110 protein-coding genes, 1 pseudogene, 2 riboswitches and 2 other annotated features (2 of these 115 cut by a window edge) are annotated in these 115,343 nt (G+C 39.5%); of the genes and pseudogenes, 80 read left to right on the forward strand and 31 right to left on the reverse strand.

Annotated features, from left to right (window positions below; genetic code table 11):
• The 12 genes from fliP to HMPREF1210_RS15055 all read left to right on the forward strand — a co-directional run.
• On the forward strand, positions 1-64 hold the 3' portion of the coding sequence (gene fliP / locus HMPREF1210_RS15000) for a flagellar type III secretion system pore protein FliP (protein WP_016429541.1). It extends 629 nt beyond the left edge of the window; 64 of the gene's 693 nt are visible here — the last part of the coding sequence; the start codon falls outside the window, past its left edge; it ends in the stop codon at positions 62-64.
• Between the two features lie 15 nt (positions 65-79).
• Complete coding sequence (gene fliQ / locus HMPREF1210_RS15005; protein ID WP_016429542.1) at positions 80-349, forward strand: flagellar biosynthesis protein FliQ; 270 nt, start codon at positions 80-82, stop codon at positions 347-349.
• A 10-nt stretch (positions 350-359) separates the two neighbouring features.
• Positions 360-1,139, forward strand: coding sequence for a flagellar biosynthetic protein FliR (gene fliR, locus HMPREF1210_RS15010; RefSeq protein WP_016429543.1), 780 nt, complete (start codon positions 360-362; stop codon positions 1,137-1,139).
• A complete protein-coding gene (gene flhB / locus HMPREF1210_RS15015) occupies positions 1,140-2,228 on the forward strand; it encodes a flagellar biosynthesis protein FlhB (protein WP_016429544.1) in 1,089 nt (362 codons plus the stop codon). It abuts the gene before it with no gap.
• Positions 2,229-2,250: 22 nt separating this feature from the next.
• Positions 2,251-4,311, forward strand: coding sequence for a flagellar biosynthesis protein FlhA (flhA, locus tag HMPREF1210_RS15020; protein WP_016429545.1), 2,061 nt, complete (start codon positions 2,251-2,253; stop codon positions 4,309-4,311).
• Entirely contained in the window at positions 4,308-5,462 is a 1,155-nt protein-coding gene (gene flhF, locus HMPREF1210_RS15025) for a flagellar biosynthesis protein FlhF (RefSeq protein ID WP_016429546.1), read from the forward strand. Before flhA ends, flhF begins: the two co-directional genes overlap by 4 nt.
• Complete coding sequence (locus HMPREF1210_RS15030; protein WP_016429547.1) at positions 5,455-6,312, forward strand: MinD/ParA family protein; 858 nt, start codon at positions 5,455-5,457, stop codon at positions 6,310-6,312. The genes flhF and HMPREF1210_RS15030 overlap by 8 nt, the downstream gene beginning before the upstream one ends.
• 412 nt (positions 6,313-6,724) lie before the next feature.
• Positions 6,725-7,501, forward strand: a complete 777-nt coding sequence (locus tag HMPREF1210_RS15035) for a FliA/WhiG family RNA polymerase sigma factor (RefSeq protein WP_016429548.1) — start codon at positions 6,725-6,727, stop codon at positions 7,499-7,501.
• 24 nt (positions 7,502-7,525) lie between these two features.
• Positions 7,526-8,020: a hypothetical protein gene (locus HMPREF1210_RS15040; RefSeq protein ID WP_016429549.1), complete on the forward strand. Its 495-nt coding sequence runs from the start codon at positions 7,526-7,528 to the stop codon at positions 8,018-8,020.
• A 6-nt stretch (positions 8,021-8,026) separates the two neighbouring features.
• Entirely contained in the window at positions 8,027-8,473 is a 447-nt protein-coding gene (locus HMPREF1210_RS15045) for a YaaR family protein (protein ID WP_231391166.1), read from the forward strand.
• Positions 8,474-8,504: 31 nt separating this feature from the next.
• Entirely contained in the window at positions 8,505-8,864 is a 360-nt protein-coding gene (locus HMPREF1210_RS15050) for a PilZ domain-containing protein (RefSeq protein WP_016429551.1), read from the forward strand.
• A 167-nt stretch (positions 8,865-9,031) separates the two neighbouring features.
• Entirely contained in the window at positions 9,032-9,373 is a 342-nt protein-coding gene (locus HMPREF1210_RS15055; RefSeq protein WP_016429552.1) for a zinc ribbon domain-containing protein YjdM, read from the forward strand.
• Positions 9,374-9,430: 57 nt separating this feature from the next.
• Here HMPREF1210_RS15055 and HMPREF1210_RS17420 read toward each other — a convergent pair whose 3' ends face one another.
• Entirely contained in the window at positions 9,431-10,021 is a 591-nt protein-coding gene (locus HMPREF1210_RS17420; RefSeq protein WP_051123244.1) for a DUF899 family protein, read from the reverse strand.
• Positions 10,022-10,282: 261 nt separating this feature from the next.
• Between HMPREF1210_RS17420 and HMPREF1210_RS15065 the strand changes: the two genes are divergently transcribed.
• The 19 genes from HMPREF1210_RS15065 to HMPREF1210_RS15155 all read left to right on the forward strand — a co-directional run bounded on the left by HMPREF1210_RS15065 (position 10,283) and on the right by HMPREF1210_RS15155 (position 42,793).
• Positions 10,283-10,813, forward strand: a complete 531-nt coding sequence (locus HMPREF1210_RS15065; protein WP_036660347.1) for a sigma-70 family RNA polymerase sigma factor — start codon at positions 10,283-10,285, stop codon at positions 10,811-10,813.
• Positions 10,797-11,804, forward strand: coding sequence for a DUF4179 domain-containing protein (locus HMPREF1210_RS15070; RefSeq protein WP_016429555.1), 1,008 nt, complete (start codon positions 10,797-10,799; stop codon positions 11,802-11,804). The genes HMPREF1210_RS15065 and HMPREF1210_RS15070 overlap by 17 nt, the downstream gene beginning before the upstream one ends.
• A gap of 146 nt (positions 11,805-11,950) precedes the next feature.
• On the forward strand, positions 11,951-12,673 hold the full coding sequence (locus tag HMPREF1210_RS15075) for a ZIP family metal transporter (protein WP_016429556.1): 723 nt from the start codon (positions 11,951-11,953) through the stop codon (positions 12,671-12,673).
• Between the two features lie 490 nt (positions 12,674-13,163).
• Positions 13,164-14,276, forward strand: coding sequence for an ABC transporter substrate-binding protein (locus HMPREF1210_RS15080; RefSeq protein ID WP_016429557.1), 1,113 nt, complete (start codon positions 13,164-13,166; stop codon positions 14,274-14,276).
• Entirely contained in the window at positions 14,266-15,099 is an 834-nt protein-coding gene (locus HMPREF1210_RS15085) for an alkaline phosphatase family protein (protein WP_016429558.1), read from the forward strand. Before HMPREF1210_RS15080 ends, HMPREF1210_RS15085 begins: the two co-directional genes overlap by 11 nt.
• A gap of 114 nt (positions 15,100-15,213) precedes the next feature.
• Positions 15,214-16,068, forward strand: a complete 855-nt coding sequence (locus tag HMPREF1210_RS15090; protein ID WP_016429559.1) for an ABC transporter permease subunit — start codon at positions 15,214-15,216, stop codon at positions 16,066-16,068.
• Positions 16,065-16,919: an ABC transporter permease gene (locus tag HMPREF1210_RS15095; protein WP_016429560.1), complete on the forward strand. Its 855-nt coding sequence runs from the start codon at positions 16,065-16,067 to the stop codon at positions 16,917-16,919. The genes HMPREF1210_RS15090 and HMPREF1210_RS15095 overlap by 4 nt, the downstream gene beginning before the upstream one ends.
• Positions 16,919-17,932 carry an ABC transporter ATP-binding protein gene (locus HMPREF1210_RS15100; RefSeq protein ID WP_016429561.1) on the forward strand — a complete coding sequence of 338 codons (1,014 nt, stop codon included), beginning with the start codon at positions 16,919-16,921 and terminating at the stop codon, positions 17,930-17,932. The genes HMPREF1210_RS15095 and HMPREF1210_RS15100 overlap by 1 nt, the downstream gene beginning before the upstream one ends.
• Before the next feature lie 27 nt (positions 17,933-17,959).
• The gene (locus HMPREF1210_RS15105; RefSeq protein WP_016429562.1) at positions 17,960-18,742 is read left to right on the forward strand and encodes a DeoR/GlpR family DNA-binding transcription regulator; all 783 of its coding nucleotides are present in this window, start codon (positions 17,960-17,962) and stop codon (positions 18,740-18,742) included.
• Between the two features lie 87 nt (positions 18,743-18,829).
• On the forward strand, positions 18,830-19,702 hold the full coding sequence (locus tag HMPREF1210_RS15110; RefSeq protein ID WP_016429563.1) for a Cof-type HAD-IIB family hydrolase: 873 nt from the start codon (positions 18,830-18,832) through the stop codon (positions 19,700-19,702).
• A gap of 31 nt (positions 19,703-19,733) precedes the next feature.
• Positions 19,734-20,063, forward strand: a complete 330-nt coding sequence (locus tag HMPREF1210_RS15115; RefSeq protein ID WP_016429564.1) for a multidrug efflux SMR transporter — start codon at positions 19,734-19,736, stop codon at positions 20,061-20,063.
• A gap of 40 nt (positions 20,064-20,103) precedes the next feature.
• Positions 20,104-20,424, forward strand: a complete 321-nt coding sequence (locus HMPREF1210_RS15120) for a multidrug efflux SMR transporter (RefSeq protein WP_016429565.1) — start codon at positions 20,104-20,106, stop codon at positions 20,422-20,424.
• Positions 20,425-20,491: 67 nt separating this feature from the next.
• Positions 20,492-21,853 (forward strand): D-serine ammonia-lyase, encoded by a 1,362-nt coding sequence (locus HMPREF1210_RS15125; protein WP_016429566.1) that lies wholly within the window; start codon positions 20,492-20,494, stop codon positions 21,851-21,853.
• Between the two features lie 879 nt (positions 21,854-22,732).
• The gene (locus tag HMPREF1210_RS15130) at positions 22,733-24,592 is read left to right on the forward strand and encodes a sensor histidine kinase (protein WP_016429567.1); all 1,860 of its coding nucleotides are present in this window, start codon (positions 22,733-22,735) and stop codon (positions 24,590-24,592) included.
• Positions 24,567-25,202 carry a response regulator transcription factor gene (locus tag HMPREF1210_RS15135; RefSeq protein WP_016429568.1) on the forward strand — a complete coding sequence of 212 codons (636 nt, stop codon included), beginning with the start codon at positions 24,567-24,569 and terminating at the stop codon, positions 25,200-25,202. The genes HMPREF1210_RS15130 and HMPREF1210_RS15135 overlap by 26 nt, the downstream gene beginning before the upstream one ends.
• A 188-nt stretch (positions 25,203-25,390) precedes the next feature.
• Positions 25,391-28,945: a S8 family serine peptidase gene (locus HMPREF1210_RS15140; protein ID WP_016429569.1), complete on the forward strand. Its 3,555-nt coding sequence runs from the start codon at positions 25,391-25,393 to the stop codon at positions 28,943-28,945.
• A gap of 310 nt (positions 28,946-29,255) precedes the next feature.
• Positions 29,256-37,790, forward strand: coding sequence for a S8 family serine peptidase (locus HMPREF1210_RS15145; protein ID WP_016429570.1), 8,535 nt, complete (start codon positions 29,256-29,258; stop codon positions 37,788-37,790).
• Positions 37,791-38,322: 532 nt separating this feature from the next.
• The gene (locus HMPREF1210_RS15150) at positions 38,323-38,541 is read left to right on the forward strand and encodes a hypothetical protein (RefSeq protein WP_016429571.1); all 219 of its coding nucleotides are present in this window, start codon (positions 38,323-38,325) and stop codon (positions 38,539-38,541) included.
• Positions 38,519-42,793, forward strand: a complete 4,275-nt coding sequence (locus HMPREF1210_RS15155) for a S8 family serine peptidase (RefSeq protein ID WP_016429572.1) — start codon at positions 38,519-38,521, stop codon at positions 42,791-42,793. The genes HMPREF1210_RS15150 and HMPREF1210_RS15155 overlap by 23 nt, the downstream gene beginning before the upstream one ends.
• Before the next feature lie 213 nt (positions 42,794-43,006).
• Here the strand turns inward: HMPREF1210_RS15155 and HMPREF1210_RS15160 are convergent, their stop codons facing one another.
• The gene (locus HMPREF1210_RS15160; RefSeq protein ID WP_036660295.1) at positions 43,007-43,288 is read right to left on the reverse strand and encodes a hypothetical protein; all 282 of its coding nucleotides are present in this window, start codon (positions 43,286-43,288) and stop codon (positions 43,007-43,009) included.
• A 159-nt stretch (positions 43,289-43,447) separates the two neighbouring features.
• On the opposite strand from HMPREF1210_RS15160, the gene HMPREF1210_RS15165 reads away from it, so the two are divergent.
• Complete coding sequence (locus tag HMPREF1210_RS15165) at positions 43,448-47,596, forward strand: S8 family serine peptidase (protein WP_016429574.1); 4,149 nt, start codon at positions 43,448-43,450, stop codon at positions 47,594-47,596.
• Positions 47,597-47,702: 106 nt separating this feature from the next.
• Here the strand turns inward: HMPREF1210_RS15165 and HMPREF1210_RS15170 are convergent, their stop codons facing one another.
• A complete protein-coding gene (locus HMPREF1210_RS15170) occupies positions 47,703-48,896 on the reverse strand; it encodes an MFS transporter (protein WP_016429575.1) in 1,194 nt (397 codons plus the stop codon).
• A gap of 62 nt (positions 48,897-48,958) precedes the next feature.
• Positions 48,959-49,220, reverse strand: a binding site (T-box leader).
• A gap of 138 nt (positions 49,221-49,358) precedes the next feature.
• Between HMPREF1210_RS15170 and HMPREF1210_RS15180 the strand changes: the two genes are divergently transcribed.
• Entirely contained in the window at positions 49,359-49,976 is a 618-nt protein-coding gene (locus HMPREF1210_RS15180; protein WP_016429577.1) for a histidine phosphatase family protein, read from the forward strand.
• Between the two features lie 37 nt (positions 49,977-50,013).
• Here HMPREF1210_RS15180 and HMPREF1210_RS15185 read toward each other — a convergent pair whose 3' ends face one another.
• Positions 50,014-50,397, reverse strand: coding sequence for a DUF5412 family protein (locus tag HMPREF1210_RS15185; RefSeq protein WP_016429578.1), 384 nt, complete (start codon positions 50,395-50,397; stop codon positions 50,014-50,016).
• A gap of 130 nt (positions 50,398-50,527) precedes the next feature.
• On the opposite strand from HMPREF1210_RS15185, the gene HMPREF1210_RS15190 reads away from it, so the two are divergent.
• The 3 genes from HMPREF1210_RS15190 (at position 50,528) to HMPREF1210_RS15200 (ending at position 54,038) form a co-directional block, all read left to right on the forward strand.
• Positions 50,528-50,854 carry a hypothetical protein gene (locus HMPREF1210_RS15190; protein WP_016429579.1) on the forward strand — a complete coding sequence of 109 codons (327 nt, stop codon included), beginning with the start codon at positions 50,528-50,530 and terminating at the stop codon, positions 50,852-50,854.
• A 181-nt stretch (positions 50,855-51,035) separates the two neighbouring features.
• A complete protein-coding gene (dacB, locus tag HMPREF1210_RS15195; RefSeq protein WP_016429580.1) occupies positions 51,036-52,529 on the forward strand; it encodes a D-alanyl-D-alanine carboxypeptidase/D-alanyl-D-alanine-endopeptidase in 1,494 nt (497 codons plus the stop codon).
• Positions 52,530-52,646: 117 nt separating this feature from the next.
• Complete coding sequence (locus HMPREF1210_RS15200; RefSeq protein WP_016429581.1) at positions 52,647-54,038, forward strand: bifunctional UDP-sugar hydrolase/5'-nucleotidase; 1,392 nt, start codon at positions 52,647-52,649, stop codon at positions 54,036-54,038.
• Between the two features lie 185 nt (positions 54,039-54,223).
• Here HMPREF1210_RS15200 and HMPREF1210_RS15205 read toward each other — a convergent pair whose 3' ends face one another.
• Both HMPREF1210_RS15205 and HMPREF1210_RS15210 read right to left on the reverse strand, forming a co-directional pair.
• Positions 54,224-55,888 carry a formate--tetrahydrofolate ligase gene (locus tag HMPREF1210_RS15205; protein WP_016429582.1) on the reverse strand — a complete coding sequence of 555 codons (1,665 nt, stop codon included), beginning with the start codon at positions 55,886-55,888 and terminating at the stop codon, positions 54,224-54,226.
• Between the two features lie 68 nt (positions 55,889-55,956).
• A pseudogene (locus HMPREF1210_RS15210) lies at positions 55,957-56,193 on the reverse strand (MFS transporter); the annotation flags it as partial.
• A gap of 336 nt (positions 56,194-56,529) precedes the next feature.
• Here HMPREF1210_RS15210 and HMPREF1210_RS18135 point away from each other — a divergent pair.
• The 3 genes from HMPREF1210_RS18135 (at position 56,530) to HMPREF1210_RS17850 (ending at position 58,294) form a co-directional block, all read left to right on the forward strand.
• Positions 56,530-56,694 (forward strand): hypothetical protein, encoded by a 165-nt coding sequence (locus HMPREF1210_RS18135; RefSeq protein WP_016429584.1) that lies wholly within the window; start codon positions 56,530-56,532, stop codon positions 56,692-56,694.
• Positions 56,695-56,876: 182 nt separating this feature from the next.
• A complete protein-coding gene (locus HMPREF1210_RS15215; RefSeq protein WP_016429585.1) occupies positions 56,877-57,596 on the forward strand; it encodes a YebC/PmpR family DNA-binding transcriptional regulator in 720 nt (239 codons plus the stop codon).
• A 533-nt stretch (positions 57,597-58,129) separates the two neighbouring features.
• Complete coding sequence (locus tag HMPREF1210_RS17850; protein ID WP_016429586.1) at positions 58,130-58,294, forward strand: YjcZ family sporulation protein; 165 nt, start codon at positions 58,130-58,132, stop codon at positions 58,292-58,294.
• A 603-nt stretch (positions 58,295-58,897) separates the two neighbouring features.
• On the opposite strand, the gene HMPREF1210_RS15220 is transcribed toward HMPREF1210_RS17850, so the two are convergent.
• Positions 58,898-60,298 carry an amino acid permease gene (locus HMPREF1210_RS15220; protein WP_016429588.1) on the reverse strand — a complete coding sequence of 467 codons (1,401 nt, stop codon included), beginning with the start codon at positions 60,296-60,298 and terminating at the stop codon, positions 58,898-58,900.
• A 106-nt stretch (positions 60,299-60,404) separates the two neighbouring features.
• Positions 60,405-60,586: riboswitch (Lysine riboswitch) on the reverse strand.
• Positions 60,587-60,767: 181 nt separating this feature from the next.
• Between HMPREF1210_RS15220 and HMPREF1210_RS15225 the strand changes: the two genes are divergently transcribed.
• Positions 60,768-61,532 carry a MerR family transcriptional regulator gene (locus HMPREF1210_RS15225; RefSeq protein WP_016429589.1) on the forward strand — a complete coding sequence of 255 codons (765 nt, stop codon included), beginning with the start codon at positions 60,768-60,770 and terminating at the stop codon, positions 61,530-61,532.
• A gap of 57 nt (positions 61,533-61,589) precedes the next feature.
• Here HMPREF1210_RS15225 and asnB read toward each other — a convergent pair whose 3' ends face one another.
• Positions 61,590-63,437 (reverse strand): asparagine synthase (glutamine-hydrolyzing), encoded by a 1,848-nt coding sequence (gene asnB / locus HMPREF1210_RS15230; protein WP_016429590.1) that lies wholly within the window; start codon positions 63,435-63,437, stop codon positions 61,590-61,592.
• Positions 63,438-63,580: 143 nt separating this feature from the next.
• Between asnB and HMPREF1210_RS15235 the strand changes: the two genes are divergently transcribed.
• On the forward strand, positions 63,581-64,063 hold the full coding sequence (locus HMPREF1210_RS15235; RefSeq protein ID WP_016429591.1) for a DinB family protein: 483 nt from the start codon (positions 63,581-63,583) through the stop codon (positions 64,061-64,063).
• Positions 64,064-64,073: 10 nt separating this feature from the next.
• Here HMPREF1210_RS15235 and HMPREF1210_RS15240 read toward each other — a convergent pair whose 3' ends face one another.
• Positions 64,074-64,598 (reverse strand): hypothetical protein, encoded by a 525-nt coding sequence (locus HMPREF1210_RS15240; protein ID WP_016429592.1) that lies wholly within the window; start codon positions 64,596-64,598, stop codon positions 64,074-64,076.
• Positions 64,599-64,681: 83 nt separating this feature from the next.
• On the opposite strand from HMPREF1210_RS15240, the gene HMPREF1210_RS15245 reads away from it, so the two are divergent.
• Positions 64,682-65,086: a GNAT family N-acetyltransferase gene (locus HMPREF1210_RS15245; protein WP_016429593.1), complete on the forward strand. Its 405-nt coding sequence runs from the start codon at positions 64,682-64,684 to the stop codon at positions 65,084-65,086.
• A gap of 25 nt (positions 65,087-65,111) precedes the next feature.
• Complete coding sequence (locus HMPREF1210_RS15250; RefSeq protein WP_016429594.1) at positions 65,112-65,357, forward strand: hypothetical protein; 246 nt, start codon at positions 65,112-65,114, stop codon at positions 65,355-65,357.
• Between the two features lie 35 nt (positions 65,358-65,392).
• On the opposite strand, the gene HMPREF1210_RS15255 is transcribed toward HMPREF1210_RS15250, so the two are convergent.
• The 3 genes from HMPREF1210_RS15255 to HMPREF1210_RS15265 form a co-directional block, all read right to left on the reverse strand.
• On the reverse strand, positions 65,393-65,590 hold the full coding sequence (locus HMPREF1210_RS15255; RefSeq protein WP_016429595.1) for a hypothetical protein: 198 nt from the start codon (positions 65,588-65,590) through the stop codon (positions 65,393-65,395).
• 18 nt (positions 65,591-65,608) lie between these two features.
• Positions 65,609-66,937, reverse strand: a complete 1,329-nt coding sequence (locus HMPREF1210_RS15260; protein ID WP_016429596.1) for an NAD(P)-binding domain-containing protein — start codon at positions 66,935-66,937, stop codon at positions 65,609-65,611.
• Between the two features lie 70 nt (positions 66,938-67,007).
• Positions 67,008-67,454: a MarR family winged helix-turn-helix transcriptional regulator gene (locus HMPREF1210_RS15265; protein ID WP_016429597.1), complete on the reverse strand. Its 447-nt coding sequence runs from the start codon at positions 67,452-67,454 to the stop codon at positions 67,008-67,010.
• Positions 67,455-67,545: 91 nt separating this feature from the next.
• Between HMPREF1210_RS15265 and HMPREF1210_RS15270 the strand changes: the two genes are divergently transcribed.
• On the forward strand, positions 67,546-68,043 hold the full coding sequence (locus HMPREF1210_RS15270) for a GNAT family N-acetyltransferase (protein ID WP_016429598.1): 498 nt from the start codon (positions 67,546-67,548) through the stop codon (positions 68,041-68,043).
• Positions 68,044-68,409: 366 nt separating this feature from the next.
• On the opposite strand, the gene HMPREF1210_RS15275 is transcribed toward HMPREF1210_RS15270, so the two are convergent.
• Positions 68,410-68,781 (reverse strand): VOC family protein, encoded by a 372-nt coding sequence (locus tag HMPREF1210_RS15275; RefSeq protein WP_016429599.1) that lies wholly within the window; start codon positions 68,779-68,781, stop codon positions 68,410-68,412.
• Positions 68,768-69,949 (reverse strand): YbfB/YjiJ family MFS transporter, encoded by a 1,182-nt coding sequence (locus tag HMPREF1210_RS15280; RefSeq protein ID WP_016429600.1) that lies wholly within the window; start codon positions 69,947-69,949, stop codon positions 68,768-68,770. Before HMPREF1210_RS15280 ends, HMPREF1210_RS15275 begins: the two co-directional genes overlap by 14 nt.
• 126 nt (positions 69,950-70,075) lie before the next feature.
• Here HMPREF1210_RS15280 and HMPREF1210_RS15285 point away from each other — a divergent pair, with 126 nt between their 5' ends.
• The 4 genes from HMPREF1210_RS15285 (at position 70,076) to HMPREF1210_RS15305 (ending at position 72,951) form a co-directional block, all read left to right on the forward strand.
• Positions 70,076-70,594 (forward strand): TraR/DksA C4-type zinc finger protein, encoded by a 519-nt coding sequence (locus HMPREF1210_RS15285; protein WP_016429601.1) that lies wholly within the window; start codon positions 70,076-70,078, stop codon positions 70,592-70,594.
• A 182-nt stretch (positions 70,595-70,776) separates the two neighbouring features.
• Entirely contained in the window at positions 70,777-71,115 is a 339-nt protein-coding gene (locus tag HMPREF1210_RS15290) for a GNAT family N-acetyltransferase (RefSeq protein ID WP_016429602.1), read from the forward strand.
• Positions 71,116-71,563: 448 nt separating this feature from the next.
• Positions 71,564-72,631: a nitrogen regulation protein NR(II) gene (locus tag HMPREF1210_RS15300; protein WP_016429604.1), complete on the forward strand. Its 1,068-nt coding sequence runs from the start codon at positions 71,564-71,566 to the stop codon at positions 72,629-72,631.
• A gap of 11 nt (positions 72,632-72,642) precedes the next feature.
• Positions 72,643-72,951, forward strand: a complete 309-nt coding sequence (locus HMPREF1210_RS15305) for a putative quinol monooxygenase (protein ID WP_016429605.1) — start codon at positions 72,643-72,645, stop codon at positions 72,949-72,951.
• A 90-nt stretch (positions 72,952-73,041) separates the two neighbouring features.
• Here the strand turns inward: HMPREF1210_RS15305 and HMPREF1210_RS15310 are convergent, their stop codons facing one another.
• Positions 73,042-73,833 carry an SDR family oxidoreductase gene (locus tag HMPREF1210_RS15310; protein WP_016429606.1) on the reverse strand — a complete coding sequence of 264 codons (792 nt, stop codon included), beginning with the start codon at positions 73,831-73,833 and terminating at the stop codon, positions 73,042-73,044.
• Positions 73,834-73,857: 24 nt separating this feature from the next.
• A complete protein-coding gene (locus HMPREF1210_RS15315; protein ID WP_016429607.1) occupies positions 73,858-74,295 on the reverse strand; it encodes an OsmC family protein in 438 nt (145 codons plus the stop codon).
• A gap of 613 nt (positions 74,296-74,908) precedes the next feature.
• Here HMPREF1210_RS15315 and HMPREF1210_RS15320 point away from each other — a divergent pair.
• On the forward strand, positions 74,909-75,682 hold the full coding sequence (locus HMPREF1210_RS15320; RefSeq protein WP_016429608.1) for a 3D domain-containing protein: 774 nt from the start codon (positions 74,909-74,911) through the stop codon (positions 75,680-75,682).
• A gap of 159 nt (positions 75,683-75,841) precedes the next feature.
• Here the strand turns inward: HMPREF1210_RS15320 and HMPREF1210_RS15325 are convergent, their stop codons facing one another.
• From HMPREF1210_RS15325 to HMPREF1210_RS15335, 3 genes are read right to left on the reverse strand one after another with little or no spacing between them, the layout of a single operon-like run.
• The gene (locus HMPREF1210_RS15325; RefSeq protein WP_016429609.1) at positions 75,842-76,507 is read right to left on the reverse strand and encodes a (2Fe-2S)-binding protein; all 666 of its coding nucleotides are present in this window, start codon (positions 76,505-76,507) and stop codon (positions 75,842-75,844) included.
• A complete protein-coding gene (locus tag HMPREF1210_RS15330) occupies positions 76,507-77,544 on the reverse strand; it encodes an iron ABC transporter permease (RefSeq protein ID WP_016429610.1) in 1,038 nt (345 codons plus the stop codon). Before HMPREF1210_RS15330 ends, HMPREF1210_RS15325 begins: the two co-directional genes overlap by 1 nt.
• Before the next feature lie 3 nt (positions 77,545-77,547).
• Positions 77,548-78,546 (reverse strand): iron ABC transporter permease, encoded by a 999-nt coding sequence (locus tag HMPREF1210_RS15335; protein ID WP_016429611.1) that lies wholly within the window; start codon positions 78,544-78,546, stop codon positions 77,548-77,550.
• A 116-nt stretch (positions 78,547-78,662) separates the two neighbouring features.
• Here HMPREF1210_RS15335 and HMPREF1210_RS15340 point away from each other — a divergent pair, with 116 nt between their 5' ends.
• The 9 genes from HMPREF1210_RS15340 to HMPREF1210_RS15380 all read left to right on the forward strand — a co-directional run bounded on the left by HMPREF1210_RS15340 (position 78,663) and on the right by HMPREF1210_RS15380 (position 85,549).
• Positions 78,663-79,616: an ABC transporter substrate-binding protein gene (locus HMPREF1210_RS15340; protein WP_016429612.1), complete on the forward strand. Its 954-nt coding sequence runs from the start codon at positions 78,663-78,665 to the stop codon at positions 79,614-79,616.
• A gap of 127 nt (positions 79,617-79,743) precedes the next feature.
• Entirely contained in the window at positions 79,744-80,019 is a 276-nt protein-coding gene (locus HMPREF1210_RS15345) for an extracellular solute-binding protein (protein ID WP_036660302.1), read from the forward strand.
• Positions 80,020-80,147: 128 nt separating this feature from the next.
• Positions 80,148-80,360 (forward strand): YwbE family protein, encoded by a 213-nt coding sequence (locus tag HMPREF1210_RS15350; protein ID WP_016429613.1) that lies wholly within the window; start codon positions 80,148-80,150, stop codon positions 80,358-80,360.
• A gap of 232 nt (positions 80,361-80,592) precedes the next feature.
• Entirely contained in the window at positions 80,593-81,213 is a 621-nt protein-coding gene (locus tag HMPREF1210_RS15355; protein WP_036660304.1) for an FMN-binding negative transcriptional regulator, read from the forward strand.
• A gap of 12 nt (positions 81,214-81,225) precedes the next feature.
• Positions 81,226-81,729, forward strand: a complete 504-nt coding sequence (locus HMPREF1210_RS15360; RefSeq protein ID WP_016429615.1) for a GNAT family N-acetyltransferase — start codon at positions 81,226-81,228, stop codon at positions 81,727-81,729.
• Positions 81,730-81,738: 9 nt separating this feature from the next.
• Positions 81,739-82,218: a tetratricopeptide repeat protein gene (locus HMPREF1210_RS15365; protein WP_016429616.1), complete on the forward strand. Its 480-nt coding sequence runs from the start codon at positions 81,739-81,741 to the stop codon at positions 82,216-82,218.
• 6 nt (positions 82,219-82,224) lie between these two features.
• Complete coding sequence (locus HMPREF1210_RS15370) at positions 82,225-82,827, forward strand: NUDIX domain-containing protein (protein ID WP_016429617.1); 603 nt, start codon at positions 82,225-82,227, stop codon at positions 82,825-82,827.
• Positions 82,828-82,839: 12 nt separating this feature from the next.
• A complete protein-coding gene (locus HMPREF1210_RS15375; RefSeq protein ID WP_016429618.1) occupies positions 82,840-83,784 on the forward strand; it encodes a dipeptidase in 945 nt (314 codons plus the stop codon).
• Between the two features lie 97 nt (positions 83,785-83,881).
• Positions 83,882-85,549, forward strand: a complete 1,668-nt coding sequence (locus HMPREF1210_RS15380; RefSeq protein WP_016429619.1) for a hypothetical protein — start codon at positions 83,882-83,884, stop codon at positions 85,547-85,549.
• Positions 85,550-85,588: 39 nt separating this feature from the next.
• Here the strand turns inward: HMPREF1210_RS15380 and HMPREF1210_RS15385 are convergent, their stop codons facing one another.
• Complete coding sequence (locus tag HMPREF1210_RS15385; protein WP_016429620.1) at positions 85,589-86,533, reverse strand: 3-hydroxyacyl-CoA dehydrogenase NAD-binding domain-containing protein; 945 nt, start codon at positions 86,531-86,533, stop codon at positions 85,589-85,591.
• Between the two features lie 215 nt (positions 86,534-86,748).
• Here HMPREF1210_RS15385 and HMPREF1210_RS15390 point away from each other — a divergent pair, with 215 nt between their 5' ends.
• Both HMPREF1210_RS15390 and HMPREF1210_RS15395 read left to right on the forward strand, forming a co-directional pair.
• Positions 86,749-87,483, forward strand: a complete 735-nt coding sequence (locus tag HMPREF1210_RS15390; protein WP_016429622.1) for an SDR family NAD(P)-dependent oxidoreductase — start codon at positions 86,749-86,751, stop codon at positions 87,481-87,483.
• 24 nt (positions 87,484-87,507) lie between these two features.
• A complete protein-coding gene (locus HMPREF1210_RS15395; RefSeq protein ID WP_016429623.1) occupies positions 87,508-87,927 on the forward strand; it encodes an NUDIX hydrolase in 420 nt (139 codons plus the stop codon).
• Positions 87,928-88,082: 155 nt separating this feature from the next.
• Here HMPREF1210_RS15395 and proS read toward each other — a convergent pair whose 3' ends face one another.
• Positions 88,083-89,522: a proline--tRNA ligase gene (gene proS, locus HMPREF1210_RS15400; RefSeq protein ID WP_369758155.1), complete on the reverse strand. Its 1,440-nt coding sequence runs from the start codon at positions 89,520-89,522 to the stop codon at positions 88,083-88,085.
• A 108-nt stretch (positions 89,523-89,630) separates the two neighbouring features.
• Positions 89,631-89,835 (reverse strand) — a binding site (T-box leader).
• A gap of 105 nt (positions 89,836-89,940) precedes the next feature.
• On the opposite strand from proS, the gene HMPREF1210_RS15405 reads away from it, so the two are divergent.
• From HMPREF1210_RS15405 to HMPREF1210_RS15425, 5 genes are all read left to right on the forward strand, one after another.
• A complete protein-coding gene (locus tag HMPREF1210_RS15405) occupies positions 89,941-90,411 on the forward strand; it encodes a hypothetical protein (protein WP_016429626.1) in 471 nt (156 codons plus the stop codon).
• Positions 90,408-90,869: a GNAT family N-acetyltransferase gene (locus HMPREF1210_RS15410; protein ID WP_016429627.1), complete on the forward strand. Its 462-nt coding sequence runs from the start codon at positions 90,408-90,410 to the stop codon at positions 90,867-90,869. The genes HMPREF1210_RS15405 and HMPREF1210_RS15410 overlap by 4 nt, the downstream gene beginning before the upstream one ends.
• A 90-nt stretch (positions 90,870-90,959) precedes the next feature.
• Positions 90,960-92,261, forward strand: a complete 1,302-nt coding sequence (locus tag HMPREF1210_RS15415) for an RNA-binding domain-containing protein (RefSeq protein ID WP_016429628.1) — start codon at positions 90,960-90,962, stop codon at positions 92,259-92,261.
• 4 nt (positions 92,262-92,265) lie between these two features.
• Entirely contained in the window at positions 92,266-92,652 is a 387-nt protein-coding gene (locus tag HMPREF1210_RS15420) for a YobA family protein (protein ID WP_016429629.1), read from the forward strand.
• Between the two features lie 44 nt (positions 92,653-92,696).
• Positions 92,697-93,338 carry a pentapeptide repeat-containing protein gene (locus HMPREF1210_RS15425; RefSeq protein WP_016429630.1) on the forward strand — a complete coding sequence of 214 codons (642 nt, stop codon included), beginning with the start codon at positions 92,697-92,699 and terminating at the stop codon, positions 93,336-93,338.
• 40 nt (positions 93,339-93,378) lie between these two features.
• Here the strand turns inward: HMPREF1210_RS15425 and HMPREF1210_RS15430 are convergent, their stop codons facing one another.
• Positions 93,379-94,377 (reverse strand): inorganic phosphate transporter, encoded by a 999-nt coding sequence (locus HMPREF1210_RS15430; protein ID WP_016429631.1) that lies wholly within the window; start codon positions 94,375-94,377, stop codon positions 93,379-93,381.
• Positions 94,378-94,391: 14 nt separating this feature from the next.
• Entirely contained in the window at positions 94,392-95,012 is a 621-nt protein-coding gene (locus tag HMPREF1210_RS15435) for a DUF47 domain-containing protein (RefSeq protein ID WP_016429632.1), read from the reverse strand.
• Positions 95,013-95,276: 264 nt separating this feature from the next.
• Between HMPREF1210_RS15435 and HMPREF1210_RS15440 the strand changes: the two genes are divergently transcribed.
• On the forward strand, positions 95,277-96,359 hold the full coding sequence (locus HMPREF1210_RS15440) for a DUF2087 domain-containing protein (RefSeq protein WP_016429633.1): 1,083 nt from the start codon (positions 95,277-95,279) through the stop codon (positions 96,357-96,359).
• Between the two features lie 44 nt (positions 96,360-96,403).
• Here the strand turns inward: HMPREF1210_RS15440 and HMPREF1210_RS18690 are convergent, their stop codons facing one another.
• Positions 96,404-96,520 (reverse strand): hypothetical protein, encoded by a 117-nt coding sequence (locus HMPREF1210_RS18690; RefSeq protein ID WP_147640367.1) that lies wholly within the window; start codon positions 96,518-96,520, stop codon positions 96,404-96,406.
• A gap of 112 nt (positions 96,521-96,632) precedes the next feature.
• Here HMPREF1210_RS18690 and HMPREF1210_RS15445 point away from each other — a divergent pair, with 112 nt between their 5' ends.
• From HMPREF1210_RS15445 to HMPREF1210_RS15460, 4 genes are all read left to right on the forward strand, one after another.
• On the forward strand, positions 96,633-97,157 hold the full coding sequence (locus tag HMPREF1210_RS15445) for a hypothetical protein (RefSeq protein ID WP_016429634.1): 525 nt from the start codon (positions 96,633-96,635) through the stop codon (positions 97,155-97,157).
• Positions 97,158-97,172: 15 nt separating this feature from the next.
• A complete protein-coding gene (locus tag HMPREF1210_RS15450; protein WP_016429635.1) occupies positions 97,173-98,714 on the forward strand; it encodes a flotillin family protein in 1,542 nt (513 codons plus the stop codon).
• 151 nt (positions 98,715-98,865) lie between these two features.
• A complete protein-coding gene (locus HMPREF1210_RS15455; RefSeq protein WP_016429636.1) occupies positions 98,866-99,804 on the forward strand; it encodes an HD-GYP domain-containing protein in 939 nt (312 codons plus the stop codon).
• A 66-nt stretch (positions 99,805-99,870) separates the two neighbouring features.
• Positions 99,871-100,335 (forward strand): NUDIX domain-containing protein, encoded by a 465-nt coding sequence (locus HMPREF1210_RS15460; RefSeq protein WP_016429637.1) that lies wholly within the window; start codon positions 99,871-99,873, stop codon positions 100,333-100,335.
• A gap of 11 nt (positions 100,336-100,346) precedes the next feature.
• Here the strand turns inward: HMPREF1210_RS15460 and HMPREF1210_RS15465 are convergent, their stop codons facing one another.
• Both HMPREF1210_RS15465 and HMPREF1210_RS15470 read right to left on the reverse strand, forming a co-directional pair.
• Positions 100,347-100,820: a GtrA family protein gene (locus tag HMPREF1210_RS15465; RefSeq protein WP_231391167.1), complete on the reverse strand. Its 474-nt coding sequence runs from the start codon at positions 100,818-100,820 to the stop codon at positions 100,347-100,349.
• 135 nt (positions 100,821-100,955) lie between these two features.
• The gene (locus tag HMPREF1210_RS15470) at positions 100,956-101,210 is read right to left on the reverse strand and encodes a hypothetical protein (RefSeq protein ID WP_016429639.1); all 255 of its coding nucleotides are present in this window, start codon (positions 101,208-101,210) and stop codon (positions 100,956-100,958) included.
• A 108-nt stretch (positions 101,211-101,318) separates the two neighbouring features.
• Here HMPREF1210_RS15470 and HMPREF1210_RS15475 point away from each other — a divergent pair, with 108 nt between their 5' ends.
• From HMPREF1210_RS15475 to HMPREF1210_RS17425, 4 genes are all read left to right on the forward strand, one after another.
• A complete protein-coding gene (locus HMPREF1210_RS15475; protein WP_016429640.1) occupies positions 101,319-102,317 on the forward strand; it encodes a GNAT family N-acetyltransferase in 999 nt (332 codons plus the stop codon).
• Positions 102,307-102,798: a hypothetical protein gene (locus HMPREF1210_RS15480; protein ID WP_016429641.1), complete on the forward strand. Its 492-nt coding sequence runs from the start codon at positions 102,307-102,309 to the stop codon at positions 102,796-102,798. Before HMPREF1210_RS15475 ends, HMPREF1210_RS15480 begins: the two co-directional genes overlap by 11 nt.
• 3 nt (positions 102,799-102,801) lie before the next feature.
• Entirely contained in the window at positions 102,802-103,455 is a 654-nt protein-coding gene (locus HMPREF1210_RS15485; RefSeq protein WP_016429642.1) for a diphthine--ammonia ligase, read from the forward strand.
• A 91-nt stretch (positions 103,456-103,546) separates the two neighbouring features.
• Complete coding sequence (locus HMPREF1210_RS17425) at positions 103,547-103,999, forward strand: DUF4362 domain-containing protein (protein ID WP_016429643.1); 453 nt, start codon at positions 103,547-103,549, stop codon at positions 103,997-103,999.
• Between the two features lie 46 nt (positions 104,000-104,045).
• On the opposite strand, the gene HMPREF1210_RS15495 is transcribed toward HMPREF1210_RS17425, so the two are convergent.
• The 5 genes from HMPREF1210_RS15495 to ribE (HMPREF1210_RS15515) form a co-directional block, all read right to left on the reverse strand.
• Positions 104,046-105,206, reverse strand: coding sequence for an SAM-dependent methyltransferase (locus HMPREF1210_RS15495; protein ID WP_016429644.1), 1,161 nt, complete (start codon positions 105,204-105,206; stop codon positions 104,046-104,048).
• 211 nt (positions 105,207-105,417) lie between these two features.
• Positions 105,418-105,948, reverse strand: coding sequence for a histidine phosphatase family protein (locus HMPREF1210_RS15500; protein ID WP_016429645.1), 531 nt, complete (start codon positions 105,946-105,948; stop codon positions 105,418-105,420).
• Between the two features lie 75 nt (positions 105,949-106,023).
• Positions 106,024-106,491, reverse strand: a complete 468-nt coding sequence (gene ribE / locus HMPREF1210_RS15505; protein WP_016429646.1) for a 6,7-dimethyl-8-ribityllumazine synthase — start codon at positions 106,489-106,491, stop codon at positions 106,024-106,026.
• Between the two features lie 12 nt (positions 106,492-106,503).
• Entirely contained in the window at positions 106,504-107,697 is a 1,194-nt protein-coding gene (locus HMPREF1210_RS15510) for a bifunctional 3,4-dihydroxy-2-butanone-4-phosphate synthase/GTP cyclohydrolase II (RefSeq protein WP_016429647.1), read from the reverse strand.
• Positions 107,698-107,709: 12 nt separating this feature from the next.
• On the reverse strand, positions 107,710-108,339 hold the full coding sequence (gene ribE, locus HMPREF1210_RS15515) for a riboflavin synthase (RefSeq protein ID WP_016429648.1): 630 nt from the start codon (positions 108,337-108,339) through the stop codon (positions 107,710-107,712).
• Between the two features lie 615 nt (positions 108,340-108,954).
• A riboswitch (FMN riboswitch) is annotated at positions 108,955-109,099 on the reverse strand.
• Positions 109,100-109,259: 160 nt separating this feature from the next.
• Between ribE (HMPREF1210_RS15515) and HMPREF1210_RS15525 the strand changes: the two genes are divergently transcribed.
• From HMPREF1210_RS15525 to HMPREF1210_RS15550, 6 genes are all read left to right on the forward strand, one after another.
• Complete coding sequence (locus HMPREF1210_RS15525) at positions 109,260-110,894, forward strand: AMP-binding protein (RefSeq protein ID WP_016429649.1); 1,635 nt, start codon at positions 109,260-109,262, stop codon at positions 110,892-110,894.
• 158 nt (positions 110,895-111,052) lie between these two features.
• A complete protein-coding gene (gene putP, locus HMPREF1210_RS15530; RefSeq protein ID WP_016429650.1) occupies positions 111,053-112,537 on the forward strand; it encodes a sodium/proline symporter PutP in 1,485 nt (494 codons plus the stop codon).
• Between the two features lie 109 nt (positions 112,538-112,646).
• Positions 112,647-113,546 (forward strand): ABC transporter ATP-binding protein, encoded by a 900-nt coding sequence (locus tag HMPREF1210_RS15535; protein ID WP_016429651.1) that lies wholly within the window; start codon positions 112,647-112,649, stop codon positions 113,544-113,546.
• Positions 113,536-114,333, forward strand: coding sequence for an ABC transporter permease subunit (locus HMPREF1210_RS15540; RefSeq protein ID WP_016429652.1), 798 nt, complete (start codon positions 113,536-113,538; stop codon positions 114,331-114,333). Before HMPREF1210_RS15535 ends, HMPREF1210_RS15540 begins: the two co-directional genes overlap by 11 nt.
• Entirely contained in the window at positions 114,333-114,971 is a 639-nt protein-coding gene (locus tag HMPREF1210_RS15545; RefSeq protein ID WP_016429653.1) for a TetR/AcrR family transcriptional regulator, read from the forward strand. Before HMPREF1210_RS15540 ends, HMPREF1210_RS15545 begins: the two co-directional genes overlap by 1 nt.
• Positions 114,972-115,006: 35 nt before the next feature.
• Positions 115,007-115,343: the start of a VOC family protein gene (locus HMPREF1210_RS15550; RefSeq protein WP_016429654.1), read on the forward strand. 338 nt of this gene lie beyond the right edge of the window; only the first 337 of its 675 coding nucleotides appear in the window; it begins with the start codon at positions 115,007-115,009; its stop codon lies beyond the right edge, outside the window.

Consider the following 115,343-nt stretch of genomic DNA (forward strand, 5'->3'; position numbering starts at 1 on the left):
ACTGTTGTTTGTTCTGGTTGATGGCTGGTATTTAATTATAGAATCGCTGCTTGTCAGCTTTTAGGGAAGGAAGAAAACGATGACTCCAGATACGGTGATCAAGTTAGCGGAACAATCGATATATATGATCATTATAATATCTGCTCCCATGCTATTAATTGCACTTGCTGTCGGACTGATTGTCAGTGTGTTCCAAGCGATGACACAAATTCAGGAACAGACACTTGCGTTCATTCCGAAAATATTGGCAGTGTTTTTGTCCATCGTGTTGTTTGGACCATGGATGCTGACGATCTTATTGGATTTTACAAGAGATTTGTTCCAACAACTTCCGCAACTAATCGGATAGTGGGATTGATATGAATACTATTTTTGAGATGTACCCATATCTACTGCTGATCTTTGTTCGATTAACTAGTTTTTTCCTCGTTGCGCCTTTATTTTCAATGAAGGGTGTTCCGAACCAATTCAAGATTGGATTGGGGTTTTTCATTTCATTAATTGCTTTATCCGGCATGGACGCTGAAGAAGCACTTCTAATGGATTCCTATTACATCCTGCTGATCATAAAAGAACTTGCAGTAGGCATCGCACTTGGCTTTACAGCAGCATTATTGTTATACACAGTTCAAATAGCGGGGGCATTCATCGATTTTCAGATGGGCTTTGCCATTGCTAGTGTGATGGATCCGCAAACAGGCAGTCAGGTGCCGATTATTGGTCATTTCAAATATATCTTGGCACTGCTTTTTTTATTGACCGTTAATGGACATCATTTAATGCTGGATGGAGTCATGCAAAGCTTCAAGTCATTTCCGGTTGAATCTGTTTCCTTCTCGGCTGATTTTGGTGACATCACTCATTTTTTCACGACATTATTTGTAGAAATGTTCGTCATCGCCTTGCAGATCGCATTACCGATTGTTGGCGCACTGTTTCTGATTGATGTAGCTCTTGGCATTTTAGCCAAGACCGTCCCACAATTAAACATTTTTGCAGTCGGGCTGCCATTGAAGATTTTTGTAGGGTTTATCATGTTATTACTTTCGATGCCCATTTTCTTTTACTTATTACAAATCCTGTTCGAAAAAATAATGGTAAGCATGTCTCAGCTGATTAAGTTGATGGGGGGACCATAAGTGCAAAAAAGATATCCTCTCGACTTACAGTTTTTTGCTTCGGAAAAGACAGAAAAAGCAACACCTCAAAAGAGGCAGGAGTCAAAAAGAAAAGGTCAAGTGGCCAAAAGTGCTGAAGTACCTGCTGCCTTAATTATGCTTGGTGGAATAATGTTGCTCAATTTTTTGGGTGGCTGGATACTGGATCGGCTTCTAGCAATCTTTCAAATCAATTTCACTCAGTATATTGGATGGGAGTGGAGCCCGGAAAATATTCGCACCTTGTTCGAACAAATGACGTTCAATGCAATAATGATCACGGCTCCAATTATGATTATTGCGATGGTATTCGGCTTTTTGGGGAATTACATTCAAGTTGGGTCTCTATTTACGACAGAGCCTCTCAAGATGAAGCTTGAACGTTTGAATCCGATAGAAGGTGCCAAGAAAATCTTTTCCATGCGTGCATTGGTGGAACTATTAAAGTCATTACTTAAAATCGCCATTATTGGCTTTGCCGCTTTTAATGTTTTATGGTCGGCAAAAGAAGAGTTGTTTTTACTCTCACAAAAAAGTATCGGCGATTCCTTGTCATTTATCGGTTCCCTGGTTTTCAAGATGGGGATGGTTGCATCAATTATCTTATTAGTTTTAGCCATAATGGATTACATGTATCAAAAGTATGAATTTGAAAAGGGCATCCGAATGTCTAAGCAAGACATCAAGGATGAATTCAAGAAGGCAGAGGGCGATCCTCTGATTAAATCCAAAATTAAAGAACGACAAAGACAAATGAGCATGAATCGAATGATTCAGGACTTGCCGAATGCAGATGTTCTGATTACAAACCCCACTCACTATGCGATTGCAATTAAGTATGATGCAGAAACCATGGAAGCGCCAATGGTCATTGCAATGGGGAAAGACCATCTTGCCCTGAAAATTAAAGAAAAAGCTAAAGAACTTGAAATTGTGATTATGGAAAATAAACCCCTTGCCCGTGCTCTATACAACCAAGTGGAAATAGGTGACTATGTTCCGGAAGAATTGTTCTTGGCGGTTGCAGAGGTTTTAGCATATATCTATCGCTTAAAAGGAAAGATTAAATGAATTTGTGGGAGGAGGAAACAGCATGAAAATCAAAGATTATCTCGTCTTAGTTTCAGTCATTATGATTGTCGTGATGATGGTTATTCCTCTTCCGCCGATTTTACTGGATTTCTTGATTATGATAAACATCAGTATTTCCTTGACGATTATTTTAGTAGCAATGAATACGAAAGAAGCACTACAATTTTCAATCTTTCCTACGTTACTCTTACTGACAACATTGTTCCGTCTCGGATTAAATGTTTCTACAACTCGATCTATTTTAACCAATCAAACAGGGGGAGAAGTTGTTGAAACGTTCGGTTCATTCGTCGTCGGTGGAAGTCCCGTTATTGGTATATTGGTGTTTTTAATTTTAGTTATTATTCAGTTCTTGGTCATTACTAAGGGGTCAGAACGTGTGGCGGAAGTAGCAGCTCGTTTTACTCTTGATTCTATGCCAGGTAAACAAATGAGTATCGATGCAGACCTTGGAGCAGGAATGATTTCTGACCAGGAAGCTAAAAAACGCAGGGAAAAGGTAAGCCAGGAAGCTGATTTCTACGGTGCCATGGATGGTGCGAGTAAGTTCGTTAAAGGGGATGCGATAGCTGGTATTATTATCGTTCTCATTAATATTATCGGTGGCTTAATCATTGGAGTTGTCGTACACAAACTTCCAATCGGTGAAGCTGCTCAACTATTTACCTTATTATCCATCGGTGACGGTCTGGTAAGCCAAATTCCGGCATTGTTGATTTCTACTGCAGCCGGCATCGTCGTAACAAGAGCCGCTTCAGAAGGGAACTTAGGTTCAGATATTACGAAACAATTATTCGCTTATCCAAAGCTGCTTTATGTGGTGGCAGGAACTCTTTCTTTATTTGCTATTTTCACGCCTATCAGTCCTTTATTGGTGTTTCCAGTTGCTGGGCTTGTGGCGTTCGGAGGCTATAGAATGCAACGCACACTGAATGCCGAAGAAGAGGAAGAGAAAGAAGCTTCAAATGAAGGACAGGAGCTGGAAGGATTGAAAAGTCCTGAAAGTGTTGTTGACCTCCTCCATGTGGATGCCATCGAATTCGAGTTCGGATACGGCTTGATTCCTATTGCTGATAAGAATCAAGGTGGGGATTTATTGGACCGCGTCATTATGATTCGCAGACAATGCGCGATTGAACTTGGCATTGTGGTGCCTGTCATACGAATCCGCGACAATATTCAACTGTTTCCAAATCAATATGTCATTAAGATAAAAGGTAACCGAGTGGCTTCAGGTGAGATTATGCTTGATCACTACTTGGCAATGAGTCCTGGAGTTGATGACGAAAGCATTGAAGGTATTGCGACGGTAGAACCGGCATTCGGGATGCCAGCATTATGGGTCAATGAAGAAATGAAAGAAGAAGCGGAGATGGCAGGATATGCAATTGTCGATCCACCTTCTGTTGTTTCGACCCATCTAACGGAAGTTATCAAGAAACATGCCCACGAACTTATTGGCAGACAGGAAGTAAAAACCTTGGTTGAGAACATAAGAGAAAACTCTCCTGCCGTCATTGAGGAATTGATTCCAAACTTAATGGCAATAGGGGAAGTGCAAAAGGTTCTCATGAAGCTGCTGAAGGAAAAAGTGTCGATCCGAAATTTACTCGTTATTTTGGAAACGTTGGCAGACTACTCACCTCAAACGAAAGATACAGATGTATTGACGGAGTATGTGAGACAAGCTTTATCCAGACAAATCACTTTGCAATATACGAATCCTAATGAGGCATTACAGGTTATTACGGCAGGTGCAAGTCTCGAGAAAAAATTTGCAGAGTCTGTGCATCGTACTGAACAAGGGAGCTACTTATCGATTGACCCAGAAGCTTCACAAACCATTTTTCAAAAGATTTCGGAACAAGTCACTCAGCTTCAACAATCCGGTGTGCAGCCTATATTGCTGACATCGCCTGCAACCCGCATGTATATGCGCCAATTCGTCGAACAATTTGCACCAGATCTTCCTGTCCTTTCTTATAATGAATTGGAACCGGAAGTAGAGATCCAAAGTGTTGGGGTTGTTAATATCTCAGGAGGGGTGGGTAGTTTCTCATGAGGCTGAAAACGTATGTTGTCAATAATATGACCGAGGCCATACCCAAGATCAAAAGAGACTTGGGTCCGGACGCTCTTATTTTAAATACAAAGCAAATTAAAACAGGCGGTTACTTAGGTTTTTTCAAGAAAGCCAAACTTGAAGTAATTGCTGCAGTTGAACCAGCACCAAGTGAATCAAAGCGAGTCGTATCAATCAAGCCTGAGATTCAAGCTTCTGAAAAGGAAATGGACGAGGATCCTGAGTTAAATAAATCAGTAAGTCCGATTGATAAGAATGAGGGAAATCTGGATGAGCTGATGAGTGAACTGAAAAGCCTGAAGCAGTTCATGTTCCAAGTGATTGATGAAGACCGTTTGCCAGAGACGTTAAAAGCACTAAATAAAAAATTAAATGCACAAGGAATTACCGCAGAAGTTCAATCGGAGATAATGGCTAAGCTGATGCTGGTTTTAGAACAGCATCCTAATACCTCTGAAGATAAAATTAAAGCATTGGCTAAAAGAGAAATCATCAAGTTGATCAATGCCCATAAAAAAAGACCGAGCAGAAGAAAAGCAGATATCATTTGTTTTATTGGTCCAACCGGAGTAGGAAAGACCACAACCATTGCTAAAATAGCGGCTGATTATTTGCTGAGTGAAGATAAAAAAGTGGGACTGATTACGTCAGACACCTACCGGATTGCAGCAGTGGAGCAATTAAAAACGTATGCAGGCATTTTGAATATCCCAATCAGAGTAGTGGAATCTTCAGTCGACCTGAGTGCGGCTATAGATGATTTAAGCGGCTGCGATATCATTCTAATGGATACGGCCGGCAGAAACTATCAACAAAAACAGTATATTGATGATCTAAAGCAGATGCTTCCAGACAAGAAGGAAATACAAATTAATTTAGTGTTGAGCCTTACCTCCAAGTACGAGGATATGAAGAAAATCATTGATAATTTCCAAACAATTGTGATGGACCAGCTGATTTTGACAAAAAAAGATGAAACCAGTTCATCTGGTGCCATCTTGAACTTGATTTATCATTACTCAATCCCAATACGATATATTGCCAATGGCCAAAATGTTCCAGACGATATTCTTAACGTAACCCCTGAATTAATAGCAAACTTCGTATTAGAGGAAGATGAAAATGATTGATCAAGCTAAAAAATTAAGGGAAAAAGTGTTGCAAAAGACACCCCAAAAAGAGCGGAGACAAACCCGAATTATTGCCGTCACCAGCGGAAAAGGTGGTGTCGGAAAATCAAACTTCGCACTGAATTTTGCTTTGAGTCTTGTTCAACAAAACAAGAAAGTCCTAATTTTTGACGTAGACCTGGGATTTGCGAATGTCGATGTATTACTCGGCAGATCCAACAAAGAATCCATCGCTACCATGATCGAAAAGGATTTATCTATTTGGGATATTATCGAAGAAGGACCGAATGGCTTGTTATTTATCTCAGGAGGATCGGGATTTAATGAGATGTTCAGCCTGGATGAAACGAAAATGAACAAATTTTTCAGTGAGTTAAGCTCGATACAAGGATCTGTGGATTATATTATTCTGGATACTGGTGCGGGATTATCTTATGAAAATTTACGGTTTATTTTAGCGGCTGATGACGTCATTCTAGTCACTACCCCAGAGCCCACTTCGATAACCGATGCGTATTCCATTGTGAAGATGGTTCACGCGAAGGATACAAATGTACATATTAAACTTATCATCAATCAATGTACGAGTGATAAAGAAGGAAAACAAACAGCCGATAACTTCAAAAAAGTAACCGAGCAATTTTTAAATAAACAAATCGGTACATTGGGGTTTATCCCAAGTGACATAAATATTCCAAATGCCGTCAAAAAACAAATCCCGTTTTTATTGGCTTTTCCAAACTGTCATGCTTCACAGGCTATGCAAAATGTGACAAACGAATTTCTTCAACTTCCTGTTTCTTATAAGCTTGGGATTAAAGGGTTTTTATTGAAAATGCTTTTTAAATAAAAGCAATGTTAAATGTTATTGTTGATATTCCGCAAAACAGCTACGCTTTCCCTCAGGAAAGACATTAGCCGACCTGTATTCGGTCGATGTCTTTGCGACGAGTAACCGCAGGAGCATAGGGGCTTCTACGCTATTTTGCTCCATATATCACTAAATAGTAAGCGATATACTATTACTGTTCTCTTTGATGATTGTAGTGGAAGACGGCGACTCCAGCGGGATAAGCGTGTCCTAGTGTGACCCCGCAGCGTAGTGAGGAGGCTCACGGACCGCCCGCGGAAAGCGTCCGTCTGTTTCTGCATCTCTACGCTAGCTTCGAAACATGAAAGTGCGTTGGAACGGAAATCAACAATATAATTTAACAGATTCTAAATAGAAGCATAAGGCATTCTTATAAGTGGTGGTGAAACTCATGTTGAACAATAAATTGTCTAAAGAAGAACTGGCCTTTTGGGGGAATTGGCAAAAACAGCGTGATCCACAAGCTGGTGAATATTTAGTCGAGCGCTATCTACCGTTGGTTGATTACATCGTTCAGCGATTTATGATCAGTTTGCCTAAAACAGTCGATAAGGATGACATTCGTAGTTTCGCATATGAGGGACTGCTTGATGCATTTGATAAATTCAATATGGATAGAGATATGAAGTTTGAAACATATGCGTCATGGCGAATCAAAGGAGCGGTCATTGATGGACTGAGGCATAGCGATTGGTTACCACGTTCCGTAAGGGATAAAGTGAAGAAAATCGAAAATGCCTATGCAATTCTCGAACAGCAGAAAAATGATTCTGTTACAGATGAGGAAGTCAGTGATTATTTAGGGATTACAAAAGCGGAACTGAACAAAACGGTTTCAGAAGCGGCACTGTCTACCATGATATCAATTGATGAGACTGTCTACGATGAGGATAATCAGGTCGGAAAATATTCAATGATTGAAAACGATCAAGCGGAATCGCCAGAACGCCATTTAACAGCACAGATGATTAAAGAATCATTATCAAATGCGATTGGACGCTTGCCAGAAAAAGAAAAGCTCGTCATCTCACTTTGCTATTTCGAGGAACTGAAATTAACGGAAATTGCGGAAGTGCTCAGTGTAAGTGTATCTCGAGTTTCCCAAATGCACTCTAAAGCAATACTTCGTTTAAGGTCAGCGACACTTGCAATACACGAAAACTATTGATGTTAAAAAGGATAGAAGGATAAGGTGATACCCTTGGACTGGTTTCTGATCGCGATGATTATTTTAGTTATATTGGTGAATATCAGGTCATTTCTTGTATTAGCCGAATTGAAACAAAAAAGGGCTCAAATGAGAGAAGATATAGACGCCATTCACGGAAGCATGGAAGAATTCGTGACGAGTGTGGAAAAAGAAAATGATGAACTTTATGAGAAACTGATCGACTATATTCGAGTAAAAGATAGTAAACTCGATGAGAGAATCCGAATGTTGGAAGAAAAACTCAACACCGTAACGACGGATAGCTTCGCTAAGACGTTTCCACTGGAGGAGCATGACGATGTAAAGCAGGTGTATCCCGAGGCGTCTGCAGTCAATGATCAGGAAAATGATAAAATGTTGAAATTGTATAAACAAGGTTTTTCTGAAAAGCAAATTGCCAAAGTATTGCAGATTGATCTGGGAGAAGTGGAGCTTGTCCTGAATATGTTCAAGAAAAAGCAAAGTTATCAAAAGTAGAATGAGGTGTTTCATTTGCGTATTGGAATGCAAACGAACTTTTCAAACGACAGGATTTCAAAAAATGCAGTGGAAAGTAAGACATCCGATTCTTTTGCCAACATGATGAGAAAATCACAGACTAAATTGCACCTGGATTCTTTAAATCAATTAATGTCTCGTGTGGATTCACAAGGGCAGAGGCTGGCTAAGCAAAGAACCCTTGAAAACCTCTTGGATTATAAAAACTTAGTAAAGCAGTTCATCGGGGAATCCTTAAGTTTAGGGTTGCAATTGTCCGAAAAACAAAGCTTCAATCAAAGTGGTGGAATGAAAACGCATCAATTAGTGGAAGTGATTGATCAGAAACTCATTGAAGTCCAGGATGAAGTATTAAATGATGAAAATGAAGGTCTTAATACGCTTCGTTTGGTCGGCGAAATCAAAGGGTTGCTCGTTAATTTATATATGTGATAGAAGTTAATATTAACTGGAGGGAAACGAAATGAGCGAGAATCGTCGCGAGTTTTTTCGAGTGGTATTTCATCAATCAATCAACGCAGAAATTTCATTGGATGGAGCAATCTTCTTCATGCCGGTAGAGATTGAAAATGTAAGTGTGAGAGGCTTGAAATTCATCTCATCTATGGATATTCCATTGGAGAGACAAGTAACATGTCGTTTTGAAATTTTAGGTAGTCCTTTTTTATTGGAAGGATCTATTATTCGTAAGTCCATAAGATTGCATGATATTGAATACGGTGTTGGATTTGAAGTGAACCAAGATACTTCTTCTGAGTTATTTAAGCAATTGAACTATTATCAAATTCGTCAGCGTAAAGGAAATCCAATGGAAATGGATTGAATCATTTCCCGATTATGCTTAAAGACCCGATCAGGAATACAACTGACCGGGTTTTTATATTTGCGGGATGCGGTGTATACTTGTGAAGGAAATACTTATCGTGAAAAAATAGATTGAGACGAACCTTTGTCTATGGAATTAAAATAATGCTTGGAGGAAATAAATTTATGTCAGTTTTACCAAATTGCCCGAAATGCCATTCAGCTTATACTTATGAGGATGGGAATATGCTGGTTTGTCCGGAATGTGCACATGAGTGGACGCTGGAATCAAAGGATGAAAATAGTAATGAAGATAAAGTAGTTAGAGATGCAAATGGAAATGTATTGACTGATGGTGATTCCGTAACCGTCATCAAAGACCTGAAAGTAAAAGGAAGTTCATCTGTTCTGAAAATAGGAACAAAAGTGAAAAGTATCCGTCTGGTTGATGGTGATCATGATATCGATTGCAAAATTGATGGTTTTGGAGCTATGAAGTTGAAATCTGAGTTTGTTAAGAAGAACTAAATACAGCTTTGTTCAATGAAAAACCGCTTACTCCATTTAGGAGTAAGCGGTTTTTCATTATAAAGATTGGATCATCTTCCCTTTTTTCACTGCCTTTGGGTTAAAACCTTCAACACCTGAATCTAACAAGTCAAAGAAGTGCCATGGTGAGCTATAATCATCTCCAGGTCCGAATGCATCGTTTGCGACCAAATAAATGACGCCATCTGCTTCTTTTTTAAAGGTCGAAACTCCAGGATATTGGTAATTGTCTCTTTCAAATCCCATATCCTTTTTGAAACTACTTTTTATCGTCGAAACCATCGGAAATGGCCAATTTCGTTCTTTAGCGAACGATTGTTGAACTTCCGGAGAATCTGGCGTAGCCAAAACAAATGGTGCTTTAAGTAAAAGATAATCGTACACTCCGACAAAACCATCCGCCCACATCGTGCAGTATGAACAGGATTTCCCCATATTGTGAACAACAATCAATTCATTGCAATCTCCAAAAAGTTCAAGTAAAGAAATGGACTGACCGTCACTTTTTATAAACTCGTAGTTCTTCACAGGAATGTACGGAGCAGCTTTTTTTAATTTCTTCAAATGTTGCTTTTTTTCCATGATTTCTTTCTCAAGTTCTTCAATCTCCGCATTGATTTTCAACATCCCGAGCACCCTTTCTGGTTGGCAAGTAATTGATGTATTCTCCACAAAGGAAAAAATCTCCTTTACTTCACAAAAAATAGTTAATGGATGTGAGAAAATTAGGATTATAGATTAGTTGTATATAGTGTGAAACATTTTTGGCGAGTGAGGATTTTTTAAAGACATGCAACCATTGAACCGAATTGTTTATCTAATCTTTTGAAACAGAAACAAGGGAATGCAACTTAGTCCCGACAACAGGGAGGTGTATGGGTGGTTAATATGAAAGCTTTGGTGAAGAAAGCGAAGAGCGGGGACGGTGAAGCATTTGTCCAATTAATAAAGCAATACGAAAATGTTCTTTATAGAGTAGCCAGTAAATATCTGAATCACGATGAAGATGTGGCTGATGCCATGCAAGAAACCATCATGACAGCGTTTGAAAAACTGCCGACGTTAAAAAAACCGGAATATTTTAATACGTGGATATGCAAGATCTTAATCAATAACTGCAATAGCCTATTGAAGAAAAATAACAGGACCGTCCAACTGGTCGATATGGAAAGAATTCGAGAAAAAGATAATCCTGCTTTATTGAAAATGGAGCTGGAAGAGGAACTGTCTTCCTTGAATGCAGATTACAGAACGGCCATTGAGCTGTATTACATCGTCGGGATGAATATCAAGGAAATTGGCGAGTTTCTAAAGGAGCCCGAAGGAACAATCAAGTCACGACTTTCGAGAGCGAAAGCCATACTACGAATCAATCATGATAAACAAAAAGGAGTGATTGGCTATGAGCAACGAGTTTAATGACGAGTTCGTCAAAGAAATTCCGGACCATGTGAGGCAAAGGCTGGATCAAACATACGAGAAGATTCGCTTCCAATCGAAAAAGAAAAAGAAACATAACATATGGATGAGAATGACCGCAGCTGCCTGCTGCTTATTAATTGTCGGGATAGCCTCGACAAGTGAACCTGTCAAAGCAGCGATTTCTGGAATCTTCAAGTTCAACGACTCAGGAATTGAACAAGCGGTGAATGCCGGGTTTGCAGAAGAAACCGATCAATCGGCAACGAATGAGAACGTGCGGATTACACTCGACAGTTACTTCTCTGATTACAATAAAATTGGATTCAGCTTTCAGTTGTTGTTCGAGGATCCTACATTGTTAAGTGGAAAGGTAGAATGGATATCCCTAGATGTGCGGTTGAAGAATGGTGACGGGGAATATATTGTGGAATTTATTCCAGATACAAAGCCTCTATACGGTAAAAGCGATTATTCAGTTGGCGTGCATGTTATGAACCCGATTATTGAACAGAAAACTGGTATAGCCCAATTTGACACGGTATTTGATTCCACGGAAGGTAATTTTCCGGCATTGTCAAATGCTGTAATAGAGGTGGAAAGTATAAATGTACAATATGCAAATGGAGAATTTAAAAAAATTGATGGTGAGTGGAATTTGCCATTGAATAAGGCTGCAAAACCATTTGAAGTCGTGGAATACGTGGCACGCGAGTCTGACAAGATTAAGATAGTAAAAGCGAATGGCAATCCAACATCCCTTTCTCTAACCATTTCTATAGATGGAGAACCAACGGAAACCCCATTCGCTATTATGAAAGTGGTGGATGAACAAGGAATAGAATATGAGGCGGGTAGTACTAACATGACGGTCAAGAAAGGGTACACCCTCATTTCAACTACGTTTCCAATCTCATCTTTCGTTCATGCGGAAAAGCTGCAATTAATCGTGGGGAACGAAGAAGTGGAACTGACCAAAACCAATGATTGATGAAGAGTGAATGAAACCCTAAGTCCATGTTGTTTTGGATTTAGGGTTCTTTTTGATTTTGCAATACTACAGGCTTACATTTCGGTTCATAAATACGTGCCATAACCCATATAACCATAGAGAAAAGGATCGTGAGGGTGATTTGGATGTCTTCAATTTTGGCGATGGGCACAATATTTACGGCGTTCGGTTTTGGTCTAGGGGGAATCATTGCTTGGGGGATTAGGGGACTCAAGAAGAACACCGATGCGGTTCTGTGTTTATGTGCAGGGTTGATTCTCGGGTTACTGAGTTTTGAAGTTGCTCCAGAAGCAATAGAGCTCGGCAATTGGTTTACTTTTAATGGAGGGTTTTTAGCAGGGGTGCTTTTGTTCAACTTTTTGCACGGGTTCTTCAGGTTTCATGTAGTGAGTGAAAAGGGTGGTAAAAAGCGAGTCGCATTTTACACAGGCGTGATGCTGCTGATCGGTATTTCCATACATAACATTCCTATAGGAATAAGTTTAGGTGCTGCTCAGGACACCAGTTTATCTCGTTCCATTCTACAAATAATCCTCCTGCATAATATTCCGGAGGGGATGATCGTCTTCACTCCATTACTTGTAGCGGGAGTGAGGAAAAGGGCATTGTTGATATTTACAATGCTTGTTTCATTGCCAGTTGCGGGTGGTGCGTATGTAGGAAGTAAATTAGGGATGGATTATCCTCTTCTCTGGTCAACTTTTATCAGTCTGTCCATTGGGATGATTTATATGGTAACGGTAAAAGAGATATTAATTGAATCCATTCACGAGGCAACATCCAAACAAATTTTTATACTGACACTTCTTGGGTTTGGTTTGATTGGTGCTTACTTTGCGTTAGTTTAATTAATTCACACCTACTAGTAAGTACTAATAGTGAACCTATCAAGTCCCCGCTGACAGAAAAATTCAGCGGGGATGTTTGTGATGGAGAAAACATTAACCGAGTTAACCTATTGCCACTTTGGAAGAGCAAGACGATTTACTGAAACAATCAGGAAGAGAGAAGTGATTAACATAAGAAGGGAACCACCCTGATTACGACTGCTTGCACTGAAAACCAGTTTGCCGTTACCCCCATCACCAACACTGCTAGCAGTTGCTTCATTCCATACCCATTGAGATTCTTCCCATCATCTCAATGGGTATGGTTCTGTTGAATCAAGCGCACCCGTTAACAACATGACCACTTGAAAATGATGAATTGGACAAATAAAGCACTGATTTACATAACCTTAACATTGGATCAATGTGGGATTAATAATGAATGATTATGATTAAACCGTAACAAACAGTAGCAAACATTAAAAATCCCACACTAATTGGAGGCAATTTTATGAATTACAAATTCAAGAAGAATTGTTACAAGTCTATTCAAGTTTTGATGTTAGGAGCGAGTGTACTAGGATTAGCTGCTTGTGGAGCTTCTAAAGAGGAGGCAGCTCCAGTTGTTAAGGATCCAAGTACGTTAACCCTGAAAGAAATTGAAACAAAGGCAAAAGAAGAGGGGACAATTAATAGTGTTGGTATGCCTGATTCATGGGCTAACTGGGGAGAAACGTGGAATGAAGTGAAGCAAAAATATACACTGGAACACAGCGATACAGATTTATCCAGTGCCGAAGAGATTGCCAAAATGGAATCTGAAGGAGAGAATGCAACAGCTGATATCGGCGATGTAGGAATTTCCTTTGGGCCAATCGCGGAACAAAAAGAATTAACGACGCCATATAAAACTTCATATTGGGACGAGGTACCTGACTGGGCAAAAGATGACAACGGAGATTGGGTTGTTGGCTACCAAGGAACGATTGCATTCTTTACTAATAAAGAATTAGTAGATAACCCGCCAAAATCTTGGGATGACATATTAAAAGGAGATTATAAAGTAACAGTTGGAGATGTTCAGCGTGGTACTCAGAACCAAATGGCCGTTCTTGCTGCCGCTATCGCTTACGGTGGTGATGAAACAAATCTCCAACCAGGAATTGACTTTTTTGCTAAGCTTGCCAAGCAAGGTCGCCTTAGCTTAACGGATGCCAAGCCGGCTAACATCGAAAAAGGGGAAGTGGAAGTTGCCCTTGTTTGGGATTTCAATGCTCTTGGTTACGCTGACCAAATTGACCGTGATCAATTTGAAGTAGCCATTCCAAGTGAAGGCTCAGTCGTAAGCGGCTACGCAACTATTATTAACAAATATGCAAAGCATCCGCATGCGGCGATGGCAACTAGAGAATATATCTTAAGCGATGAAGGACAAATTAACTTAGCGAAAGGATTTGCCCGTCCAATTCGCGATGTAGAACTGCCGAAAGAAGTAGCTGAAAAAATGGTTCCAGAAGTACAGTACAAAAATGCAAAACCAATTGAAGATTACAAAGCTTGGGAAGAAACGGCAAAAAATTTACCGCAGCTTTGGCAAGAAGAGGTGTTAGTCCATGTCAAATAAAGTAATAGCAATTGTTGTTGATGGTATGAGATACGATAAAGCATGTGAGACTCTTGGATTTATTCAACATTTAGTTGAAACAAATCAGGCAGCACTTTACAAAGTAAAGTCGGAACTCCCAAGTCTTTCTCGTCCATTATATGAAGTGTTACTAACGGGAACACCAGCATCAGTGAACGGAATTACGTCCAATCAAGCCGTGCGTTTATCTACTGAGAAAAGTCTCTTTCATCTTACGAAAGAAAACGGCTTAAGAAACGGGACGGCATCTTATTACTGGGTAAGCGAACTTTATAATCGTGCGCCATTCCATTTTATTGAAGATCGTGAGCAAGAGGATGAGTCTACGCCGATTCAATATGGAAAATTTTATTGGGATGATGATTATCCAGACAGTCATGTGTTAATGGATGCAGAAGCTTTGAGAAGAAAGCATGACCCACACTTTCTCTATATTCATCCGCTCGGTGTAGATGTAAAAGGAGAAATTTTCGGTTCGGAATCGAAAGAATATCGTGAACAAATCTTAAAAATGGGAAGCTTGTTGGCACAACTTTTACCAATTTGGATCAAAGAAGGTTACCACATTTTAATTACATCTGATCATGGCATGAGTGAATCTGGCAACCATGGCGGCATAACTGATGGTGAGCGAGATGTACCGCTCTTTATCATGAGTCCAAAAGTTGAGCCTGGCGTTTACAGTGAAGTGGTTCCGCAATTAGCTTTTGCACCGCTTGTTTGTGAACTTTTAAATATTGAGCCATCCAATAAGATGATTTCATATCAACTGCCAGGTCTGAAAGGGAAAATTACCCTTTAAAAAAGATGCACGATTCAACATTAAAATGAAGATCTAGGTAATGGGAATTGGTTTAACAAACGTATTGTTAGACCAATTCCCAAATTAATAGAGAACATAGAGGGGCGAGAAGTCTTGCGAAAAATAAAAAAACAAAAAATTTACTTATTAGCTCTTTTACTGCCATTTATTATGTTTGTGATTGCATTTGAAATAGGACCATTAGTAGCAATGATTAAAAATAGTTTTTATGCAGACGATGGAATTCAAGTTACGATTAATCAATATATTACTATATTTAAAAGTAAATTTTACTTACAAGCCATTCAAAATAGCCTTGTCATTTCCTTATTTTCTGCTGTAACTTCTGTGATTATAGCAGTCATAGCAGCCTATTCGTTAACAAAATTCTCACAAAAAATACAAAATCGCTTACTAATGATTACCAATATGACTTCGAACTTTGAGGGAATTCCCCTTTCATTTTCATATATTATTTTACTTGGAAACAATGGGTTGTTTACGTTGCTTTTTTCTAAGATTGGTTGGGATGTGTTTGCGGATTTTAATTTATATTCATGGACAGGCCTCATTCTTGTTTATGTTTATTTTCAAATTCCGCTTGCTGTTATGCTCATCTACCCGTCTTATCAAGGGATTAAGAAACAATGGAAAGAAGCCTCTTCATTATTAGGAGGGTCAAAAGTCTCGTTTTGGCGTCACATTGGGATTCCAGTTCTTTTACCTAGTATTGTAGGTACATTCAGTATTTTGTTTGCTAATGCGATGGGAGCTTACGCTACAGCCTATGCATTAGTCGGCAGCAACTATAACTTATTGTCATTGCAAATTGCCTCTCTAGTTGCTAGTGACGTTGCCCTAAAGCCGCAGTTAGGTAGTGCGTTGGGAGTTCTTCTAGCAGCGACTATGATAGGGGCGATGTGGTTTAATGGACGAATGATGCGTCGCATTAGGAGGGATTTACGATGAAAGCTTCATTGACTTTTCATAAAGTGATTGTTGGGTTATTAGTTATCTACTTATTAATTCCTCTTGTAGGAACATTTTTATTCTCGATTGCCGGTAAATGGGATCATACCATTTTACCTGAGAGTTATACAATGCAATGGTATATTGAATTATTTCAAGATGAACGGTTTTATGATGCTTTTGGACGAACGCTGTTTTTAATTGTCATGTCTGTAGGTCTTAGTGTTGTTATTATGCTTCCTACTATCTTTATCATCACGGTATATTTCAGTAAATGGGAAGGATTACTTCAAGCAGCAGCTATGCTTCCTTATGGAATTCCACCCATTGTTGGAGCTGTTGGTTTAATCAAGATATATTCAGATGGACCGATTCAAATTGCCGGAACACCTTGGATTTTAATCGGTGCTTATTTCATAACGATTCTGCCTTTTATGTATCAAGGTATTCGTAACAGTCTTAGTACGCTTAATGCTGTGCAACTTGTTGATGCAGCTGAACTACTCGGTGCTACAAAATTCCAGGCGTTTCGCACGGTGGTGTTTCCAAATATTATTTCTGGTATTTTAGTTTCTACCTTATTATCAGTCGCTCTTTTATTTAGTGAGTTTGCTTTTGCCAATTTGCTTGTCGGGGGCCGATTTGAAACTCTTCAAATTTATCTTGCCGACAAACTAAATAGCAGTGGTCACTTAACAAGTGCAATTGTTATTACTTATTATTCAATGATTTTGCTTTTAACGGGGACTGTATTAAAACTTACGTTTAAAAACGAAAAAAAAACTGTCGTGTCAAATAAGAAGCGATTTCTTTCATTTCATAAAAATACTACTTTAGAAGGTGAAAAATAATGAGCTATGTAACCATTGATCAAGTGACTAAGGGGTATGAAAATCAAGTCGTTTTAAATGACATTTCTTTAATACTAAAAAAAGGAGAATTTGCTACACTTCTTGGGCAAAGCGGATGCGGAAAAAGTACATTATTACGTTCCATTGCGGGGCTTGAAGACGTAGATTTAGGAATAATCTCAATCGATGGAAAAGATATTACTAATTTATCACCGCGTCAGCGTGAAGTCGGTATGGTATTTCAGTCTTATGCGCTTTTCCCGAATATGAGCGTTTTTGATAATATCGCGTATGGCCTTAAAATGAAGAAGGTGAAAAATATTAAATCAAGAGTGAAAAAGATGATTGATATGGTTGATTTAATAGGAAAAGAAGAGTCTTATCCTCATCAGTTATCTGGCGGGCAACAGCAAAGGGTTGCTCTTGCTCGTGCGCTTGTCATGGAGCCGAAAGTACTGCTTTTGGATGAGCCGTTAAGTGCATTGGATGCGAAAATTAGAAAAAGTTTGCAAAAAGAATTAAAGAGAATACAGAAAGAATTAGATATTACAACTATTTTTGTTACTCATGATCAGGAAGAAGCAATGACGATGTCTGATCGAATTTTTGTCATGAATAAAGGACAAGTTGTACAATCCGGTTCTCCATCAGAAATTTATACTTCTCCAGCCAATACATTTGTTGCAAAATTTATCGGAAATTATAATGTTTGTAATTTGGAAGTTTTCCGTAAACTTGTTCGCAGCACAGAAATAAAAGGGAATGAAGTCGCGATTCGTCCTGAAGTTTTACAATTAGTTTCTGTTGGTGACGATAGCGTGGATTTACAAGAGAACTGGGTAATTAAAGGGTTTATTAAAGATGTTTCCATGATAGGGAATGTTTTAAGATATGAAGTAGAAACAGAGGAGTCCGCTTTCCTTGTAGACTATCTTCACCACCGAGGGAATATGTTTGAGCAAGGAGCACACGTTCATATTCTTGTACCGAAGAAAGAATGCATTATTTATTAAATTATTAATGATCACGGGGGAAGAAATATGTCCGTTTTTCCAGAAGAAAGAAAGAATGAAATTTTAAAAGAACTTAACATAATGGGAAAAGTAAAAGTGATGGAATTAGTTAATCAGTTTGATGTTTCAGAGGAAACGATTCGACGCGATTTGATGATATTAGAGGAAAAAAGACTTTTAAAAAGGGTTTACGGTGGAGCGATTAAAACAGTCTTTGAATTTGAGGAGCCTCCATTTACACAGCGTACAACAGTGAATCAAGAAGCGAAAGTCAAGGTTGGAAAAAAAGCAGTAGAACTCATTTCTAACGGAGATGTGATTGCCATCGATGTAGGGACAACCATGCTTGAATTTTCGCAGTGTATTGAAAATAAAAAAGACATTACGATTTTAACCAATTCTCTTCCTGTGTCGTCTGTGTTGACTGAAAAGCTCAATCAAAATAAGTTTACAGGACAAATTCTATTATTAGGAGGACAAATTGATCCAAAGCATCAATCTATAAGCGGCAGTCTCACTGAACAAATGTTAAATCAATTTAATATTGATAAAGCGTTCATTTCAGCTGGTGGTGTTTCCATTCAAAGTGGAGTTAGTAATTATCATTTACATGAAACATTAGTTTCACGCAAGATGGTCGAGGTATCAAAGCAAGTTATATTACTAACGGATTACTCTAAAATTGGTGTTGAAACATTTTGTAAAGTTTGTCCTCTAGAAAAAGTCGATGTGATTGTCAGCGAGCAACCATTTCCAGAGGAATGGAGAAATCATTCAAAATTAGAGGAAATCAATTGGAATCTAGCATAGTCTTATTTGATTAGATTTTTATTGATAGTAGGTAAAAAAGCTAGAAAGATAATTTAATAGCTAGAATGAGAAAGGAGCTATATAGCCATGAGTTTCATTGCGATAGATTTAGACGGAACATTATTAAACGACAAGAATGAAATTAGTGAAGAAAATATAAAGGCGATTCAATATGCCCAAGATAGAGGCTTTGAAGTAGTTATTTCAACAGGACGGGCTTATTTTGACGTTCAAACAATTTGTGAAAAAGCCGGGATTTCCCCATTTGTAATCGGGACAAATGGCGCAACTATTCATTCAAAAAGCGGAAAGCGCATTTCTTCTGTTACGATAACTAAAGATTGTGTCCAATCTATTCTCCAATGGTTAGATGAACGGAATTATTATTACGAAGTGTTTACTGATAAAGCCATTTATACTCTTAAAAAGGGAAGAGAACATTTCCAGAATGAGATTAATAGTTTGAAAAGCGCAGAGTTGAATACAGATATGAAAGAATTAGTTGAAGTAGCGGAAAGGCAATTTGACCAGTTTGGATATGTTTTAGTTGAAAACTATCATGATATCTTAAAACAGGAGGAAGAATTCTATAACATTTTAGCTTGTTCTTTTGATAAAAAGAAGTTAGAGGATGCATGGAACCAATTCAAAAAGTTTGATGAGTTGATGGTTGTTTCATCTGCTGATCATAACATTGAAATTACAAGTAAAAGTGCTTCAAAAGGAATGGCCCTCGAAAAATTGGCGATCTTGATGAATGGCTCCTTAGATCAGTCTATGGCAATCGGGGATAGCAACAATGATTTATCCATGTTCCAGAAAGTTGGATACAGCGTAGCGATGGGAAATGCGAAAGATGTCATAAAAACTGTTTGTACAACGACAACCCTTAAAAATGACGAGGATGGGGTAGCTCATGCGATTTATCGATATATGGAGAACTTCGTAGTTCAAAAATAAGTGTCAATGCCAAAGGAGAGAGCGATAAAAGATGGCATGGATATATATCATAATGGCAGGGTTTTTGGAAATTGTCTGGGTGATCGGTCTTAAATATTCACACGGATTCACCGAAGTTATACCTAGTATAGTAACGATAATTATCATAATCTTTAGTTTCTTTTTACTTTCAAAGGCTTTACACTCAATTCCCTTAGGAGCTGGTTACGCCATTTTTACTGGATTGGGAACGGTGGGAACTGTAGTAACTGGGATGCTTTTTTGGGGAGAGACCATTAATCCACTGAAAGTATTTTTTGTGGCTTTAATGATACTAGGAATAATTGGAATAAAAATAGGTCCAGCACAACCTAAACATTAAAGAAAATGAAATGATTTATATAAGGTTAGGGGATGATTCGATGGATTGGATTTTTCTTCTTATTGCCGGATTTGCCGAGATTGGTAGTGTTATAAGCTTGAAACTTGCAGACGGATTTAAAAAAATTCTCCCCTCTGTAGCGTGTCTTTTTTTTGGGAGTTTAAGCTTTTATTTTCTTTCTTTGTCATTAACTTCTCTTCCAGTGGGAACTGCCTATGCAATATGGACCGCTATCGGCACTGTTGGAAGTGTTTTAGCAGGAATGATATTCTTTAATGAACCTAGAAGTTTAAGATTAACCCTATTGATTATGTGTATAATTACAGGGGCTGTAGGTATTAAAATGACTTCTGGACATTAATATCAGGGTATTAAATGGCAATAAGTAGATACAGAAAAAGGTACGATCCCTATGGAGGCGAAGAGAGATGAAAACTATTCAAGATTGGATAAAAGAATATCCTTTAATAAACGAGTTAGTTGCTACAAAGGAAGTGTTTTGGTCAAATTCTAAATATGAACCGTTTCAAACAGAGGGTAAGAAACTTCCACTTAATGATAAAGATGTAAAAGATGCTGAGGAAAGGCTCAAGCGTTTTGCTCCTTACATTGCTAAAGTTTTTCCTGAAACAAGAAACCTCAACGGAATCATTGAATCTCCGATTGTACCCATCCCGGCGATGCATCAACAGTTATCAAACACCTATGAGCATCCATTAGAAGGGACATTTTTGTTGAAATGTGACAGCCACCTTCCCATTTCAGGTTCCATTAAAGCACGCGGCGGCATTTACGAAGTGTTGAAACACGCAGAAACGTTGGCGATTCAAAATGGTTTATTATCAGTAGAGGATGATTATTCGATCCTTGATAGCGATAAATTTAGAAACTTCTTTTCCGATTACTCCATTGCCGTCGGATCTACAGGCAATTTAGGGTTAAGTATAGGCATAATGAGTGCCAAATTAGGTTTTAAAGTATCGGTCCATATGTCTGCGGATGCAAAGAAATGGAAGAAAGATCTCCTTAAAAGTAAAGGAGTAACGGTGATTGAATATAAGGAAGATTACAGCAAAGCGGTCGAAGAGGGGCGCAAACAGGCTGATAGTGATCCAAATTGCCACTTCATTGATGACGAGAACTCTCGCGATTTGTTTTTAGGATATGCAGTGGCAGCAATTCGACTAAAAAAACAATTAGAAGATTTAAATGTAACTGTAGATGAAAACCATCCACTATTTGTTTACCTTCCATGCGGAGTAGGCGGTGGGCCAGGAGGAGTGGCTTTTGGTTTAAAACTAATGTATCAACATAGAGTACATTGCTTCTTTGCAGAGCCTACACATTCTCCATGTATGTTACTTGGGCTAGTAACAGGTCTGCATGATAAAGTCTCTGTACAAGATTTTGGAATTGACAATATCACATCAGCAGACGGCCTTGCGGTAGGAAGGCCATCAGGATTCGTTGGTCAAACCATCGAGCCTTTATTAAGCGGAAGTTATACGGTTAGTGATGATGAATTATTTAAACTATTAAGCGCATTGGTCGATACAGAAAATATTCACCTGGAACCTTCCGCATTAGCCGGTGTAATAGGGCCGGTAAAGTTATGGACTGAAAAAGAAGGAAAAGAATACATACAAAATCATAACTTAACAGATAAAATGAAAAATGCTACACATCTTATGTGGGCTACCGGTGGAAGTATGGTTCCTAAAGAAACGAAAAACGAATATTATAAAAAAGGAGTAACGTTATCACAAGGAACCCAGCCGAATTGTGATTAGACGGATTCATGATAAATATTGTCCAATGGCCAGGGACCAATTAAGAAAACAGGGCCATAGAGTAAGGCTCTGTTTTCTCTACTCTAGACTTTCTGAATAATATAAAGGAACAAAACAAAGGCTACCTGAAAAGAAGCCTCAGGCTTGTTGATAAAAGAATATTAATCAATATAAAAGTATTCGCATTCTTATCTTTTGCACTCTATCGAAAAAATTATGGTCGGCTATTTCTTTCGCTTTCCGCGGACGAAACGCTAGCCTCCTCGGCACAGCTGTCTATGACAGCTGTGCCTGTGGGGTCTAGCTTATTTCGTTTTTCCGCAGGAGTCTTCAGAAATAGCCGACCATCTTACTAATGAAATAATATGAAGAGATACGCAAACAGAAGCGAAATCCGTTGATTGGAGTGGAGGCGGCGACTTCAGCGGGAACAGCACGAGCTGAAGGCCCCGCAGGAACGTAGTGACGAGGAGACTAAAGCCGTGCCCCGCGAAACGCGTCCGCCGCAAAGGAAATCAACATTTTCTTGCATACGCTCTTTTTCATTAGTATACAGTTATATTCACTCTTTTTATTTTTTGTCTACAGTCTGAGGCTACCAGAAAAGTAGCCTTTTTTTAAAATAGTAGCTTCTAGCTTGATGGCATGTGATGGGAATCGTATATATCTTTTGTACTATACGGTCTAGTGTGAAAGTGTGATTAAAATTACAACATTTGATGAACAGGCAAATGAAGATTTAAGCTTTATACTAGTACTGTGTCTAGGAGCACAGCCGGTTATTGACTAGTGGGGAATTTCTTCATTTTGCCAGTGCCGGTTTTTTGATGCATAATAATAGTAATCTTATATTTCGTTGAGATAAAGGAAGGGATTGTTTTGAAAAAGATAGACTCTATATCTATGAGAGAAAAAATAGCGAGTTTTTATCTTTATTCTATTTCTTTTCTTGGTATGATTGCTGTTATCAATTCCCTATTTAAAAGTGAAATGCCTTCTGAATTAATAATCCTTTTGCTGTTAGCTGTGTTTATGGGGATTATTGAGTATTTTCCTTTCCGCATTGGGAGAAGCGGAATCACGCCCAGCCTTACGCTCATTTATCCAATGATTTGGGGGTTTGGGATACATATAACTGTCATTGCTTCTGTGTGTGTAATGGTATTTTCCCAGTCCCTTCGCCGTTTTCACATGCAAAGAATACTATTTAATAGTACTCAACTTGCTTTAAGTATCACTCTAGCAGAGTGGTTGTCCAAACAATGTATTTCTTTTTTTATTACGGAGATGAACCTGCCTTTTTTATATGAAGAATTAATAAGCACGCTTTTATTTACCGTATTCTTTTGCTCTATCAACACCCTTTTATTCGATCTTTTAATGGTGCTTCTTCCCCAGCCATACACGCGAGAACAATGGCACAAGAAAAATTTGTTAGTATTTTTGAGTGCAAGTTTTTGTTTATTCTACGCCTTTCTTATATATATTTTAGAACATCGATATCGCGGAGAGATGGATGGAATTACTGTTCCGTTCTTCTTTTTTCCGCTTGTAGCCATTTGCATCATTAGTTCTTTCTCCTGGCAAATACGGATTGAAAAAGAACGATTATATAAACTTTTTTCTATTACAACGGAGTTGAGTCAGGGTCTGTCTGCCGGAAACTTACATCAGATGAAACAATCACTTAAAGGATTCTTGGGAATACAAGCATATGCTTTATGGGCAAAAGATGAAGGGGACTGGCAGATTCTGTTAAAGGATGGAAAAGTACATTCCAATATTTCAAGTTCGTTTGATCTGCATCCGAATTTTGAGGAGATAGCCCAAACCTTTGTTGTTACTGATTGGAAAACGGGTATGGCTCCTGGAGATGAAGTATTTGAAGATGTCATACGCTCCCTCGTCTACTTACCTCTTAAAGTCAATAATGAGTTGGTTGGAATGTTTGTTGCAGGCAAAAGCAGGGGGGCGAGTTTTATTACCGAAGATATACAGTCTTTAGCTACGTTTGCCAATCATTTGGGTAGCTTGCTTAAAACACGGTCGCTCGTCTCTGAACAGGAAAAGCGAGTTATTTTGGAAGAAAGAAATCGACTAGCCCGTGAAATCCACGATGGAATTGCACAAGTATTAGCTGGGGTCATATTTCAGCTGGAATCAGCTCAGAAGCAATCCGAAGATCAATCAGGAAACATGCAGCAAGTGGTAGACAAAAGCATAAAAAAATTACGGAATAGTTTAAGTGAAGTTCGGTATTCTATCTTTGCTTTAAAGCCATATCCTACCCAAAGGCTAGGGCTAAAACAAGCAATTGCTGATAAAATTGAATCTATAAAACAAGAATATGATCTGGCCATTACTTATCATGAAAGAGGCCGTTCTCGTACACTCAGTTTTTCAAAAGAACGAGTTATTTTTGATACTTTACAGGAAAGCTTGCAGAACATTGTAAAACATGCAAAAGCGGACAAGGTTGACATTCTCCTAAGCTATCAACGTGAACATACACTTTTAAAGGTGAAGGACAACGGGGTTGGCTTTTCCCTTTTTGAAGCCATGATTAAATCGAAACATGAGCCTCATTATGGCATTTTGTATATAAATGAACAAGCTGAACAACTGGGAGCTACCCTTCAGATTGATAGTTCAGTAGGAAAAGGTACAGAAATTACATTGTCAATTCCAAATTCAGAAACAGGGGAGGAGTATCATGATTCAAATATTACTAGTGGATGATCATGCTGTTTTGCGTGATGGACTTCGGAGCATATTGGATCTCGAATCCGACATCCGAGTCGTAGGAGAAGCCGTTACCGGGGAGGAGGTATTGAAGAAAGTAGAGGAGTGTAGACCTGATTTTATTTTGATGGACATCAATCTCCCTGGAAAAAATGGCATTGAGGTCACGTCCCTCGTGAAAAGTCAGTATCCGAATTGCCGCGTTCTTATATTGACGATGTTTGAACATGATGAATACTTAATGGAAGCACTTCGGGCGGGTGCAGATGGCTATTTATTGAAGGATTCGTCATCTGAACAAGTGGTAGAAGCTATTCGAAAGGTATCACAAGGGGATTCGGTTATTCATCCTCGCATGACCCAAAAGCTGATAACGTATCATCAAACAAATTCAGAACGTAACGAAAATGTGCTATCAGATCGTGAAAAAGAAGTACTGTTTGAATTGGTCAAAGGTCTTAGCAATAAAGAAATTGCTGAAGTCCTATTTATCAGTGACAAGACAGTTAAAATTCACATCAATAAGATTTTCAAAAAGCTGAATGTGAAAAGCCGTACACAAGCAGTCATTTATGCCGTTCAAAATCAACTTGTTCCTTTTTCTTAAAGAACTATCCTGCGCCTAGACAAGGTGCGGATAGTTCTTTTGTTTTATGTTGGTATAGAACCAAAAGCTGTAGCAATTATAACTTTTGGTTAATTTTCAGAAAAGTGAAAAAGTGAAATAATAAAGATAGATTTGAAGTTTACTAGTTTCATCTATTTATTTTTTTATTAGGAAAAGGAGATAGGTTCATGAAAAAAAGAAAAATGAAGGCATGGAAAGTCATGACCACAGCAGCGATGACTTCCTTATTATTTTCATCACTTACCGTTTCTGCAGAAGGTGATGTTAAGCAAGCTAAGTCGCAAATGGTTGGAGAAATTGAGGAACAAGGAAGAAATTTATTTTTTGATAATGACAAGTTAGAGCCTGGAAGTAATGATTTATATAATAAAGACATTAAAAAAGAAGGTTCGAATAAAGCCTATAATCCAAATGATATTGTTCGTCTAATTGTAGAAGTAGAACAACCAACAGATGTGGACAATACAGACATCACATCTAAAAATAAAAAAACATTAATGAAGCAAAAGCAAAACAAAGTAATCGACCAAATCGCTAACACGAAATCTTCAAAATCAAATTCACCGACTAAAGTAAAGCACCGTTATTATGAAGGGTTTAACGGATTCAGTGTAGAAACAGAGTTCCAAAATATAAAAGATATCCAGTCTATTCCAGGGGTTACGAATGTCCACATTGCTAGAACTTTTCAGGAAAATATGGCATCAAGTAAAGAATTAGTACAAGCTCAAAAAGTATGGGAACAATATGGTTATAAAGGTGAAGGATTAGTAGTAGCGGTCGTAGATTCCGGGATTGATTATACGCACAAAGATATGAATCTATCTGACACAGCCAAAGCGAAAGAAAAATGGACTCAAGATAAAATTAATCAAAAATTTACTGAGACAGACGTAAACGAAATTTGGTATTCCGAAAAAGTTCCAACAGGATATGATTGGGCAGACAATGATACCAATGTCATTCCGGGAACAAAAGGCAGTCCGCATGGTACACACGTGGCTGGTACAATTGGAGCAAATGGCGACGAAACGAAGGGTGCTGTTGCTGGAATTGCACCAGGTGTTCAACTATTAGCTGAGAAGGTATTTTCTGATAATGGCGGTGGAGCCTATGAGGATGATATTATCGCAGGAATTGAGCATGCAGTCACAATGAGTGCAGATGTAATCAACATGAGTTTAGGTGTTGATGCAGGCTATGTAGATGAAGATTTTGATCCGATCCAAAAATCAATCCGAGTTGCGACAGAACAAGGCACCCTTGTTGTAGTGGCAGCTGGTAATTCAGCCTATAGTACAAAGAATAATATTATTCTCTCTTCATTAAGACCATATGCGGAAAATCCAGATATTGGAACAGTTGGTGCGCCGGGTGTAAGTCCATATGCGTTATCGGTTGCTTCCTATGAAAATACTAAACTTCATTTAAATGCATTAGCAGATCCAAGTGGTTTTTCAGTGCCGTTCAAAGATCAAACACAATTTCCAGCATCGTATAATTTTAAAGTCTCTAAGGTTCTTTCACCAGATGTACCTTATGATTTGGTATATGTTGGGGAAGGAAAGAATGCATCAGATTATCCTAAAGGCAAAACTGACTACATTGCAGTGGTTAAACTATTAAATCCATATAGTACTGTTTCAACCATTCAGTTTACTGCAAAGAGTGCAGGAGCAAAGGCTATTATTATGATACCACCTGCAGTATGGTCAGATTATTCTTCTCTACCAGTAACGCCAACTGCAGCACCAACGGCTTCAACTAGCAAAGCTGAAGGTGAAGCATTGATAAGTAATATGAGCAAGCTACCAAGTGGTCAATATTTAACCATGAAATTATCAAGCGATACTTCAGTAGATAACCCAGCGAAAGACACAATGTCCCATTTTTCATCTATTGGTTCACCTAGTACATTAGATTTTAAACCTGAGATTTCGGCTCCTGGTGGAAATATTTATTCAACTGTTCCAGGAAATGATTATGAAATCATGAGCGGTACATCAATGGCAGCACCTCATGTTGCAGGCGGCTCAGCATTGTTATTGCAGGCCCTTTATCAAAAAGGATTAACCCATTCAGAAGATACAGTTTTAAAAGCAAAACTTGCTTTAATGAATACAGCTAATATTGCCATGGATCCAAGGACAAATGGAGAAGTTCCATATTCACCACGTGTACAAGGGTCTGGGATAATGAAAATTCAAAATGCCATTAATACACCAGTCATTGTGACAAGTAGAAACACGCCTTTAGAACAAGCTGGAGCGGTTGCATTAAAGGAAATCGGTCAAAATACAAGCTTTAAATTAAACATGGAAGCATTCGACACTCCTAAGGGTAAAAATAATAGTGATGATATTGAATACAATGTTTATGTAGATCTATTGAAAGATAAGACTGAAATGAAGGAATTCGATTTAGATAGTGATGGGCAATTGGATACTAAAGAGTATTTAACATTAACGAGTGAACGAATTAATGGTGCGACTGTCACTGTAAATGATAATGAAGTAACCGATAAAACTGGAGCATTAGTTAAAATTAAACCAGGTCAAACAAAAATGCTAACTGTTAATGTAAATTTACCAGATTCCTTAAAGAAAAATAGTTTTGTAGAAGGGTTTGTTCGTCTAGTTCCAGTAGCCAAGGACCAAGATAAAGCAGTGCCTTTAACTGTTCCTTATATGGGCTTCTATGGAGAATGGGATGAACCAGGAAATATCGATGCTCCTGCATGGGAGAAAGATGCATTTGTGGGATATACGGCACTTTGGGATGAAAGTGCAGAAAGATATCCATTAGGATATAACCCGTATTCTGATACATTCTCTCTTAACCATATTGCCTTCTCACCAAACTATATTAATGATGGAATCTTTCCGTCATTCCAAGCATTACGTAATTTAGAAAAAGTTGAAATGTATGTTGAAGATCAATCTGGAAATCTCATTAAAAATTTAGGTGATTTTAGTGAATACACTGGAACACCATGGAAATTCAGAAAAAATATTATGTCATACGGGGATATAATGTATGGCGGATATAAATGGGATATGAAGGACACTTCCGGTCAATTTGTACCAGACGGTATATACCAATATGTTATCAAATCAACATTAGAATATGAAAACGCAAAACCACAGATTGTTAAAATGCCAATGACGGTAGATTCCATCGCTCCGACCGTTTCAAATATTCAAGTAACACCAAAGAACGGAAAATATGAAGTTTCCTTTGATGCGCAAGATAATGCCACTGACTTTAATTCGGCACTTCTTTGGGTTAATGGGAATTTTTATTCACCAGCAGTTGGAGTAAAATCTATACTCTCAAATACAGAACCACAAAGTATTGTTATTTTAGCCATTGATTATGCAGGAAATCAATCCTACAAAGTTTGGGGAGATCCGAGCTATATTAAATATACTATGGCCGTTCAAACGATCAGTATAACTCCGACTGCAAATATTAACAAAAGCAAACCTGCAAAAATTAGTGCCTGGGCTTATTCTAGAGTAGACTGGACGATTAATGTTAAAGATGCAAGTGGAAAGATAGTCGATTCGTTTAAAGTAGAAAATGAACATTCACTGAAAACACAATGGGTACCTAATACGGACCTTCAAAATGGAACGTATTCTATATCAGTTGATGTCGTGACAAAAGACGGTTTTAAAGTAACAACAACGCCTAAACAAGTAACGGTTCTCCAACAATAAACCGATTGCGACCCAAGTGAGAATGAATCACTTGGGTTTTTTCATGCTCGGTGCATGGTGCCATTTTTATACGCAAAAGATGAATGATTAAATTAAAAGTCGTGGAGTAGTGCTTTTGTTTTATACTTGTATAGAACCAATAACAGCAACATTTACATCCTATGTTCAATTTTCGGAAAAGTATAAATATGGGATGATAAAAGACGGAATCGAGTTAACTAGTTTCATAGATTCTTCTTTAAAAGACTTGGTTGTAAAAAATATAAGTTAAGAGAGAAAAAACAATTACATAAGGACAAGGGGATGCGGTATGAAGAGGGAAAAAATCAGTAAGATTTTTACAGGAACGCTCAGAAAAAAGTTTAGTAAGAGACAAGCAAAGAAAGTATTTTCGCTCTTTGCGTTAAGTGTAATGCTATTAAACATTGCATTACCTCAGGCTTTAACACATGTACATGCTGAAACTAAACCAAATCAGCAAATTTTATCCAGTGAAACCTTTAATGCAAAAGAAGTAAATCGTATTCTTGACGGGCTTACTCCTGAGCAAAAAGCAAACATTAATAAGCTCACTGGAGCAGATAACGCTCAAAAAATCCATGTGGACCAAAAAGATTTACGTAGTTCAAAAAATATTAACGTGATTGTTCAATTTAAAGAAGACCCAGCTAAGATACAAATCATTAAGAAATCGTTGGCTAAAGGTGGAGCAACTGTAGATAGTAAAGCTTTTGCAAGCGAATATTCCGACGCACAAAAAAAAGTTGAAGATTCTCATGCTAAATTTAAAAGCTTTGTGAATACGCAGCCTAAAACGCAAATAATTGGCGGGAAATCTGTTAAAACGGCTATGAGTATTACGCGAGAATATTCAGAAGCATTTAATGGAGTAGCTTTATCACTACCTGCAAAATTAGTTGAAAATATTGTCGAAAATCCAGAAGTTGCTTCTGTTTGGTCTCAAGTAGAATATACGGTTGCAGAAGGATCTACTCCAAAAGCTTTAGAGACAAGTGAGTCTGTAGGCAAGCCTACAACAGGGCTTTCTTTATTAGGATTAGATAAACTTCAAGCTGAGGGTCATACAGGTATTATTAAATCAGGTCCTCGTGCAGGCCAAAAAGTTAAGGTCGGTGTATTGGATACTGGTATTGACTACAACCACCCTGATTTAAAGGCTGTATATAAAGGTGGACATGACTTAGTCAATAATGCAGGATTCGATGCAAATGGAAATGTCATTTATGTGGATGACCATGATCCAATGGAAACAAATTATGAAGATTGGGTAGCTGCTAAGGCGAATCCTAATCCAGTTGTTGGACCACCTCCTGCAGATTATAAACAGTATATTACATCTCATGGATCTCACGTTTCAGGGACTATAGCTGCAAATACGACAAATAATAACGACGTTTATTCAGCAAATGGTGTAGCGCCAGATGTGGACCTTTATGGTTATCGTGTACTAGGACCAGGTGGACGTGGCACAACAGACTCCGTATTGAACGGTATTGATCAAGCAGTTAAGGATGATATGGATGTCATCAATCTTTCGCTTGGTGCAACGATTAATGATCCACTTTACCCAACCAGTATAGCTATTAACAATGCTACCTTAGCTGGTGTTGTGTGTGATGTTGCAGCAGGTAATAGTGGTCCAGGTGCAGCTACTGTAGGCTCACCAGGAACTTCTGCACTGGCGATAACGGTTGGTGCAAGTACGATTCCTGGAGATATTCCAGTGATGACCTTAAAGAACGGCGCAACTTCCTATCAAGCTCGTTTGTTTGGTAAAACCTTCGCACAAGCAGACGATGCATTTAAAGGACAATCATTCCCAATTGTTGATGTCGGCTTAGGTAGTGCGGCAGATTACAATGGTTTAGATATGTCTGGTAAAATTGCTCTTGTGAAACGTGGTGGAGAGTTTTTACAGACTAAAATGGCAAATGCTAAAAAAGCCGGCGTTGCAGGTATGATTATTTGGAACAATAGTGCCGATGCAGATAACCAAGGTTATATAACAAGCTTCTTAGGCGTTAGCATGGATAATGTTTATTCTGTTTCATTGACTCAAGCGCAGGGACAAGCTCTTTCTGATGCCATCTATAAGGATCCTAAATCAGCAACGATTACGTTCCCAGATACACTTGATGCGCCGATCGCAAAGAAAGGCGACGAGTTGGCAAACTTTAGCTCAACGGGGCCGGTAAAAGATTGGACAATCAAGCCAGATGTTGTAGCGCCTGGTGTTGACATTTCGTCTACCGTTCCATATGACGTTTGGGAGCCACAAGACGGAGTAAGTGTAGAAAATAGAGATTATAAGTATGCTTATGAATTAATGTCCGGGACTTCAATGGCAACGCCTCACGTTGCAGGTATTTCAGCATTGATTTTAGCTGCAAATCCAGAATATACTCCGGCAGATGTTAAGTCGGCATTAATGAATACAGCAAAGGATATTAACACAGATTCAAAGACTTATAGCGTATACCAAGTCGGTGCTGGACGTGTTGATCCTGCACGTGCGATAAAAGAGGATGTAAAAATCCAAGTTTTAGATAAAGCATATACCGTTGATTCAGATTCATCTACGCTAAGTCAAATTGATAACCTTACAGGAAGTATGTTCTTTGGCTTTAAAGGTAGAGGAGAAGGCGCAACGAACGGCTCTGATGATGTGATTTCATCAAAAGACTTTAATATAACTAATCAAGGAACTAGCAGTAAAACATTTAATGTAAGTACACAATTTATTTCAACAAAATTTGCTGGATCAAATAAAGTAGGTCCTGGCACAGGAAATGATGTCAAAATTGATTTTTCTACCGGTGGTACAAAAGTGTCATCCATTAATGTTGACGGTGGTAGCAGTGTTAAAACCGAAGCGAAAATTACGGTTCCGTCAAACGCATTAGAGGGCACTTATGAGGGTTATATTTACCTGGTAAATGCGGCGAACTCATCGGAATCATATCGTATTCCATTCACTATTACCGTTGCGGAAAAAGGAATTGATACTTTTAAAGTTGATTATAAGGCAATGACAATGCCAGGTGGAGCTGCTGGATATCGCTTCTCCATTAATAGTTCAATGGAAAACTTCTATATTGTATTAAAAGATAAGAATGGAAATTATTTGGGCGTAGCTAACACATTAAATGATGCAAGTTGGCTTTCCCCAGGTGTACAATACGGACCATATATAACGCTTTTTAATGGACAATATCTACCATTTACAAAGCCATATGAGGGCTCATTGGATCAATCCGGAATAGCAACAAAGACCGAATCTATTAAAGAGGGCGCATATTCCCTTGAAATGATTATGACTGATGAAGCTGGAAAACGTTACACAGCAGAAGAAACAGTCTATGTAGACAGTACGCCGCCAACCATCAACATGGACAGCGATTCAAAGCCTGGGATCTATGAAATCGACCCTACAGGCTACTCACCTGGACAAGAGATTAAAGGATTTTATGGTTCAGTCTACGATTCTAACATCGATGTTATGAAAAATAATGGTGAAACTTCGGTGCTAAGTCCTAAAGATGGTAGGACACCTGTTCCTGTAGATCAAGCATTGAACACGGTTACTGGCTACCAAGATAGTTATTTCCCAACTGTATTCTTTGATACAGATGAGAAAGGTCGTTTCCATTTTGGAATTACTCCTGAGGACTTAACTTCAAAATTCGGAAGCGCATTTTGGATTTATCCAAGTGATTATTCTGGGTCAGGTGATTCAGATATAACTAAACAGGAATATTATTTTATCAAAAAAGGTACCCCATATTTAACACTTACATCTTCTGGAGGTGTTGATGCAGGTCAAGGTAACGAAGATAAGGTTGTAATTGATGCGAATAAACCGTTCAAAACGACAATCGCAACGAAAAATGGATTAGGAATGTCAGGCGGTAAAATTACTCTCAATGATGCGGGTGTTTACGCTTTTAGCAATATTAGATTGACAGATGAGTATAAAAACTATCTAATCAGCAAAGGGATTGACCCTACTAAGGTTCTAACTGTAGGTGAGCCGTATGCTCATCCAGTCTATCAAATCGGTAAAAACATTGATGTGACAATATCTGGCATTGGTCCAGAGGGTGCTCTTGACCATGATATGAATATTTTTGAAGCGGATGTGACTTTTACAAGCGAAGATCCAATTGTTGGACCAAAAGAGTTCCCACTATTACAAGCTAATTTAACCTTGTCAGGTGAGAATTCGAAAGTGACGTGGTTCCCAACCAATGTACCTTATTTACGACAGTCAACATCCCTGCTTAGAGGTCGTTTGGCGGCAGAATCTTTCGCAAGAAACAATGTAAACAATCAATATCCTCAATTCACAGTGGATTCAGGTGCGAAGGTAACTGTCAAAGATGATAAGGGTAAAACATTTACAACAGATAGCCCTACAACTCCAAATAATACAATGGCGTATGCTTTTATCAACCCGTATTATGCCGTGACGATGGATGTAAGTAATTCACCATATTCTGTCGAAGCGAATGTACCAGGTCACTTCAAGGGATATGGGCAAACACCAGTCATTGGTCAAAATAAATTTGGATATCAATCAGGAACTGTAAAAGATCTCCCAGGTCTTTTCCCGATTCTTTTAGGTGGAGATTTCAATGAGGATAACGTCATCGACATGAAGGATTTGACGGATGAAATCAATGTTTATTATCAATATAAGAACCTAAATACACCTAGTAATCCGGCCAATACGTTAGCCAACAAAACGGCATTCCTTAACAGCAACAGAAATGCTGATATTTATTGGATAAAACCAGGATCTCCCGGTTATGGAATTGATTATAATGACTTCTATTTCATCTTCAAAAACTTTGGTAAACAAAATCAAAATGCGATTGATGCAGGGTTAACGGTTCCAACCGCCCAAATGACGGTGGATCAAGATGTGACCATTACGACTCAGTATGGCGGATCCATCACGTTAAATGCGGGAGACACACTACAACAAGTCATGAAAAAGCTAAATTTTGCAGGACCAAAACAAAAAACGTTAGAAACGACCATTCCAAAGTTACAAGACTTACAAAATGGTGCGACAGTTTCCGTCATCCCATTTAGCGATGTGTTCGTAGATGATGTGGTATGGAGAAAAGCGATTACAAAAGTTATGCTCGGTTCAACCGATGTAACAAGTGCAGTAAATATTAAAGAAGCGTATACGTATCGTGACCAAAATGGTGCAACACAGACTATGCCTTCTAAAATTACGTTACCTGGTTCTTTATTCACGACGGCAGCTAATTACACAGTTACAGTTAAGGCTGCTGACTATCAAGATGTAACTACTAGCTTTACGGTTTCGGCGGAACAAATTCTGACGCCTACGATTCCTTTGGTTACCGACCCGCAAAAAGCGCATGTAGGTAAAGATTTAACCTTAACCTTCGAAGATGATGCTAATTGGCGAAATGGGATTGATAAAATCGTAGTTAAGACGTTAAACTACCCAGCGGGTGTAACGATCCTTGATAAGACAAATCCAAGTAATATTATTGATTTGACAGATGGCAGTGGTAACAAATATTACGATATAAGCGTACCAGGAAAAATTACATTTAAGGCAGATTTATTTAAGACGAATGCATCACCTGTTGGTCCTTCTTCGGCAATAAATCCTAGTGGAACGAACTGGTTGCCTCAGTTGTATAAGTTTGAAATCAACTCAACAGGTGTAGATAATACGATCTACCCGCTTAAAGCGGTAGGAGTAGATTCAAACGGCAGTGCTGCACAGGCCCTTGGATTTGGCATTACTTTTGATAGTCAAGGTGGTGCTCCAGTTGACTCAGTAGCGGTTGGGTACAGAGCAGATAGAACAAAGGTTGGTAATGAGCTTATATACAATAATATTGGTAACTTCATTAATCCAAGTAGTACAAGACCAGGATATAAATTTATCGGTTGGTTTAAAGATTCAGCAGGTACAAGTTATTGGGCCACAAGTGAGACTCTAAATGCAGATCAAACTGTCTATGCTAAATGGCAAATGGACTTTACACAAAGCTATTCACCTGTTGATGTAACGAAACCCAATGGTATCAAGTTCGACAGTACAAGTGGAGCTAACGGAACTGGTTGGGTGCTTGGTGAAGGAGATCTTAAAATCAACATTCCAGATTATGCAACTAACATTCCTTGGTTAACAAATAAGGATAAAATTGCTAAAATCGATGCAACTTATTATAAAATCAAGAGTGATGGAACAACGGAAGATAAACCTACAACTTATACGTTAGATCCAAGCACATATGAAATGTCAACTAACGATAGAATTGGAACGCTTTCATTTACGACAGCGACTGAAAGTTATGCTACTGGACATCCAAATGAAAAGTTTGCTTTTAGTGAAGCACCAAGTATATCGAATGGACAAATTAAAGGTTACAAGTTAATAGTGACAGCAACAACTGGTGAAACGATTGAGATTCCGGATGTTAAACTAGGTTACAGAAGCCACATTGACTTAAACGGCGGAACGTTAAAGAATTCAAATGATTTATATTTGGCTGATGTATTAATCAATGGAAAAGCTACTTCACCTAATATGCAAACAGCTGGTTCTCATGTAACTAATGGACTATTATCGCTAAGCGATAAACTCTATTTGGACCGTGAAAACTCAAGTGATAAGGTTGTTGATTTTTCAAAAAATGGTAGCTTAACAGATAATGCAACTTACTATTTAGGTTGGATTAAAACTCCTCCTACCGTTTTGAAAGATACAGTTGGAAACATTGTAGGTAGTGATATTACTTTAACATTTACGGATGATGGAACATGGAAAAATAATATCAAACAAGTGAAGATTGGTTCAAAAGAATTAGTTTTAGATAAGGATTATACGATTACAAATAGCTCCATTACGCTAAACCATGACTTATTTACAGCAGGACAAAAGGTCAATGTGATGATTGTTTCTGAAGGTTATGCGGATGCAATCGTTACGGATCAGGTTATAGGATATAAAGTAACATTTGAATCAAATAGCGGAGATCCTGTACCGTCTCAAATCGTAGATCGAAGTGCAACGAAGCCGATCGATCCAACAAAAGTCGGCTATAAGTTCTACGATTGGTATACAGATCAAAATTTAACAATACCATATGATTTTGCAAGCATTGTGACAAAACCAATTACGCTTTATGCTAAATATGCTTTAGTAGGTTCTCTTGTACTAACAGATACTACAGATAACGCTCTTGGAAACGATATTACACTTGAATTCATTGATTCTGAGTGGGCAAATTCTATTTCGAGAATTAAGGTTGGTGCAGTTACTGTAGATGGAACGAAATTCAAAGTAGATATGGCTGCACATACGATTACATTGGATAAGAGTGTCTTCACAAAAACTGGAGAATTCACTATCAATATTAGCGCAACTGATTATGCAGATGTAACCGTAACCCAAAAAGTAGTGAATGGATATAATGTGCATTTCGAAGTGAAAGATAATGCTCCATTTGAAGTAAAAGACCAAATTGTAGCACGCAGAATAACAGCACCGACTGTTTATGGTTATGATTTAGCTTGGTTCGCAGATGAAGCATATACAATTCCTTGGGATTTCACGAGCTCGATCTATTCTGCAAAAACACTTTATGGAAAATGGTCACCTACTAAATTCACTGTTATTTTTGATGGTCAAGATGGTGGCTTAGTACAGACTAAGACAGCAGAATATAATACAACAATCACAGCGCCTACAGCGACAACAAGACCTGGTTATACTTTTGTTGGTTGGTATAAGGATGCTGCAGGGCAAACTGCTTGGAATTTTGCGACAGATAAAGTAAGAGAAAACACCGTTCTTTATGCGAAATGGAGTATCAACTCGTATGCAGTATCATTCGATAGCCAGGGTGGAAGTGCAGTAGATTCTAAAACAGCAATCTTTAATACTACTGTTGGAGAACCAACAGCACCAACAAGAAAAGGATACACATTTGCTGGTTGGTATAAAGATGCTGCAGGTCAAGTAGCATGGAATTTTGCAACAGATAAAGTGACAGGTAATGTAACGCTTTACGCAAAATGGTTACTAAATAGTCCAGTTATTAATCCAATCGATGACAATGATACAAAGATTTCAGGAACGACTGTAGCAAATACAACGATCACTGTAAAAATCGGTAGTGTTGTCATTGCAACAGGAAAAGCTGATTCTAATGGGAAATTTAGTATCAAGATTAAACAACTAAAAGCAGGTACAGAGTTATCTGTATATGCTATAGATAAAACTGGAATTCAAAGTGCGGATACAAAAGTCAAAGTTTTAGATCGTAAAGCACCAAATAATCCGAGTGTCAACAAGGTTGATAATAATGATACAGTTGTAACTGGTAAGGCAGAATCTGGAGCTATGGTTACAGTTAAAAGTGGTAAGACAGTAATAGGAACTGCAAAAGCAACTTCTAAAGGAGCTTTCTCAACAAAAATAGCTGTTCAAAAAGCAGGCACAAAGTTAGTAATCACAGCTAAAGATAGTGCTGGAAATGTGAGTACAAGTGTGACAATAACTGTTTCAGATGTTGTTGCACCAAGCAAGCCAACGGTTAATAAAGTAGATGATAACGATACAAAGGTAACAGGAAAAGCTGAAGCGAACTCAACTGTTAATGTGAAAGTAGGAAGTAAATCTCTTGGCGCAGCTACTGCTGATTCAAAAGGGAACTATTCAGTTAAGATAAAAGTACAGAAAAAAGGAACTACAATTACTGTAACTGCAAAGGATAAGGCAGGAAATAGTAGTCAAGCGGCAACGTTCAAGGTTGTAAAACATTAAATCTAATGAAAAAGTCAAGGGTTAATCCCTTGGCTTTTCATTGTAGACAAAAAATAAAGAAGCATTATTAAAAAACCCTTAATAGTCCACAAAATTTTACTACCACATACATTTCAAGGCTCTCATCGATTCTTCTATCGGATCTACAATATAACTCTGTTGTATTTTGTGAAGTGGAATAAGGTGATGGACATGAATAAAATCTTTCCCTAGTTCTCCATATGTGTTTTCAAAATTCAAATCACAAACTTGGTAAAGGAACATTTTCAGTGAAATTATCAAAAGTAAGTAAAGTAATAATAAAAAAACATTACAAGAAATTGATAAAGCTGGAAATAAAAGCAATGAAGTAAACCGTTATGTAACAATTAGGGTGGGGGTAGGTGGTTCAAATCCCTCACAGGTCATCATATCTGGAAGGCTGAAATTCTTGATCTATCAAGGGTTTCAGCCTTTCTTCATGCCCGGTGCATGGTACCATTTCTATACGCAAAAGATGAATGATTAAATAAAAAGTTGTGGAGTAGTGCTTTTGTTTTATTCTGGTATAGAACCAATAACAGCAAAATATACATCCTATGCTCAATTTTCTGAAAAGTATAAATATGGGATGATGAAAGACAGAATCGAGTTAACTAGTTTCATGGATTCTTCTTTAAAAGACTTGTTTGTAAAAAATATAAGTAAAGCTAGAAAAAAACAATTACAAAAGGACAAGGGGATGCGGTATGAAGAGGAAAAAAATCAATAAGGTTCTTACAGGAACGTTAGCTGTTGGCATGTTATTATCTCAAGGTGCTCCATATAACGTATTGGCGAAAAGCCCGTTTGAGCTGAATCCAGTTGAAAATGCGGAAGAGATCTTAGCGAGCCTGTCTGTAGAACAAAGAAAGGCATTAGAGCAATTAGAAACAAATACAACCTTTACCATTTCACCGGATATTGATGCGAATAGCACTGAATTAGTCAAAGTCATAGTCGAATTTGAACAGGCGCCGGCGAAAATTGAAGTGATGAAACAAGCAGCGAAAGGAAAGAAACTATCTTCTGCTGATGCGAATGAGAAAGTGGAAAAAGCTCACAAAGATTTTAAACAGCATGTGCAATCATTGAAAGTGCAGAAGAACTTGACCGAATACAAAGTGGAAGATGTAAACATTACAAGAGAGTATAAAAAAGCCATCAACGGTGTAGCGATGACACTGCCTGGTGTGGCAGTTAAGGATTTGCTGCAATCTGGAGTAGTTAAACGTATTTTTAAAGATTACGAGGTAAAAGTGGAACCGCCGGTAAAAACGAAAGAAGCCATTGAGCCGAAAATGGCAGACAGTATTCCGCAAATTGGCGTGGACAAGTTACATGCCGAGAACATTACCGGTAAAGGAATTAAAGTTGGTGTTATTGACACGGGTATTGACTACAATCATCCTGACTTAAAAGATGTTTATAAAGGCGGATATGATTTTGTAAATAACGATGCAGATCCGATGGAAACAACATACGAGGATTGGATAAAAGCCGGTAAGCCAACTGCTCCTGGCAATGTATATTACACAAACCATGGTACACATGTAGCAGGGACGATTGGAGCCCAAAAGAAAAACAATGTAGATTATGCTGTGAGAGGTGTAGCACCTGAAGTAGAATTATATGCATACAAAGTATTGGGACCTTGGGGCGGAGGAAGTACAGCGGGAGTCCTTGCTGGAATAGATAAAGCGATTGAAGATGGTATGGACGTCATCAACTTGTCTTTGGGTGCTCAGACCAACAATCCGTTATATCCCACTTCTGTCGCAGTAAATAACGCCATGCTTTCAGGCTTGGTGACCGTCGTTGCTGCGGGCAACGCCGGACCGAACGAGAAAACTCTTGGTTCTCCAGGAGCAGCGGCTCTTGGCATATCAGTAGGTGCAAGCGATGCCTCCATGTCCATTCCTTCATTTAGTGGAAGCGTTTTCACTAATGAAAATGATAATTTGCAACGTCTCGACGAAGACCTTTCTCCTCAACTAGAAGCTTCAAAACGTCTCGTCAAAGATTTTTCTCCTAAATTAGAAAATAAGAAGGAGGGCTTGTCTCACCAATTAGAAGATTTGCAACTTCTGGGCAAAGATTTTTCTGATCGATTAGAAGATTTACAAGGGAAATCCTTACCAATTGTATATGCGGGACTTGGTAAAGCAACTGATTTTGCCGGGAAAGATGTCAGCGGGAAAATTGCGTTGATTCAGCGCGGGGAACTTGCGTTTGATGAAAAAATCAAAAACGCTAAAAACGCTGGGGCTAAATCAGTGATTGTGTATAACAATGTCGACGGGCAAATACCTGCCTACTTGGGTGAGGTCGTCGGGTTAATCCCTTCTTTCCGCCTGTCAAAAGCAGATGGTGAGCGGTTAAAAGAGCTGGGCGAAGGTACTTTCACATTTGAAACGTTAAGTAATACAAAAACAGAAGGCGATCATTTAGCAGATTTCAGTTCACGCGGACCGGTAAATGGAAATTATGATATCAAGCCGGATGTAGTCGCTCCAGGTGTGTCGATATTCTCTACGACACCGGAATTCATCAACGATCCACAGGACGGCATTAATTACGGGAATGCCTATGTACGTATGTCGGGGACATCGATGGCCACGCCACACGTGGCAGGTACAGCAGCATTGATTTTACAGGAGCATCCTGAATACACGCCTTTCGATGTAAAATTGGCACTCATGAATACTTCGGATGATTTAAAAGGGAATAATTCTGTATACGAAGTAGGCGCAGGACGAATCGATGCCTATCAAGCGGTTCATACAGATACATCCATCAAAGTATGGGATAAGACACAAAATATCGAGAATGGAAAAGTCGTAGAAATTGATGAAGAAACAGGTTCCATTGTATTCGGCAAACATTATAAAAAAGATGATCAACCCATTGAAGCAAGTAAAAAAGTGACGGTTCAAAACAACAGCCAGGAAGAAAAATCTTTTACACTAGAAGTGGAGTATCACGGTGAGCGTAAAGGGATTCAAGATGCAGTGAGTAACGGTGTTACAGTGGATGTGCCTTCATCGATTACAGTGGGAGGCGGCCAAATACAAGCGCTTCAGCCAAAAATGACGATACCAGCCAGCGCTACGGAAGGAAGATATGAAGGGTATATTCATGTGACCAATGCCAACAATCCGACCGAAACCTATCAAATTCCATTTGCTGTCATGGTGACGGAAAAGGGATTTGCTTATCTGAAAACAACTAGAACATCCGTGACAAATACGACGGCTTTCTGGGAATTTCATGACGCAGTTATCCATGGCATCATGAAGTTGAATAGCCCAATGAAAACCATGGATGTGCTTGTAAAAGACAGTAAAACAGGTAAAGCAGTAGGGTTCAGAGGAACAGCGGACTTAAGTAGATTATTAGTAGATGTAGAAACTTATTTTACTGGTGCGTTCACCGGGACAGTCTTTCCGTTTACAAATGATTCATCCAACCCAATCAGTGATGTTCCTATAAAGCTTCCAGATGGCGACTATATACTAGAAATGATTGCACATGATGCGGATGGGAAATCATATGTTTTTGAAAATCCGCTTATCGTGGACAATGTAGCACCAGAAGTGAACATGGATATAAAATCGGGTGTAATCGAAATCAATGATTCTATGTTTACAGTAGAAGATGGCCAAAAAGCAGTGTGGCTGCATGGAACAGCTAAGGATGCGACAGTGAATCTATTACAATCTAAAGGGATGGACGTCGATCAATCGTCCAATACTATGGCTTACTATGCAGGTGCCGATACAAGAATAGCTGGGTTCCTCCCGGTTCAAGCGAATGGAGATGTAAAAGTAGGAATTGAGGAGAGGGATATTGCAACACAACCTTTAAGACTTTGGTTGAGAACGTGGGATACTGCAACGGCAGTTGGTTACCAAAAGTATTACTTCATGAAAGAAGGAACGGAATATACGACTACCAGTTATGACAAGAATGAGTTTAAAGTCGGCGATAACATTACGATGACACTCAGCCTTAATAATGTGAAACAGCTTGTCTCCGGAGAATTTAATGTAGAATTCGACAAAGGCTTCTTCAAGTTTGGGAATGTGAAGCTGAACAATGCAGTCAAACAATATGCAAAGGAAAAAGGCTTACAGGTATCACTCCATGAGCCAGTTGTGACGGAAGAAGGACCATACCTTAATAGTGTGAAAATCGGTGCTTCCATTACTGGAAATGCATTCAGCGGACTGGAAGGAGATATGCCGTTCCTCGATGTAACGATTAAAGTATTGAATGATGAAGTTTACGAGAATGAACTTCGTGGATTTGAGGTCAAGAAGGGGTCTTATAAGAAATCGGGACAAATAGCAGGCACTGCCATTCCTTTTTACGGCACTGAAGATCTTAAAATAATTCCTAAACATACACAGTTGCTGGGATCCATCTCGCCGGAAGCATTTTTGGTAGGGAATCCAGGGAGTGAATTTTTGAGGAAAGGGGATTATTCAAAAATAGGTGCGCAAGTCTACGCTCTCTCTAGAAGTGGTAAAAAATATCCAGGAACAATTGATACGAGAGGAAAATTCACAGTCAATGATATTCCTGCTTCCGATCAAGTATATACAGCCGTCTTCGATGTTCCGGGGCATCTTAAAGTGATGAAGAAATTCATTCCTGGATATCATGATGCAAATGGTGAGCTACGTGGGCAATATTTAAGTATTAGTCAGAGAAGTATTGCGGGGGATGTGAACGGCGACAAAATGATTGATATCCTCGATATCCGAAGTGTCGTTGATGCATACGGTACGAAGGATTCATCCATCGTGCCGCAAGATCTTAATCAAGATGGTGTGGTGAACGAGACAGACATTCGCTTCGTTGAGAAAAATTTCTTAACGAAGGGACCGGATGCACCTGCTGATAAACAGCCAAAAGAAACAATTGGCAAGAAAGGGCTGGAATACTTCCTGCGTCTTATCGGTCTTGAGCCGAAGCAATAAACATAATCCCATCAGTGAAGTTAATAAAAGAAGAGGGCTCAAAGTAAAATATCCCCTTTCTAAAGGACAAAACAGGTTAGGCCACAAAAGAAGTTGATTTCTGTATTCTGGACTTACCCCTCTCAAGTAGAAAGTAATTAAAAAGTGATTATTAAGCAACCTTAGCCCTGTATTCTTGAGGGCTAAGGTTTTAATTTCTTCTGGAATCGTTTGTTATTGTAGCGCTTCACCGCATGCTCCACTTGTTTCTGTTACGTAAACTGATATCGATAAAACACACTGTGTTTTATCACGAAGGGATTGCTGGAGCACTTTTAAGTTGTGTTCCATGCCTGAAGAAAATAGGAATTGAACAATATATTGACTTTTTGTTCTGACAGCGAGATGACGTTTAAAGCCAAACCAGAAGAAGTTCTTCCCTTTATTATTCCGCTTTAATACTAGTGATTGAAGTAGTGCTTTTGTTTTATACTGATATAGAACCAATAACAGCAACATTTACATCCTATGTTTAATTTTCGGAAAAGTAGAAATATGAGATGATAAAAGACAGAATCGAGTTAACTAGTTTCGTGGATTCTTCTATAAAAGAATTGTTTGAAAATATATAAGTTAAGAGAAAAAAACAATTACATAAGGACAAGGGGATGCGGTATGAAGAGGAAAAAAATCAATAAGATTCTTACAGGAACGCTAGCTGTTGGCATGTTATTATCTCAAGGTGCTCCATATAACGTATTGGCGAAAAGCCCGTTTGAGCCGAATCCAGTTGAAAATGCGGAAGAGATCTTAGCGAGCCTGTCTGCAGAACAAAGAAAGGCATTAGAGCAATTAGAAACAACTACAACCTTTACCATTTCACCGGATATTGATGCGAATAGCCCTGAATTAGTCAAAGTTATCGTCGAATTTGAACAGGCGCCGGCGAAAATTGAAGTGATGAAACAAGCAGCGAAAGGAAAAAAACTATCTTCTTCTGCTGCAAATGAAAAAGTGGAACAATCACACAAAGCTTTTAAAGCGCATGTGCAATCATTGAAATCACAGAAAAACGTGACTAATTACAAAGTGGAAGATGTAAACATCACAAGAGAATATAAAAAGGCCATCAACGGTGTAGCGATGACGTTGCCTGGTACGGCCGTACAAGATTTGCTGCAATCAGGTGTTGTTAATCGTGTCTTTAAAGATTACGAGGTAAAAGTAGAACCATCGGTAGAAACGCAAGAAGCCATTGATCCTAAAATGGCAGATAGTATTCCGCAAATTGGCGTGGACAAGCTTCATGCCGAGAATATTAAGGGTAAAGGCATTAAAGTCGGTGTGCTGGATACAGGGATTGACTACAATCATCCAGACTTAAAAGATGTTTATAAGGGCGGATATGATTTTGTAGATGATGATGCAGATCCGATGGAAACGACCTACGAGGATTGGATTAATGCTGGCAAGCCAACATATCCTGGTCGTGTGTATTTCACAAACCATGGAACACATGTCGCAGGGACGATTGCAGCTCAACAGAAAAACGGTGTGGATTATGCTGTGAAAGGGGTAGCACCGGAAGTAGATTTATATGCTTATCGAGTATTAGGAGTTTGGGGTGGAGGAGATACAGCGGGAATCCTTGCTGGAATCGATCAAGCGATTACAGATGGCATGGACGTCATCAATATGTCGCTCGGCGCCGCGACGAACAATCCTTTATACGCCACTTCTGTCGCAGTAAATAATGCCATGCTTTCAGGTGTGGTGACCGTCGTTGCTGCAGGTAACGCCGGACCGAACGAAAAAACGCTTGGTTCTCCAGGAACAGCGGCTCTCGGTATTTCAGTAGGGGCAAGCGATGTTTCCATGACCATTCCTACATTTAGTGGAAGCGCTTCCGCCGAGAAGTTTGAAAATATGCAGCTGCTAGGCAAAGACTTTACTGACCAATTAGAAGATTTACAAGGACAATCTTTACCAATTGTATTTGCGGGACTTGGTAAAGCAACTGATTTTGCCGGGAAAGATGTCAGCGGGAAAATTGCGTTGATTCAGCGCGGGGAAATTGCATTTGATGAAAAAATCAAAAACGCCAAAAACGCTGGGGCTAAATCAGTGATTGTGTATAACAATGTCGACGGGCAAATACCTTCCTACTTGGGGGAGGTCGTCGGTTTAATCCCTTCTTTCCGCCTGTCAAAAGCAGATGGTGAGCGGTTAAAGGAGCTAGAAGAAGGTTCTTTCACATTTGATACGTTAAGTAATACTAAAACAGAAGGCGACCAGTTAGCAGATTTCAGTTCTCGTGGCCCGGTAGAAGGAAATTATGATATCAAGCCGGATGTCGTCGCTCCAGGTGTGTCCATATTCTCTACGACACCTGAATTCATCAATGATCCACAAGACGGCATTAATTATGACAATGCTTATGTACGTATGTCGGGAACATCGATGGCCTCGCCACATGTGGCAGGTGTAGCAGCATTGATTTTACAAGAGAACCCAGAATACACGCCTTTCGATGTGAAATCTGCACTTATGAATACGTCGGATGATTTACAAGGGGATAATTCTGTATACGAAGTGGGCGCGGGACGAATCGATGCCTATCAAGCAGTTCATACAGATACATCCATCAAAGTATGGGATAAGACTCAAAATATCGAGAATGGAAACATCGTAGAAATTGATGAACTAACAGGCTCCATTGTATTTGGCAAACATTATAAAAAAGATGATCAACCCATTGAAGCAAGTAAAAAGGTGACAGTTCAAAACATCGGTGAGGAAGAAAAATCTTATACACTAGAAGTGGAATATCACGGTGAGCGTACGGGTATTCAAGATGCGGTGAAGAACGGTGTTACTGTCGATATTCCTTCATCGATTACAGTGGGAGGCGGCCAAGTACAAGAGCTTCAGCCCAAAATTACGATACCAACTAGCGCTGCGGACGGAAGATATGAAGGGTATATTCATGCGACCAATACCAACAATCCAGACGAAACCTATCAAATTCCATTTGCTGTGATGGTGACGGAAAAGGGAATTGCTTATCTCAAAACGACTAGACCATCCGTGACAAATATGAATCCTAACTGGCTAAATCATGACCCAATCATTCATGGCATCATGAAGTTGAATAGCCCAATGAAAACCATGGATGTGCTTGTAAAGGACAGTGAAACAGGAAAAGCTGTAGGGTTCCTAGGAACAGCGAATATGAGTAAATTACTAGTAGACGTAGATACATTTCTTGTGGGTGCGTTCGCCGGTTCGGTCTATCCATTTACAAATGATCCTTCCAAGCCGATCAGTGATTATGCTGTAAAGCTTCCAGCAGGCGATTATATACTGGAAACAATTGCACACGATGAGGAAGGTGGATCATATGTTACACACAATCCGCTTATCGTGGACAACACAGTACCAGAAGTGAACATGAATATAAAACCGGGTGTAATCGAAGTTAATGATTCGATGTATACAGTAGAAGATGGCCAAAAAGCAGTATGGCTACATGGAACAGCTAAGGATGCGACAGTGGATCTATTACAGTCTAAAGGATTGGACTTCGATCAATCGACCAACACGATGGCTTACTATGCAAACGATACACAAATAAGCGGGTATTTACCGGTTGAAGCAAATGGAGAGGTGAAAATCGGAATTGAACCGAGTGATATTGCAAGACAACCTTTAAGTTTGAATTTGAGAACGTGGGATATTGCAACGGTAGATGATACACAAATGTATACCTTCTTGAAAGAAGGGACGGAATATACGACTTCTAGTTATGATAAGACCAGTGTAAAAGTCGGCGATAATGTTACGATGACGCTCAGCCTTAATAATGTGAAGCAGCTTGTATCCGGAGAATTTAATCTACAGGTCCACAATATATTCAAGTTTGCGAATGTAAAGCTGAACAATTCAGTAAAAAAATATGCCAAGGAAAAAGGCTTACAGGTATCACTCCATGAGCCTGTCGTGAAGGAAAGCTCTTCCTGGAATAGTTTGAAAATCGGTGCTTCCATTACTGGAAATGCATACAGAGGACTGGATGGAGATATGCCATTCCTCGATGTAACTTTTAAAGTAGTGAATGATGAATACTACAATTATACACCTGGATTTTTGGTACAGAAGTCTTCTTATAAAAAATCGGGACAAACAACAGACACGGCCATTCCTTATTACTACAGTGAATACTTTACGATAATTTCTAAACATACACAGGTATATGGAAACATTACGCCAGAAGCATTTTATATATCTGCAGGACCAGGGCAAGGAGAATATTTGAAAAAGGCGGATTATTCGAAAATAGGTGCACAAGTATATGCTCTCTCCAGAAGCGGTAAAAAATATCCAGGAACAATTAATAATAAAGGAGCTTACACAATCAATGATATCCCGGCTAGCGATCAAGAATATTCGGTTGTTGTCGAGATTCCGGGGCATCTCAAAGCAATTCAGAAGTTCATTCCTGGATATAATGAAAAAGGTGAGTTACGTGGGCAAGCTATAAGAATTACTCAGAGAAATCTTGCAGGGGATTTGAATGGTGACAAAATGATTGATATCCTCGATATCCAGAGTGTCGTCGATGCATACGGTATGAAGGATTCATCTATTGTGCCGCAAGATATCAATCAAGATGGTGTGGTAGACGAAGCGGATGTTCGTTTGATTGAGAAAAACTTCTTAACGAAGGGACCTGACGCACCTGCCAACAAACAGCCGAAAGAAATGATTGGCAAGAAAGGGCTGGAATACTTCCTGCGTCTTATCGGTCTTGAGCCGAAACAATAACAAGGGATGTTGATAGAAGGGGAGGAATGCGAAAGCATTTCTCCCCTTTTTACTATATGGGCTAATCGTTTCAGTGTTTGGCATTTACCGAGTTAACCTATTGCCACTATGGAAGAGCAAGACGATTTACTGAAACAATCAGGAAGAGAGAAATGATTAACATAAAAAGGGAACCACCGATTACGACTGCTTGAACCGAAAATGAGTGTGCCGCTATCCCAAAAATCAGAACAGCCAACAGTTGCAAAGAATAGATGACCATTCCGTATAAACTTGAGATTCTTCCCATCATGTCTATCGGAATGTTTTCTTGGATATAGGTCGTGAATCCCGTATTTGCCAACGCAAGTGCAAAACAAAGGATAAAGAAACCGCTGCTGGCCATCAAATAATTCATTGAAAAACTGTAGATGACATACCCGGTGGATACCAAAATGGTCCCACTGCACATCAAATGTTTGGCCGACATGAATTTAACGAGTAGATTTGTGCAAAATGCCCCTACTAAAAAGCCGATTCCTGCCACACTGACTAGTGAACCATATGCCGCATCCGTTAGATGAAGAACTTCTTTCGCAAAAGCCACTTCTGTTGAATCAAGCGCAGCCGTTAACAGCATGACCACTTGAAAGACCATATACACGACAACAAAAGGGAAAGCCATTTTACTGAACTTCCAGACTAAATGCCAATCCTGTACGATTGTTCCCCAAGTAAAGTTTGTAGAATCAGATAAGTCTATACGGTTTTGTCTCGGAAGCAAATATATCAATCCAGCTGATAATAAAAACGTACCAGTATTCACAAACAACGCCATTTCAAGAGAGCCTAGCATAAATAATATCCCCGCAAGAGCAGGTCCCAAGATGAACGCACCAGAATGAACAAAACTGAGCATGGCATTGAATTGTTTTCTCTCGTCTTCCGGCAATAGCAACGTCATATAGGTAAAAGAGGCAGGTCCAAACATTGCGCCTGCCATTTGAATAATCATCACAACCGCATAGATGCCCCATATGGAATCTAGAAAAGGAATGAACAGAATGAGTGATGCCCGTACTACATCAAGGACAATCATCAAATGCTTCGTCGATACACGATCAATCACACTGCCCGACCAAAATCCCATCAGCATAAACGCAAACGGTTTAATCATATACAGTACCGCAACTGCCAATGCGGAACCTGTCGTGTTAAAAATCATTAAGTTGATGGCCAATAAATAAATCCATCCTCCAATATTCGCTATTCCTACGGCACTTAAATAATATGCGCGGAATTTCCATTTAGATAATTCCATTTCATATCCCTCCGACATGTTTTTTTGGCAAACAAAAAAATCCCACCTCCAAGACGAATTGTCTTGGGGACGAGATTGACATGTCGTGGTACCACCCCAGTTTGTTCTGATGTCACCATCAGAACCTTTTCAAGTACGGCATATATTTCATGCTTATACTGTAGCTCGTTAACGGGAGCATCCGTCACACCATCCCCCTAAAATTCAAGGTTCCCATGTGAGGCTCAGAGACTTGTTTCAATCAGTGAATGCTTACCCTTTTTCAGCTACGGGGCTCTCTGTTCAAGAATTCAGATGATTTACTGTTCTCTTCATTGCTTTTAATTTTCGCTATCATAACATAAGGAATCTCTTCTTGGAATCTATTTTATCTAATTATTAAAATAAATAAAAAATATCATTGTAAATAAATAACAGTATATGCCACAATCTTAGTAAGTGTATTTTTTATGGAGGGTTTTTATGGAATTATTAATCATAAGGCATGGAGAATCAGAGGCAGATTTATTGGAGGTACATGAAGGTAGGGCAGACTTTCCTTTAACAAAACTGGGGGAACAACAAGCTAGCTTAATGGCAACATACATAGAACAACATTATAGACCAAACATCATCCTAACTAGTCCTTTAAAAAGGGCTAGAAGGACCGCAACCATTTTACAAGAATCTATTGGCTGTGGATTAATTGTAGAGAATGATTTGATGGAATTTAACAATGGAATCCTGGCAGGACTATTAAGAAATGAAGCTGCAATTAAATATCCCTTACCACAAGGAGGGAGACCAATTCATATCCCTATTCAAGATGGTGAATCTGAATTAGAATTCCGTTTCCGGGCAGATAGCGTCTTCCATAAAATCTTATTTGAATATCAACATTATGACCGAGTAGCTATTGTCTCTCACGGAGGAATGATTTCAAACATATTAAAAGCATTTCTCAAACAACCGATGAATCAGGAATTTGCTTTTCCGACGGGAGATACAGGAATTCATTTGCTCGAAATCAAAGCGAACACTCGTATCATCAGGTTTCTCAATAAGCAGGAACATCTTCAGCTAATAGAAGACGAGAATTAAGTTCACTGTGACTGGTAGCGGCCTTCTCGTATAGTCCTCAGTCTTTTCTGAAGTCATACGTATCTTTTCGAACATCAAGTTCCATTCCATTTATGGAGACAATATGATCATTAATCCACTCGATTTCTCCTTCTTCAATTCGGTAAGCCCAATACAGATTTCGTTTGTTATCGTTCTTATTATGATAGATCACTTCGCCTCTGACGGCAGGTGCAACTGTTGAGTGACCGTTACTTATATAAGTCAGGACCGTATAGTCTCCGGTGGGGGAAACTTCCTCAGCAAGCAAATCACCCTTAGGAACCCGATCAATATTGAAGAACAAATGATTTACGATCAGTACTATTCCAAATATAAGGGAACCGAAAAGCAAAATAAAATATCCAGCTACTTTCAAGACTGTTCTTTGCTTATTAGACACGATTCCACTCCCTTTATCTAAGAAACGTATTGGAAAGAAATTGGTTCCGTCGTTAAAAAAATAACTAATAGTATTATGGTTTGTCTGATTAAATGAGATAAATCAATAAATAAAATTAGGGGTGAAGTTATTGAATCGTGGTTTTTACTGTGAGAGATGCAGGAAAGAAATTAAGTATCGAGATGATTTAGTAACGACAACTTTTTTATTTCAATTAGTACCGTATCATGATGAATGTTATTCAAAAGATATAAAAGGTATGCGGACATTTTTTGTTGGAAATCAACCACTCAACGGGTTGTCCGGTAATATTCAGACGTTAATAGCTTTAATATTAGGAATAGCTGCTTTCTTCTTATTAGATGAAAATGGGAGATTGACTAGTTTGCTGGCTTTTGTCGTCCTTGGATATCGTCTTTATTCATATTTTAAGTTTGAAAAAAAGTTGGCACCTTAAAACTAATGTGGAAGAGAAGAAAACAATATTTTCTGCCCTGCATTCATAAAGAGTGCGGGGCTGAAAATATGTTAAATCTAGGCATTTTGACCGCAATTAATAGATAGGTAATTATAGACGATATTATCTGATAATTCCATGGTAATATAGGAATATCTTATTTAATTGTTGGAGGTAGGAAGTGAAAATAAAACGAAAGATTTTAATTGGAATGACGACATTGGTCATGTTTACTGGGACGATTTTCATAACTTTGCCCGAGGAGTCAACTGTACAGGCTGCTTCTTCTTATACAAGTTTACAGAACTCAGTGAATACGGTTATGAGAGACAGTAGAATGACCAGTGCTTCATCGAGTGTGACGATTCGTAAAGCAACTACAGGTGAGATTGTCTATCAAAAAGATGCGAATAAAGGCATTACTCCCGCTTCAACTCTAAAATCCCTCACCGCATCTGCCGCTTTGGAAACACTTGGAGAAAACTATCGCTTTTCCACAGATGTTCTTACAAATGGAACTGTTTCAAACGGAACTTTGTATGGAAATCTGTATCTTCGTGGAAAAGGGGATCCAACTCTACTAAAAAGCGATTTCGATCATTTTGCTTCAATTCTAGCTAATCGTGGAGTAAAGCGACTGTCTGGACACGTTATCGGGGACGACAGTTGGTACGATGCTGACCGGCTTTCGCCGGGGATTGCAAGAGAAGACGAATCCTATTATTACGCTGCACAAATTTCTGCTTTAAGCCTTTCACCGAATACGGATTATGATGCAGGCTCGGTCATTGTGAGTGCCAAACCTTCAGTGAATGGACGAGCTGCACAAATTACGTTAACACCTGCTACGGGTGTCGTACGCATTGTTAATTTATCTAAAACAGTTCCTAAAGGGTATAGCAATACGTTGAAAATCAAACGTGAAGTCGGCACGAATAAAGTCGTGATAACAGGAAATGCTCCAATCGGTTCTGCAGGCAGTAAAGAATGGATTGCCGTTTCCAACCCAACTGCGTATGCGATGGATGTTTTCAAGAGTTCTTTATCTTCTAAAGGGATATCGTTTGTTTCAACATCTAAAGTGGTACAGGGCACTACACCTAGTACGGCACGCGTTCTTCTTTCCAAAAAATCGATGCCATTAAAAGATTTAATGATTCCATTTTTGAAGTTAAGCAACAATACGCACGCGGAAGTTTTGGCAAAGGAAATGGGTAAAGTTACATATGGAAAAGGCAGCTGGGATGCCGGACTTAGAGTCATGCGAAATTATGCAGCTTCTATCGGCTTAGATGTGAACCAATGGGTATTTGAAGACGCATCTGGAATGTCACATGCAAATAAAGTACCTTCAAGCCAGATGTCCAAGTTACTGCATCTAGTCAGGTCAGAACCTTGGTATGGAACATTCCGTAAAGGATTGCCAATAGCAGGCGGCTCTGAACGATTTGTTGGCGGAACGTTACGAACGCGAATGAAGACAGCGCCTGCTAAAGGAAATGTAATTGCCAAGACGGGCAGTTTAGACGATGTAAGTGCTCTAGCGGGCTATGCTAAAACAAGAAATGGTGAATGGCTGATTTTTACCGTCCAAACTCAAAATACAAAATCTAGCACAGTTCCTGTCATTGATCGCTTGGCAACCGCCATTGCGAATACCAATACATCCCAATAATTTTTGGCTGCATCCTTTAAACGGTGCAGCCTTTTATTGTGCTATTTCGTTTAATATAAAGGAATATGAAAAGATAGATAGAATATTCAATGTAGAGACCAAAATTGGGGGAACAACATGAAATTACGAATTTTACATACCAATGACCTACATAGCAACTTTGACAATTTTTCACGAATGGCCACACTGATTTCAACATATAAAAATGAAAATACCATTGTGCTCGATGGTGGGGATTTTGCAGACTTTAAAAGCATTGAACTGCAGGGCACAAAAGGCATCGCAGCTATTGAGCTGTTAGAAGAAGTGGGATATGACGCCTTAACCATAGGAAACAACGAGATGTTCAATGGTGTGGGAACTCTCGAGCATATGGCGAGTCATAGCTCCGTTCCTTTTATCAGCAACAATTTGGTGAAAAAAGATTTGAGTATCATTCAAGGAGTTGTTTCCAGCGCTATTGTGGTGAAAAATGGTCTCCGCATTTTGATTACCGGTTCATCTCCGGATATGGGGGTTTTCAATGAGGGTCTAGGAATCCATGTATATTCTTATAAAGACATGATAGCAAACGAAATCAAACGCAATGAAGGACAGTATGACCTGTGTATTCTACTGAGCCATATAGGCACGGTAGCCGATGAGGAAGTGGCAGAGGATATTTCGGAAATAGATATCATTCTGTCTGCACATGATCATCAGCTGTATAATGAAGCGAAAATTGCCCATGGCACCATCATGAACAGTGCTGGCAATTACGGTGAATACTTAGGGATAGTGGACATTGAAATAAACGAAAATAAACAAGTAGAACTGATTTATTCGGCCACTCTCCCAACAAAAAACGAAGAAATTGATGAACGTATAACGACCATTTTGAAAGAGAATAAAGCAAAAGCCATAACGACATTGAGTCGTCCCCTCTATCATCTTGAACAACCACTTTGGCATGATGTCCTGGAAGAAAATCCGCTGACAAATCTCATTGCAGACGGATTGAAAGATATGTTAAAGTGCGAGATTGGATTAATCAACAGTGGCATTGCGAATTCAGGTATTTTTCACGATCTATCCCATAAAAAGTTGATCGAGGTATGTCCGTCCCCCTTAAACCCCACATCATTTGAAGTGAAAGGCAAAGACATCAAGTTAGCGTTGGAGCAATCACTAGATGCCCAGGTTTGTTTGGCAGATGGCAGAGGACCTGGCTTCAGAGGGAAATTCGTTGGCAGGCTGCACATTTCCGGAGCTGACATAATTCACGACGGCAAAACAATTGAAGGTGTAATGATTGGCAAAAGGCTAATGGAAGACGAGGTTTGGTATTCAGTCGCTAGTTCCGATTATTTACAGCGAGGTTCTGGCTACCCATCACTTGCCCATAACCGAAATGATCAGTATAGCCCGGATGAAATCAAAGATGTTATACGTCAGTATGCAAATCAACCCGACTTTGTAGAGCGTGCAATGATGAATCGATGGAAACAAGTGGCGAGTGTGAGTGTGTGAATTTAGTAAACCCTTAAGCTCCACGGAGGGCTAAATAAAAAAGCACGAGTTTTCGAAGATCCCTTTAAATTAGAAGAGATTCTGCGAAAGCCGTGCTTTTTCTTATTCATGCGGAACGTGCGGCAAGAGCGAATGTACGATAAACAACCGTCCCGTTTAACAGAGTCATTTATTCAAATCAGAGGTTAAAACAACCCGACAGCATTTCCTTCTGCATCAATATCCATTTTTAACGCTGCTGGTTGTTTTGGCAATCCGGGCATCGTCATGATATCACCCGTCAGGCAGACTAGGAACCCTGCACCCAGTTTTGGGATGATATCGCGAATGGTAATAACGAAGCCTTCAGGGCGACCAAGAAGGGACGGTTGATCCGAAAGGGAATATTGTGTTTTCGCCATGCAAATAGGCAAAGCATCCCAGCCGTATTTCTTCAATTCGACCAGCTTTTTCTTCGCGCTGTCCGTTAACTGTACGCCAGCTCCACCGTATACTTGTTGAACAATCACACGCAGTTTTTCTTCGACGGAGTCCATTTCGTCATACAGTAACTTGAAGTCAGTAGGTTTGTCCAGTTCTTGTTTGACGAGCTTCGCCAATTCAAGTCCACCTTTGCCACCTTGCTCCCACACATTTGTCAGGGCAATATTCACGCCTTGTATTTGAGCCCACTCCATAATTTCTTGCATTTCCTCTTGTGAATCGGTAATAAAACGGTTCAAAGCAATAACCGGCTCAATGCCAAACTGACGGACCGTATCCACATGCTTCGCCAAATTGGTCATGCCTCGTTTAACCGCATCAGCATTTGGCTGAGTCAGCTCGTTTTTCAAGATGCCACCATGCATTTTCAATGCACGAACCGTTGCGACTATGACAACGGCATCAGGATGGAAGTTACCTTTTCTTGATTTTATGTGCATGAATTTCTCCGCACCTAGGTCTGCTCCGAATCCTGCTTCTGTTACGACGATATCAGCAAGTCTTCTTGCTGTGTTGGTTGCCATCAAGGAGTTGCAGCCATGTGCAATATTGGCAAAAGGACCACCGTGAATAATGGCGGGTGTTCCTTCTATGGTTTGGACCAAGTTCGGCTTGAAGGCATCTTTCAAAAGCATCGTCAAGGAGCCTTCTACGCCTAACTGACGAACCGTTACGGGTTCTTTATCGTATGTATACGCAATGACCATTTGCGCAAGCTTCTCCTTCAAATCTTCTAAAGAAGTGGCAAGGCAAAGAACGGCCATAATTTCAGAAGCTACAGTGATATCGAAACCATCTTGTCTAGGGATTCCTTGCATAGGACCGCCCAATCCAATGGTAATTTGTCTTAATGCACGGTCATTCATATCGAGCACTCGTTTCCATGCAATTCTTCGTGGATCTAGATTCAATTCATTTCCTTGATGTAAATGATTATCAATAAACGCGGATAATGCGTTGTTGGCAGTCGTGATGGCATGGATATCTCCCGTAAAATGCAGGTTGATATCTTCCATTGGCAATACTTGCGCAAATCCACCACCAGTGGCACCACCTTTTACACCCATCACAGGACCTAAAGACGGTTCACGCAATGCAACAATGACCGATTCATTCAACTGGTTGAACGCGTCAGCCAATCCTACCGTCACGGTTGATTTTCCTTCTCCTGCGGGCGTCGGACTGATGGCGGTAACTAAGACAACTTTTCCATTTTTCGTTGCAGGTGGCAGGGAAGAAACGTCAATTTTGGCTTTGAAATTGCCGTAAAGTTCAAGTGCTTTTCTAGGAATCCCTGCTTTGTCTGCGATTTCCTGGATTGGTAACATGGTTGCATTTGTTGCGATGGATAAGTCTGTAAATGTCATGAATTTCCCAACCTTCCTTGTTCCTTTTATTGATCCTGATGAGTAAACTTTTTCTCAGTTACCTTTGCTTACGATTTAACAACAAAATCTCGTTGCTGTGCATTTAATTGGCGAAGCTTTTGAACATCTAATCGAAATAACAGTGAAATGAGAAGCGAGAATACGATTAGCGTACCTTGGTAACTGCCGGTTGTTTCACGAATCCATGATACAACTATCGGGCCTACCAATCCAGCTGCAGCCCAAGCTGTTAATATATAGCCTTGGATTGCACCAAGCAGTTTTGTACCAAAAAGGTCCCCTATAACGGATAATGCAATCAACCAACGATGTTTAGTTTTCATGATCTGCTTCAATTGTAATAATATTTGTGTGAATGGGAATTCGCAAATTGATTCCCTTAAATCTATATTTGACAATAGTAACTTACAAAATTCATGGATTCAAGTGGATATTAAGTTAAAAATCGAACGATTTTAATAATAAAATTAAAAAACATTCGTCTTTTTGCGATTACATCCGAGTGAAAATAAAATGGTTGTGATCCTTGGGAAAAAATCTCCCCTAGTACTATAAGGGTGTGATAAAAGTGAATTGCGGGTATACCTATATCTAAACAAACATATTGAGGGGGTGTACCTATGTTTGAACCAAAGAACAAAGATAAACAAGATGAAAGAATCATGACACATAAGGAAACTGAGAAAAAGAATGTAAAACTTTCCTCAAATGATGTATCGGAAGAAAAAAATGAAAATACAGAGACTGTGGTCACACAACCACGTATCAGTACTGAAGGTCTCTAAAACAAAAGGCGGGCTCTGATGGGGTTCGCTTTTTTGTTGGCATTTCTGTTGTCACCCGAATGAGATTTCACTCGAAACTTTTATGTCTCTTGGTGTATAATGCAACAGTAAGCAAGTGCATAAGCGGTCATTTTAGTAATAGTATGATATAGATACATATACGTGAAAGAGAGTGAAACGATATGGGACGTAAGTGGAATAATATTAAAGAAAAGAAAGCTTCAAAGGATTCAAATACAAGTCGGATTTATGCAAAGTTTGGTCGCGAAATTTATGTGGCAGCTAAACAAGGTGAGCCGGATCCAGAATCAAACCGTGCACTTAAAGTTGTACTTGAGCGTGCGAAAACGTACAGTGTGCCAAAAACTATTATTGATCGTGCGATTGAAAAGGCAAAAGGCGGTTCGGAAGAAAACTACGATGAACTTCGTTATGAAGGTTTTGGTCCAAGTGGATCGATGGTTATCGTTGAAACACTGACGAACAACGTAAACCGTACAGCTTCGGATGTACGCGCGGCATTTGGTAAAAATGGCGGGAACATGGGTGTAAGTGGATCGGTTGCCTACATGTTTGACGCAACGGCTGTCATTGGTATTGAAGGCAAATCAGCAGACGAAGTATTTGAACTTTTAGTAGAAGCGGACGTTGATGTGCGTGACGTATTAGAAGAAGAGGAATCAGTGATTGTATATGCTGAGCCTGATCAGTTCCATGCTGTGCAAGAAGCATTCAAGAACGTAGGAATTACTGAATTTACAGTGGCTGAACTGACGATGCTAGCACAAAATGACATCACGCTTGAACAAGATGCACAAGCGCAATTCGAGAAAATGATTGATGCGATTGAAGACCTAGAAGACGTTCAACAAGTCTACCATAACGTGGATTTAGGTGAATAAATAATAGAAAGCCGCACCGAACCCAGGGGAACCTGGCAGTAGGTACGGCTTTTATTGTGATTTCAAATTAAAATTGGAAAAGGGACATACCCGATTGGGCATGTCCCTTATATAGATAAGATAACATAAAGTCTGAATGATAATTTTTCATCCCGAATATTCGGGGAATAATTTCCTAAGAAAGTGTTCCTTGCTTTCCGTGCCGCGGTCATTTGTCCACTGGGTGTCTTCCTTAAGCAACGTAAACCCTACCTTCTTTTACGTCCTTGCGACCCTATAGTCGCGCCAGTGTGAATAAGTTTAATCAAAAACATCGAGTAGATGCCAGAATTTCAAAACTTAATTGTTACCTTACATGTTAACTAGACAATTATTACATACACAATGGTCTTTGTCAATGAATATCCTATAAATTGTAAAAGGAATCATCATTTCAGTAAACAAAAAAGCTCATTTACTCCGCTAAATCCCTAGGTCCTTCATCATCCCCTTCATATCATATAAGAATCTTTGAAGGAAAGGGGGACTTTATCATGGATTATTACGGCGGCGGTTACGGTCAATGTGGTGGCTATGGACCATGTGGTGGTCAATACGACCACTGCTCTCGTAGAGGCGGGAGTACTTTTGCAATAATTGTAGTTCTTTTCATTTTACTAATTATCATCGGTGCATCTTTCCACCATAGAAAATGCTAGTAAAATAGGAAATTCTCTCGCAAGTATGATGGTTATATACACTCGAATTTCCCCTGAAAAATACCGACTGATTTAAGGAGTGCCTAAACAGCACTCTTTTTTAATGAAACTCGAATATTGCTCCACCTTCGCTACTTCTGGGGAAACAGAATGTGGTCTAGGTAGACAGTTTGTGTGTCCAGGTAGACAGAGTCGCATTCCAGGTTGTATAAAATACATTTCCCATTCATAGTGGCGAAGGGTTTGGGGTATTTTCAAATAGCATACCTCCAGGTAGACAGTTTGAGGTTCCAGGTAGACAGAATCGCATTCCAGGTTGCACAAAAATATAAATTCCTTTTGCAAAGTTTCAGGATATGTTGTTTTGATTAAATGATCTACGGGAACAGTTACATAAAAAAAGGAGTTTTTCGCATGCCTTGGAACAACAATGATTATCCGGATTCATTGAAAAACCTGGACACGTCTGTCCGCAAGAAAGCTATCGAAGTTGCCAACGCACTTCTTTAGGATGGAATGGAAGAAGGATGTATGACTATGATTAAAGCTTATTTACATAAAAACGCCCACTTCATTTCATAGATGAAGTGGGCGTTTTGGGTATTAAATGTTGTTGTTTGCTTTTTTAACTCGACTGTAAAACAGAATCCCGCTGGCTAATAGGATTACACCAAATGTAAAAGTCTTGAGGTCGGCTGTACCCGCATAAATAACCCAAATGGAGTAAAGGGTAGCAAGAACTCCTATAATCGCATCCGTAATTCTACCTCTTCCGTTTTCATATGTTTCACCAGTAAATACCAGCTTCAACTGGAAAGCAGAAGAAATGAAATAAGGAACTAAATATGACAGCGTTGCGACGATAATGATGAAATCAAAAGCGGCTGCTATCGTATTTGATACCGTGGAGAATATGAACACCTGTGCAACTAAATTAGTGATGACCAAAGAAAAGACGGGTATCCCTTTCTTATTCACTTTTGCGAATGAAGGGAGAAATAAACCTTGTTTAGCTGCCTGGTAAGGAATTTCAGCACTCAGCATAACCCAACCAATTGTGGAACCAAATAAACTGACCAGACCGATGGCGGCAAGAATTTTTCCACCGACTGGTCCCAACACAGTTGAAATGGCATCGATAAGTGGTTTATCAGAAGCGATTAGTGCTTCATGGCTTAACATTCCTAAAACTAGCGTGCTGATCCCTACATAAATGGTAAGAGCAATAAGAAGTCCAATCGTCGTTGCACGCTTAACATCGATTGGTTTTTTAGCACGAGATGCAAATACTACGGCAGATTCAACACCAACGAATGCCCAAAGAGTTGCTACTGCTGCACCATTAACTTGCCCCAAAAGACCAATAGATTGTCCAAGCTCATCATATCTCGGCGCTACAAAAGGAAGAATGTTCGCTTTTTGAAATGCAAATAGACCAATTACAATAAATAATATGAATCCAATCACTTTCGTGGCAGTGGCAACGAAATTTATCTTCCCGGCATTTTCTAGACCGTTTAGGATGATATAATGCACACCCCATAACAATAATGTACAAACTGTAAAGGTAAGTGCATTCCCCATTTTCAAAGTGAAGTTACCAATGGTAAACAGTTCAGCCTGATTAACTAAAATAGGGAAGAACGTGGACAAATAACCTGCAAAAGTGGTGATGATGGCAACATTACCAGCAACATTACCAATCCAATATCCCCAAGAAGACATAAATCCTGACAACGTGGAAGCGTTACTGCCCGGCTTAAACAATTCCTTTGCATAAATCTGTGGACCACCAGTTAAATTTGGTTTTCTCAATGCAAGATTGCCAAACACAAGTGCAATCATCAACACTCCAAATCCCGTAATCAACCAAGCGGATAATACACCGGCAGGGCTTGCAACTTCACTCAATGTGCGGGGGAGCATAAAAATGCCGGATCCCACCATATTTCCAACTACTAACGCAGTTAAAATCCATAAACCTAGTTTTTTGTTCGTGTTCATAAGCATATGCTCCTTTCGTTCATCTTCTATCTACCCAAAAAATTTGATTTGTAAAATAAAAATACATAAAACGCATTCAGAAACGGTGTGCAAAAACCGAATCAGACAAAAAGATAGTTTTCATGGTCAATCACTTTGACAGTTCTGCACATATTCAGTGCCAGTCCCAGCAACAGTAATCAGAGCGATCAGTGCTTCTGCGAAAAATCCTTTCGCTTGAAATCAGCAAGTTCAGTTCTCTGACTTTCTTTCAAGTAACTATTATTTATCGCGATCTCTACCTCATCTTAAGCTGATGAGGGCTATATTTATTCACTGTACTAATATAGATACGTTTAAATGATTAGTCAATTGAAATGATTTACTATAGTAGTGTACGAAAGTTCAGCTTATTGCAAGTTTTTTAGATTTTCCAATTGACATTGACGCAACGTCAAGGTGTACGATGAAATCAAGAGGAGGTGACGAGATGGAATACACAGTTCAAAAATTAGGGAAAATGTCGGGAATCAGTTCACGCACATTGCGATACTACGACGAGATGAATCTTCTCAAGCCGGCGAGAATCAATTCATCAGGATATCGGATATATGGTCAAGCGGAAGTCAATAAGTTACAGCAAATCTTGTTTTATAGAGAACTTGGTTTGAGTCTCGAACACATCAAACAAATCGTGAACAATCCTTCATTTGATGGTGTGAAAGCCTTGAATGATCATCGTTCACAACTCCTCGACAAACGAAAGCAGCTAGATCTACTGATTGCCAACGTGGAAAAATCGATTTCTTCAACAGAAGGGAGAAGTACCATGACGAACGATGAGAAATTTGAAGGCTTCAAACAAAAAATGGTAGATGATAATGAACAACAATACGGCAAAGAAATTCGTGCGAAATATGGAGATGACACGGTCAATCAATCAAATAGCAAATTAAAAAACATGACGCAGGCACAACATGATGAAGTAACAAAGCTTGCCAATGAAATTGCCATGACTTTAGCGGAAGCTTTCAAGACGGGAGATCCCGCAAGTGAGAAAGCCCAAAAAGCCGCTGAACTGCATAAACAATGGCTTATGTACTATTGGCCAAAGTATAGCAAGGAAGCACATGCAGGACTTGGGCAGATGTATGTGGATGATGAACGCTTTACTGCCTACTATGATAAAGAACAGCCAGGAACGGCTGCATTCTTCAGAGATACCATTCAAATTTATACCGGTATGAAGTCATAACAAAAGAGCAGATTGAGTCAATTCGACTTCAATCTGCTCTTTCTTTCGTTGAAATAATCAATCAATCAATTGAATATTGTTATCTTTATACCAAACGTGCATTTGAGCGAGATGGGCAAGAAGCTGTGGCCCAGACATCAATTGACCAAACCATGGAACTTTGAATGCAGTTCCTTTCGACTCAACCAATTCATTCAACCGGTCACGGTCAAATAGTTCATGCAGAATCGAATTTTTGTCAATCAGAATGTCTTTCAGCCAGCCTTGGACACGGTCGGTGTAATACGGATTATGGGTTTTAGGATAAGGGCTTTTTTTGCGGTAAAGGACTTCGTCTGGTAACATGCCCTCTAATGCTTTTCGCAAGATACCTTTTTCCCGATTTCCCGCCATTTTTATTTCCCAAGGAATATTCCAGGCATATTCGACAAGCCGGTGATCGGCAAATGGTACCCGCACTTCCAAGCTAGCTCCCATACTCATTCGGTCTTTACGATCAAGAAGTGTTGTCATGAACCAAACCATGTTCAGATAAAACATTTCTCGCCGTTTTGCTTCAAGACTTGATTCGCCATCGAGACGAGGAGTTTCGGCAACACTCTGTTCATAGGCCTGACGTGCGTAATCTTCGAGTTTGAGTTTTTTGCGCCAATCATCTTTTAATAAGGAGACTCGCTCGGTTGTGGAGCGCATCCACGGAAAACCAGTGCCATTTAAATCATTTGCATTGTGAAACCATGGATAACCACCAAAAATTTCATCCGCGCACTCCCCGGACAAGCCAACTGTGAAATCCTCTTTTATTTCTCTGCAAAACCACAACAAGGAAGAGTCAACATCCGCCATACCAGGTAAATCACGGACATGCACAGCTTCAGTCAGATAATCTATTAGTTGATCTTGCGTAATGATGGAAGAGTGATGCACGGTTCCGAATGTATTGACGACTTTATCAATCCAAGGTCCATCGGCATTGGGTTGAAATTCATTTGCTTTAAAGAACTTGGCATTGTCTTCGTAGTCAATGGAATAAGTATGAAGAGGTCCTTTTCCTTCTTGTTTGTAACGATTGGCTGCAATGGCCGTAATGGCACTGGAATCAACCCCTCCTGATAAAAAGGAACAGAGTGGAACGTCTGATACAAGTTGTCGTTCGACGGCATCCGTTACGAGGAAACGAACTTTTTCTGCCGTTTCATCCACTGAATCTGTGTGATGTTCACTTTTGACGTTCCAGTAGCGCCAAATTCGAAGACCTTGGCGTGAAACGGTTAATGCGTGAGCAGGTCGCAATTCCTTCACTCCATGGAATACCCCGGAACCGGGTTTTCGGGATGGCCCCACAGCCAGCACTTCTGCTAATCCTTCGCGAGACAGTTGCGATTTCATATCTGGATGGGCAAGAAGAGCTTTAATTTCTGAAGCGAAAAGCAACCCCCCTGCATGTTCCGTATAAAACAGCGGTTTTACGCCTAAACGATCGCGAGCAATAAACACTTTTTGTTCCTTTTCATCCCAAATGGCAAAGGCAAAAATGCCATTGAGATATTCCACACACTGTTCTTTCCATTCAATGTAGGAAGTTAGTAGTACTTCTGTATCGGAGTGTCCAGAGAAGGTATAGCCTTTTCGCAGTAGTTCCTTCCGAAGATCTTCCGTGTTATATAATTCTCCGTTATAGCAAAGTGTATAGCGGGTATCATGCTGTACTTTCGTCATTGGCTGCCTGCCACCTATAGGATCAACAACTGTCAATCGTCGGTGCCCAAATACTGCATGTGATTCTAACCATACATTTTCATCATCGGGTCCGCGTTTGGCCAATGTTTTTGTCATGTTTTCAACTACAGATGCTTGTGTTCGCAAGTCGCGTTCAAAGTGAACCCATCCTGTAATTCCACACATTGATTCTCATCCCTTCTAACTCTAAAACTCTTCTATTTGCATCTTTCTAGCCTATGCAAAAAAATCATTAATGCTCATACGATAGGAAATTATCGACTGATTGGCGAATTACTTATTTAAGTGAAAGAGAAAGGAGAATACAGATGAAGACATTTTTTCAGTACAACTGGATTGTAAGAGAAGAATGGTACAAATGGTGTGAAGACGTACCTCAGGAGGAATTATTAAAAGTCCGGACAGGTGGAGTGGGGGGGATTTTGCACACATTGTTCCATATTATCGATGTGGAGTGGAGCTGGATTCGTGTCTTGCAAGGCAAGCCTGATTTCCAGGAGAGTTTTGACGAGTATCAAAGTCTGGAGCGGGTGAAGGAATTGGATGCACTCTTTCAAAAAGACGTAAGAGAGTTTGTCCATGTATGGGATAACCATATGGAAATGAACGAATTACAAGAAACCAGACAGGATGGAAGCATTGAAATTCTCACATGGGGAGAAGTGATGCGTCACACCATTGCACACGAAATCCACCATATAGGCCAGTTATCCGTTTGGTCTCGTGAGTTAGGGGGAAAACCGGTATCTGCAAATTTGATTAGAAAAGGACTCACAACTTTAAAACCTTGAGGAGCTCATTTTACTCCGGGTTAGTTTCATGGGGCTGTTCAAGGTTTGAAGAGGAATATTCACCTGTTCTTGGATTGAAAGTGTAGTATAAGATATTTTCATCTTTAATAGCCGCGATAAAATAAAGTTCTTTGTTGCCGTGTGTAGGAACTTTTTTTGCATCTTTCCAGCCAAAATCATCTGCATTGAATTTCTCAACATTGTCTTTGTTCGGAAGCTCTACTTTTTCTTTTTGTTCAATTAACAATTGAGCATCATGAAATGTATATTGAGGATGTATGATGAAGTAGTAAATCGGTAAACCAATCAAAATCCCGTATAGAAATAAAAGTACCCGATTCTTGCGTTTTTGTTGAGTAGGCTCTATCAGAAAAACGTGCAAAAAAAACGTTTGAAAAATGACCATGGTTAAAAGTGAAATGTGAATCATGTAGTCTTCCATATAAACATAATCCCTTGCCTTGAATGTATAATAAATTCCTTCAGAAATTGCTAGAAGAAATACACCGAGAGTCAGCTTTTCATTCTCAAACATCTGTTGCACCACCCTTATTAAAATGTATAGATAAATCATACAACAATGTAAAAAATAAACATATACAAAATCGAGGTAATAACATGAAACCTTCCATACAAACCCGCCCATACAAACCGAGTGATTATCCATTCATCAAGCAATTGAACCAGCTAGAAGGATGGAATAATCTTGTAGAAAAAGAAGAAGACACAAAAAAAGCGTGGGATCATTCCAATATTGCATATGTTGCAACAATCAATGAAGTAATAGTTGCCTATGTGAGGGGAATGACCGATCAAGCAATCACACTTTATATTTGTGAAATCCTCGTCAGTGAACAGGTACGCGGTCAGGGAGTTGGGCAACAGTTGCTCAAGTTTGTACATAACCAATACCCAACAACCAGAATGGAAATGTTGGCAAGCTCCACTTCACATACTTATTATGAACAACATGGCTTCAGACCTTTTCATGGATTCCGTAAAACATTACCTGAATGGAATTAACTAACTACAAAGGATGTTTTAAAAGATGAGCAATATAGATAAACGAAATCGTCTGGATGAAGAGGTTTTTAGTTATCGAGTGAGTAAAAATAATTCGGTCTTTATTGACTTTAAGGGGAAAGAAATCAAAATTGTAAAAGGCAAGGAAGCAGAGAGGTTGATTTCAAAAATTCAAGCGGCTGAAACAGATAAAGAAATCCAGTTGGCTCTTGCGAAAATCACAGGAAACTTTAAACATGGCAATGAAAAAAACAGTAAAAAGAAGGCATAGTTACCTAAATTTCAAGGTAACTATGCCAAAATTCATCACTTATTAATTACACCAGTTGCCTGTATAAATGACTGATAGGTTACTGGACCAAAGTGGTTCGGATTTCCTTTAAAGAATTTTTCGAGCATGTATTGTTGTGCACAGATAACGGAGCATTGCTTCGCTTGGATAATTAAATTCAGATAAGCGATAAAATAAGCTATTGATAAATTCCCGCCATTGTTTACAACCATTTTAAACCCTCCATATTGTTAACAACATGAACTCTTCCCACCGATATTTGTACTGCAAACACCTGTTTCAGGTAAATCCAGTTCCACACGTTTTGCCGCATCCTGATCACCTGTTAAGTGGGCAACAATGGAACGGACTTGTTCGTAGCCAGTGGCCATTAAAAATGTTGGCGCACGTCCGTAACTCTTCATGCCCACAAGATAAAAGTTCTTTTCTGGTTGCCGAAGTTCAGCTTCTCCGTGAGGACGAACGGTCCCGCAGCTGTGAATATTCGGGTCAATAAGTGGTGCCAAGGCAGATACACTCTCGATAGCAGAATCAATGTCGAGTCTAATTTCACGCAGGAAACTGAAATTGGGACGAGAACCAGTGTTTGCAATGATTTCATCGATATTATCAATTGAGTATCTCTCGTTTTTCATAGTACCATGAATGGTTAACTTGCCATTCTCTTTAGAGATTTCGTTTACCAGGAAAGGGGTATGAACGCTAATTTTGCCGCTGTCCACCAGTTGATGAATACGTGAACCTAATTGACCTCTTGCTGGAAGTGCATCCCGGGATTCTCCACCATAAACTTCCTCGACACGATTCTTACGCAAAATCCACACGATTTCCGTTCCTTCCAATTCAGCTAATTCCAAGATTGTATTGATTGCAGAATGACCACCACCTACAACAGCCACACGTTTTTGTTCAAATTTAATACGTTCGGATTCTTTTATATTTGGAATGCCGTATGTGATATGAGGTGAAAGCAATTCTTCCCCTTTTGTCCACACATTATCTGCATTCACAGGATTTGGTTGTGCCCAAGTACCAGTAGCATCTATGACTGCTTTTGCTTCAATTCTTTCAGTTGTGCCTTCTTCTTCGATATACAGGATGAAAGACTGTCCATCTCTGTTGGCATCTTTCATTTTGTCCATTCCCTGTTTACTGATTGCCACTACTTTTGCATTTAATTTGATGAATGGGTTAATTTGAGGCAGATTGGCTAAAGGGATTAAATAGTCTTCCACAAGATCTTTACCAAAAGGTAATCTCTTCATGACAGGTGCCTTCCAGTGGCTTTCTTCCAATAGCTTCAAAGCCACTTTGTCGATATTATATTGCCAAGGGGAAAATAATCGGACGTGACCCCATTTTAAAATATTATGTCCTACTGTGGGTCCGGCTTCGATTATCAAAAACTGTTCGTTTTTAGCTGCCAGATGCGCAGCTGCAGCCAAGCCGACTGGCCCTGCTCCGACGATTACCGTTGGCAAATTCGATTCCTCAAGTATAGATTCAGGAGAACTACAGCAATTCGTCAAAATGTTAAAACTCATTTTTTCATTGTTCATCGTTAGTCCCTCTTTTCTTTGTTTGCATAATGCAAGTATATAGTGAGTAAATAAGCAAGATTTCTCTTGCTCATATAATAGGCGTACAGCACACACTTGATTTTGCCATAGCATTGTTCAATAATTTAATAGATCTCAAGACTGTTTCTTGTTCAAATTCATTCATATGTGAAAAAATTTCATCCAAGTAGTTATTCAAGGAAGTTTCGATGGCAGTAGCCATGAATTTACCTTGAGTAGTTAAGGATAAAATATAATACCTTTTATCATCAAGGGAAGGGGATTTTGTGACTAGTCCCATTTTGGTTAATGTTTGAATCTGTCTACTAAATGTCGTTACATCAATTGCCAAAAGCTCTGCAATTTGTTGCATGGTTGGTTCATGTTGTTTATCAATTTCGTATAAAATATGACTATGCACAGCTGAAATATCAATGCCACCAATGGCGCAACAATTTTTATTCAAAAGGCCGAAGCGGCGGGTCAATACTTGAAATAACTCACGTTTGTTTTCCATGATTCACCTCTTTAATATAGTTATATGTTAATTGTTTGCAAAATGCAACTAAAAACTAAGATAAAATTAAATTGATAAAGAAGGTATAAAAATGTCCGTAAAAATTCGTCCCATGCTGGCAACTGACTGGCAAGAAGTAAAAGAGATTTACGAAGAGGGCATCAAATCAAAAAATGCCACTTTTGAAACACAGGCACCCACGTATGAAAAATGGATGGAAACCTCTCATCCTGAGTGTCACATGGTTGCAGTAGAAAATAATCACGTGTTGGCTTGGGCGAAGGTGCTGTATACTTCGGCACGTCCTGTATATGCAGGGGTGGGTGAAGTTAGTATATACGTACATCCAGATGCGAAAGGTAGAGGTGTAGGCAAGCGTTTACTACAGGAACTAATCAAAACATCTGAACAAAAGGGTTTTTGGACATTAAAAGCAGTCATTTTCCCTGAAAATGTAGCGAGCCTCAAACTTCATTTGTCCTGCGGTTTTCGGGAAGTCGGATTTCATGAGCGAATGGGTAAGATGGACGGGGTCTGGCGTGATAATACGGTATTGGAAAGACGCAGCACACTTGTAGGTATTGACTAATACCTTTTTATTTAAAGGCTTTGTTAAACACTACTGTTGATTAGACACTCCGGCGGAATTACGTGCGGGCAAGACCTCGCAGCGAGGACAAAGGAACGAAAGCTAGAACGCCACCTCCCTGCTCCTGCGGTTACTCGTCGCATAAAAAAGATTGCTCCTGCGGTTACTCGTCGCAAAATGCAATTTGTGGAAACGCCATCTTGAGCAACATCCTGTTGGCCCGAGGAGGCTTGCCTGTTCGTCCGCGGAAAGGGAGCAAATTCCCTAAATCAACATTAAAAGTTAACAGAGCCTATATAAAAAAATGATCGGACAAAAACGTGACGCCTGAACTTAGGTGTCACGTTTTCATTTTAAATCATGATTTCATTTTTCCAACCACTCCAAAAATTCTAAGCGGTTTCCGAAAGGGTCATTAACATAAAAGCGGTTGGCTCTTGGTAATCTATCATCCGTCAGTACCGATATGCCTTTACTACGAATATGATCAGCCAATGCTTCAAGTTCACTTACTTCGAAGGCAGGATGCGCTTTTTTTGCAGGAACAAAAGATTGTTCTACGCCTATATGAATATGAACACTCCCATTTGAAAACCAAACTCCGCCATTCTGTTTCAGGCTATCAGGCTTTTCAACTTCTTCTAAAGAAAGAACGTCCCGATAAAAAGAGCGTGCTGTCTCTTCACTTCCTATTGGAGCAGCCAATTGAATATGGTCGATTTGTTTAATTAATATCATTTTTAGTTTCCAACCTTTCATGCTTGATTAAAGGCAATAAGAAGAGTGCACCGACAAACACTACAGATGCTGCACAAGAAATTGCTAATGCATAACTTTCGGTCTCGGCAGTTAAAACTCCTGCTATAGAGGGACCGAACATTTGTCCTAGTGCATAAATAGTGGTCATGATTGCGATACCTCTAGCACTGCCATGGGGATTTTTGTTACGAGCAAATGCTGTGGCAAGAGTGGTAACCCCCATAAAAGTAGCTCCAAATAAAACAGCACTCACATAAAAGCTTGTAGAAGATTCAGACAGGGCTGGCAAAGCGATACCAATCGACTGGATAATCAATAAAATCATCAGTGACAACATGTAGCCAAATTTACTGCCAAAATAAGCCCATATAATACACGAAGGAATTGCAGCCAAACCGACTAAAACCCAGACACTCGTAGCGTTTCCACTGAAAGCGGGAGTCATTTCAGCGATGGCTACAATAAATGTGCCTGTCACGATATAACCTAATCCTTCCAACCCATACGCTACGAGTAACCATGGTAGCCATTTTGGTGTTTTGGATGGTGTTGAGATGTTCGCGGCTGAACTAATAGTCGGTTCAGCGTGGTCTTCTTTAACAGTTGAGAAGACTACGATACTTAATACTGCTGCCAAACACGCAAGTCCTATCCAGGCACCTTCGTACTGAAACTTGTTTATTAATAGTGGAACAAGCATGCCTGATACGAAAATTCCTAGACCAACTCCTCCATACATGACACCGACCAGACCGAGTTTACTTTGTTTGGCCAACTGATCCAATATCAAACTGGAAGCAAGGACGAAGACGAATGCACTTGTAATGCCGGACAGGAATCGCCAGACCATCCATGCGGTATGATTATATGTAAGTCCCATGACTAACGTTAATAAAATACTGATGACAATAGAGATACGCAAAAAAATGGCCCGGTTGCGCTTTAAAGGAACGACGCTTGCAATCACGGCACCTACCAAATAACCAGCATAATTACTTGATGCCAAATATCCGGCAAATCGGGTAGAGAAGCCACTTTCATGTTGCATAAAAGGTAGAATTGGCGTGTAGGCAAAGCGGCCGATACTCATGGCAATAAACAGAGCAAAAACGCCTCCGGTAACAAGTAAATAAGGATTTTTAGACAAGGCGAATTCCCCCTCCAGTTTTCTTCTATAATCATACGCCTTTCATTCAAAATTTCAAAAGAAGGTTTGATTTCCACAATAAAGGAAATAGATAGGGAAAGCGAAAAGAACTTGGAGGAACTATTTATGAATGATCAACAATTGAAACAACTAAAAGACCAACTTACTCAAGACCTGGAATATGTGAAAAACCGTCTTCATGAAGACCATCATTTAGAAACAACGGAGTTATCCAATTATGATAATCATCCGGCTGATAACGCGACGGATTTAACTGATCAAAATACAGAAATGGCAATTGAACACCATAAAGAAGAGGAAGTCGAACAAATTGAATCAGCTTTGCAGGCTATCGAAAATGGAACATATGGTATTTGCACCGTATGTGGGGAAGATATTCCGTTTGAACGACTGGAAGCATTGCCGACTGCACGTACGTGCATTGAACACGCAAATCATGATTTTGGCACGGACGGTCGACCATCTGAAGAAGACATTCTTGGTTCTTCGACGGAACACCCAATAAAAGATACAGGTGGCGTCCGAGATTACGAAGATAGCTTTGATGATGTTAAGAATTTCGGTACTTCAGATTCACCGCAGGATGCAGTGAAAAGCGATCAAAAAAACTTTTACAAAAAATAAAATGCACGCGAGGATTCCTAGAGAATCCTCGTTTTTATTTTTTCAATCGCAAACAGATTGGACTCTATTCAAAAGTGGTGCTTTTCACATATAATGAGAGAAATGAGAATATTTAAATTATCCTGAAAAGTATCTGTAACTATTTTTTTGATTAAACGTTTAATTGATTTGGAGGAACATGAATGAGATTAGTCAAACCATCACTTGAGTGGAAACAACAACATGAAAATTTCATGGTGAAGTGGGGTTCCGATCGAATGGTTCCGAGTAGTATGGATTTATCGGTATTTGATACATATGAAGAGTTTTTATTCGCATTGGACTTACGTGCGAAGGGAAAACATCCATGGGTTCCAAGTTCCCATTATTTTTTAATAGATGGTAAAGATCAAATAATCGGCATGGTTGATATTCGGCATGAACTGAACGAATTTTTGCGGAACATCGGAGGACATATCGGATATGGTATTCTTCCAAGTGAACGCAACCTACTTGTTAAAAGAAGTTTTAACAAAATGTAAAGAGCTACAGATTGATCAAGTTCTAATCACCTGTGATGAAGACAATATAGGTTCTGCTAAAGTGATTATGAATAACGGAGGAATAGAGGACGATTTATTCATCACGGAAGAAGGCGTGATGAAGAGAAGATTTTGGATTTCTATTAAGTAATAATAGAATTTTTTATGCTAGGTAAAAAGATAGAAAAAGCGAGAAGAAAATATTATTTTTTTTGCAATGAAGAACATAATACTAATTATTTTAGATGAAACTCTTAAAAATCATTGATATTTGCATTAAAAATGGTAAATATATGTTTTCATTCATGAAATTATCAGTTACAATATATATAATTAAGAGAAAATTCATATTAATTAGATATTTCATTGGAGTAACTATCAATTTGTAACGGTTTTTTTAGATATCCTTCACATATTTGCCCAGTCCAATGTAGAATGGAGCGGAATCATGAATCAAGTGTTAGAGTCTATGGAATCGAAAGTAAATAGCGAAATAATGTACAGTCAGATAATTGAATACTCTGTAGAAACCATCATTATTCATGTTAATCAAGAAGTTCTTTATATTAACCAATCCGGCTCGAATTTTCTAAGAGGTACAAAAGAAGAGTTCATTGGCAAGGATTTCTTAAACATTTTTCAGCTCGACATGAAGGACATGATTCGGGAAAAAATTCAAAAAACCATGATTGGAAATGAACCGACTCGCATGATCGAACAAACCATTACGCGTTTTGATGGGACGCTGGTCGATGTCGAGCTATACTGTCATCCGGTACAATTCGGTGACAGAAGAGCCATTCAAACCGTATTGCGGGATATCACAGTTCGAAAAGAAACTGAAAAAATGTTAAATGACCGACAAAAATTGGCTTCAATTGGGCAAATTGCTGCTGGAATCGCACATGAAGTAAAAAATCCTCTTACATCAGTAAAAGGTTTCCTGCAATTATTGAAAGAACATAATTCACACCCTTATTTATTCACGATGGAAAGCGAACTAGAGAAGGCCATCGACACATTGCAAAATTTACTTCAAGTATCCAGGCCGAACCTTTACGAAGAACAGCTAGTCGAGATCGACGTATGTAAAGAGTTGAATTCAATCGTCTTCTTATTTCAAGACAAGCTATACAATATAGAACTTGAAATGGATATAAGGGATTGTAGGAAACATATTTATGGCAAGAAAAATCTATATTTGAAAGCGTTTTTTAATTTGATAAAAAATGCAATCGAATCGATGCCGTCAAAAGGAAAGCTCCGAATAGAGCATTACTTTCAAGATGACCTAGTCCATGTGAAAATCAGTGATAATGGAGTGGGCATTCCGAAAGATAAACTAAACTTGCTTGGAACTCCTTTCTATTCAAGTAAAAGTGATGGCACTGGCTTAGGGTTAACACAAGTATTTACCACAATTAATGATCACGGTGGACAAATGACTGTGAACAGTGTGATTGATCAAGGAACCACATTCCACCTGAAATTGCCTCAATATCCGGTTGGTATGTAAAGGAGAATATGATGAACAGATTTGGTATGTTTGGAGAAATCACGACCATTGAAGGTAAACGTGATGAATTGGTCGGTATATTGTTGGAAGCTGCAGAGGCGATGAACACACTGGAAGAATGTGAGCTTTATATCGTTAGTGTAAAAGAAGAAGTACCAGATGGGATTTGGGTTACTGAAGTTTGGCAAAACGCAGAAGCACATAAAGCTTCTCTATCACTTGATGCAGTAAAAATGTTGATACAAAAAGGCCGCCCTCTTATTAAGGGAATGAATACGATGAATACGTTTTCCCCACTAGGCGGAAAGGGTCTATCATAAAATTCTTGTCATCCTTCCGTTCTAATCAGAGAATGGATTTTTTTTATTAATTGAAAAAAGCACCAATCCATGAAAGACTGGTGCGAAAAGTTATAACGCTTTTAACATACCGCCGTCAATCACCAGAGATTGACCGGTCAAATATGTATTTAAGGGGGAAGCTAAGAATAATACGATTTTGGCAAATTCCTCTGGCTGTCCATAACGCCCCATAGGAATAAGACTCTCACTGTATTTGACAATGTCTTCTATAGAGACATTCTGGCGACTAGCTGCCAGATGGTCAAGTTCTGCCACACGGTCAGTAGCGATGCGTCCAGGACCAATCGTATTCACTAAAATATTATATTTTGCATATTCACGGGCCAGACTTTTCGTCATTCCGACCATTCCGGAACGGAACGTATTGGAGAGAATCAATCCATCAATCACTTCTTTTGTTGAAGAAGAAGAAATATTGATGATGCGTCCAAAATCATTTGATTGCATGTGAGGCAAAACAGCACGAGTCGTACGGATATAACTCAGTAAGTTTTTCTCAAATGCCGCCATCCAATCCGAGTCTGTTACATCTTTGAATCCTCCAGCTGTTGGTCCACCTGTATTGTTAACTAAAATATCCACACCATTGAATTCTTTTGATACCCATGAGAAAAGAGCATGTAGGTCTTCTACAGAAGACATGTCACATTTCTTGTAATAGACTTTCGGATTATTTGTCAGCTGCTGGATTTCTTTAACAGTGCTATCCAACGTCTCTACATTACGGCTCGATAATAGGACGGTTGCGCCTTCTTTTGCAAATTCCAAAGCCGTTGCTTTTCCCAAACCTTTACTCGATGCGGTCACGAGAACAATTTTATCTTGTAACTGTAAATCCATCTGATCCCTCTTCTCTAATAGAGTTTAATTAACTTCCAGGATTACTTCTAATTCGATTTCCACATTTCCTTTTAATGCTCGACTGATCATACATGAGCTTTCGGCTTTCTGTGACAGTTTCCGAGCTAAATCCAAATCCTTTTCGGAACATAAAATAAGATGGGGACGATGAATGATTTTTTTATATGTGATGATTCCATTGGTAATATCAACGATGCCTTCAGACGTCATCGTCAAACTTTCTTTTTCAATATTGCTTCGTTCGAGCATAGCTGCGAGTGTAATAATGTAGCAGGTAGCGGCTGCAGCCAATAACATTTCATCGGGATTTGTTCCAATACCTGGTCCTTCCATTTCTGGTGGAATCGAAACTTCGGTATGTAAGTTTGCGGTATCAATGGTGCCTACGTCATTACGGAGACCGGGCCAATTTGCGGTTAAATGAAATGAATGAAGTGCCATGATAAACTTCCTCCTTGATGTTGTTTTTTTCAGTGTAAAGGAATTTAACGAAAATAGCAGGAAACGAATAGTGCAAATGTAAGTTTTCGTTTGCGACGAAGCTAGCGAAGCGATGCAACGCACTTTCGTGTTTCGAAGCTAGCGAAGCGATGTAGAAACAGAAACAGGAGCAATGTATACTGCGTCGAGTAACCGCAGGCGCACCGGTTTTTCTATTGTCGAGGAGACTGAAGCCGTGCCCGAAAAGCGCGTCCGCCGCAATGGAAATCAACATTTTCTTGCATCCGATCTTTTTCAATAGTATACAGGTATATTAACTCATATTATTGTTTGGCTACAGTCTGAACATCTTTCCACATGGAAAGATGTTTTTCTTTATATAGAAGGAAATCGCAATTTTTACAGAGTCTTTATGTGAAAACGTATTTTTAATAAAAAATAGATGATGTTGGATGTTATCCATAAAATATGGACATAAATGTATATATTACAAATATAACAAGGTGTCGAATCCTGTCACGCAATTGAAAACTTCTACACACGGCTTTGCAATTGATCTGCAATGCGGGGGTGGTATGCTTGTTTTCGTTAGTGAAAAGGAGGAAATTCATTTATGAAAAAGCAAATCGTTGCACTAACTGCAATTGCAGCACTATCAGTAGGGGCGGCAGGGCAAGCATCTGCATCTAGCGTCCATACGGTACAATCAGGAGATACATTGTGGTCTATTTCCCAGGACAACAATGTTAGCGTACAAGATTTACAAGATTGGAACGACTTAGAGTCTACTCTTATATATCCATCAGAAGAACTTATAGTAGCAGACAAAGTAAACAAACATGTTGTTGTAAAAGGTGATTCACTTTTCAAAATCGCTAAAAAGCACAACTTAACAGTTAAGGAATTAAAAACTTGGAATAATATTTCTGGTGATTTAATCTTCCCAGGTGACCAGTTAGTATTGGAAGGAACAAAAGTTGCTTCTGCGCATACAACGGCTAAACCTGCTTCTAATAAAGCAAAAGCTCCAGCTCAATCTCAATCAACTGCTAAAGCATCTGCTCCGGCACCAGCTGCCGTACAAACTTCAGCTTCAGTTAAAGAGATGACAGTAACAGCAACAGCATACACCGCTTATTGCTCGGGATGTTCTGGTACTACAGCAACGGGTATTGACTTGCGTGCAAATCCGAACCAAAAAGTTATCGCGGTAGATCCATCTGTCATTCCGTTGGGATCACGTGTATGGGTTGAAGGTTATGGTGAAGCAATCGCCGGCGATACTGGTGGTGCAATTAAAGGTCAAACTATTGATTTGTTCATGGCTAAAGAGCAAGATGCAGTAAATTGGGGTCGTAAAACAGTCAAAATTAAAATCTTAGATTAATAGTGTTAGAAAAGATGAGTCTTGTACTCATCTTTTTTTATGCAATGACATGGGACGATAGGATATCGGACATTTCTTCTGAAAACACAACATTGACGTATGAAAAGTAACTTAGAACGAAAAAGCCTGGACAGAAAAATGCCCAAGCTTTTTTGGTATTTACAGTGGACAGCTTTTACACGGTTTGCTGGCAATTTCCGTTTGGTAATACAGACAACATGTTTTGCGTGTTGTCCCTTGATGACATGCGTAAAAAGAGATGGGATGTTGTTTGACAATCCCGTATTCCTCGGCTGGCAAATCGATTAACCGCTGAAAGGTATCGTGATCTTTGAGTACGGTTTCCAAAATCCATTTTACATAGGTAAAGATATTTTCGAACAATACGACACGGGAAATGCCTTTTTCTTTTGCAAGCATTTCAACCATCGGAACTAATAAAGAAGCATATAGATTTTTTGAAATCCACTGAACGGTTGTATGAAGTGGTTCAGTAGTATTGATTGGAAACGAATAAACTGGCAGCCAACTAGAATTTTTGGAATTATCCTCGATGGTAATAAATCGGCATTCGTTTGCCTTAACAACAACCCCATATTTAATTCGGGCATAAATCATGAGAGCTGCCATATAACCGATTCGTTTTGCTGTCATCGAAGCGGCATGCCCTCTTGAAGGACTTCCATACTCACTCATTAAACGTGAAAAAAGGTGCTCACGGACTTGTGGATCAAATAATTGATCAAAGGTCAGTGTGTACAATGCGTCTTCGTCCATATGCCATCGGAAACTGGATGCCAGGTCTTTCGTTATGAGGCTCTTCATTATGAGCTACCTTTTTTCCGTTGGGTCATTAATAAGAAAATGAAATACGGTGCACCTACAGCTGCAGTCCAAACACCTGCGGGCACTTCAATTGGGGCAAATGCAACACGTGCAATCCAGTCTGCAATGAGGACAAGCAATGCGCCAACACCTGCTGAAAATAACACCATCGATTGAAATTTAGGTCCCACGATTCTTCTGGCAATATGGGGAGCAAGCAATCCAACAAATCCGATTCCTCCAGCAAACGCAACTGCCACACCGGTCAATCCGGTACTTATCAGTAACAAAACAACTCGATTTCGTTGAACCTTTGAACCTACCCCCGTTGCAATATCATCGCCAAGTTCCAAAATATTCATTTGTCGACGAAGCAAAAGAGAAATAATAATCAACAATAGAGCCCAGGGCATTATTACTGAAACTTGAGACCAGTTGGCTCCATAAATACTACCTGTCGTCCAGATTGTCGCCTGGTTTGCTCGATAAATAGGACCCATCAAAATCCAGATGGTTGTCCCAGCTTGCATAAAAGCAGCAACGGCAATCCCGATCAAAAGAAGTCGGAACGGCGCGATGCCGTTTTTCCATGATAGTGCAAAGACAATCAATGCAGTCAGCGTAGCACCTAAAAAGGCGAACAATGGTAACCACTGAATGCTGACGGTGAGGGCATTATTTTCATCTGAAAATAGAGTTAGAAATAAAACTACAGCGAATGAAGCTCCGGCTGTTACTCCTATTAAATCAGGAGATGCCAGTGGGTTTTTCGTGATGCCCTGCAGGATTGCTCCAGATACTGCCAGTGCCATACCTACAAAAAGGGCCATCATAATACGAGGTAATCTAAAATCTATCAATATGATACGGTCGAACTCTTCCCCGTAACCAAATAAAGCAGCAAGTACTTTGCTCGGAGATAGTGGGAATTCCCCAGACCCCGCAGAAAGCAGCATTACCGTAATAACTGCAGCAAACACAAGGATAGTGGCGATCACAGGATGGCGTGTAAAATCTATTCGTTTGAAAATTTTCATTTGTTAAATCCCCAGCTTTCTGCGAGCCACAAAAATAAAGAACGGCACACCAATTAGAGCCGTCATGACACCAACTGGTAGTTCCTGAGGCATGAGTACATAGCGACTTCCTATATCCGCCAACAATAGAAGGATGGCTCCCCCTATGGCTGAATAAGGAAGAATCCAGCGATGGTCAAGTCCGACTAGAGAGCGGATTAAATGGGGAATAATAATGCCGACAAAGCCAATAGGGCCAGCGACAGCAACGGAGCACCCTGCTAAAACCACAGCACAAGCACCAAAGAAAAATTTAATCCAAATTGTCCGTTGACCAAGCCCGACTGCCACATCGTCTCCAATACTCAACACATTAAGTTCTTTAGCACGCAAGAAAGTTGCTGCCAAAGCGATAGCCATATAGGGCAATGCAGTGATTAGTAATTCGATTGGTCGATTTGCCACCGAACCGGCAAGCCAAAATAATACTTGATCAAGTGCAGTCTCATTTAATACCAATAGTCCTTGTGTAAAGGAAGCAAATAAAGCGGTAATGGCGGAGCCCGCTAATGTCAATTTAAGCGGTGTCAGTCCCTCACGACCTGCGCTACTCAAAACGAACACGAGAATAAAAGCAAAACTTGCTCCGGCAAAACTTAGCCACATATAGGACTGCAGACTTTGCACGGAGAAAAACACAACGCCCACAACTACAAAGAAACTTGCACCTGCATTCACACCAAGAATACTCGGTGAGGATAGTGGGTTTCGTGTGATTGATTGCATGATGGCACCAGAAACACCAAGACATGCACCGACGAATGCGGCGATTAAAGAACGGGGAAATCGTACATCTTTGATAATAAGATGTTCATTTGAACCATTTGGATTGAAAAAAGAAAGGTATGCATCCCGCCAGGTCGTATCGGTGTAGCCGTAAACCAGACTGGCGCTCATGAGAAAAAGAATGGCAAACACGCCAATTGCAATTCCCCATCCGCGTTTACTATTTGTATGTATCATAAAAGACCCCTGAAATTTTTATTTAAAACACTGGTTGACAAATAAAATCGTAGCATATAAAGTACTAGTTGTAAATGATTTTCATTCTCAATTGAATGATAAAAGGAGAAAGAAACATGAAAAAATTAGGTCTTTTATTAATGGCTTTCATGCTAGTCACTTTAGCTGCATGTGGCAAAACAGATGAAAAAACACCAACTAGTGGTGAAGACAAAGATAAAGTAAAAGAAGAAAGCTACACTGTGACTCATGCAATGGGTGAAACAACAATTAAAGGCGAACCGAAACGTATTGTTGTTTTAACTAACGAAGGTGTGGAAGCTTTACTTGCAATGGGTGTCACACCTGTAGGAGCTGTCGAAGCGTACACTGGAGATACTTGGTATGAACACACAGCTGAACAATTAAAAGACACGAAGCCAGTAGGTAAAGAGTCTGAACCTTCTCTTGAAGCGATTGCAGCACTTAAACCGGATTTGATTATCGGTAATAAAATGCGCCATGAAAAAGTATACGAGCAGTTAAGCAAAATTGCGCCAACTGTTTATTCGGAAACGTTGCGTGGCGACTGGCAGGAAAATTTCGAACTGTACTCAAAAGCAATCAATAAAGAAGAAGTAGGCCAAGAAAAATTGGACGCTTATAATAACCGGATTGAAGACATGAAAGCGTCTTTAGGCGATAAAACACAACAAGAAGTATCAATGGTTCGTTTTATGGCTGGCGATGTGCGTATTTACCATAAAGATACTTTCTCGGGTGTCATTTTGGAACAGCTTGGATTTGCACGTCCTGCTGAGCAAGATGTTGCTGATTTCGCTGAAAAGGGCGTAACAAAAGAGCGAATCCCTGCAATGGATGGAGATATCTTGTTCTATTTTACGTATGAAACTGGTGACAAAGAAGCAACAAAATTAGAAGAAGAATGGATTAATGATCCATTGTTCCAAAACCTTGAAGTTGCGAAAGCAAATAAAGTATTCAAAGTGGACGATACAATTTGGAATACAGCTGGTGGTTACATAGCTGCCCAGTTGATGTTGGATGATTTGGAGAAACATTTCGAATAAGAAGGATAACACTGCCCTATGAACAAGATCGAATTGTTCAAGGGCAGTTTTTTGTGCTTTTTTACAGCTATAAGTTTAAAATGGAAGCTCCCACCCAAGATATTGCATCGGCGATGTTATCAATAAAGTGACTGAATATAAAAATCACAAAAATGTTATCGGTTATACGTTCCGTTTTTTCTTTACAGAAATGGTGAAAAATAAGAATATACGATTGCTGGAGGTGGATGGGGTCCATCCTGATAAAGAATCCATTCGCTCAGGGACAAATCCAATAACAGCGGAATTCTACGCAATTACTGCTGGAACAAACAATCCAAATACCCAAGACTTCATTGATTGGATTCTTTCGGATGAAGGACAAGAGTTGGTAGAAAAAACGGGATACGTACCCATCAAATGATAATCGGTCCGCCGTTTGTAGACTAAACTGTGGTTTATCTAAAAGAACATGCACTTTGACAATTCTGAATTGTCGGAGTGCATGTCTTTTTTTATGATAAAATAAATCAAAAGAAAGGGTGATGACTCATGGCAAATGGTCAAAATCGTGCAGATGTAAAACCTGGGTTAGAAGTGAACGTTATTTTAAAAGAAGATCAACGTACAGGAGTGAAAACAAAAGGGATTGTGAAGAATTTGCTAACCAATTCTGCCCATCATCCTCATGGCATTAAAGTCCGTTTAGAAGATGGTCAAGTTGGTAGAGTATGCGATATTTTATCTTCAGATAAATTAGTATGAAATTTTATGTAGCATCCAGTTTTCAAAACAAGGAGATTGTAAGGGCAGTGAGCGGAAAACTCACGATGCTGGGGTTGCTTTAGACTATATCGATGAAGAATTGCATAAAATTGTAAGCTCACGTGTTAATGCTAAAGGGTATCGAGTAGACAAAGAAAAAGATGCAATTTTAACCACTCACTATTCAGGTGTGAAAATAGTGGGCACTGCTAAAAGAAGGTAGGGAAAAATTATTTACATTCCATCATATTTTGAAATGATTGATCGACAAGAAATCAATGAAGTAATAGAGACCTATGGATTTGCGACACTTACCTCAATTCATGAAGGTTCATTGACGGCTTCACAACTGCCGCTGTTATTGAGTGAGGATAAAACGGAGCTCATTGGGCACTTTGCAGTAGGAAATAAACAATGGGCAGATATTGAGAATCAACAAGTATTGGTTTTGTTCCAGGGCCCACATTGTTATATTTCACCATCATGGTATGAGACGCAAAATACAGTCCCGACATGGAATTATGTAACGGTTGAGATTACAGGAAAAGTGAAACTCCTAAAAGAAGGCGATTCGCGATTATGGCAATCTATGGTTGCTTTAACAGAAAAGTACGAGGAGCCTACTAGCACATACAATTTAATGGGTGTGGACCCCTCCTATATTTCTTCTTTATCGAAAGGAGTAATGGGTTTTACGATTTCTATCGATAATATCAAAGGGAAAGCAAAACTAAGTCAAAATCATCCAACAGCTCGTGTGGAGCGCGTAGTTGAAGCGCTTCGGGAAACAAATAAGTCTGATGAAAAAGCCATTGCAAAATGGATGGAGAAAAAAATGAGTGTGGATAAATAAAGGGGAAACCAAATGGAAATTCGTAAATTGACAGGTGAAGATGCGTTTAAATATTGGGAGTTAAGATTGGAAGCATTGCAGCAAGATCCTGATGCTTTTGCAACGACTTACGAAGATGCAATCGCCCGTAAAAATCCAGTGGAGCGAGTAGCAAACAATCTAGAGGCAGTAGGAAGTTCGACACTAGGAGCATTTATCGATAATGAATTGGTTGGTGTGATGACCGTATCAGGTGAAGGAGCTTCCAAACTACGCCACCGAGTGAACTTGTTGGCTGTCTATGTGACCCCTCGAGTACGTGGTAAGCAAATCGGAAAGGTGTTATTGGAAGCGACGATTGATCATGCAAAGACTTGGCAGGGGGTAGAAAAAATGAATTTAACGGTTGTATCCTCTAATGGAGCTGCCATTCGGTTGTATGAAAAAGTCGGGTTTAAAACTTTCGGTCAAGAGCATCATGCAATGAAATCAGATAATAGATATGTGGATGAATTGTATATGAGCCTCAAGTGGTAGGTGATTAAAGTGACTAATTTAGAACGGGCTATTCAATTAAGAGAAAATGGGCATGCTCTGGAAGCATTGGTTATATTAAAGAGTTTATTATTGAATGACTCAAATAATCCAGCTATTCTCTACCAATGTGCATGGGCTTGCGACGTCCAAGGCATGGAAAGAGAAGCGGTTCCATATTATGAACAAGCACTTGATAATGGATTGACAGGACACGAGAGAGAAGGAGCTTTTGTTGGACTTGGCAGTACTTATCGCGTGATTGGAGAATACGCTAAATCACGGAACGTATTTGAAAAAGGAATGGCTGAATTTCCGGAAAATAAAGCAATGCCGGTGTTTTTTGCTATGACGTTACATAATTTAAAAGAATATGAACTTGCTATGGAAACATTGCTATGCGTGGTATCAACCACAACTCGAGATAAAGACATCGAACGATATGTAAATGCCATTCGTTTCTATAAAGACAAATTAAATAAAACTTGGTGATATGACTTGGAACATGAACTTCTGACAGTCTTTAATGAAAAGCATCAAAAGGTCGGGGAAAACACGAGAGCTTTTATTCATCAAGAGGGGCTATGGCATGAGACATTTCATTGCTGGTTTGTCCAACAGATTAATGGAGTGCCGCACCTCTATTTTCAACAAAGAAGTAATGCCAAAAAAGATTTCCCAGGCCTTTTTGACATAACAGCTGCTGGGCATCTCCTTGCTACTGAAACGGTAAACGAAGGAATCCGAGAGGTGAAAGAAGAGCTCGGTGTTAATCTTAGTATGGAAGACCTTCGACCCATCGGCATTTTGAAAGACAGTATTGTGCTAAGGGATTTTATTGATAATGAATTTGCACACACGTATGTCTATATAATGGTAGGCGGTAGTCCTTACTTCCATTTACAGGAAGAAGAAGTCAGTGCCATTTATTCAGCACCTATTTCTGAAGTGGTAAGGTTATACGAGCGTGAAGTTGATCAAATATCTTTGGGGTGCATACTATCAATTGATAAAGATCGATTAGAAATCAAGGTGTCACTTGAAGACTTCGTACCTCATGGCGGTGACTATATGAAGCAAGTCTTGAAGGGAATCCGATAAAGGAGGCATAATATGAAAGTAATCGATTTACATTGTGATGTTCTCTATAAATTGTCGATAATGGATGAATTACCTCCATATGAAATTGCAGACTGTCTGCAAGCGAATAAAAACAGATTGATTGCTGGAGAAGTCCAAGTGCAGTTTTTTGCCATATTCATTTCTCCTGAAGTGCCTCAGAATGAAAAGTTTATGGCTGCCCTTCGTCAGATTGAATTGTTCCATACACACGTGCTTGCACCGAATCCAGAAATTGTCCACATTACAGATTGGACCCAGATTGAACATCTCGGAGAGAATGAAATCGGTGCTGTGCTGACACTTGAAGGTGCAGATGCATTTGGCGAAGACCTTGGCAAGTTGAGCGCTTTGCTGGATGCAGGGGTGAAGCTTGTAGGGCTTACATGGAATCATGCGAATGCATTGGCGAATGGAGCGGATGAACCATCCCATTTAGGCTTGACGCCATTTGGGTACGAAGTGGTGGAAATGTTGAATGAACATAATGTTTTAATCGATGTATCCCATTTGAACGAACAGTCATTTTGGGATGTGGTTGCACAAGCGAAACACTCAATTGCCAGTCATTCGAATGCAAGAAGCCTTTGTGACCACCCGCGGAATTTAACCGATGAACAAGCCGAAGCATTGGTCGAAAAGGGAGGACACATCCACGTCGTGTATTATCCACCGTTTATCCACAATGAGGGGAATCCAGTTACTCTTGAACACTTGATGCAACACCTTACTCATTTCTCGAAGTTAGTAGGTGTTCAGCATTTGGGACTTGGCTCAGATTTTGATGGCATTAGTGTGTTTGTCGAAGGTTTGTGTGATGCGAGTGATACACAAAATGTGGTTAATATTTTAAGTAGACATTTTACGGAAGAAGAGGTTCGGGGGATTACCTCAAACAATTTCAAAAACTATATTCAAAAAGTGATTGCTACCAGTTAGCAGTCACTTTTTTGTATGTAAAAACACATGCGGTGAAACTTTTAACCATTTCACCCGTATTAAAGAGGAGAATACATCTAAGAAATGAGGAGTTCAAATGGGATTAACTTTCCTTTATAGCATCATCATTGCAATCGTTGTTGCAGTTCTAATTATGCCGCTGACATTGCCTAAAGAAAAACGCAAAGAAATTGCCGCTGGAATTATTGGAACTGCAATTGGGTTGGCAATTATAATCTTCACATTCTATTACGTAACGAATATAGATCGAAATCTATCTGCTCTTTGGCCGCTTGCCATTTTGGCGACAGGTCTTGGCGTATTTTCAGCAACAGGTAAAGAACGTCAAATTAAAGGAGTACTTTTCCTTGCTTCCCTTGTATTTGGGGGCTACATGTTAAGCGCTTTGTTGTTTAATGCAGATGAAAAATTCGATTCCGCAAAAATGAAGCAAGAAGTTGAAATCGAAGCCTTTGATGAAAAGGAAACGCCTGCAAGTGTTCCACCAAAATTTGCACGCAATAAAATGAAAAAAGCATTCGGTCAAGTACCGAATACGAGTTACTACGAATTAGGCAGATTGCAAATTCAAAAAGTGGATGATGCCTTTGTTTACATTGCACCAGTTGAGTTTTCCGGTTTCTTTAAATGGGTGAATGGGGACACCACCCCAGGATATTTCATGATGAGTGCAACCGATTCAACGGACAATCCGAAGTTTGTAAAAGCAGAAATGTCGTATACACCATCATCATTCTTCCAAAAAAATGTTGCACGCCATTTACGTCTGGAGTTGCCAGAAACAATTTTCCATGGTGACATGCAGCTTGAAATTGATGACGAAGGTAAGCCGCATTATATCCGTTCATTCGGGAAGTTCGTATCTGCACGTAATGGTTTTGAGGTAACAGGAGTAGCTGTGGTGAATCCACAATCCGGTGACGTCAAAACGTATGCATTGAACGAAGTCCCTGACTTCATTGATGGAGCTGTATCGCCAGAAGTGGTGAGTTTGCAAAATAGTTATTTCGGAAACTACGTTCATGGATTCTGGAACAGTAAGTTTGGTAAAAAAGATGTGAAGCTCCCTTCCGATGAAGGAACAGAAGCGAATGTCAGCCCTGTTTTTAATGAGAATGGGGAAATGTATTACTTCACTGATTTCACAAGTCCAAAAGAAGGCGTGGATTCCATGCTTGGGTATTCATTAACGGATGCACGAACAGGCGAAGCCACTTATTATACAGGTAATATGGAAGAGTCCTATATGGATTCATATGGTGCACTTCAAATCGTTGAAAAGAAATTCATCGAGAAAAAATGGTTTGGTGAGATGCCCATTCTGTACAATTTCTACGGGGAAGCAAGTTGGTTGACTCCGGTTCTTGATGCCAATGGATTTTTGCAAAACTACTTTATCGTGTCTGCGGCAAATCCCGAAATTTCCGCTTTTGCCAATACACCAAACGAAGCATTGAAGTTGTATAAAACAGCATTGCAACGTGGTGGCAGCAGTGTAGATGGAAGTTCTAGTTCAGAGGAAGCTACAACTACCGGTAATGTCGAGCGCGTCTACAAAGAACGAGTAGGAGATTTCACACTTGTTTCGTTCATGTTAACGGACGGTACCAATTACTTAGTATCCACAGAAGTGGAGCCTTTGGCGGTCTACTTGAAAGAGGGAGATCAAGTGAACGTGACTTATTTGAATACTGGCGAAATGTTCTTGCCTGTTAAAGAAATGAAGATAACCGGATTGGAATAATAGAAAGGCTGTCTCGATGAATTCGAGACAGCCTTTTACTTATTTATCTCTTGTTTTTAATATGGCCATCTGCTTTTCGTCACGCATTTGCGCAAGTTCATCAATGGTTGAACGGCCGTAGGATTCGCGAGATTTAGTCGATAGGCGGGAAATAGTTTCCTCATCCATTTTGAGATTTCCTTGTGCATCCCAGCTCTTTTCCATGGTCGGACCGAGATGGCGCATGAATGATTCCATACCACCCTGACCACCACCTAGATGCATTCCGAGCATCGGTCCGGTTGCTGCCCATCTTAACCCGATTGAATCTTTGACGATTTCGTCCACATCTTCCATTGCAACTACGCCTTCATCAACTAAATACATAGCTTCCCTCAGCATAGCAAACTGCAATCGGTTCGCTACAAAACCAAAAACTTCTTTTTGGATATGTTGTGGGGCTTTGCCCAGTGTTTTGTAAAACACGAGCGCATCTTCTACTGCTTCATTTGATGTGAATTGACCTGGTACGACTTCAACTAAAGGCATTACAAGTGGAGGATTGAATGGATGGCCAATTAACATGCGGCTCTTGTCCTTCATGAATGCCGAAATATCACTTGCAGGGATTGTTGAAGAAGAAGACAGTAATAAAGTATGTGCTTCCACATACTTTTCGATTTCAGCGAAGAGTTCCTGTTTCAGAGCCAATTTTTCAGGTCCATTCTCCTGAAGCACTGCTGCCCCCGTTACGGCTTGTTGTAAGTTGGATGTAAGAGTCAAACGTGATTCAAAACCTGTTGCCGGCAGGTTGAGTAAAGTTAACGTAGAGCCAATTGAATTGAAATGCTGTTCTGATACTTCGTTCAAATCTGGCCTAGGATCGTATAATCTTACCGTCAATCCGTGTGCTAAAAATAAAGTTGCCCACGAAAGTCCAATCGTTCCTGCCCCAATTACTGTCACGGGGTCGAAGCGTTGTAAATCACTATGTATGCACGTCATGGCTCATCCTCCTAGTTTTAACTAAAACCATGTTATCATATTTAAATAGTTCTATTGTGTGAATTTTGTGAATGAGTAGAGGATGTGGACGATGATGAGTTTTGGTGGCGTTCCCGAGTGGTTTTACATATTAGCATTTGCCGTGGTCATAGGAATTGTTGTATTCACGGAATGGTGGACTCGTTGAATTATAGTGTGAAAGAAGGTTTTCAATCATGAATCAAGCACAAGTCGTTATTGTAACTGGCGCTTCACAAGGCATTGGACGCGGAATTGCGGAAGCTTATGTGGCAAAAGGTGCACAAGTAGTTCTGGCTGATGTGAAAGAGAAGCTAGGTAAAGAAGTGAGCAAACAGCTTGTTGGCAGTGTTTTTGTTAAAACAGATGTAAGAAAAGAAGCCGACATCAAAAATTTAATGCAAGAAACATTAAAAAAATTCGGTCGTATCGATATTTTGATTAATAATGCAGGGAAGAGCAACTTCAAACCATTATTCGATTTATCGATAACGGAGTGGGATGAAGTTATCAACACGAATTTACGCAGTGTCTTTTTGTGTTCACGTGAAGCCGCAATGCAAATGCGTCAGCAGGAAAGTGGAGGTTCAATCGTCAATATCGCTTCTACGCGCGCAACCATGTCCGAACCGAATTCAGAAGCATATGCGGCAACAAAAGGTGGAATCGTCGCTATCACTCATGCGCTCGCAGCATCTCTTGCGGAGCATCATATAACGGTGAACGCAATATCTCCAGGCTGGATAGAGACAGGGGATTACAACGAACTTCGAGATGTTGACCACAAACAGCATCTCTCTGGGAGAGTGGGCAAGCCATCAGATATAGCCAAAGCATGTCTGTATTTAACCGATCCTCAAAACGATTTTGTCACAGGCATTAATTTGGTTGTGGATGGTGGCATGACGCGCAAAATGATTTACGAACATTAAGTTGGATGTAAGAGGAGGTTTATTATGTTTCATTGGAAAGGTGCCGCGGGTGTGTGCATCAATGAAAACAATCAAATATTGATGGTGTTGCAAGCTGCACCAGATGAAGAGCCGAAATGGACGATTCCTTCAGGCGGAATCGAAGGTAGGGAGACGTATGAGGAAGCTTGCATACGAGAGTTCGAAGAAGAAACTGGTTTGACTGTTGAAATTGTGTCGAAACTTCAGGACAAAAACGGAGTGAATGCACAGTATGGGATTTCTTATGATTTGCAATACTTTTTGGTGGAGCAAGTAAGTGGGGAGTTGACCTTGCAGGACCCTGATGATTTTATTTTAGAGATAGCCTGGAAATCTGCCGATGAATTGGATTCGTTAGAAATGAGTTATCCCGAGGACGTGGCGTTCTTGAAGGAACTGCTGGTTAAGGCGACTGAAAGTTGAATTAGGAGATAATTGGTTAGTTGCCCCTATAAGGTGGAAAGTTGCCCCAATATGACCAAGAGTTGCCCCTATAACACCAAAAGTTGCCCCAATAACTTCAAATGATGACATGAAAAAAGCCTTCCCAACCTAGCAGGGAAGGCTTTTCACTACTTTTAATACGCTTTTGCCCAGTAAACCATCTTGTCAGCTGGTTTTTCGCAGCAAACGCATGTATCGCTTAACTTTTCTTGTTCAAATGGGATGCAACGTGACGTCGCGGAAGTTTCTTCTTTAATGAACTCTTCACATGCCACATCTCCACACCACATGGCTTTGATGAAGCCTGGTTTTTCAACCAGCACACGCTTGAAATCTTCAAATGATTTCGCGACAGACGTGTGTTCTTCCCTATGAGACAAGGCTTTGTTGAACAAATTGTTCTGAATGTCTTCAAGTAATCCCGTCAGTTTAGCTTCCAGCTCATCCGCAGACACCACAATTTTCTCACCAGTGTCACGTCTAACCAGCACGACTTGACCTTGCTCTATATCTTTTGGTCCAACTTCCAGGCGAATTGGAATTCCTTTCATTTCATACTCATTGAATTTCCAACCTGGTTTTTTGTCCGATGCATCTATACCGACTCGCGCACTGCCAGATAAGCGCTCTTTTAGGTCGTACGCATAATCCAATACACCTTCTTTATGTTGTGCAATCGGCACAATCATCACTTGTGTAGGTGCAATTTTTGGAGGCATGACAAGGCCGCGATCGTCACCGTGCACCATAATCATGGCCCCGATAATACGAGTAGTGAATCCCCATGATGTTTGGTGGACATATTGTTGCTTGCCTTCTTTATCTAGATATTTGATATCGAATGCTCGGGCAAAGCCATCTCCGAAATGATGTGAAGTGCCGGATTGCAAAGCTTTTCCGTCATGCATCAATGTTTCAATCGTATACGTGGATTTCGCTCCGGAAAATTTCTCTTTATCCGTTTTCTGCCCTTTCACGACAGGGATAGCAAGCCACTCTTCACATAACTGTGCGTATTCATCCAACATGCGGATGGTTTCAACTTGTGCATCCTCATCTGTCGCGTGTGCAGTATGTCCTTCTTGCCATAAGAACTCTAGCGTGCGTAAAAACGGGCGTGTCGTTTTCTCCCAACGGACAACGTTCGACCATTGGTTATATAGCTTAGGCAAGTCACGGTAAGAATGAATGATATTGCTGAAATGCTCACAAAATAATACTTCTGAAGTTGGTCGTACACATAAACGTTCAGCTAATTTCTCGTCTCCACCATGCGTCACCCATGCGACCTCAGGTGCAAATCCTTCTATATGGTCTTTTTCTTTTTGCAATAAAGATTCTGGAATGAACAGTGGCATATAGACATTTTCATGGCCGGTTGCTTTAATACGTGCATCCAGCGCTTCTTTTACATTGTCCCAGATTGCGTAACCATAAGGACGGATAATCATCGAACCTCGCACGCTTGAATAATCGGCCAGTTCCGCTTTCGTCACAACATCCGTAAACCACTGAGCGAAGTCTTCATCCATCGCCGTCACACTTTGCACAAACTCTTTTTTCATTGAAAACACCCCTTTATTGTTGTTTATCGTACATTTGCGCTAGCTGCATATTCCACAAGAGCCAACAAGAAAATCATTATTAAAAGTTGCCTAATAAACAAAAAAGCTCTGCAACAAACGAGGGACCATGTCTCCATGGCGGTACCACCCTCATTTGAAGCAAAGCTTCACACTCATACATGTTAACGACTGTCGCCGCGAATATCTTTCGAGATCGAACTCAAAGGTAGGTTCAAGAAGTGGTCTTTAGGAGTCTTTCACCGTACAACTCCCTCTCTAAAAAAACACACGTTTCTTTACTGGTCCTTCTCAACGTTGTTTAACTATTTCTGTGATTATATCGGGTAAAGTTTTAAAGTGTCAACAAATTTATTTTGGGCTCATGTGATATAATGAGCCAATGAAACATTATGAAAAGAGGCGCACTATGCTAACATTTGAACAAAAACAAGAAATCATTGAATCGTACCCTGAGCTGACAAAAAAAGAAGTATCATTAAAACGTTTGAACTATCATTTCGATGACAGCCTATATGACAAAAAAACGGTCGTATATCACTTGCACCCAAACGGCAACGGCTTTGTTTTTGTTGGGGATTTAAAAAAATATGATTCAGATAGTAAAGGCATGATCAACATTCGTGAAGCGACGGAAGCTGAGTTACGCGAAATGATTACAGATTCCATTGGGATTTTATCTGAAGAAGAACATTATGAAGAAGAAGTACTCAACGTAGAGCAAGTATGGAAAAATCGCGAAGGACAGGAATTGAAGCTTGTTCAGGAAGATACATTGTGGAATATTTATCACACGCACAACCTGGAAGAAAGCTACGGTTCATTTGAAGAAGCAGAAGAGTATTTATTGAGTGAAGGATTCCGCACATCGACTAAATGATGATTATCCGAAAAATAACAAAAGGGGAAACGCCGCCGTGGGCATTATTGCTTTTGGCGGATCCTTCCCGTGCAGTTGTAGAAGAATACGTAAAGAGTGGAAATGTTTATGTTGGCGAAGAGTCAGGCAAAGCCATCGCTGTATATGTTCTGAAAGAGACGGGGAAAATTGTCGTTGAAATTATGAATGTTGCTGTCCATGAAGACTTCCAAGGAAGAGGACACGGCAAACAACTAATTTCTCACGCAATAAGTGAAGCTTCTAAACGAGGATACGCTCAAGTTGAAATCGGGACTGGCAATTCTAGTATTCTCCAATTGAAGCTATATCAGCAATGTGGATTTCGTATAATCGGCATCGATTTCGATTATTTTACACGTAATTATGATGAACCGATAGTTGAAAATGGTTTGTTGTGTCGCGATATGATTCGCCTATGTTACACATTTGAGGACTAGGATTTTATTTCCTGGTTCTTTTTGCTTTGGAAGTATTTATTTTTTATCGATATACTAGTAGAAACAATTATCGATAGGTGGTGTACGAGGTTGAATATTGAATATAAAGACAAGGTGACGAACAAGCTGTATCGGGAAGTTATCGCATTTGCCAATGGAACCGGTGGTACGCTGAAAATAGGAATGGAAGACGAAATGAGCATCATGGGATTGGAAAATCCTTTAGCAGAGGAAAATGCCTTATATGATCAGTTAAGTAAAATGGTCGAACCTTTGCCGTTGATTGATGTCAAACACGTAATTATAGATGGAAAAGTAATTTTAGAGGTAACAGTGAAAGCAACTGAACATGTGTATCGTAAACGATCTACATTGTTCGAGGAGCTTTATGTTCGGTATGGTTCGAAAAAACGCTTATTGAGAACAGCAGAAGAAGTGCAACGTTTTATACTCTTGCGCCAACTTGATGAAACTGAAAATGCGCTAACTACTATCAAGTTCCAACGTGAAGATTTTTTGGGATTTGTCGATTTTGTACAAACCTTGAAAAGTAAAATGCCAAGATTTGAAAATGTGGAAGAAAACCTGGAAGATGTATTGGCCTCGTACAATGCAATTCGTTGGAATAATGGTGAATTTGTTTTAACACGATTGGGTACGTGGTTGTCAGATTCTTCTCAAACCCGTGGCGTCTTGTTACAATACAGTGGAGATCGATCTACTTCTTTTTGCAAGCAAGCGAGTGATTTTTCAGGGTCGATTGTAACCCAATTCAGTCGAATTATGGCCGGGCTGAGGGAAATTCAATCATCTTATCCAGATGTATTACTTCAGGAGAGTGTAGTGAATGCATTCGTTCATCGAGATTACTCGATGGAGGGTGACGTATCGATTGTTCGGTTTGCTAACCGCATTGAAGTAGCTTCACCAGGAACACTAGTGGAGGGCTTGTCGATAGAGTCTATAAAAAAAGGATCTCGAATTGTTCGCAGAAATCCGCGTTTGCATGCAATGTTTGTCGATTTGGGTTTAACGGATGGGCGTGGCAACGGAATCCGTCGTATTTTCGATACTTATCACGATGGAGACGAGAAGCCAAAAGTTTCTGTCCAAAAAGATAGTGTAATCGTTAAGCTTCCGCGTATAGAACAAATAGAAAAAGTAAACAACCGAACAAAGTTACATCTTGAGTTGACTCATGAAGAAGCAATCATGAATTACTTGCTGGAAAACAACCAAGCGAAAAATGTAGATTTTCAACAAATCTTAGGCGTTTCCCCATCTCGTGTGACACAAATCGTGCGTGACATGGTGACAAAGAATTTACTGGTAGCTGAAGGGGAACGTAAAGGGCGTATTTATACCTTGGCCATTAATAAACAGGAGGAATAAAGTTATGAAAGGCAAGAAAGCCGTCATATTAATTAGCACGACAGCAGTCGTAGCTATAGCAGCCGTTGTAATATCCATTACCATGTTTTTCCAAAGTAATCAAACGCAAAACAAAAATGCTATTTGGATAGAAGGAACAGTAGCTAAAAAAGAAGCTGCACGTATTTTGGTCGTCAGCGGAAAAGATGAAACTGAGTTAAAAGGTTTAACTGAGGAAGAAATGGTGGAAGGTGCAAGTGATGCCATTTGGTTTTCATTATCGATTGATCAAGTGAAAAACGTGAGTGAGTTCGACAAAGTTCGAATTTCATATAACCATGTGTCGGAATCTTATCCTGGCAAAGCAAGTGCTAATAGTGTTCGAATCCTGGATGAAGAGTCTCAACATTAAAGCGTAAAAATTATATGTTAAGCCTGATGAAAGGTGGCGCAAGAATGAAAATTGATAAGCCAAAAATACCTGAACAACTCGAACAACAATTAGACATTGCAACTTTAATTGAAGTCGAAGAAGAACGATTTATTTCCCGGGGAATGGTTTCGTCTTGGAATGTAGCGGAATTACCTGAGAGCAAAGTTAGTTTTGATCAAGTGCATTTCAAGGATGTTTCATTTGAAGGGGTATGTTTCGATCAAGTGGAATTCATTGATTGTAAGTTCGAGAGATGTGATTTATCCAACGTTGATTTTGGAGATTCGGTATTTCATCGAGTAGAATTTCATCATTCAAAACTAGTCGGTGTGCAGTGCACGGAAAGCCGCTTCGGACATACTGTGATCAATAACTGTGTAGCCAACTACACAGTATTTAGTTTTAGTAAAATGAAGCGAGTGAAGTTCCAACAAACCGCATTGAATAAAGCGGACTTTTTTAATTGTACATTTGATAAGGTTTTGTTCAATGATTGTCAATTGGACGGTGCTAATTTTACTGATACAAGTTTAGCGGATGTGGATCTCAGCACGTGTACATACGAACAAGTAACAGTAAGTGTTGATAAATTATCGGGCTGTACCGTTTCAACTGAACAAGCGCTCGGTTTTGCAAAATCTCTAGGTCTTATCGTTAAACACTAAAAGCTGTCCACTCGTAACTTGAGTGGACAGCTTTTTAAGTTTAAAAGAATAAGTTAAGAATTTGGTAAAAGATACCGGCAAGGACTGCGCAAATTGGAAGTGTAATAACCCAAGTTAATACAATTTTTCGTGCAACGCCCCATTTAACGCCTTTTACACGCTGAGCAGAACCAACACCCATAATCGCAGAAGAAATAACGTGAGTTGTTGAAACTGGCAAATGAATCGTCGTCGCTCCGAAAATAATTAATGCGGATGATAAATCAGCTGCCGCCCCGTTAACTGGACGAATCTTCATGATTTTACCACCAACAGTTTTGATGATTTTGTATCCACCGATAGATGTTCCAAGTCCCATTGCAAGTGCAGCACAAACACGTACCCACATTTGGATATCGTCTGTTGTTTGTAAATCAGCAGCGATTAAAGCCATCGTAATGATACCCATTGCTTTTTGTGCATCATTTGTACCGTGAGTAAATGATTGTAATGCCGCTGTACCGATTTGGAAAATACGGAAGCCTTTGTTCGTTTTGTAGAGAGTGTTTTTCTTGAATAATACTTTAAACAACGACATCATCAAGAATCCGACAGCAAGAGCTAAGAATGGTGAGATTAGTAGTGCTTGCAGAATTTTTATGAATCCTTCGTAATTTAATACACCTAAACCAGCAGCCGAAACAGCCGCACCCGCAATCGAACCAATCAATGCATGTGATGAGCTGGAAGGAATACCAAAATACCATGTAATTAAGTTCCAAGCAATTGCGGACAATAGTGCTGCTAGAATAATGAGTGAGCCGTTTTGAAGCGTGAACGGATCTACGATATCTTTCGAGATCGTCTTAGCAACTCCAGTGAAAGTTAATGCGCCGATAAAGTTCATGGTAGCTGCTAGTATTACTGCAACTCGTGGCGAAAGTGCCCGTGTAGAAACTGAAGTTGCAATCGCATTTGCTGTATCATGAAAACCATTTATAAAATCAAATCCCAGTGCGAAAATGACGACTAGTATTGTTAATATGAGTACTGCATCCATGTATTTTTCAGCTCCTATGCATTACGCATGATGATTGTCTCAATCGTGTTTGCCACGTTTTGAGAGTAATCTGCGATGTCTTCAAGCTGCTCGTAAATATCCTTGAACTGAATAATACGTATCGGATCTTTTTCGTTTATGAAAAGTTGTTTGATTGAAGTACGTAATACTTCATCACATTTGCGTTCATAGTCTTTGATCAAGATTGCATGCTCACGCATTTGAAGCAGTTTCTTGTTTGCCAATAACTCCATTGCTTTAACGATTTCATCAGTACTTTTCACAATGTAATGTAGGAAAGTACGCATTGAATCGTCGATGTCAATCAAAGAATACATCTCCAAATAAGCTGCGAAAGCTTCCACGCCATCTAAAATATCATCCATTTTATTAGCTAAATAAAGAATGTCCTCTCGCTCAATTGGAGTCATGAAAGATTTATTCAACTTGAGAATCAAATCATGTATTAATTTATCGCCTTCTGTTTCATAGTTTTTCAACTTGATGCTAAGCTCTTTCAAATCCGAAACACTGACAATTTTAAAATCATCCGCGTAATGAGTAGCTTCTCTTACTGTTTCTGCGATTCCGAGTAAAGCAGCGAAGAATGGGTCTTGTTTTTTTGGACTAAACATAGAAAGCCTCCTGGACTTTAAATAAGATAGGTTATATAAATAACCTCAAACATCATATCAAAATCTATACTAAATCTAAACACTTTTTACTCAAGATTGAGAATCTTTACATTCCCGTAACATAAAAATTTTAAGTGAACATTCAGCTTTGATTGTCGTAAACCTTATTATTCATTACAATTCAAGAATTATACAACTTGCATTCCGTGTAAACAATAAGTATTATTGTCTATAATAAATAAAACAAAACAAGGAAGTGTTTATGTGTATTCGTTGATTGATGCAAGTTTATATGAAATGAAAAATGGATTTACAGAAACTGAAGAATCATATAAGTGTCTAATGTGTCACAAATCTATTGAGAAAGGTCTGATATACCCTGTAGGTGAACAGTTTTATGAGGCTTCAAAGTATATGCAATTACATATTAGAGAAAAGCATGTATCAGTATTTTCCTATTTAATGGAACAAAATAAAGAAGTTACAGGGTTATCCGATCAACAGAAGGCTGTGCTTCACCTTCTGTTTGAAGGGAAATCAGACCGTGATATACAAGATTCTTTGAAAATCGGGAGTGCATCTACAGTTAGGAATCACCGTTTTTCTTTAAAAAAGAAAGAACGACAAGCGAAAGTATATTTAACCTTAATGAGCTTGATGGAAGAGGGACACAAACTTAGCGCTCAAAATAAAGAAGATTCCCTATTATTTGAGGAACCATTCGAAATAACAGAAAAAGAATACGAGGAAGTATTGAAGAAGAACTGGTCGAATGGAAAGTTACGAACATTTAAATTACAGGAAAAGCATCGATTCATCGTCTTATGTGAAATCGTAAAGAAGTTTGAAATAGGAAAAATCTATACGGAAAGAGAAGTAAACGCACTTATTAAAGAAGTGTTTGATGACCATACATTTGTAAGAAGATATTTAGTGATGTATCACTTTTTGGCAAGAAAAACGGATGGATCCGCTTATTGGATAAAAGAAAAAGAAGGGTCGGATATTGACCGGAAGAAAGAATTAAAGCAGCAAATGAAGGAAGAGAAGACAATTGCGGGTGTGTATTGTGTAACGAACAAACAAAATGGCAAAATGTTCATTGCTGCAGTACCTAACTTGAAAAGACAAAATGGTTTGAAGTTCGAATTGAATGGCGGCACCTTATTGAATAAGGACTTGCAGAAGGATTGGGAACAATTCGGTGAAGAGGCATTTCAATTTGAAGTGTTAGAGTCCATTGAAACGGAAGGGAAGTCTGCTTTGCAATTAAAAGAAGAACTAGCAGATGCAAAAGAAAAATGGTGTGTTGAAAAACAGCCTTATGGTGAACGTGGATATAATTGAAAGTAGCACATGTGCGGACTCAAGATTGAGTAGCACATGTGCTTTTATTTTTGGCTAGAAGTGCGGCTGTAATCCGGAAAGTGTTTAATCATTTCCTTCGCCAAGGAAGACTTTCCAGAGCTCGATACACCGTTTAAAAAGATGGCAGTTCCTGTATTCATTCAATTCATCTCAGCTTAAGTATCAAAAAAATATTTGGAAAAATGAAACTTTTCTTTTTGTCCTCCGTAGTAATAGGTGAGACTAAAGAATTCATTAAATGGGAGTGATTGGATGTCCATTGAACAAATCTACATGTATGTGCTCCTCATTACGGGGGCAGTGACTGTTCTGTATGTATTTTTTGGAGATGTTGCTGAAGGGATTGGGGAAGGCATTCCTTTTTTAAACCCTACCGTTATAATGGCATTCGTCACTTTTGTTTCAGCTAGCGGGTATGTGCTTGAAGTCTCCACCAACTGGAATAGCTGGATTGTCTTGTTTGCGAGTCTCGCAGTGGGAGTGGTTCTCGATATTTTACTGTACTTTTTTATTTTACTGCCCATGGCATCAGCCGAAGTGTCAATCGCCTATACGGATGAGTCGTTAGCAGGTTTAGTTGGCAAAGTCATTACGCCCATACCATCTGACGGTTATGGTGAGATTGTGATTGAAACAGTAGGCGGGCTTCTATCCAAGCGAGCAGTAGGCTATGACAATGAAGAGATTGCCTATGGCAAAGAAGTGTTAGTAATTGAGATAGAGGAAGGAACGTTTCTTGTCAGGGAATACGAACCTTTCGTTTTTAATAAAAAATAGATGGGGGAAATGAACATGGATATGAGTATGTTAGTTGTAGTGGGGATAGTGGCGTTTGTGTTGGTTGCTATTATTGGTGTGTATATAACGAAATACAAGACTGTTGGTCCCGATGAAGCATTGATTGTAACAGGTAGTTATTTAGGGGCGAAAACGGTTCATACAGATGAATCAGGCAATCGTATAAAAATCATTCGTGGTGGCGGTACATTTGTATTTCCAGTTTTTCAGCAAGCACAGCCATTAAGTTTACTATCAAGTAAGTTGGAAGTTACGACTCCTGAAGTTTATACAGAGCAAGGTGTGCCGGTAATGGCAGACGGAACGGCCATCATTAAAATTGGTGGATCCATTTCCGAAATTGCAACGGCTGCTGAACAATTTTTAGGGAAGTCAAAAGAAGATCGTGAAAATGAAGCAAAAGAAGTACTGGAAGGTCATTTGCGCTCCATTTTGGGATCGATGACAGTGGAGGAAATCTACAAAAATCGCGACAAATTCTCGCAAGAAGTACAACGTGTCGCTTCTCAGGATTTAGCGAAAATGGGTCTAATCATTGTTTCATTTACCATAAAAGATGTACGTGACAAAAATGGCTACTTGGATTCACTTGGTAAACCACGTATAGCACAGGTAAAACGTGATGCTGATATTGCAACAGCAGAAGCAGATAAAGAAACACGAATCAAGCGTGCAGAAGCAGCAAAAGAGGCACAGCAATCCGAAATTGAACGCGCGACTGAAATTGCATTGGCTGAAAAAGAGAATTTGCTGAAAGTAGCTGAGTACCGTCGCGAGCAAGATATCGCGAAGGCGCGTGCTGACCAAGCTTACGAACTTCAGACTGCCGTATCAAAACAGGAAGTAATGGAACAGGAAATGCAAATCCGCATCATTGAACGTCAAAAACAAATCGAACTTGAAGAAAAAGAAATTTTACGTCGCGAGAAACAATACGACTCAGAAGTTAAAAAGAAAGCGGACGCGGATCGTTATGCTATCGAGCAAAACGCGGCAGCTGCAAAATCCCGTGAAATGGCTGAAGCGGATGCGGAAAAATACCGTATCGAGGCAAGAGCGAAAGCGGATTCTGAAAAAGTACGACTTGATGGATTGGCGAAAGCTGACTCCGAACGTGCACAAGGTGAAACAGAAGCTGATATTATTCGCTTGAAAGGTCTTGCAGAAGCGGAAGCGAAACGAAAAATTGCGGAAGCATTCGAACATTACGGTCAAGCTGCAGTGTTGGATATGATTGTACGCATGATGCCGGAATATGCGAAACAAATTGCAAGCCCATTAGCAAATATCGACAAGATTACAGTGGTGGATACTGGCGGTGGAGAAGGTGGCGGCGCCAATAAAGTTACGTCGTATGCCACGAATTTAATGTCTACCCTTCAGGAAACATTGAAAGCTTCTTCTGGTATCGATGTGAAAGAAATGCTTGAAAACTACTCGGGCAAAGGAACATTGCGTCCAAGTTTAGACCGGATTTCCTATGAGATGCAAGACAAGAAAACGCAAGAAAAAGTGGAAGATCACGTATCAATTTAAAATCTTGAGCTCTCCGATTTTTGGGGAGCTTTTTTAGTAGAAAAAAGATATAAATGAACGTAATAATTAGATAATTTTGCCGAGTTTTAATGACAAATTAAGGTGGTAAAGGTAAAGTGAATAAAAGTATAAGTACGGTGGGGAGGTACCTATGGCATTAACAAGCGAACAAATCATTGATATAAAAGAAAAAACTTCCCTTGATCGAATTAATGTAGGACATGCAATTTCAACGTGCATAGGTAAATCTGAAGAAATAGGCTACAGTCTTTTCTCTTTGTTTCCCCGTCGTTCGTTCTGGGTGCGCTATACCAATGAAGACGTTCATTCAGCGATTGAAAAATATACAGTTGTTCAAGGAGTGCTTGAAGTCCAATATGAAGGAGACACCTTCTTTTTGCATGCAGGTGAGACCTTGGATGCATCCGAATATCCAGAGCTATTATCTTTTTATGGGGAAGAAGCTGTAGAAATCCTCGTCGAAATGACAGCGAGCATATTTGAAAGGAATTTTAGTAACACAGAAATCGTGCAACGTGACGCTGCTGCAATAGAGCATGTGGATGGTTACACTTTTCATCATTGCTCGCGAATCAAAGATTATTCCATTGAACTATGGAAGAAACTCGGTCAACCCGTTGAGCGCGTGAGATTGCTCAGATGGGGTGCTTATTTTCATGACATAGGAAAGCTGGCGATTCCCCTTGAAATTTTAAATAAAAAAGGGAAATTCACCCCTGAAGAGTGGGTAATTATGAAATCTCACACAACATTAGGTGCTAAGATGATGCGTGAACATGAAATTGAATGGTTGAGAGATTCAGCATTTATTGTTGAAGAACATCACGAACGTTACGATGGAAAAGGATATCCTTTCGGTTTAAAAGGTGATGAGATTTCATTGGAAGCGGCGATTGTTTCCGTTGTTGATTCATTCGATGCGATGACCACTGATCGTGTTTACCGTGATTCATTGACAATTGAAGAAGCAATACAGGAGATTATTCGTGGTAGGGGAACTCAGTTCCATCCAGTCGTGGTTGATGCTTTTTTAAAACTGTTGCATGAGCAGCAATTTAAATGGAGATAGAAGGTCTGGTATGACTCTCCAAGCCTTTTGCATTTGCACAACGCCTAATTGAAAGGAAGTAATTTGGTGAATTACATACAGACAATGAGAAAGATGATTGGACATGAACCACTCCTGACTGTTGGATGTGGTGTCATCATTGAAAGAGGGAATCAAATTCTACTACAACATCGAACAGATGCGGATGTGTGGTGTATTCCTGGAGGAGTAATGGAATTAGGCGAGAAAGTTGAAGAAGCAGCTCGAAGAGAGACGGAAGAAGAAACAGGCTTGAAAATTGGTGACCTGGAATTTTTCGGCATCTATTCAGGACAGGAAGGTTTTACTAGATATGCTAGCGGGGATCAGGTGTATAGCATTCAAATTATTTTTAAAGCATCCTGTTTTTCAGGAAATCTAATTCAAAACAGCGATGAAACACGTGCCCATGCCTTTTTCGATAAACAAAATTTGCCTGCCAATTTAAATTCTCACCAATCTCGATTCATTATGGATTGGGTTCAACAAATTCCTTTACCTATCATTAAATAAGCCAAAACACATTAAACGTGTTTTGGCTTTTTCTTTTTGAATACCCATTCCCGCTGAATAACAAAACCCACCAAAAACAACACTCTATCCACAATGACCTTAATGATCATTTCACCTCTTCCGGTTAAGAAAAATAGACAGTGAACTATACCGGCAGATAGTGCGATGATGAGTCCGGCAAGAATCATATACTTTAGAAACGCCTTTTCGTCGCCTTCTTCAAACACTTTCTTTCGGTTGATTGAGTAGTTGAAACTAGCTGAAATGCCCCTTGCTATAATGGTTGCCAGAATCATATACATTTGGGGTGCATCATTTTTCCATGTCCAGATAAATAAAGCAAATAACCCCATATCTAAGCCAAAGGAGGCGGTAAATTTCAGAAACACTTTATAAATCTGCAGGGAGGATCGAATAGGTTGAAAATGCGAAGATTTATTGCCGTTTAAATATACAGTATCAATTTCCACTTCATGAATCGTCAAGCCTGCCTTTTTTGATTCAGCTAGCATATCCCGAATTTTTTCTCATTCATGCAAAATGGAAGGAAACTAGATGACTTTGTCGAATTTAAACAGTAAGTCTATTCAGTAGTAGGGAGAAGTATTTCTTATGTCATTTCAGGATTCGATGATGTACAAAGTGAGAATCAATAATGAAATGATGAGTGTATTCATCAAATAGTATGTATTTCGGGAAATTTGTCTGTCGAAAAATGTAGAGCGGTCGACAAGTTTATAACTTAAAACCATGATACCGATCAGAATGATCACTGACACAAAAATAGGCATATCGTAAATTTTGTAATCGATAAATCGCACAAAAATAAGTGAAGCAGCCATAATTACTCCATAAGCAACGCGTTTTAATTCCATGGATTAACTCCTTTACTTTTTTATCAAGTATAGCAAATAGCTAAAAAGATAGATAAGAGCTGCAGAGTAGGGAGTTGCATGAAAAATAACCAGTAAGGGGGAGTTAACATGATTCAATTTGTAGGACTAGACGAACAGTATTACCCGGCAATGGCTACGCTATTGTCAAAACGACACCAAGTAGAACGAATTCGATATTCATTCCTCCCAAAACGTTTTGAGGAGGCAGCGGAAACTGAGAACCTGCTTCGTGAAATTGCCAAAAACCCTTTCGTTAATGGTATTGTGGCTCTCCGTGATCAGCAAGTAATTGGGTATATGCTGTATGAATTCAAGGAAGATGCAAAAAAAGGCCGCCACATTATTATTGATTATCCATGCTTGGCCATTTCAGAAGATGCACATCCACGTTTGATACGTCTATTGTATGCAGAGGCAGGTGCGGAATGGATTGCCGGGGGATATTTCCAACATATCATTTACGTTCCGATTGGCTACGATCGCTTAGTTTATGAATGGCTGGAGCAAGGTTTCCGTTTTGAACAAAAATATGCAATGCTCGACATAAAAAACTATGAACCGAAAGCAAAACATACAGATACTAGCGCAATTAACATACGCCGATTGGCAGAAAACGACACGGAAATGCTTAAAAGTATGTCGCGTTGGAACAGCATTCATCAAGCTTCCGCGCCATCATGGAATCCGATTACAAAAGAATCACTCCAGGATGTGAAAAGTGGCTATGCAGCTCTCGCAAAAGATGCAGAGGCAATTGTCATGATTGGTGAACAGGAAGGAATTCCAGTTGGTTTCCATGTTTACTACGAAGCGGATACTTCATCCAATATGTATACACCTAATCAAACAGTGGATCTTCCGGCGGCTTCTACCAACCCGCAGTACCGGGGACGCGGAGTAGGGAAAGCCCTTGCAGATGCGAGTCATGCTCAGTTAAAAGAAATGGGTTATGATTATGCATTGGCTGACTGGCATACGCCCAATCACTTGGCATCCTATTTCTGGCCGAAACTCGGGTACCAGCCGTTTATGATTCGCATGGTTCGAACAGTCGATAACCGGATTGCCTGGGCGCATGGCAAATAAAATACGTATTGTTGGATCAGTTGGCAGCGGAAAAACGACACTTGCAAGGAAGCTGGCTGTGCAAAAAGGAATTGAGATGCATTCATTGGATGATGTGGTATGGTCGAGATGTGCTGGAGGAGATATTCGCAATTCTGAGGAAAAACGGGATTCCCAATTAGCTGATATCATTAGCCAGCCAACCTGGATTATCGAAGGTACACACCTTGGTTGGTCAATGAAGACATTCGAGGAAGCGGACCAAATTATTTTCCTGCATCCTCGTCTTTCTGTGCGTCTGTATCGGATTTCACGGAGGTTCTACAAACAAAAAAGAGGCACTGAAAATGCTAGTTATACACCTACTTGGAGAATGTATGGTCGTATGTTCAAGTGGACGTATCACTATGAAACCATCTTTAAAAAACAAGTTCGAGGAATCATAAACAACGCCCCTGAAAAGGCAGTGGAGATTCGCGATGGAAGAGAGTTAGGAGTTTAAACAATGGAAAACAAACCGTTTGTTGCATCATGGAGTGGCGGCAAGGATTCAGCTATGGCCTATTACCGCGCAATCCAATCAGGGATGATCCCCAAGAGATTACTGACCATGTTTCAGGAAGATGAAGAAATCTCGAAGTCACATGCTCTGCCATTAAAGGTAATAAAGGCTCAGGCAGATCGCCTGAACGTGCCATTAATGATTCGTGGCGCAGGATGGGAAGACTATGAAATGAAGTTTATCGATGCCATGGACGAGTGTCGCTCAGTGAGCATTACTCACGGCGTCTTTGGTGATATCGATCTTGAAGGACATTTGGAATGGGTACAAAAAACATGTGCAAAATCAGATATCATTCCTATTCATCCATTATGGCAAGAACAGAGACGTTCGATACTGGAGGAACTTTTGGAGGTTGGATTTGAAGCGGTTATTGTCGTAATAAACACAAAGATGATGCCAAGGGACTACATTGGCCGCACATTCACGAGAGAGCTGATGGATGAATTAGAAGCACTGGGAATCGATTCGTGTGGAGAAAACGGGGAGTTCCATACGGTCGTCATTGATGGTCCGATTTTTTCATCACGTGTACCAGTTAAGTTTGGCGAAGTAAGAGAAAACGAAGGATATGTTTTCTTGAGTGTTGAATTGTAGTATTGTGCAAAGGTTAATTTATTGGTAATTTTATACATCATCTGATTTCCTTGTTATAATGTAAAGTACTAACATTCAATGGGGGATGACCATGAAAAAATACTATGTAGCCATATTAATTTGTATATTTTTCATTTCAGGTTGTCAGCAAAATCAGGTGACTCCCAAAATCACTTATGTAAGTGGTTCTGTTCAGGAAGATTATCAACCTTCACCAGAGGATATTGTCAATAAACATGGAGACATTACAAATCTAGAGACGTTCCAAATCTTTAAGGACAATATCGATCATGGGGAAAGTGACGAAATTCGAATTGTCACTTATACCGAAGAAGGTGACCCAATGATTCATGAACTACTTTACGACGGAAAGTTAATCCATTCAACAGAGGATACGACAAGGGATCATTTCGGATCGGGGAGTATTAACAGCATAAGTTGCGAATCATTAGAAGCGGAAGATAAAGCAGAAAGAACAGATTATTATTTAAGTGGCTGTACAAATCAATCTAACGGACCATTAGTTCTGGTTATTTGGAAATAAAGAAAAAGGCATTGTCTGTTAAAACAATGCCTTTTTGTATGTCGATTTATAGATAATCTTTCAGTTCATTCTCAAGAAACGGTTTTGCTTGCAGGAAATCTACAAATTCACGATATTTTTGCTGTTCCTCTGATGTCGATTTATTTCCATTGAAATAAGCTCGAATCAGAATGTTTTTAGGTGTATTTTCCATATCGATAAATTCGAGTAATTGCGCATCGTAGCCGACAAGTTTCAGCAACTCCGCCCGAATCGAATCAGTAGCTAGAGCGGCAAACCGTTCTTTCACAAGTCCATGCTGAAGCATAACTTCTAGAGCGGGGCTGTTCAGTTGAGTGTTCAGCTCATGCTGACAACATGGCACACTCAGAATCACTTTTGCCCCCCATTTTACAGCACGGGCAAGCGCCATATCCGTTGCAACATCACAAGCATGAAGTGTTACGACCATATCCACCGATGTTTCCTCATTATAGTCATTGATATCCCCAACCAGGAATTCAAGGTGATCATAGTTCAAATCATCCGCGATTTGCTGACAATCTTCAATTACTTCCTTTTTCAAATCCAGACCGGTAACACGAATGTCGAGACCTTTTTCAATTCTTAAATAGTGATACAGAGCAAAAGTTAAATAGGATTTCCCGGACCCAAAATCTAAAATTCGTACCGGTCGATCTTTCGGAAGGTAGTCCAGTGCATCGTCGATAAATTCGACAAAACGATTGATTTGTCGGAACTTATCATGCTTTTGCTTTTTGACTTTGCCATCAGGTGTCTGAACACCTAGACGTACCAGAAACGGGTAGGATGTATCTTCGTCCAGTAAATAATTTTTCTTTCGGTTATGAGAAAGGTTGACCACTTTTTTCGAAGCAATCTGTTCCGACTTCCACAATACTTTAAACTTTTTGGAAAGCTGAATATGCACTTTTTCTTCCTGAAAATCAGCTTGCACTTGTCTGTATTGCTGGAGTAAGGCATGCAACTTTTCATTTGCTGCATCAAGTTCTAGGTTTTCATGCTTTAGTACACGTTCATACTGGTATTCAAACTGAATATGATAAATGCCCTTTAATTCAAGTGGCTTTAGCTTCACTCGTTTTACTTCTTCGGATTTGGCACGGGGTTGGCTAATCGTCGCAGCAATCAGCTGTTTTTGATGAATCAAATCACTTAATTGATCGAGCATTTGTTGATATTCCATACAGACCGCCTTCTCTTCATGTTTATTAACGATAGTTTATCACATTCGTCAGGATTACTTTTCTTCCAGTCGGGAAAAGGGGGAGATAATTGAGTGAACTCTTCATTGTGATGATGAATGGCCGAAATTCCAAATCGAATGGACAAAAACCAAAAATCCGCAAAAAGGAAAGCCTCTCCCAATCCACTTGAAGTGAACAGGAGGGGCTTCATCAATCTTTCCATAATTGCTTAATGCTACTCTTATTATTATCAATGATAAGAGTATATACATCTGGATTACGAAGTAATTTCCACTCCTCAAAACCAATGGAGTCATCAAAGTGTTTCAAAATGAGACTCATTAAATTACCGTGTGTAACGAGTACGGTATTGTTTATTGCCTCTTCAATGACTTCAATAGCGCGAGCGGTAGCCTCTCGACTGGATTCGCCACCCACCAGCTTCAAATCGAGGTCAAGAAATGTCTTCTCTAAAAGCTCGAGCCAATTAGGTAAATCAGACGTGCTTAACGTGCGTTCTGCCAAGCGAGCATCAATAGTAAGCGGTAGCTTTTTTGCTTTGGCTGTCGGTTCAATTGAATGTTGTGCCCTTTTAAATGGACTTGAAATGATATTTTCAATCGAAATTCCACTAAAAAATGCAGCCAACTTTTGAGCTTGTTCAATTCCTGTATCGGATAATTCGGCTTCTGCAGCTTGTCCGGTTGCAGAACAATGTCGAACGAGGTATAGCGTCTTCATTTCGTGAGCACTCCTTTTAATCATTTGTAAAATTATACAATAAAACCCCGAAGCAAAGAGCTTCGAGGTCATTGATTAACTTAATTTTTTCATCAAATTTGCCATTTCAATAGCGGCTGTAGCAGATTCCCAACCTTTATTTCCGGCTTTCGTTCCAGCGCGTTCAATTGCCTGTTCGATTGTATCTGTCGTTAGAACACCGAAGATGACAGGAATATTGTGTTGATATCCAGCGTTGGCAACTCCTTTAGCGGCTTCGTTGCAAACAAAATCGAAGTGTGGGGTAGAGCCACGTATCACAGTACCAAGAGTGATGACGGCATCGTATTTTTTTGAAGCCGCCATTTGTTTTGCGATCAGTGGAATTTCAAAAGCACCGGGAACCCAGGCAATCGTCACATTTGCTTCATCCACACCATGACGCTTCAGTGCGTCTTCAGCGCCCCCCAATAGTTTACTCGTAATAAATTCATTGAAACGTCCAACGACGATGCCAATTTTTAAATCGGACCCAACTAAATATCCTTCTAAATGTGTTGTCATATATAAGCTCCTCTATAAACTCAGAAAATGCCCGAGTTTTGATTTTTTGGTTTTCATATAGCCTTCATTGTCTGTATGAGATGGGATCTCGATTGCCACACGCTCGGTTACTTCCAAGCCGTATCCATCTATTCCCGAAATTTTTCTAGGATTGTTTGTCATGAGCTTCATTTTACGAACGCCAAGGTCACGTAAAATTTGTGCGCCAATTCCGTACTCCCTTAAATCATCTGCAAAACCAAGTTTTTGATTGGCTTCGACAGTATCCAATCCTTCGTCCTGCAGTGCATATGCTTTTAATTTGTTGATTAATCCGATGCCACGGCCTTCTTGTCTCATATATAACAATATGCCGGAGCCTGCTGCTTCAATTTGTTTGAGTGAGGCATGGAGCTGTGAACCGCAATCACATTTGCGAGAAGCGAGGACATCCCCTGTCAAACATTCAGAGTGTACACGGGTCAAAATAGGTGTATCCTCAGAGACCGGGCCTTTTACAAGGGCAATATGCTCTTTACCTGTCAAAGTTTCGGTATACCCAAACACCTGGAAATCACCGTACTCAGTTGGCAAAATAGTTTCTACTTCACGGGTAATCAGCTTTTCATGCTTTTGTTTGTAAGCAATCAACTCAGCGATCGTTAAAATGCCGATATTTAATCGTTTTCCTATGATAACTAAGTCATCGAGTCTGGCCATTGTGCCATCTTCATTCATAATTTCACAAATCACACCCGCAGGCGCTGACCCTGCAAGCAAGGCTAAATCAACTGCTGCTTCTGTATGTCCGGCACGCTTAAGGACGCCACCTTTTTTCGCAATCAAGGGAAAGACGTGACCTGGTCGTTTAAAATCGGTTGCAGTCGATTGATTGTTTATCATTTGCAGAATGGTGTGAGAGCGTTCGAATGCGCTGATACCTGTCGTCGTGTCGATATGATCGACACTGATTGTAAAAGCCGTACTATAAGGGTCTGTATTATGATCCGTCATTAACCCGATATCCAGTTGACGTGCAATTTCTTCCGCCACTGGTACGCAAATAAGACCTTTGCCTTCAGAAGCCATTAAATTTATGATTTGAGGGGTTGCAAATTCCGCAAGCGCAACAAAGTCTCCTTCATTTTCACGATCTTCGTCATCAACGACAATGATGGCTTGTCCTTTGGATAATGCTTCAACTGCTTCTTCTACTGTATAAAACATAAGAAACCTCCTTTAAAATCCTTTATCCTGTAGCCATTCTTTTGATATGCCAGTTTTAGATGTAAGTATACGTTCGGTATATTTTGCGAGCATGTCACATTCAATATTCACTTTTTCACCAATGCCTTTTTCACCAATCAATGAATCATATTGCGTTGTTGGAATTAAGGAAATGGTGATTGAAGTTCGTTCTACATCAAAAATAGTAAGTGAAGTGCCGTCTATTGCTACAGAGCCTTTTCGCATCATGTATTTCATGAGGCTGGAATCCAATTCAATCTTCTTTGTAATGGCATTGGATTCTTTTTTTATCGAGCGAATGACACCGATGCCATCCACGTGCCCACTGACAAAATGACCACCAAACCGTCCAACTGCTGACATGGCACGTTCCAGATTGACGCGACCGTTTGACGATAAGTTAGCTAAAGTGGTCGAGTTAAAGGTTTCTGGAATAACATCCACAACAAACGTATCATGTGTAAAAGATGAAACCGTCAAACAAACACCATTTACGGCGATACTATCTCCTCTTTTCACATCTTCTAGTACCACTTTTGCACGAATGGACAATTCGAGCGCATGTGATTTAAGTTTGATGGAAGTGACAATGCCAATTTCTTCAATGATTCCTGTGAACAAGTAATCAACCTCCTACTGAAAAGAGAATTGATGCGAACATCAAAGCCTTATTTGTTATCCATTATTCAATTAGTGGTACCAATTATATACGCCTGTAGAGACATATTTTGTATAGCTTTTAGTAATAAGGATTAGAATTTTTTCCACCAAGGGGCAGGTAGGTGGTGGGGAAAGGGATATGATGATGAATCCAATTGACGAAATTCAAAAGCGCTTTTAAACGATCACGCGTCAAAAGAAAGTTCTCGCGTAATTTCGGGGATCGAAGCTCGTTTTTAGCAGCAGTTGATTTGAATGTGTCAGATGGATAATTTGTATCGGAATGAAAATATACTCGTGTATGTTGCTTCGCTTCTTGTGTGAATTTTCCTGCACATACTTCAAATTGGGTTGCTTTAAGAAGCTTATCCATAATGATAAGTGCTTTTGGAATTCTAGCCGCATGGAAGTTGGAATCAGTACCTTCTGATCGAGTGCTCTTCAAGCACGGAATTGATAAGCTGGACTGCATGCGAAGTTTAAACGAATTCAAATGTTGTTTAATGATACAAGCTCCTCCTTTCGAGTTTCAAAATCGAAAAGAAGCGACGCGCGAGCATGACAAATAAACCTCTCTATACTCTTCTCCCATCCAGACTATACTGTCGGTGTTGGATTCGCACCAACTCCACCGCTACTTTTTCAAGCACCGGGTCACGGACTTACAAATCTACATTTGTTCACCGCCGGTAAGGAATTTCACCTTGCCCCGAAGAATATAAAGCGACTACTTATCTTTTTTATAGTAGCACAATATACTGGTTTTGATAAAATCATCAAGCACTTTACGCAGGTGGATAAAGATGGATTTTGCATTTACAATTCGTCTGAATTTTGTGATAACATAATAACCAAGACATCACAAAGGGGGAAGCAACAACATGTTGAAACATCAAACGGTGGGGGAAGTAGTTCGAGAAATGGCGAAACGATATCCCGCTACAGAAGCGTACGTATATCCAGAAAAGCAATTACGCAAAACATATAAAGAATTTGATGAAGAGACAGACCGCTTGGCAAAGGCTTTCATGGGGATGGGCATTGCTAAAGGAGAACATATCGCCATTTGGTCAGATAACAAGAGAGAGTGGTTATTGAGCCAATACGCTACTGGCAAAATGGGAGCCGTTCTTGTGACAGTCAATACCAATTATCAGGAAAAGGAACTCGAATATTTATTGAATCAATCCGATTCCACCACACTTATTTTAGGTGAAGAATTTAAAGGAACTTCTTACATAGAGATTATCAATGCAGTTTGTCCAGAATTGAAGTCATCTATTAAAGGGGATATTCACTGTGCGAGGCTGCCTCATTTCAAACGAGTCATCGTCATGAGTGAAAATGAATATCCCGGAATTTATTCTTGGAGTGAGTTCGAAGCGCTTGCAGCAAACATCACAGATATGGAACTGGAAGAACGACTGACTTCATTGGACTCGGAAGATGTTATCAATATTCAATATACTTCAGGCACTACCGGGTTTCCAAAAGGTGTCATGCTGACACATAAGAACATTGTCAATAATGGGCAAATCATCGGGGATCATATGAAGTTAACACCTGATGACCGTTTATGTATTCCAGTGCCATTTTTCCATTGTTTCGGCTGTGTTTTGGGAACGCTTGCAGCTGTCACACATGGAACTACGATGGTATTGGTTGAGCAATTTGAAGCAAAGCGTGTACTTCAGGCTGTACAGGACGAAAAGTGTACAGGACTCCACGGAGTTCCGACAATGTTTATTGCCGAGCTGAATCATCCTGAATATAAGCAATTTGATACTTCGTCCTTGCGAACAGGCATTATGGCGGGTTCACCTTGTCCGATTGAAGTAATGAAAAAAGTAATTGATGATATGGGGGCAAGCGAAATAACCATTTGTTATGGACTTACTGAATGTTCGCCTGTCATTTCACAAACGAAAGCGGATGATGCGATTGAAAAACGTGTAAAAACAGTTGGAAAACCTCATCCTCACGTGGAAGTGAAAATTATAGATCCGGTAACCAATGAAGAATTGCCTGCAGGAGTGCCTGGTGAATTATGTGCTCGGGGATATCTTGTAATGAAAGGTTATTACAAAAATGAAGAAGCGACACGTGAAGCGATCGACGAAGAAGGTTGGCTTCACACAGGGGATATTGCCATTTTAGATGATGAAGGCTATCTAGAAATTACAGGTCGGATCAAAGATATGGTGATTCGTGGTGGAGAAAATATTTATCCTCGCGAAATTGAGGAGTTTGTATATCAACATCCAAGTGTACAGGACGTACAAGTGGTCGGAGTGCCAGATCCGAAATACGGAGAAGAATTAATGGCTTGGATTATTGCTAAAGACGGGGAAACGATTGATGCCGAAGAAATACGTGCATATTGCAAAGGGAAAATTTCGCATCATAAAATTCCGCGTTATATTGAGTTTACGGAATCGTATCCAATGACCGCTTCTGGCAAAATTCAAAAGTATCTCTTGCGTGAAATGTCGAAAGAGAAAAGTATTAGCGTGTAAGATGCCATATTTCCTGGGAAATACAAAAAACGCTGTAAAACGTTGGTAATTCTATGTTTAGTGACAATTCTTACTAAAAAAATATTCTCGTTCTTCTGCAAGTTGCATGTTATGATGAGTTTTGAAATACTCATAACTATCTCAAAGGAGGAAAAAGTATGTCTGATTATGTATATCAATTAATTGCGATAATTATCTATATGGCTGCAATGCTTTATATCGGTTATTATTCATACCGAAAAACAGCTAACTTAACGGATTACATGTTAGGTGGACGTTCTTTAGGTCCCGCGGTTACAGCGTTAAGTGCTGGAGCAGCTGACATGTCAGGTTGGTTATTGATGGGTTTACCAGGAGCAATCTATGCAACAGGTTTAGTAGAAGCTTGGATAGCTGTTGGTTTAACAGTAGGAGCTTATTTAAACTGGTTGCTAGTTGCACCACGTTTACGTGTTTATTCACAAGTTTCGAATGATTCCATTACAATTCCAAGTTTCTTGGAAAACCGCTTGAAGGATACTTCACGTTTATTGCGTGTCGTTTCTGGTATCATCATTTTGATATTCTTTACGTTCTATGTATCATCAGGAATGGTAGCGGGTGGCGTCTTCTTTGACGAGTCATTCGGTTTAGACTATCATACAGGTCTTTTGATAGTATCGGCAGTAGTTATAGCCTATACACTGTTTGGTGGATTCCTTGCAGTAAGTTACACAGACGTTGTACAGGGACTAATTATGTTCTTGGCGTTGATTTTGGTACCTACTATCGGATTATTTATGGTGGGCGGCTTCGACGGCGCAGCAGAAAGCATTCGTTCTGTTGATCCATCACGTTTGAGCTTGCTAGAAGGAGCAACAGGATTAGGTGTAATTTCTGCTATTGCTTGGGGTCTTGGCTACTTTGGCCAGCCACATATCATTGTTCGCTTTATGGCAATCAGTTCTGTAAAAGAAACAAAACAAGCACGTCGTATCGGGATTGGCTGGATGGCATTAAGTTTGGCTGGAGCCATTGCGACAGGTTTAATTGGAATCGCTTACTATCAGCAAAATGCTGGTGAAACATTGGGTGACCCTGAGGCAGTCTTTATTGCATTAGGACAAGTTATTTTCCATCCATTTATCGCAGGTATTATGCTGGCAGCTGTACTTGCTGCAGTTATGAGCACGATTTCTTCTCAATTAATTGTTACTTCTTCAGCCTTGATTGAAGATTTGTACAAAGCTGTTATTAACAAAGATGGTTCAGATAAGCATTTTGTGATGCTGGGACGTCTTGCAGTACTATTTGTATCAGTGGTTGCTATGTTTATTGCATGGGAACAAAACACGACTATCCTAGATTTAGTTGCATATGCTTGGGCTGGTTTTGGTGCTGCTTTCGGGCCTGTTATTTTGCTATCACTATTCTGGAGAAAGCTTACTACTTGGGGCGCATTAGCAGGTATGGTCGTTGGAGCAACTACAGTGGTTATTTGGGGGAATAATGAAACCCTTAAAGGCTTAATTTATGAAATTGTTCCAGGATTTATCCTATGTTTAATCGTAGCTGTTATTGTAAGTTTGATCACGTACCGTAAGAATGAAGAAATTGAACGTGAGTTTGATGAAACACTTGTACTATTGAAACAAGATAAATAAATCTCAATCCCACAACATATGTTGTGGGATTTTTTTACGCCCTATTGACCGGTTGGTCAGTGGAGGGTATATTTGTAGTAATATTCTGATTACAAGGGAGGTTACATTCATGAATGCAATTGAATTGAATCAATTAACAAAACGTTATGGAAAATCACGTGGGATAGACGATGTTACATTTCAAGTTGCCCAAGGAGAAATTTTTGGATTCATTGGACCAAATGGAGCAGGAAAGAGTACAACGATTCGTACGTTACTTAACTTTATATATCCAACGAATGGTACTGCAAAAATCTTGGGAAAAGATGTTGTGAAAGAAGCGAAGGATATTCGCCAACATATTGGCTATTTGCCTTCGGAAGTCCATTATTATGATGATATGAAAGTAAGTGAATTGTTTCGTTTTTCTGCAGGCTTCTACCCAGGTAATTCAACAAAACATGCACAGGAATTGGCTCAGCGTCTTCAACTCGATACGACCAGGAAAATCGAGGATTTGTCATTTGGTAACAAGAAAAAAGTGGGTATTATTCAAGCGCTGATGCATGAACCCCAAGTGTTGATTTTAGATGAACCGACTGCAGGTTTGGATCCACTTATGCAATCCATATTCTTTGATTTATTAAAAGAGCTTCAACAAAAAGGCACGACTATTTTCTTTTCATCCCATTATTTAAGTGAAGTCCAGAAACTATGCAACCGTGTAGCCATCATTAAAGAGGGACGACTGATTAAAATTGAAAGTATGGAAGACTTGCATGCGAAGCAATTCAAAAAAGTACACCTCCATTTTCAAAATAAATGGGAGCATAAGGTACATTTGGAGGGTGTCCTGCAGGAACATCTGACAGATAATAGCTACGAATTTATCTATAATGGCCACACTCGAGATTTATTGCAGCAGTTGGTTCAGATTCCTTTTGATGATGTAACGATCGAAGAACCTTCACTAGAAGAGATTTTCATGCATTATTACGAAAAAGAAACGGGTGAGAATAATGGTCTTTAAAAGAGAATGGAAACGGGCACAAAAAGCGTTATGGATTTGGATATTGGCGCTTGGAGGCATGACTTTTTTAATCATGAGCATCTACCCTCAATTTGCAGAAAATCAAGATCAACTCCAGGAATTGATGAAACTATATCCTGAGGCAATGCTTAAAGCATTTAATATTGATCAACTAGGCTTCGATAGTGCACTTGGTTTCTACGCCATTGAAGGGTATTTATTCGTTACACTTTTTGGCAGTATCTATGCAGCAATGTTAGCTGGGGGTATGTTAGTAAAAGAAGAAAGTGACCGTACGATTGAATTTTTATTATCAAAGCCGATTTCAAGAGTCCAAGTGGTCGTTCAAAAAGCCGTGGCGGTGGCATTGGTTCTTGTGGTCTTTAACGTTGTACTTTCTGTAATCAACTATATGGGATTCCGGGTTGCCGGTGACGACCAGATTGATATGGTGACATTTTCGCTGATTTCATTAGCACCATTATTATTGCATTTGACATTTGCTGCGCTTGCTTTTGGAATATCCGCATTTTTCCGTAAGCAGCGACTTGTGACGTCCATTTCTCTGGCCCTCGTTTTATTCAGCTACTTTGTTAGTATTGTCGCTAATATTTCCGATAAACTTTCCAAGCTGAAATGGATAACACCGTTTGAATATGTGAATTCAGGCTACATTATTCAACAGGCGTCCATTAAGCCCGTCTATATAATTGTAATGGTTCTGATAATGGTTATATCTGTAACGGCAGCTATTATGAAGTATTTGAAAAAGGACTTGGTTATTTAATGGATAATGATAAAAATGAACGAATATTCCAGGTTTCTAAAGAGTTGTTTGCCACACTTGGATATTACCATACCTCTGCGAATTTAATTGCAGAAACTGCCGATGTATCGAAAGCACTTATCTTCCACCATTTCAATTCCAAGAAGAACTTGTATTTCACCATTATCAATGATTCCATTGATGTTTTGATGAAGGCTTTTGAGAAAGAATGGCAACCTCAAGACTCTGATGATTTCTTTGAACAATTGAAGTACTTTGTAAAAATGAAGATGAACGTAGCGGTATTATGCCCAATCGAAAACAAATTGTTGATGCAGGCATTTATTACTCCCCCAAAAGAACTCATCAATGAATTGGAACAACTATTTAAAGAAAAGTCGAAACCGATGCTCGCTTTAAATGACGACTATATTTATCAACTGTTAACCCCACATACCATTCGTGAGGGTGTCGAATTGAGTCAGGCGAAACTTTTGATCAGAGCAGTTTTTGAAGGATTCTCCCAGCGCATAATAAATGAATATGCCGGAAAGATTGATAATCTAATGAATGAAACGGAGAAAATCCTGTCTGAAATGGATGCAATCATCGACATATTGAAATACGGTGTTTACAAGACTACATTGGGGGAACTTTGATGTAAGAACACATCTAGAAAGGGGTAGTAGAGAAAATGATTGAACTGGACCATGTCGTATTTTTTAGCAAGCAAAGCCCAGAAGAGCATGTTCGAAATAACAAAGGAACTTCTATCGGTGGACGGCACAAAAGTTGGGGAACAGTAAATGCCTTAACCTATACAAAAAATAGTTACATAGAATATTTGTCAGTGGAACAGATGGACATTGCCAAACAGGCGAATCACCCTCTTACCAAACTACTTCTGCACGATTTAGAGAATGGCGAAGGATGGGGAACGATTTGTTTCCGTACTGAAAATATAGAAGCACTCAATAGAAGGTTGAAAAAAGAAGGATGGACGACATCTGGCGTATTGAATGCTGAACGTG

It is taken from the genome of Paenisporosarcina sp. HGH0030 (assembly GCF_000411295.1).
Taxonomy (GTDB): domain Bacteria; phylum Bacillota; class Bacilli; order Bacillales_A; family Planococcaceae; genus Paenisporosarcina.

Bases quoted from the DNA above. Each gene is read 5' to 3' on its own strand.
- fliQ (WP_016429542.1), top strand. From the start codon at position 80: ATGACTCCAGATACGGTGATCAAGTTAGCGGAACAATCGATATATATG.
- fliR (WP_016429543.1), top strand. From the start codon at position 360: ATGAATACTATTTTTGAGATGTACCCATATCTACTGCTGATCTTTGTT.
- flhA (WP_016429545.1), top strand. From the start codon at position 2,251: ATGAAAATCAAAGATTATCTCGTCTTAGTTTCAGTCATTATGATTGTC.
- flhF (WP_016429546.1), top strand. From the start codon at position 4,308: ATGAGGCTGAAAACGTATGTTGTCAATAATATGACCGAGGCCATACCC.
- HMPREF1210_RS15030 (WP_016429547.1), top strand. From the start codon at position 5,455: ATGATTGATCAAGCTAAAAAATTAAGGGAAAAAGTGTTGCAAAAGACA.
- HMPREF1210_RS15035 (WP_016429548.1), top strand. From the start codon at position 6,725: ATGTTGAACAATAAATTGTCTAAAGAAGAACTGGCCTTTTGGGGGAAT.
- HMPREF1210_RS15050 (WP_016429551.1), top strand. From the start codon at position 8,505: ATGAGCGAGAATCGTCGCGAGTTTTTTCGAGTGGTATTTCATCAATCA.
- HMPREF1210_RS15055 (WP_016429552.1), top strand. From the start codon at position 9,032: ATGTCAGTTTTACCAAATTGCCCGAAATGCCATTCAGCTTATACTTAT.
- HMPREF1210_RS17420 (WP_051123244.1), bottom strand. From the start codon at position 10,021: ATGTTGAAAATCAATGCGGAGATTGAAGAACTTGAGAAAGAAATCATG.
- HMPREF1210_RS15065 (WP_036660347.1), top strand. From the start codon at position 10,283: ATGAAAGCTTTGGTGAAGAAAGCGAAGAGCGGGGACGGTGAAGCATTT.
- HMPREF1210_RS15070 (WP_016429555.1), top strand. From the start codon at position 10,797: ATGAGCAACGAGTTTAATGACGAGTTCGTCAAAGAAATTCCGGACCAT.
- HMPREF1210_RS15075 (WP_016429556.1), top strand. From the start codon at position 11,951: ATGTCTTCAATTTTGGCGATGGGCACAATATTTACGGCGTTCGGTTTT.
- HMPREF1210_RS15080 (WP_016429557.1), top strand. From the start codon at position 13,164: ATGAATTACAAATTCAAGAAGAATTGTTACAAGTCTATTCAAGTTTTG.
- HMPREF1210_RS15085 (WP_016429558.1), top strand. From the start codon at position 14,266: ATGTCAAATAAAGTAATAGCAATTGTTGTTGATGGTATGAGATACGAT.
- HMPREF1210_RS15095 (WP_016429560.1), top strand. From the start codon at position 16,065: ATGAAAGCTTCATTGACTTTTCATAAAGTGATTGTTGGGTTATTAGTT.
- HMPREF1210_RS15100 (WP_016429561.1), top strand. From the start codon at position 16,919: ATGAGCTATGTAACCATTGATCAAGTGACTAAGGGGTATGAAAATCAA.
- HMPREF1210_RS15105 (WP_016429562.1), top strand. From the start codon at position 17,960: ATGTCCGTTTTTCCAGAAGAAAGAAAGAATGAAATTTTAAAAGAACTT.
- HMPREF1210_RS15110 (WP_016429563.1), top strand. From the start codon at position 18,830: ATGAGTTTCATTGCGATAGATTTAGACGGAACATTATTAAACGACAAG.
- HMPREF1210_RS15115 (WP_016429564.1), top strand. From the start codon at position 19,734: ATGGCATGGATATATATCATAATGGCAGGGTTTTTGGAAATTGTCTGG.
- HMPREF1210_RS15120 (WP_016429565.1), top strand. From the start codon at position 20,104: ATGGATTGGATTTTTCTTCTTATTGCCGGATTTGCCGAGATTGGTAGT.
- HMPREF1210_RS15125 (WP_016429566.1), top strand. From the start codon at position 20,492: ATGAAAACTATTCAAGATTGGATAAAAGAATATCCTTTAATAAACGAG.
- HMPREF1210_RS15135 (WP_016429568.1), top strand. From the start codon at position 24,567: ATGATTCAAATATTACTAGTGGATGATCATGCTGTTTTGCGTGATGGA.
- HMPREF1210_RS15140 (WP_016429569.1), top strand. From the start codon at position 25,391: ATGAAAAAAAGAAAAATGAAGGCATGGAAAGTCATGACCACAGCAGCG.
- HMPREF1210_RS15145 (WP_016429570.1), top strand. From the start codon at position 29,256: ATGAAGAGGGAAAAAATCAGTAAGATTTTTACAGGAACGCTCAGAAAA.
- HMPREF1210_RS15155 (WP_016429572.1), top strand. From the start codon at position 38,519: ATGAAGAGGAAAAAAATCAATAAGGTTCTTACAGGAACGTTAGCTGTT.
- HMPREF1210_RS15165 (WP_016429574.1), top strand. From the start codon at position 43,448: ATGAAGAGGAAAAAAATCAATAAGATTCTTACAGGAACGCTAGCTGTT.
- HMPREF1210_RS15170 (WP_016429575.1), bottom strand. From the start codon at position 48,896: ATGGAATTATCTAAATGGAAATTCCGCGCATATTATTTAAGTGCCGTA.
- HMPREF1210_RS15180 (WP_016429577.1), top strand. From the start codon at position 49,359: ATGGAATTATTAATCATAAGGCATGGAGAATCAGAGGCAGATTTATTG.
- HMPREF1210_RS15200 (WP_016429581.1), top strand. From the start codon at position 52,647: ATGAAATTACGAATTTTACATACCAATGACCTACATAGCAACTTTGAC.
- HMPREF1210_RS15205 (WP_016429582.1), bottom strand. From the start codon at position 55,888: ATGACATTTACAGACTTATCCATCGCAACAAATGCAACCATGTTACCA.
- HMPREF1210_RS18135 (WP_016429584.1), top strand. From the start codon at position 56,530: ATGTTTGAACCAAAGAACAAAGATAAACAAGATGAAAGAATCATGACA.
- HMPREF1210_RS15215 (WP_016429585.1), top strand. From the start codon at position 56,877: ATGGGACGTAAGTGGAATAATATTAAAGAAAAGAAAGCTTCAAAGGAT.
- HMPREF1210_RS17850 (WP_016429586.1), top strand. From the start codon at position 58,130: ATGGATTATTACGGCGGCGGTTACGGTCAATGTGGTGGCTATGGACCA.
- HMPREF1210_RS15220 (WP_016429588.1), bottom strand. From the start codon at position 60,298: ATGAACACGAACAAAAAACTAGGTTTATGGATTTTAACTGCGTTAGTA.
- HMPREF1210_RS15225 (WP_016429589.1), top strand. From the start codon at position 60,768: ATGGAATACACAGTTCAAAAATTAGGGAAAATGTCGGGAATCAGTTCA.
- asnB (WP_016429590.1), bottom strand. From the start codon at position 63,437: ATGTGTGGAATTACAGGATGGGTTCACTTTGAACGCGACTTGCGAACA.
- HMPREF1210_RS15235 (WP_016429591.1), top strand. From the start codon at position 63,581: ATGAAGACATTTTTTCAGTACAACTGGATTGTAAGAGAAGAATGGTAC.
- HMPREF1210_RS15240 (WP_016429592.1), bottom strand. From the start codon at position 64,598: ATGTTTGAGAATGAAAAGCTGACTCTCGGTGTATTTCTTCTAGCAATT.
- HMPREF1210_RS15245 (WP_016429593.1), top strand. From the start codon at position 64,682: ATGAAACCTTCCATACAAACCCGCCCATACAAACCGAGTGATTATCCA.
- HMPREF1210_RS15250 (WP_016429594.1), top strand. From the start codon at position 65,112: ATGAGCAATATAGATAAACGAAATCGTCTGGATGAAGAGGTTTTTAGT.
- HMPREF1210_RS15255 (WP_016429595.1), bottom strand. From the start codon at position 65,590: ATGGTTGTAAACAATGGCGGGAATTTATCAATAGCTTATTTTATCGCT.
- HMPREF1210_RS15260 (WP_016429596.1), bottom strand. From the start codon at position 66,937: ATGAACAATGAAAAAATGAGTTTTAACATTTTGACGAATTGCTGTAGT.
- HMPREF1210_RS15265 (WP_016429597.1), bottom strand. From the start codon at position 67,454: ATGGAAAACAAACGTGAGTTATTTCAAGTATTGACCCGCCGCTTCGGC.
- HMPREF1210_RS15270 (WP_016429598.1), top strand. From the start codon at position 67,546: ATGTCCGTAAAAATTCGTCCCATGCTGGCAACTGACTGGCAAGAAGTA.
- HMPREF1210_RS15275 (WP_016429599.1), bottom strand. From the start codon at position 68,781: ATGATATTAATTAAACAAATCGACCATATTCAATTGGCTGCTCCAATA.
- HMPREF1210_RS15285 (WP_016429601.1), top strand. From the start codon at position 70,076: ATGAATGATCAACAATTGAAACAACTAAAAGACCAACTTACTCAAGAC.
- HMPREF1210_RS15290 (WP_016429602.1), top strand. From the start codon at position 70,777: ATGAGATTAGTCAAACCATCACTTGAGTGGAAACAACAACATGAAAAT.
- HMPREF1210_RS15300 (WP_016429604.1), top strand. From the start codon at position 71,564: ATGAATCAAGTGTTAGAGTCTATGGAATCGAAAGTAAATAGCGAAATA.
- HMPREF1210_RS15305 (WP_016429605.1), top strand. From the start codon at position 72,643: ATGAACAGATTTGGTATGTTTGGAGAAATCACGACCATTGAAGGTAAA.
- HMPREF1210_RS15310 (WP_016429606.1), bottom strand. From the start codon at position 73,833: ATGGATTTACAGTTACAAGATAAAATTGTTCTCGTGACCGCATCGAGT.
- HMPREF1210_RS15315 (WP_016429607.1), bottom strand. From the start codon at position 74,295: ATGGCACTTCATTCATTTCATTTAACCGCAAATTGGCCCGGTCTCCGT.
- HMPREF1210_RS15320 (WP_016429608.1), top strand. From the start codon at position 74,909: ATGAAAAAGCAAATCGTTGCACTAACTGCAATTGCAGCACTATCAGTA.
- HMPREF1210_RS15325 (WP_016429609.1), bottom strand. From the start codon at position 76,507: ATGAAGAGCCTCATAACGAAAGACCTGGCATCCAGTTTCCGATGGCAT.
- HMPREF1210_RS15330 (WP_016429610.1), bottom strand. From the start codon at position 77,544: ATGAAAATTTTCAAACGAATAGATTTTACACGCCATCCTGTGATCGCC.
- HMPREF1210_RS15335 (WP_016429611.1), bottom strand. From the start codon at position 78,546: ATGATACATACAAATAGTAAACGCGGATGGGGAATTGCAATTGGCGTG.
- HMPREF1210_RS15340 (WP_016429612.1), top strand. From the start codon at position 78,663: ATGAAAAAATTAGGTCTTTTATTAATGGCTTTCATGCTAGTCACTTTA.
- HMPREF1210_RS15350 (WP_016429613.1), top strand. From the start codon at position 80,148: ATGGCAAATGGTCAAAATCGTGCAGATGTAAAACCTGGGTTAGAAGTG.
- HMPREF1210_RS15360 (WP_016429615.1), top strand. From the start codon at position 81,226: ATGGAAATTCGTAAATTGACAGGTGAAGATGCGTTTAAATATTGGGAG.
- HMPREF1210_RS15375 (WP_016429618.1), top strand. From the start codon at position 82,840: ATGAAAGTAATCGATTTACATTGTGATGTTCTCTATAAATTGTCGATA.
- HMPREF1210_RS15380 (WP_016429619.1), top strand. From the start codon at position 83,882: ATGGGATTAACTTTCCTTTATAGCATCATCATTGCAATCGTTGTTGCA.
- HMPREF1210_RS15385 (WP_016429620.1), bottom strand. From the start codon at position 86,533: ATGACGTGCATACATAGTGATTTACAACGCTTCGACCCCGTGACAGTA.
- HMPREF1210_RS15390 (WP_016429622.1), top strand. From the start codon at position 86,749: ATGAATCAAGCACAAGTCGTTATTGTAACTGGCGCTTCACAAGGCATT.
- HMPREF1210_RS15395 (WP_016429623.1), top strand. From the start codon at position 87,508: ATGTTTCATTGGAAAGGTGCCGCGGGTGTGTGCATCAATGAAAACAAT.
- HMPREF1210_RS15405 (WP_016429626.1), top strand. From the start codon at position 89,941: ATGCTAACATTTGAACAAAAACAAGAAATCATTGAATCGTACCCTGAG.
- HMPREF1210_RS15410 (WP_016429627.1), top strand. From the start codon at position 90,408: ATGATGATTATCCGAAAAATAACAAAAGGGGAAACGCCGCCGTGGGCA.
- HMPREF1210_RS15420 (WP_016429629.1), top strand. From the start codon at position 92,266: ATGAAAGGCAAGAAAGCCGTCATATTAATTAGCACGACAGCAGTCGTA.
- HMPREF1210_RS15425 (WP_016429630.1), top strand. From the start codon at position 92,697: ATGAAAATTGATAAGCCAAAAATACCTGAACAACTCGAACAACAATTA.
- HMPREF1210_RS15430 (WP_016429631.1), bottom strand. From the start codon at position 94,377: ATGGATGCAGTACTCATATTAACAATACTAGTCGTCATTTTCGCACTG.
- HMPREF1210_RS15435 (WP_016429632.1), bottom strand. From the start codon at position 95,012: ATGTTTAGTCCAAAAAAACAAGACCCATTCTTCGCTGCTTTACTCGGA.
- HMPREF1210_RS18690 (WP_147640367.1), bottom strand. From the start codon at position 96,520: ATGAATACAGGAACTGCCATCTTTTTAAACGGTGTATCGAGCTCTGGA.
- HMPREF1210_RS15445 (WP_016429634.1), top strand. From the start codon at position 96,633: ATGTCCATTGAACAAATCTACATGTATGTGCTCCTCATTACGGGGGCA.
- HMPREF1210_RS15450 (WP_016429635.1), top strand. From the start codon at position 97,173: ATGGATATGAGTATGTTAGTTGTAGTGGGGATAGTGGCGTTTGTGTTG.
- HMPREF1210_RS15455 (WP_016429636.1), top strand. From the start codon at position 98,866: ATGGCATTAACAAGCGAACAAATCATTGATATAAAAGAAAAAACTTCC.
- HMPREF1210_RS15470 (WP_016429639.1), bottom strand. From the start codon at position 101,210: ATGGAATTAAAACGCGTTGCTTATGGAGTAATTATGGCTGCTTCACTT.
- HMPREF1210_RS15475 (WP_016429640.1), top strand. From the start codon at position 101,319: ATGATTCAATTTGTAGGACTAGACGAACAGTATTACCCGGCAATGGCT.
- HMPREF1210_RS15480 (WP_016429641.1), top strand. From the start codon at position 102,307: ATGGCAAATAAAATACGTATTGTTGGATCAGTTGGCAGCGGAAAAACG.
- HMPREF1210_RS15485 (WP_016429642.1), top strand. From the start codon at position 102,802: ATGGAAAACAAACCGTTTGTTGCATCATGGAGTGGCGGCAAGGATTCA.
- HMPREF1210_RS17425 (WP_016429643.1), top strand. From the start codon at position 103,547: ATGAAAAAATACTATGTAGCCATATTAATTTGTATATTTTTCATTTCA.
- HMPREF1210_RS15495 (WP_016429644.1), bottom strand. From the start codon at position 105,206: ATGGAATATCAACAAATGCTCGATCAATTAAGTGATTTGATTCATCAA.
- HMPREF1210_RS15500 (WP_016429645.1), bottom strand. From the start codon at position 105,948: ATGAAGACGCTATACCTCGTTCGACATTGTTCTGCAACCGGACAAGCT.
- ribE (WP_016429646.1), bottom strand. From the start codon at position 106,491: ATGACAACACATTTAGAAGGATATTTAGTTGGGTCCGATTTAAAAATT.
- HMPREF1210_RS15510 (WP_016429647.1), bottom strand. From the start codon at position 107,697: ATGTTTTATACAGTAGAAGAAGCAGTTGAAGCATTATCCAAAGGACAA.
- HMPREF1210_RS15525 (WP_016429649.1), top strand. From the start codon at position 109,260: ATGTTGAAACATCAAACGGTGGGGGAAGTAGTTCGAGAAATGGCGAAA.
- putP (WP_016429650.1), top strand. From the start codon at position 111,053: ATGTCTGATTATGTATATCAATTAATTGCGATAATTATCTATATGGCT.
- HMPREF1210_RS15535 (WP_016429651.1), top strand. From the start codon at position 112,647: ATGAATGCAATTGAATTGAATCAATTAACAAAACGTTATGGAAAATCA.
- HMPREF1210_RS15540 (WP_016429652.1), top strand. From the start codon at position 113,536: ATGGTCTTTAAAAGAGAATGGAAACGGGCACAAAAAGCGTTATGGATT.
- HMPREF1210_RS15545 (WP_016429653.1), top strand. From the start codon at position 114,333: ATGGATAATGATAAAAATGAACGAATATTCCAGGTTTCTAAAGAGTTG.